The organism is Pseudoalteromonas sp. GB56 (assembly GCF_054923835.1).
The window spans coordinates 2712742-2828084 of record NZ_JBPCHK010000001.1; the positions used below are offsets into that span (position 1 = coordinate 2712742).

The following is a 115343-nucleotide window of genomic DNA, read 5'->3' on the forward strand; positions in this document are numbered from 1 at the left end:
AGCATTTATGGTAAGGCATTGGGAGATAAAGTGTATTCCATTAAGAGCTACTCCGACCAAATCGTTTGCTCAACGGGCACGTGCTATGTGTATGGCATCCACAGCAGTAGATTATGGGGAGAAGACGCCACCTTCACCTATGTGCTGGGCCACTTCGGACTGCAGACTGACACCTATGTCAAACAGGTGAGTTTGATTCAGTAGCTAACAAAAAAAGCGTGCAAATTAAATCCGTTGCACGCTTTTGCTAGCAATGCTTTCCCAGCATCTATTAACACCCTAGATCGTCAAACAACAAATCTAACTTCGTTAATGTATCTTTGTTATTGAACATACCGCTCAGTTAACGACTACCCTTAATTGTATTAATAAAAACACAGTGGTTTATCAGTGAAAAACTGGGTTGTATTGTTAGCCTGTCTATTTTTCAGTGTGTGTAGTCACGCTCAACAAACTATCAAAATCAGTACTTCTGACTGGCCCCCATACATCGACAGAAACCTCGAAAGTAAAGGGTTTGTAAGCCAAATAATTAAAGAGGCATTCGCGCAAGTAGATGTGAAAGTTGAATTTGTATTCTTGCCTTGGGCAAGAGCATATGATGAAACAAAACGTGGAAATTTCGTCGCCACGTCCTATTGGTACAAAGATAAGTCGCACAGCAAACATTTTATTTACAGCGATGCCATCACCCATGAAAAACTTGTGTTTTTTCATTTTAATTCGCTCTTACCCAATACTTGGAATGCACTCGAGGACTTCAATAAGCAAGTTATTGGTTTGACCCGAGGCTACACCTATACCAAATCAATTTGGCAATATGCCCAACGTCATCCAGACAACACTTATGTTGTTGGTTCCGACGAACAAAACTTTCAAATGATGCTATTAGGCAGAGTCGACATAGTGCCTGCACAAGAAATTGTAGGTTGGCAATATGTTCATACATTATTTCCACCACAAGATATAGCGCGAGTCCGAGTGATGTCGCCGGCTATAGACACCCCAACAGGACATCTGCTCTTTCCCAAGGTAAACAAAGATAGCAAAAAGATTCGCTCTCTTTTCAACAAAGGTCTAGCCAAGCTAAAAGAATCGGGGAGACTGGCAGAGTTACAAAGCACAGTACTTCCCTCAGTGAATCAATTTCAACACGACACACACTGATTCGCAGCACCTCAATGCAAGATTGATGACACATGACGTTTGAGACAAGCTCAATCAACGGCCACACTCATTAGTGAGATGCTTCAATTGCTGAAAAATGTAGAGTAGTTAACAGGCCTGCACACTGTTCGATTTGCTTCACACTCATCATTTGTGTCACCTTCTTAGCGCCTTGCTCGATGCTATCAGTTGCTTCTTGATAGACCCTGATACCACTCTCGCTGAGTCTGACTAAACTCATTCGCGCGTCTCTTTGATTGGTGACCTTTTCCACCAACCCTATTTTTTCCATCGGCTTGAGTAATCGGGTTACCCCAGACGCCGTTAAGCCAATGCTGCTTGCGAGTGATGCGCGTTTTAAACTGCGATCTGACGCAACATTCAACTTATGCATAACCAGCCATTCAGAAAAGCTCAAACCATGTAACGAAAGGGCATTTTCAATAGGTTTAAGCACTTGCCCTTGTGTTTTCACAAGCGCCAAAATCAATTGCATCGAATTTGAAAGTTCTGTCACGATAGTAATTCCAATCTATATAATACAACTTGAAATATACTTGATTGCTCAACTATTAATCAAGCTTTTACTTTTGTGAAATACTGATTTATCAAAAGTGATTGGTATGGGGTTTACTAATTTAAGTGCATTAGCGGGTCTGTTCTTGCGCCTTTTGGCAAGGCTTTTAGGGCAGTTATGAAGAGGTTAAAAAGCTCAGATTGGGAGTTTATATCTAGCTTACGGTACATATTCTTGCGATGGTATTTGATGGTCTCGATGGCGTTATCCATCTTTTGGGCAATAAATTTAACTGAGTATCCCTGCAAAGTGAAACGTAGCACAGCACACTCTTTTGGCGTTAAAACAGAGCTACCGAATAAATTTAAGGCTTCATCTAACTGCCAGCCCAGAGGCTCTTTTGTTCTGTCGCTATTGGCCAAATACCAATTATTTATCAATGCGGCTATAACAGGGTAAACACGTTCTAAGTCAGACACTTCTTGCTGTGAAAAGTTATTTTTACCCTCTGAGCGAACAAGTGACAAACTGAAGAACACCCCATCATCCACGCTAACGATGATGCACACTTCATCACGAACGTTTATCAAAGAATAAAACAGCCGATAGTACTCAGATTCATAGAATCCCGCAGGAGCAATATCCTTAAGCGCAAACACTCCAGTCGTTCGAGAATCAATAATGAGCCGATAAAATGGATCCAGTAAATACGCAACATCCGCATAATGGTTGATTTGGAGATGTTTACTTTCAGATGCCAGCAAGCGCTGGTGCGTGATTTCGGGTTTACCACCCACTGCGTATTTCGTTGCTAACCCACTTGTCGCGCCAACCAACTCTTCCAAAGCATATAACAATAGATTAATTGAATCAGCGCGTTCACATTGATTTAGCACCTTGGCTAAGTTTAGGTGCCAAGAAACCCATTTATTTTCTTCCATATGTTGATAATGCCCACCGTCATGTAGAAAAACGATCCCATTTTTAGGGGATCTACAATCCTGTCGCCTGATGAAATACTGCCAAAAGAATTTCTACCTACAGGAAGCGATTATGACCCGCCCAACTGATTTTGCAATTACCCGAGAAAACTTGCTCGGCACCGACATTGAACCTACCTTTGCTGGTGTATTAAGTTTCTTACGCAGGAAGTACAGTAAAGATTTAACGCATGCTGATGTGGCCGTTACCGGCATCCCCTATGACTTAGCCCTGAGTAATCGTGCTGGTGCACGCATGGGGCCACGCTCAATTCGTGCCGCCTCAAGTAACTTGGCTTGGGGTCAGGTCGCACATTGGGGATTTGATCCTTTTGAACAACTAGCAGTAGTGGATTATGGTGACTGTGGTATCGATACCAGCTTACCTGAGCGCGCACCGGAGCATATAGAGCAACATGTGAGTCATATTTTGGCACAAAATTGCGCCAGTCTATGTTTAGGTGGCGACCACTTTATCACTTACCCTATTTTAAAAGCGTACGCTAAGAAATTCGGCACCGCTTTGTCACTCATTCACTTTGATGCACATTACGATACGTGGAATGATTCAACAGGCAAAATTGACCACGGCACCATGTTTTATCACGCCGCCAAAGAAGGCCTCATAGAACCAGCGCGTTCCGTGCAATTAGGCATGCGCACGTCAATTGATGACACCCTTGGCTTTCATGTTTTTGACAACAACTTAATTCATGCCAATCAACCCGATTATATCGCCAAACAAATCAAGCAAATCGTGGGAGACCACCCTTGTTACATAACGTTCGATATTGATTGTTTAGACCCTGCCTATGCCCCTGGTACTGGAACACCTGTTGTGGGCGGACTGAGTACCTACCAAGCACAGCAGATTCTTCGCGCTTTAGAAGGTATCAATGTTGTAGGAATGGACCTTGTTGAAGTATCCCCTGCTTATGATACAGCTGAAATTACATCACTCGCTGCGGCATCACTCGCGTTAGATTTGCTGTGTTTATACGCCAAGGCCAGCCACAGAAATACACAAAATAAATAGCCATACCTAAGAAGCCATAACTAAAATAATAACTAGGAAAATATACGATGCTTCATACAAAAAATTTACCAAACATGTTTGGTTTCAAAGACATGGTTTTCTACTGTGTATCTGCCATTTTATTGGTGGAACAAATAGCCATGTCAGCGTCAGTGGGACCTTATGCCGTATTTTGGTGGCTTGTTACCGTCATCTTTTTTATGTTGCCCAACACAATGGTTACCTCTGAGCTGGGTGCAAGTTACCCTGAACAAGGTGGCATTTATGCATGGGTGAGAGATGCATTTGGCCCTCGCTGGGCGCTAGGATCACATGGTTGTATTGGATTAACATAGCACTGTGGGTTCCCTCTGTGTTCATTATGTTCTCAGGGATGCTATCAGCCATGTTTTTTCCAGACATGAGTTTGTGGAGCCAGATTAGCGTTGCTATATGTTTATGCGTTTTGCTTGCAGCCGTGAACAGCTTGCCGCTTAACTACACAAAATGGGCGCTGTCCATTGCCACACCATTGAAGTTTATTATTGTGTTAGTTATCGGCTTAGCGGGCATTAATTATGGCATGAGCAATGGCTTCGCCAATGATTTGAGTCTCGCAACAGCAACCTCGGATTGGTCTGCAGGGCTGGCTTATATCCCCGTTATTGTGTACGGGTGTTTAGGGCTAGAGTTAATTATGTCGGAGAGTAAGAAAATTATTTCTCCCGATAAAAACATCCCAAAAGCCATGTTTGCCTCGGGTCTGATCACCGCCATTCTATACGTGTTTGGCTCCATCGGAGTGTTAGCGGCAATTCCTGCTGAGGAAGTTGAAATTGTGACTATTTTTGCAGTCACACTGCAAGAGCTATTCGGCGGCACACCGTGGGGAGATACACTGGTTTTAGTGCTGGGTATTGCAACCTTATTTACCTTTTTTGCATCTATGATTGCGTGGACCCTGGGCGGCAATGCGGCGATGGCTGAGGCTGGCCAAGAAGGTGAGATGCCAAGACTATTCGCTATTTTGACCAAGAAGTACGACATGCCGATAGGCTCTGCCGTCATACTTGCCAGCGTATGCATACTCATGTTGATAGTGTATGGCGTCATGGCTAAAAACGCGGAAGAGCTTTACTGGACCTTGTTCTCGTTTGGCGCGATTATTTTCTTAATGCCTTACATCGCGATGCACTGCTCATTCTTAAAGTTGAGAGTCAGAGACCCACTTAAACCTCGCCCATTTAAAGTACCTGGCGGCATCGTATCAGCACGTCTAATCGCAGGGTTGTGCATCAGTATTTTAGTGATGTCGATTACGCTCTTCTTTTGGATTCCTGGAGAACCCTTTGACCTAACTTATGTATTGCAAGTCAGTATTGGTTTGCTGATTACACTCTTTGTCGGCGAAGCGTTAGTTAGACGAAGTGAACACACGCTAAAGCACAGGAAGTTCGCTCCACACGTCTAACAATGTCGTCAGGTGTCATTGATCCTGGTCAGTTCAACTAGGCTCAACACCAAGCTTTGCACCTAAACGACCTCCGCAATCTCATAGCTCAGCATTTTTGTGGGAGTACATCTTGTGTAGGTTAAGGAGCTTATCTTTGAGTCGCTGTGAGTAAGTGACAAAGTTTGTCAGTGCGCCAGCGTCTTTTCTGTTGGTATCAGCCAGTAACATTAACAATTTACGCTGCGCCTGATTAAGGTGAAGTTGTAATGACTTCGCCGCCTTCTCGATTTCATCGTTTTTGGGTTGATCGAGGTGTTCGCTGGTGTGGGTGAACAGGGTGAGCGTATCACTAGAGAGCTCGCGAATAAGGATCAAAATATCACTTTTAAGTTCAATAAATTGGTCATTCATTATACGTTTGCTTTCGAAGAGATCGGTAATTGAATCATGAATTTGGAACAAGTAATCGAAGCGATTAATTTGCAGCATTAATGCTCGAGACTGCTCTTCATCTTTGATTTTACTCACAATCGTAGTGAAGTACGTAATGTATTCCTTTTCTACGAAGCTGGCATATTCCAAACGCTTTTGAGCTGTGTCTTGAATGCCCTTGTAGTTTGTCTCTAAACTGAGCGTGACTTGGTTGTAATTCTCTTTCAAAAAATTGAGCAGCTGTTGATTACCTGACTCTAGCTTGTCCAAAACGTGCTGAAACTCTTCATCTTCTTGGTAGGTTGGTAACTCAAGGCGTTCAAAATCCATTTTTCCCTCACCCAGTAGAAAATCCACAAATCGGGTGAACGGGGTTACAAATATAATGAAGATTAGGCTAGCAACCATGTTAAATATGAAATGAATGTTTGCTAGTGCAATGGCTGGATCCATGGTGACTTCACTGAGTTTATTGCCAAACAGTAAAATGAAGGGCAAAAACATCAGCACCCCACCCACATTAAACAAGAAGTGGCTAAGCGCCGCCTTTTTCGCGGCGATGTCCATACCAAACACCGCTATCATAGCCGTTGCTGTGGTACCAATGTTGGCGCCCATAATGATAGGCACTGCATTCTCCAGCCCCAGAATGCCTTGTTGCGTAAAGACGATTGCCAGCCCAGTGGTTACCGAGCTTGATTGCACCATGGCAGTAAACACACAGCCCACTAAAATAGCGATGAGTGGATTTTGCGGCTGCGTTAAAATCTCGATGAGCGCGGGGTTATTTTGCAATGGCGCAAGCGACGAAGAGATCAGATTAAGGCTGAAAAACACAAAACCAAAATAGAAAATGGCCTTACCAAAAATAGAAAAGCGATTACGTGTCAACGACAGAAAAAAGCCAATAATAATGATCACTGGCGCAAACACAGTGAGTTTAAATGCCACCAGCTGCGCAGTGATGGTGGTACCCACGTTTGAGCCAAAGATAATGCCAACACTGTTTTTGAACGTTAATACACCCGCGTTAACAAGACTGATAGTGATCACTGAGGTGGCCGAGCTTGACTGAATAAAGGCCGTGACCACAGCACCAATCAATACACCCAAAATCGGAATGTTCGTAGCCCGGCTCAAGGATTTACGAAAACGCTCACCAGAAATGCTCTCAATCTCTCGAGAGAAATTCTCTAACCCAAATATAAATAGAATAATGGCAGTCAGCCCTGCCATGGCTATCGTCAGGTTTTCCATTCGCTTATAAGGTACTGATATTATTAATCAACATCGATACAAAAAGCATAGGTTTGCGCGCCCTATAGCGCAATGATCAAGAACAAACTTACAACCATCATTTAACCCAGCATGTACACATATTGGGTAACATCAGTTAATCAACGCTCCAAGGCTGGAAAAACACCGAGAAATTAGGCAAGGTAGACATCTGGTTGTAAACGAAGTGTGAACCGAATGAAGAAGTGCTTTTTTATCTTCGCGTTGTTGTTAGCTGGGTTTTTCTCTAGCTTTGCGTGGTCAGCGAACTCACTGCGATTCGTTGCCGAAGATTTATTCCCTCTGCACTTTGAGAATCATCAACAAGAACCACAAGGCTTTTTAGTAGACGTTGTCAAAGCGGTGTTGGCGCATTGTGGGTGTGAAGGCAGTGTCGAAATAATGCCCCAAGCTCGAGCGTACAAAGAGCTGCAAACCAACCCCAACATTTTGATGATGTCGTTACTGAAAACACCAAGCCGTGACGAACACTTTGCATTTTTAGGCTCGGTGTATAACGCACATGCATACCTGGTAGGTTTAAAAGAAAAACAATTCACGCTTACAAACCTGCAAGGCGCACGAGGGCTGCGTGTAAGCACTGTTCGTGGATACTATAGCCAACAATATTTAGAACGAGCAGGATTCTCATTAGAGCGTGATTTAGTGCTGGCGCCGGAGCCTGCTAGCTTAATGAAGATGCTCTACAAGGGGCGCACCGACTTGGTGCTCACGAACACCCTTTCTTTGGATAAAGAGTTGAAGCAAATAGGCCTCGACCCAAATTTGCTAGAAAAGAAGCTGCGCCTAAACGACTTCCCCAACGAACTGCACATCACGGCCAACAAACAGCTGCCGAAAGAAACTGCCGAAAAAATCACCGCATCCCTAGAAGCAATTAAAGACTCTGGGCACTATCAAGCGCTATTGAATAAATGGCAACTTAAATTAGAAACGGATTAAAGCAAAGCCTCACAGTTAATTAGTCAGACTCAAGGCAATCAAGCTTTGCGCAAAATAGTAAGTGGCAAGAATCGCCGGTTGGCTCCATACATAGTCTTTTACGAAACGACGATAGGCAAGAATAGAGTCTGACACCATAAACAACAGTGCTCCCACAAAGGCATAAAAGCCCAGTTCGTAACCGGATACTTGATAGAAACTATAGCTGGTGAGGACCATTAACGTGAGCGCAGCGGCGTAAGCATAAACAGGGATACGTAACTTACCTAATTGCTTGTTTAATAGTGTTATTAATAACCCAGCATAGGCAATCAACGCCACCAGCAACACAGTACTCAACGCAAAATCCGAGGTGTGAGTAAAAGCGATCACATAAGCTACATGGGCAATAAAGAACGCTATCAGCCCTTGCAGGAAATAGTCTTTTTTCAACATCAAGAAGATGTCGCCAACTAAAGACAGCGCCAAACCCGCAAATACCCAATAATGCAAAGGGGTAAAGGTGCTGGTTTGTGCCCAAGCTAAAACAATGATCAACGCAGTTGTTAGAGGCTTGAAGACATAGCAAAGTGTATCTTTTTTGAGGCTATCAGCAAGGATATGACTTAACGCAGATAACAAAACAAAAGGTAATAAGACATTGAACATAATCAGTATTTTCACAAAATAATTGCGACCAACATACGCAGTATGAGTGCAAAATACAACGGCAAGTGGGTTGCAGTGTGGTTTGTAAGCGAGCAATTATTAGAATGAGTCAGCGCTTATTTATACAACCGGATTCAATACCCTGAAACGGCCTCAGCCTGCATACGCACATCTCACCTACAAAAAAGCCACTTCGTAAGAAGTGGCTTGGGAGGATACAGAAAACCAGAACTATACCTACTTATAGCCCCCGCTTCCCTGTAATTACTTGTGCTTTCAATCGAGCTTGCCCATGGGTGTGTGACCCGCTCTCATGAATTCACAAGTATGGGGGTTAGTGATTATTTAACACCACGACCATCACAATTATTTTCAGTTAGGTAGTCGTATGCTGCTTTCGCCTGAACGAGGCCATAACCGTATTTATAGTCGTAACCTTCATCACCTAGGTCTTTCGCTGAAGCAGCTAGGGCGCTGCGGATCTCATAGTTGTTACACTGTGGGAAGTAGCTCCACACCAACGCAGCTACACCAGCAACATGCGGGCTCGCCATTGAAGTACCACTCATGTAAGCGTACAAGTCCTGTGTATTGCCTGGAATTAGATTTCTTGCAACCGTGGAGACAACATCTACACCGGGTGCAGCCAACTCAACTTGTGAAGTGCGTTGTGAGAAATCTGCATGCTCCATTTGATCATCCACTGCAGCAACTGACACTACACCGTCATAGGAAGCTGGATAGCTATGAGTTGCATTACCATCATTACCTGCGGCGGCTATCAACAACACGCCTTGCTTTTCCAAACGAGAATAGGCGCGCTCTTCTACCTTGGTCGAGAAAGCACCGCCCAGACTCATGTTTACCACCTTTGCGCCAGCATCTGCACAATCATTTACCGCACCCGCTAAGTCAGATGCATAAACAAAATTACCGTTGTCGTTGAACACGCGCGCAATGTGCAGCTCTGGCATACCTGAACCTATCACACCTGTTAAGGTATTTTCGCCAGTACCATCTAAACCTGCAATCGTGCCAGCAACGTGCGTACCATGTCCATGGCCGTCTTGATACCACGGACCTGCTCCCTCGCTGTCACCATCTACCGTTGATGAAGGCAGGTCGCCATGACCTAAGTCATAACCCGTGTCGACGATACACACCTTGATACCGCCCATATACTTTAGCTGGTCTGCCTGAACCATTGGCAAACCGTAAGGTACATAATCTGCAAAGTTTGCTGGCTCAGCGTCAATTTCCATTTGCGGTATTGCAAAACGCTTAGCGTCAAATTCTGCCGATTTGATAGCTTTGCTGTCTTTGATTTGTGCATATACATCTGCATTGATAGTCGCTGCAAATGAGTTATCAATATCTAATTCACGAACGATTGTTCCGCCAGCAGTTTCAATAGCAGAGATTAATTCCGCCTTGTTGCCTTGATGATATTCAAACACTACGCGCACTTCGCGGTCTTGCGTTGCGTCAGGATTATTAACTAATTCAGCATTGGCAGAAAAGGCACTAGCCACTAAAACGGCAATTAAACTTTTGTTTTTCATTTCGTTACTCCTTATTCTGACTCTGTTTCTTTGTTTTTATCCGGGCAACTTTGTGTTTGAATGTTGCCATTCATGGTGCCCGCGTTGAAATACCCAGCATAAGGACCACTTTCCAAACTCATTGCAGTAACAATACCGTGGAAGTTTCCTTTGCCTTCTCCAGTGTCGATGAAACAGGCAAAGCCAGTACCTTCACCTTGCGCCTGAGGATTTTTTGAATCATAGCTAAATTGCGCTTCAAATTGATTTTCGCAATTACAAGGAGTGCCATTTTCAAGATCCTCTATCGCTCCGAGTGTACAAAAGCCAAAATCATCTACTTCTGCGTTGAAACTCACGCCGCCCACCTGTTCAAAGTCAATGGCTGAATGGTCGATGTAATTCACACGACCCGACGCATCTTCCCCACAGCTTTCAACGTTGAATGTAAAGGCTGCATTTTTGTCACCACCCGCTGATGCCATGGTGCCGCCACCTGTCATCTTATGCTCACCGACAAGAGTACAACCCGTTGACAATGTGCCTACTAACAGGGCCATTGTGATTACTTTTAATTTTTTTTGGACCATGAAGTCCCCCTAATTGATTCTTGTTTATTGGTATTTTACGTATGGGTTTATCACGCAAAGTTTTGTGGCTTCGCTGTAGAAAAACCGCATAGGTTTCAGTAAGGGGTCAGCGCATAATCATTGTGGTTGGGAGCCCAACACCTTACTGATGAAGGGACAGTTTATGGGTTTACAAAAAATTAAAATATTGAACATATAACCCAATTTTATGGGTCTTGAGACTTAAGTCATTTGACTCAAAAAAGAGAATTGAGCAGCTTAATCAACTGAAAAACATGAATTATTTGTAAAACAACGATTCTTTACATTGAAATAGGATTTTACGAAGAGCGGCCTGTAACAGGCCGATTGCGATGAGCTTATTGATTCAATAGTTGTTGGTATTTAACTGTGGCTTGTGTGCGATTTTCTACTTCCAGCAGTTTGAATATCGTATAGGCGTGAGAGCGCACCGTTTTTTCAGAGATGTTGAGCTCATTGGCTATCGCTTTATTACTCAAACCTGAGGCTATCAAGGCCATAACTTTTTGCTGTTGCCGAGTAAAAATAGGTAGGCTCGCAGACGCACTAGGCACATCTAATATTTTGCCGATGTCAGCAAGATCATCGTCTAAATACTTGGCGATCAGTTTAACGATGTCAGTATCAATTTCCGTTTTCGATACGAACGCTGAAGCCCCCGCTTTTAGACAGGCATTCATACTTTGAAAGTCATCATGTGCACTAATGATGATAAGCGGCAAGGCTGGGTAGTTTTGGGCAATATGCTGCGCTCCTTCAACGCCTTCGCATCCCGGCATAGATAAATCGACGATGGCCAAATCAAGGTCGTCTTCTTTGTCACCCAACAGGCGAAAAAGTTGCTGATAGCTGTTGGCGCTGTGAATAACAACATCTGGCCATACTGCCTTTATTTTCTGCTCTAGTGCGAAAACAAAAAGCGGGTGATCATCAGCAATCACAACCTGAAAAACACTCATTGCTTTAATCCTCTGATGAGAAATTGCTCTAACTTTTTAAGCTTTATGGGTTTTTTCATAAAGTACGCACCACCCCCTTTCGTTAGACGTATCTTGGCATTTTCATTCCCAGAAACATATACGATCACACCATTGTTTCTCAACTTTTGCCGATAGTCGCCCATATGTTCAATGCCATCTTTCGCTTGCGCCAAGTCCACATCAGAAATAATTGCAGCAAAATCGTTGTCGCTACACGCAATGAGTTCATCTGCATTTGTAAAGCAATGAATCTCATACCCTATCTCGCCAAGTGCGCTTGCCAGCCAATCAAGTTGTTGAGGGTCATCTTCAACAACAGCCAGCTTTGCGTTCACGGGAGATGGCGTTTGCGAGTCATCCTCAGAATGGTTTGCGATGGGCAACACAAGCTCAAAAATAGCACCATGCGGATGCCCATTGCGATAGTTCAAGGTGATATTCAAAAGCTCGGCTATTTTGCTCACCACCGATAAGCCCAAACCACTGCCTGTGTAAGTGTGGGTTCCTCGAGAAAAAGGCGTTATCGTGTCAAGGCTAATTTCATCCGGTAACCCCGGCCCATTGTCTTTCACTGTTAAATGGCATTCATCACCGACGAGCACAGCACTTATGGCTACCTCACCGTTTTCCGGGGTATTTTTAATGGCGTTATCGACTAGGTTATTGACCAAGCGTAAAAGTAAGTGACCGTCTGTGTGAACCCTCTGGTCGGCCGTCGCTGTCAATTTCAATGTCAGGTTTTTGCACTGGCACAGCGGTGAAAATACGTTATCAACAGACTGCAAAATATCGACAATAGCCACATCGCCTTTTGTGGGCTCGATGATCCCAGCATCAAGTTTTGACAGCTGCACAATGTTGTCAGTGAGATGATCCAAACTCTCTACGATGCTGCCGACATGCGCGTCGCTTTGCGCTTTTTGCAAGTCATTCGGTGAGCGCTTAACTACATTGAGCTTTAGCAAACTAACAAGGTTTCTTAAATCATGACTCGCGCCCGTAATGAAACGCGCTTTTTCTTGCTGCTCTTTAATGCGCATTCGCTGCTTGTGCTCTAGCTCTTCAGTAGTTTGCTTGATTTGATGCTGTAACTCACGTGTGTACGCGTCTTGTAAGGATTGTTGCTTCTCTAAATAACTCAGCCTATCGAGTTTGTTGCGCATTATCAGGCTGTAAATCCAAACAATAAACGCGGCGAATAAAAGCGTGTATAAGACAATTGCTGGCAGCTGCAGCCACATTGGCGGCTTAACTTTGAATTGAAATTTAAGGGTATTGCTCAGTGTGCCGTTGTTTAAGCGGGCGCGAACGAAAAGCTGGTATGTGCCGGACGATAAAGAAGGCAGCGTCACCAAGGTTTCCTCTTGCTTTGTCCACTCCCCCTGCTGGGAATTCAGGGCGTATTCGATGAGGGTATCGTCATTGAGAGATGTAAAACTCAGTGCTGTTTTGAATGCCAACATATCCGGCGCGGTAAACACTTGCTCGTCGTCATAAATAGTAAATGACTGACCGTCGACCTTAGAGCTGACCCAATTTAGCTGAGGCCGAGGTTTGCTCGGCACCTTATCATGAAATATCGTCAGCCCATTAATGCCCACATTTATGGTGCTGTTATTTATTTTCGTGCAGCCAAATTGAATGCTTTCACGATGGCTCAGGCCATCATCCATGGTTAAATAGCTTTTTAAAGTCAGCGTGTTATCAAATACAGCCACCCCGTTGTTAGTTGACACTATCCAGTCGTCATCCAAATAAGGCGCCATACACAAAGTGACCTTGTTGATTAATAAGTCATTGTCTTCAATTTCAATTACTTGAAACCCATCTGGCGTGGACGAAACACGAGATAAACCATGCCCTAAAGAGAGCATCACTAACGAGTTGTCACTTTGCTCGACACCCGTTAAATTCTTCTCTTTGGCTGAAATTTGCCAATTTTCGGGGGCCCTCTCACTCTGCCAATCCACTATTAATAACCCGTCTTTGAATGTGGCTATAAAAAGTGTGTTGTCTCGCACGGTGACACCAAAAGCGAGAGCGGTTGGCAATTGCGTACGCCATTGAACAACATATTTGTCAGCGTTTTCGCGCATAAACACCAGCTCATCAAGATACAACAGTAGCAAATCGCCTGATGCGAACTCGTATACATCCGACAATGGCGTTGTCTCTTTTGCCAACTCAGGCATGAGCGCCCCCAGAGGTTGCCACTGGCCATCGGCGTAGAACAAGGCGCCCGAGCGATAGGAGTTTATGTAAACCCGACTGGGCGTTTCAATAAAGTGAACTGGCTCAAAGCCCTCTGGATAGTCTTGCTGTTCAAGTAAAGTAAGCTCGCCGCGTTGTTCTTCAAAATACAGCAACGAATTAGACCCCGCGACCACCAAACGCGGTATCTCATTTACATCAATAGCCGCTGCCGACAACGGCTCTTCGCCAAATAAGGCATCAAAATCTGGGTAGCTTGAAATGGCGGCGTAGCTTGAAGATAACAAATACAGCCCCTCCATCGCGCCAATAAGAATATCGCCGTTCTCGCTAAGCAAAAGGCTTTGGTAATGCAGTCGTTTGTTAAAGATGTTTTTATGGCGCTCAGTGGTCAATAAACGGATATCGCTCAGCGCTGAATCAACAACAAATAAGCCTTCGCTGCTTGTCATAAAGAGTTGACCACCTTCGAACACAACGCGCCCCACTGAGGCAACTTCGCCCCCTTTGTTCACCAAGTTCACAGCTTTACATTGTTGCTCGTCACAGCGATGAACACTCCCACCGAGTGACACAACCCAAAGAAAATTATCACTATCGACTGTGTAGCTAATGACTCTGCGTTCGCTCGGTACGGGATACGCGGGTGTGAGAGCGAAAGTGTGCGGGTCAACCCAGCTAAAGCCATCGGCTTGTTTGATTAACAATCGGCCATTAATGGCCGTTTGGTTATGTACGGCATCGAACGAATCAGGCGCGTATGCAACGCTAAGTTCCGTTGTATCAATCAACACTAATTGGTTATCAGCAAGTACCGCTACGCGGCTGTCATCCCATTGAATTAAGTCGATGAACTCCTGCGCTTCAGGAAGTGTTGGAACGAAGTCAGTCACCTGATAACTCACTGTATCAAGGCGTTCGATACCATGGTTTGATACCACCCAAAGACCATACTGATGATCAATCAGCAGCTCGTAAATATAACTGCCTTTGAGCCCTTGCTCTTCGTGCGAAGGGCCAAATGCAACCACCTGATTACCATCAAGCATGTTTACGCCATCTTGGGTAGCGACCCAAAGCCGCGCAAACTTATCAAATTCGATATCTTGTATGGGGTTGGCTGATAGGCCATCGTCAACATTCAGCGTACTGGCATTCACACTGTATTGTCGCTCAGCCTTGAGAACGAGGTTCGTCTGTGCATGCGTGGCAAACCCAAGTAAGCAACTCAGTACCAACAGCGCCAGCAATGTATGAGGCCTAAATTTCATCATAGAAGTATTTTGAAGGTTAGTAAGTTATCGCTAACCTTAGTATGCACTCAAATCTAAACACCGCGGCAGTATAACGAGAAAAGTGATTCTACATCTAGCAAAGCTGCATAAATACCCACCACCTATAGGAACAGCAAGCTCGGGGCTTTATCACCGAACCATCAGCCTTGCAGGTTAGTATTAAAGGTAGGTACACTGGTATTCAAAACACTGCGGCTACAAAAGCCACTACCTGAGTCACCCGTACCTGATTGCAGATACGAGTCTCGATTCAATAAAAAACATGGACAGGCATAATGACCCCAGAAAAGGAAGCACAATCACTCACCACCGAAGAGCTACTTGCACAACTTCGCGAGTTAGATTTAGAGAGTGATTTATACCTTACCTATTATGATGAACTAAGACGACGAAACGTTATTGAGGAAGGTAGAGGTTTTATCTACTGGTTTTTTGTTTTAACCCCCGCCATACCTATATTTGGGTTGTATTTCGACCTATTCCGTTTTACAGAACAAAGGGTAATACCAAAAGAAGGTGCCACCTTATGGCTGATGTTTATGCTATTAATATGGGGCCTTGGCATCTTTCGGTATACAGTTCAAATAAATCTGTGTGAAAAATACGCAAAAGAAAACAGGTAGTTCCAAAGTAGGCAATTTTATAGGGAGTGTAATAAATGCTTAAAAACGTTATACCTTTAACAAGCTCTAATAACTGGCAATCTGGTTGGATTATGCGTGTTGCCGAGTCGAGTTATGGCAAGCCTTTAAAAGGGCATAAAAGGAATTTACTTTACTCGATATTTTTCGGGGTATTTGGCGGTGCTGCTCTCACGGTATTAGAGTTATGTATTTCGATTTTCTTACTCAATCACCCCTTTAGTAGTGAACTATTATTAGTTCATGGGCTAGCGTTTCTAAAGATGACAGCTTTTCTCTTTTTTATCTCGATGTTATCAACAGAAGCGGATGATATTAAAGATAAAATAAAGGAAAACAAGAAACATGTTTTTGTATTTACAGCATTGATAAATTTAGGTTCGGCCATTATCGTATTTCTTAGTAGCCTTGTGTTTTACTTCTTCATCTACACACCCAGTAAATATTATTCAGAGACTGAATTATACTCTTACGCGAGCCCTAGTGAGCTGTCGACCATACAGCCCAACCTAACTTTATCTAACGTAAGAGAGAGTTCAGAAAAGAACTTGCTCAAGGTTGAAGATGGAAAAGGAAAAAGCGAGCTAGGTGCTGGTATTGATTTTGACACATTATCAATAGACAAATTTGACGAGTTTCTAGTTAACAGTGGTTTTGAAGAATTCAGCATCAAAACTACCGAGGCACAAATGATATCATCATTTGGCGAAATCAGTCTCTTCCCGGATAAGAATGTAGATTGGAAGCAGTTTCTAGCAGAGCTGGATGATGTGGCTCTCAACAGCCCTCGTTATGTAGATTTTAAGATATCTTCGGCAATAGGGAATGAAGTTCCACTTGAGATTTTAAATGATATCTTAAATAGAGGTCACGAACTCAATGGAAATCACATTACAGGTCTAGCTAAATATTTCACCGTTGAAGAGTTCCAGCAATTGGAAAACTATGGCATTGATTTGTCCGCACACGATTCAATTGGTGGTAGCGCGTTAGATAGATCTTTAATGAATAAACAAGGGCCTGAGCTCTTCGAGTACTTATTGACAAAAGACGAGTTGGTAATGGCGGAAGACGTCAATGTCGTAAAGGAAGCATTAATGCTCTCTAGCAAATTCAATCGTTCAATAAAATATACTCAACAGCTAATAAACAGAGGCGCGCCTGTGACCGACGAGACAAAAGAGTGGATTGAAACGGAGTTGCGTAAAGAGAATCTAATCTATTACGCAATTGTAAAATCTCAACTGACCTATTAAAAACAAAATTAGTGATTTATTAAAATCCAATACGACCCATCACGTTTATTGTACTTACTTATTCATACATATGACTTTTGGCGATTTTATATATAAAAAACCACCTGTGTAGCAGGTGGCTTTTGCTTTATTCAACTCCTAATTGCAACCGACGCTCAGCCTCTTCTTTCGACTCCTTACATTGGTGTCGTGCATAGCGCCTTTTTATCTCTTCAATGGCTGGAACTGTGAATCTTTCGCAGCCCTCACTACCGAATAACATGCCAGGTGGTTTGGCGACCCGCTAAGTACCACACTTCTTTGCCATCAAATACCGCACCTTGCTCTAGCTTAATTTGCACCCATTGGTTATCCCACTCGGGCACCTGCGTTTTAATATTTCCTTCAATGGCGTAAGCGGTATTGGCGTACAACGGCCAATCACCTTGCACTGGGGTTGGGCCTTGGTTATCCCACATGCCAATGGTCGGCCCCGATGCGTGACCCACAAAACCTAATGGGTGGGTGTAAGTGCTGCTGAGAATGTTTGCTGCCTTGCTGCCTTTAATGGTGTTAGCCAATATCTCGTTACCCGTTAGCCCTGTTTTGAAATTGCTGGTGAGGATATCTTGCCAACGATTACCCATCGCCAATGCGTTTTTGAGCCCTTGTGGCACATCGGTTTCACCCAGTTTAAGTACATAGCCCATTTCTTGGGTATCAGTGCAAAGGTTCAAGTAACAAATGCCCACATCGGTGTGCAATACATCGCCTGGCAGAATAACGCGGTCGCTCTTGCCCATGTACACATCGTCTTTTTTGGTGTCATCGCCTTGGCGTTGAATATTCACATAAGGCTGGAACCAAGGGCGTAGTTGCAGCTCTTCAAAGCGTTCACGTATGTACCACGCCACATCGTCGGTGGTGGTAGCTCCCGGAGTGATAACTTTATTTGAGAATGCTTCGGCAATTACACGCCGTGCAATCGTCACCGCCTGCGGATACACATTGAGCTCTTTGTCGCTGCGCGTTTCTAACCATCGCACCACCAGATTTTCAGCACTCACCAAGCGCTGTTCATACTTCTTCGGCAGGTACTTAACGAGTTGTTGATGCAAGCCAATACTTAAACCATCTGCCAAAGCCCAATCTTTACTGATATTAATGCCGATACGCTGTGGTTCTCGCTCTGCCACGACCTCTGCTAAGCGTTGCCATTGGTCTTGCAATGTGCCGCCCTCCCACACCGTTGGGTAAAGCTCGCCAATGGGGTAACGACTCACACTAAAGCGCTCAATACTGCCGTCTTCTTGCTTTGCAAATACCAAGATAGTGGTTCGCCTTGCTGCAAAAGTCGGTTGCGGCACCAGTGTATAAAACAAACGGTCTTCCCCGTATTCACGGTTGACCACCAGCCACATATCCAAATCCGCTTCGCGCATGAGCTGTGGCAGTAGGTTATCCAGCCTGTCTGTGACCATGTCATTAATCGGTGCTACGCGCTCTTTAAACGACAATACATTCGGCATCTCGCTAATTTCGCGACCTTGTGAGAATTGCTCAGCAGCAACAGAGGTTGAAAGGCCTAAACAGACCAAAAGTGAACCAAGTAGTGTTTTCATTGTTATCCAAGGCATTAGTTAACTGTCTGTAAGTTAAACAAAACTATAAGAGGTTGTGGGGATAAAACCAAATGAGCTGCGGTGAGGTGGATAAACAGTCCCTGCGCTCTTGACGTAAACAATTACGACAACCCTCTTGAGAGCTTGTTCAACTCAGCGACTCACCATTAAGAAAAGATATAAAAAAGAGAAGAAAAAGACATTACAGATGTTGCCAAAAAGACAACAAGGGAACAAAGTTAACATTCTTACACAAGAAATTAACAATCAGATAAAACCTTGCGTGAGTTTAAATTAAGTCTCAACCAAAAAAGGATGTTCAACATGTTTTCATCTCGATATGTTCTGAAGCCACTGTTACTAAGTACGATGATATCCGCCCCACTCGCTGCTATCGCTCAGCCAGAGATATCTGAGCCACCGCAGTTGTTCACACACCCTACGTTTTCAGTAGTGCCATCGAAGCATGGTTTGTCTGCCGTGCGAGGTAGATTGAACGCACAGGCAGTGGTGAATGGCACTCAGCAGATGCAAATAACTCTGCCAAATGGCAGAACAATTACGCTGCAGCGTCACACTAATCGCGGACAACTCAATAATGCCTCGTGGCATGGACAAGTGATGGGCCGAAAAGACAGTGATGTTAGCTTAACGGTATACAAAGGATTGGTATTTGGGCGGATCGGCTTAGGTCAACAGACCTATGAAGTTCGCAGCAAAGGCGGATACACCGTTGTTGAACTCTTAGACACAGAGTCATTTCCTGAGTGTGATAGCGCCAACCACGACTTTAATACCGCAAACAACTTTGTTGAGCAAAATGAACAAGCCGCCAATGAGGAAAGTGGCACAGTGATTATCGATTTACTTTCTGTTTATACCCAAGATGCTATCGACAGCGCCGGTGGTGTTGCCGAAGTTAATGCGCTCATACAAGCCGCGGTTGATGTTGCCAATACAACCTTTGTAAACAGCCAAGTAAATGCTGAATATCGCTTAGTGCATACTGAGCTCGTAGACTATGACGGCACGCAATCAACTACAGGTGAAGCGCTAAGCTGGGCAAGAAATAGTCCACAAGTGCAAGCTCTACGAGACCAGTACAGTGCCGATATGGTTTCTATTGTGTTAGACACGCCATCAAGCTGTGGCACTGCATACGTGCAACGTTCACCCGGTTTAAGTTTTGCTCCTAGCGCTTATCAAGCGACTGATGTCGATTGTGCGGTTGGGAATATGACATTTAGTCACGAGCATGGCCATAACTTGGGCATGGAACACAATCCTGAAAATTCCAGTGCCACGCCCGATAGCGCCTCTTACGAATACTCCTTTGGCCTATACCATGACGGCGATTACCGCACGACCATGTCTTATTCATCACCTTGCAGCAATGGCTGCAGCCGGGTTCCCTACTTTTCCAACCCAGGTGTGGTATACAACGGCAAACCAACTGGTATTGCGAATCAACGTAATAACGCGCAAACAGCACGCAATACCACACCTATCGTAGAGCAGTTTCGCGCCTCGGTTGCGCCCAATGGCGACCCTAGCGCACAATTTGATACCGATGTGAGTGGCTTAACCGTCAACTTTACTGACTTGTCAGCTGATGCCAATGGCACCATCGAAAGCTGGTTGTGGGACTTTGGCGATGGCGCAACATCAAGCGAACAAAACCCCCAGCACAGCTACCAAGCTAATGGCACTTATTCGGTAAGCTTAACGGTTACGGATAACGACAACGCTACGGATACCAGCACCCAGTCTGTAACCGTGATGGCTCAAGCTCCGGACTCACCGAGCAATTTAGTCGCTAACTACACCTACACTGGCAAAGGAAAAGATAAAACAATCACCGAAGTCGTGTTGGTGTGGAACGACAACTCCGGCAATGAAACCAGTTTTGAACTAGAACGTTGCTTTGAGACAACTTCGGGCAAAGGCAAAAACCAAACCGTCACCTGTGATTACAGCCTATATCAAACACTCGCGGCGGATACACAAAGCACATCGGTGAGTACTGAGTCCGGCTGGCGCTATCGCGTTCGTGCGCTGAACAATAACGGGGCGTCTGATTATTCAAATTCAGTTATCGTGGACTAAAACCAACAAAATACTGAATTTGAGTTAAAGAAAAATGCCGAGCGCTATGCTCGGCTTTTTGTTATCGAGGCAGTGCCTTTGTGTCACCCAAAACAATCCAAATAGCCAACTTTACTATGCGGCGACTTTAGGGGTACACTCATCTAACAGCGTGTAAATACTCAACCCAAGGAAAGGTTATGACTAGATGGACTTTGTCGCTTATAAGCTTACTGTATTCGTTCATGATTAGCGCACAGGAATACCCACACCGCCAGAAGCCAACAGATCCCCCGTTATTTGAAACGCTCGCCAAAATGCAAAAGGAGATACTCACAATTGAGCCAAGAAACGGAGTCATCATAGAATATCAGACCATCGCGACTCGAGAGTCAGGCTTCTTCCTTATAGATATTTGTGAAAATACAGATGCCGAGCACATTGAGTACGGCTGTTCCACATTCTCAACACTGGGTGTGGACAGAGAGTATGGCTTACCTGAATACGGGCAACACACTCTTTACTACAAACCTGACTTCATCATAGATAGCTATAAAGTAGATGAAGCTGTAATTATTGACTCAACACTGCAAGAGCTCGCCTTCACTGACAACTTAACGGGTAGATACTTTCGCATTGGCAGCAATAAAGTACTGCACGACCTTATAAAAATGAAAGTCACTCTCGATGATCTCAACCCCTCTTATAATTACTTGGGCACAGATGAAGTGAATAAAGATGCGTTTAAACAGCGAGAAACACGGCCAGTGCAGAATTAACGTTTTTTGGCCACCTATAGACACACTGAGCGCCTATAAATGCCTTGTCTATCTTGTCTTTTATTTATCAGGGGGCGAGGTTAAAGAAAGTGCAATCTCCAGACCTGTTTCTATGCCCCGTAAAACCCACTGCCCTTATTCAATCAGCGGGGTAATGCTTTGATACTCACAATTCAAGTATTCAATGTGTTCAAGCTCGCTGTTTCTATGAGGGACTAGCTGCATAACCAGCTCTCTTGCGTTCCCGTTTCTTTTATATTCGTTTGAATAGGTAAATTTTTGCCTGTTGGCTTGTTGTGAAATGCTCAACGTATCCCCGTTTCTTGACCACAACATCGGTACCTTATTAACCCTTGCATTGCCGCCTTTTTCAAAGGTGAGTCTGTAGAGCTTGGAACAATTCGTGCTGGTAAATTCGACTTCGGTAATATCAACTGCAAAGTCTGCAACCAACTGCTCCTGAATAGACATCAAGCCGTTGGTCTTTACTAGGTATAAACCAATATTGTGACCGTCCCGGTATTCGTGATTTCTAACCCTGTTTTTGGCAATGAGTCCTGTAGGGTATCCCTTCTCATTGATTATATTTAGGATTTTAACCAAATCGTCATTATCACCATTATCTTGGGGATAAATAATGAAGCTGCCAAATGCCAGTAGCGGTGGCTCGCGTTCGCTTATCGAGATATCAAATCCTGTTGCTTTCAATGCCGTTACTATTTCTTTTGTATTGGCTTCAGGCACGTTATAGCTATGAAGATGAACTGTAGTGGGGGCACACGCTGTTAAAGCGAACATGAGAAAAATAACGTAAATTTTGGCCAATACCTTCGGCATAATAATATCTCTTCCTTAAAAAACGCTTGGACTGTCCGTTTCAAATAAAAACTAAGTATTAGTGGGACACACACTCTAACATTTCACAAAGAAAGACCAACCTCAATAATATTTCAAAGATTATTAGCTAGACACCAATCCTAATATTTTTCACATTCCAAAGCGCTCAGGGCCCAGATATAATGATGCTTTGTTACCCTAACTCCTTATCTCGAACTTCCATGAAAAAGCTCTCCAAAGTCCAGCTTAAACAACAAGCACTTGTGCTCAACGTTGCCGATGCACTCGAACAACAAGCGCGCGCAGAAATACCCGGCATGTTGCAATGCTGGTTTGATGTGGAGTACCACTTATTCCCCGGCTCCCTGCTCCTGTGTTTTCAATTCGAAAATGACCAAGCACTCAAGGCCGCCGAACCTCACCTACTCAAATGGCAAAAACGCCTAAGCGCCGCCATGCTGAAAAAAGGCGTGATCCTAAAAGATATGCGTAAGCACTTAACCTTTACCCTGAAAGGGCCAGAGGATTGAGATAGAAGATAACAGAGACTAGGTGAATTTTAGCGACTGCACAACGCAGGGCCCGGCCCAATTCTTTCCTTTGAGTATGGGTGTGTTATTTATTTTTTGTCACTTTATTCTTAGGCGCTTTATAACAGCGTCTTTGGGGATAGGTGTGATTATAAGGTCTTGTGTGTCATGAGTTATAAATGCAGCTTGATCATCAGTTCTATAAACCAAAAAACCTTTGATGACCGTAGACCCATTTAGGTTAATCTCACTACAGATAGACCATATAGAGTTGTCTTGGAAAAATTTTGTACACCCATCTTTAGATATTTGTGAAATAACCTCTACAGCATGAGCCTTGCCTGCAGTAAATGCAGAAATGGGAAATAGACAAAGAAAGCTGACTAAAAATAGGGCAATAGAGAGAGAATATGACGTTAAAGACAGTTTGTTTAATAATTCCTCAAATCTATCTTCCTGTTTATTCTTATTGCTACTAAGTTTTAGCACAAAGCGTACAGCTAGTATCACAGCGATTGTTATTATAATTGTGGAAGGAATTAATACCCACTTGCTTAGAATCCCACTGAGAATTACAGAAATAACGTCACATAACACCTTAAATGATACAAAAAAACCAACCAACGCAGATTCTTCAATAGTTGGTGTAGCCGTCGTTACACCATAGCCAGCGTCAAGCCCGACACAATAGCTAATTCCAATAATGAAAAAAGCGGTCGACACGATTACTGCAACCTTAGTAATCAGTAAAAATATTGGCTCTATATTCTTGATCTTTGCACTAACTTCCATGTCCTCAATATCCCTCTAAATAGATTTAAGTGTGTGTCCTTGTATTTTTAAGGGAGGTGCCTATGTACTTTATGCTTACTGGCATTACGTCGTTAAACCTATTACTCAAGGCCTTCCCTAACTCTTTGCTCATATCGGTCTTCATCAGTTTCAGGTGCTTCATAAAGCATATGCGAATCTATTTCATATTCATTAATATCCATATAATCATCGTGTTGTTGAGTTGAAGTATGATTCCCTCGAAAGTATCTTGACTCCATCACTTTCCACCAACCCTCTCCCTTACGGTCAGCTTCTTTATCTATCAAAATAATAAAATTTTCTAGTTCTTCGTTAGTAAGAAGCTCTTTGTTGTACACGAATTTTTTATATTCCTTAGCTCCAATATCTCGATTAGAAAAGTAGGACTCAAATTCCGAAAGTATTGACAGTTCGTATTCTGATAATTCTTCGTTATTTTCTATTTTAGTAACAACTACATGTGAAAACTCATACCCTGATATATATCCTCTATCCGTACCGGGTTTCCTTTCTTCCAAACGTTTTATAGCTGCTTCGTAATTATTCTGCTTTGTGGGTTTCTTTGATTCCATACAATTTGGGGCGCAGGCCATACACTCCGAAGCATATAATCCAACCACAAGAGTCACATTCGTCATAGAGCTTGTTATCTACATACGATTTACATTGATGGCAATGATTTACTCTGTGATGCTTCGTTCTTCTATTATGACTATGGTTTCGACTTATGGCACCAACCCTTGAAGCTTCAGAGTCAAGTAATTGGACACGGATCTTTCGTTTGTCAGATCGATTTACAAACCAGATAATCAGACCAATAATGGCGATAATTAAATATTCCATTTCAACTGTTCAAAACTGAGAAAATAAAAAGCAGTTATAAAATGCTTATGAGTAAACAATGACTATTGTCGTACCAAAAAGAAGCTAATAGGGTCAGGTCTTTTTTACTTTTCTGGAAGCAAAAAACAAAACCAGACCCTATAGGTTCCGTTTTCGTTTTAGGGTATCACCCAATACACCCTATCAGAATACGACCTAATTATTTAGTTAGGTGTGGATATGTGTTCTACCTAAAGTCTATCAAAAATAGAACCTTTGCTAGGAGTAAATAACTTCTCATAAAATTTAGTTGCGTAATCGTCTGTCATCCCTGAGACAAAGTCACATATTACCCTTAGCTGGGCACTTTCTTTTTTATCATCAGTGGATTGACGCCCCGCTTGTTCCCATCTTTCTTTCGTCGCTTTAGGCAGGAAACGCTCTGGGTCTGAAGCTAAAGTTTGGAAAAGCTCAATAACTAATTTTTGCCCCTTAAATTCAAGTTGCTGAACATTTTCATCTCTAATTACTTGCTCGCATACAAGGTTAAAAATATGTTCTCTAAGCGTTTCTACGTCTTTAGATAAGTTGACTTGCAATCTCAAAAGTGGACTATCACAGCCTGATTCATTTTCACTTATTTCTGTACTGGTAATCATTAGATGCACTAGATTCCCAATAGCCTCTTTCCTTCTATAACTTTCTTTATCAAACAACGCTGAAGTGATGTTTTCGAAAGACAATTGCTCTCTGTCTAGTTGGTTAGCTAGATCATTGAACAGACTCTCTTTAGTTTTAAAGTGCTCCCGCCAATGCTGTTGATTGATCATGCCCAGTGATAAAGCATCTTCTAAATCATGCAAGCTGTAGGATATGTTGTCAGCTAAGTTCATGATAGTGCAATCTAGTGATTTATACTTAGATTTAGAATGCTTGTCTGCTTTGGTGTCAAATTTAGTAAATTTTTCAATTTCTTCAGGAGGAAACTTTTTAAATATGAAATCAACAATTTCTTTATCGCAATCATGATAACATTTTGGTGGCTTTTGAAATCCAGCTTGAAATAGCCAAAAGGGAGCGTTTACATCACTGTTATCTTTATAGGCATCAGAGTTAACAAGTTTTGAGGTAAGGTAGCGGGTATTTTAAAACTCCCAACAACATTCTTCTAGTTGGGTTTAACCCGTGTTCAAGCGTATACTTATCAAGATGACCTAAGATTCGCAAGGTTTGGCCATTACCCTCAAAACCACCATGTTCTCTCATACAGTAATTAAGCGCAACCTCTCCACCATGTCCGAATGGTGGGTGCCCTATGTCATGAGCTAAGCAGATAGCTGTAATCAAAGACGTATTCGGTAGGTCATTGTGAAATGCTTCAAATTCTGGTGTTTTCGCTAAGTACTGGACGATACCACGGCCAATCTGCGCTACTTCCATTGAATGAGTTAATCTTGTGCGATAGAAGTCACTTTCTCCAAGCCCCAAAACTTGTGTTTTCGATTGTAGTCGCCTAAATGCTGCGGAGTGAATCAGCCTTGCCTCATCTCGATCATACTCATCTCGCACATCTGATGGTCTTGTGTTTTGCTCTAGCCTACGCTCTTTTAAAAAATCCAACTTAATCCCTTATCAATAAATGAAGATTTACTTTGTGAATTCATCAATAAAATCAAATTTTACAACAGGTTAGCTTAACCTATTCTCAAAAACAAAGAAAGCCACCATTTTTTCTGCTTTTTATTAGACTATTCAATACGTGCGGTCATGCAATTAAGTTGGTTATTTCAGGAGGTCGATTTCAATGACTTAGGACGATTTTGTCGTAACTAAGTTGGTTAACTTCCAGAAAAAACGCACTTGCTCACTAAGGCTGCTTGCAATTAAGTTGGTTAACTTAAAAATCCTCGGTCTTTAATCGAATAATTTCTTTCTCAAGCTCTTGCAGTAAAAATTCAACATTTACTTCATGCACATTTTCTTTGACATGTTGTTTAAGTATTGGGTCAGTATCTAAATTAATTCTAACTTTTAAATCCTCACCATTTTTCTCTTTTTCAATACTCTCAATTACAAACCCCTCGAAGTTCCAAGCGTCAAAAACTCTGTCAATACATCTATCTACAACTTCGTCTCTTACTTTTGGCTTAGAAAGGTAATCAACAAGGTTTGAGTGCATTTCACTTTGCTTCCACGCTTCTTTTATTGATTCCCCAATTGTATTTTTAAGAAGCCACAAGCCAGTAGCTGTCAACGCTCCGACAATTAAAATGCTACCTTTTTCAATACGTTCAACATAGTAAGCATCAATGTGGTTTAGCGGCCCTTTTAACCTATCTCTTAAAGATTGTTTTTGAGATGGTGATAAATCGCTGCTGTTAATAAAGTGGAAGACTTCCTGATATTGGATCTCCCTTAAAAGAGACGAAAACTTTTTAAGAATTGAACGTAATGTTCGATCAGATACAATATCTAAATCAGGGTGATAAATTTCGAAAGTAATGTTTTTCATGGTGTTGGGGCTAGAGTTCAGGCATCTATTACTTGGGTTTTCATAGATTTTTTACATAACTGGAACGAGTGTTCATAACTAATGTATTACTAATAGCATTAGTTCGATCTGGTGATCACAGCATACGGCACTGAACCGCAAAGCCATATCCTTTTTATATAATCTAGAGCTGATTGTCAATTTACGAATAAAATATATCAATATCATACCGTTATCAAATGGCACCAAAAAACTCAGGATTACCTCCATGCTTTTAGTATTGTTTTAAATCGTTTTTAACTACCATGAGTTATGGCTATCTATAAGGGCACACTCATGAATACAATAGTGAAAGACTGGCAAATAGTTTCGGTTTTAGACAAAGGTGATCTCGTTGGAGATGTGCTCTGGGGGATATGTGTTGATGACTCGACCTATCGATTCTTTAAAGGAGATTACATCTGTACATCCTCTGACCCGAAATCGGCGGCCCGACAAGAGATTAATTTGAAAATCCTAAGTTTAGATTTATCGAAAATATCAAGCTGTCAGACTTATCGGCAATATGCACCTGCATTGCTCTACTACCGCCAACCATGTCGGCAAAGTCTGACCAACAGGCGGTCATTCGCCGTATAACACCCACAAAAAAAGCGCCCCTTTTCAGGGGCGCTTTCCAAATGTTGTTAATCAGCCCTCGCTCTGCAGCGAGATTAACACCAATTACTCGTCGCGATACGTATCTACCGCTGGACAAGAACAGATCAGGTTACGGTCACCGAACACGTCATCGATACGTGTTACTGTTGGCCAGAACTTGTTCTTGGCTACGCTTTCAACTGGGAATGCAGCATAGAAACGGTCGTATGCGCGGTTCCAGTCGTTGCCTAGTACGTCTGCCTGCGTGTGCGGCGCGTATACTAGCGGGTTGTCTTCAATTGACCACTCGCCAGAGGCAATCTTGTCGATTTCGCTCTTGATTGACACCATCGCTTCGATGAAACGGTCGATCTCTACTTTAGACTCAGATTCAGTTGGCTCAATCATCAATGTGCCCGCTACTGGGAACGACATTGTTGGTGAGTGGAAACCGTAGTCCATTAAGCGCTTCGCTACGTCCATTTCAGATACGCCAGTGGCTTCTTTCAGTGGGCGTAGGTCAACAATACACTCGTGCGCAACGCGGTTGTTACGGCCACGGTATAGAATTGGGTAATGCTCGCTTAGCTTTTCAGCTAGGTAGTTTGCATTCACAATCGCTGTTTCTGTTGCTTCACGTAGGCCTTCGCTACCCATCATGGCAATGTATGCCCATGAAATTGGTAGGATTGCCGCAGAGCCGTAAGGAGCAGCTGACACCGCGCCGTTGTCTACGTTCGTACCCGGTACGTTGATTACGCTGTGGTTAGGCATAAATGGCGCTAGGTGTGATTTAACACCGATTGGGCCAACACCTGGGCCGCCACCACCGTGTGGGATACAGAATGTTTTGTGTAGGTTAAGGTGCGATACGTCTGAACCGATGAAGCCTGGGCTTGTTACACCTACTTGCGCGTTCATGTTCGCGCCGTCCATGTATACTTGGCCGCCGTGCTGGTGCACGATGTCGCAAATTTCACGGATCGTTTCTTCGTATACACCGTGTGTAGACGGGTATGTGATCATGATGCACGATAGGTTCTCTGACACTTCTTCAGCTTTCGCTTTAAGGTCAGCCATATCTACGTTACCTTGCTTGTCGCAATCAACAACCACAATCTTCATGCTGGCCATTTGCGCTGATGCAGGGTTAGTACCGTGTGCAGAGCTTGGGATCAAACATACGTTACGGTGACCTTCGCCACGTGATTCGTGGTATTTACGAATCGCGATAAGACCTGCGTATTCACCCTGTGCACCTGAGTTAGGCTGTAGTGATACTGCATCGTAACCTGTGATGTTTACTAACCAGTCGTGTAGCTCGTTGATCATCACTTGGTAACCTGCCGCTTGATCCAATGGGCAGAATGGGTGCAAGTTTGCAAACTCTGGCCATGTGATTGGGATCATCTCTGCTGTCGCGTTTAGTTTCATCGTACATGAACCTAACGAGATCATTGAGTGGTTAAGCGATAAGTCTTTGTTTTCTAGACGCTTGATATAACGAAGCATCTCAGTTTCGCTGTGGTACGAGTTGAAGTTCGGGTGCGTTAGCACTTCGTCATCACGTACTAGGCTAGCTGGGATAGACGGTGAACCATTGGCGCTGATTTGTGCATCAAGTGCCGCTACGTCTAGACCATGACCTTCACCTAGGATGATGTCGAATAGCTCTAGTACGTCTTCACGAGTTGTGGTCTCAGATACAGAGATTGAGTACTCACCTGCGTGATTCGTCGCGAAGTTAACTTCTGCTGCCAATGCGCGTGCAACGACTTCGTCTTTGTTATCAGCAACAACAGTGATGGTGTCGAACCATGTGTCGTGCTTAAGCGCTACGCCTTTCTCTTTAAGGCCAGCAGCTAGGATGTCAGCAAAACGGTGGATACGCTCAGCGATTGTTTTCAGACCTTGTGGGCCGTGGTAAACCGCGTAGAACGCTGCCATGTTCGCTAGTAACACCTGTGCAGTACAGATGTTTGAGTTCGCTTTTTCACGGCGGATGTGCTGTTCACGTGTTTGCATTGCCATGCGCAATGCGTCGTTACCTAGGCGGTCTTTTGACACACCGATGATACGACCTGGTAGTGAACGCTTGTATGCATCACGCGTGGTGAAGAATGCCGCGTGTGGACCACCGTAGCCCATAGGCACACCAAAACGCTGTGCTGAACCAAGTACTACGTCTGCACCTAGTTTACCTGGTGCTTTAAGTAGCATTAGCGCCATGATGTCTGCAGCAACACACGCAAGTGCTTTTTTGCTTTGTACAGCAGCGATAAGGTCAGTTAAATCAACCACTTCACCACTTGTTGTTGGATACTGGAATAAGGCACCGAAGATCTCATGGTTTGCAGCTTCGCTTGCAGGACCAATGATGATGTCAAAACCAAACTGCTCGGCACGTGTTTTTACTACGTCGATAGTTTGTACGTGAACGTCTTCTGCAATAAAGAATGCATTTGCTTTTTTCGCTTTAGAAACGCGCTTTGCAAGTGCCATTGCTTCAGCAGCAGCAGTTGACTCGTCAAGAAGTGACGCGCTTGCAAGGTCAAGACCGGTTAGGTCCATTGATAGCGTTTGGAAGTTAAGTAGTGATTCCAAACGACCTTGTGCAATCTCTGGCTGGTAAGGCGTGTATGCGGTGTACCAACCTGGGTTTTCTAAAACGTTACGCAGGATCACGTGAGGTACATGTGTCGGGTGGTAACCCTGACCGATGTATGATTTGAATACCTTGTTTTGGCTAGCTACTGATTTTAGGTAGCTCAGGGTTTCAACCTCAGTGCGGCTTTCGCCAATTTGCAGGCCGTTCTCAAGACGAATGCTAGCAGGAACAGTTTGTTCCATAAGCTCTTCAACACTCGATACTCCAAGAGCGCTAAGCATGTCGCTCATTTGCGCCGGGCTCGGGCCAATGTGACGACGAATAAAATCTTGCTTTTGCTCTAACTGTTCAAGAGATTTGGCATTTGACATATGTCCAGATTCCTATGATCCAAGAAATTTAATGCGATTTGGTGGGGGTTTTGCCTACAAACAAGGCGTTACACCAAACCTGTAAAGGTGCCGATATGGCGGCACATAAACTTAAAAAGCCCCGAAACGGGGCTTTTTAGGGCCGCAGCCCAAACGAATATTACTCGTCGTCGATGCTGTTCGTGTAGCCTTCAGCGTCAAGTAAGTTATCAAGCTCAGACTCGTCTGACGCTTTAATACGGAACAACCAGCCGTCACCGTATGGGTCTGAGTTAACTGTCTCAGGCGCGTCTTCTAGTTCTTCGTTGATTGCAACGATTTCACCGCCGATTGGCGCGTAGATGTCTGAAGCCGCTTTTACAGACTCAGCAACTGCACAGTCTTCACCTGCGTCAACTTCGTCACCCACTTCTGGTAATTCTACGAATACCATGTCGCCTAGAAGCTCTTGCGCGTGCTCAGTGATACCTACAGTGTAAGTACCATCGCCTTCAGCGCGTACCCACTCGTGTGAACTAGCGTACTTTAACTCGCTTGGAATGTTGCTCATTGTCTGTTCCTTTGGTGTAAATTTAAATTCTTATACTACGGCTTTACCTTGACGCACAAAGCAAGGCTTAACCACTTTAACATTGACTAATTTTTTACGCATTTCAACTTGCGCTGTGTCGCCGATTTCGCGCGGTACACGTGCAAGTGCAATACTGTGACCTAGTGTAGGTGAGAAAGTACCCGAGGTGATCACCCCTTCGCCTGCATCACACATTACTTTTAGGCCACCGCGTAACACGCCTTTTTCTTCAAGCACAAGACCAACAAGTTTGTCAGTGCTCTTATCAGCGCGTTGTTGTTCTACTACTTCACGGCCGATGAAGTTACGCTCAGCTGGTTCCCAAGCAATGGTCCAAGCCATGTTCGCCGCAAGTGGCGACACGCTTTCGTCCATGTCTTGACCGTATAGGTTCATACCCGCTTCTAGACGTAGTGTGTCACGAGCACCTAGACCTGCTGGCGCTACGCCTGCGTCTAGAAGCTGCTGCCATAGGTCAGCTGCTTGCTCGTTTGGTACTACGATTTCGTACCCATCTTCGCCAGTATAGCCTGTTGTGGCGATAAATAAATCACCCGCTTGCACACCAAAGAATGGCTTCATGTCTGCCACTGCTTCTTGTTGCGCTGCGCTTAATACTGTTGCTGTTTTCGCTTTCGCGTTAGGGCCTTGAACCGCAATCATTGCGAACTCTGGGCGCTCTGTCACAGTCACGCTGAAATCAGCAGACACTACGCTTAGGTGCGCTAAGTCTTTTTCACGTGTTGCTGAGTTAACCACTAGGCGGTACTTAGTGTCGCTGAAGAAATAGATGATCAAATCGTCGATCACACCGCCTTGCTCGTTAAGCATACCTGTGTAAAGTGCTTTACCCGGTACAGTTAACTTAGCAACGTCATTAGCTACAAGCTTCTGTAGGAATGCTTTTGCGTCATCGCCTTGAACGTCAACGATGGTCATGTGTGATACGTCGAACATGCCAGCATCGGTACGCACAGCGTTGTGTTCTTCGATTTGCGAACCGTAGTTGATTGGCATATCCCAGCCGAAGAAATCAACCATTTTGGCACCCGCTTCTAGGTGCTTGGCATGTAGAGGTGTTTTAGAAGACATAATATTCCTTCACTTTTTACTAACCCAGTATGGTGGGCGTGGCCTCATAAATTGAGGGGGAATAACATGGGCCGCGATTATACATAAGTTGTTTGTCGCTCGCACCCAAATTAATAATTACTTTTGTAACATCTGTTAGAAAAAGCGTACATTTCTTCCGGCGGCGTTTAAGCAGCGTGTGCTTGGGGGTTAAAACGCGCGCCAGTCAAACTGTGCGTAAGTGTATTCAATGTTTCTGGTTGTGCAAATACACGATAGTACTGCTCACCATTGTCGGCACTGGCTACCACAAAACAGGTATCACACTGCACGCCATAATGCTGAGTGACTTGGCCAAGCGCCATGCCCATATATAGGCTAAATTGCGTGCTTAAAAACTCATCGGCATCAGGGCCGCTAAAATGCAAACTGGCAAGCTCAGTGCGCGGCATTACATCCACATCAAATTGCTCACTGGCTTCATTAAGCAGCGCCGTCACTTTTTGTGCGTCGGTGGTTACAACACGCAACGCAGTATCGCTTAAGAAAAATACATCGAATGACACGCCCTTATCAGCTAAGTCGTAGCGCACTGCCATACCCGATTTGGTTGCCCAATTTAGGGTGCTGCTTTTTAAGCTTTGTAATAACAACAACACTTCTGAGCCACCTAAGTCGATGATGTGCTCGTGTGCATTTACAAAGGTATTGGTGCTGGCATCAATTGCCCCGTGATGACGGGCAAAAAAGAGTGATTGAATTGCCATAGCTGCCTCAACTGATAATTTTTAACTTGATGGCAGTATAGAGCTGGGCTTTTTCAACAACAAATTGTAATTTTTTATCGATTGATAAATAATGCAAATGTATTTTAAGCAATAAATTTCGATAGCTAATATGAAGAACATCCCAATGGACAGCCTGCGTACTTTGGTCACCGTGGTAGACGTAGGTGGCTTTGCAAAGGCAGGTGAATTACTGGGTTTATCGCAGCCAGCGGTGAGTTTGCAGATTAAACGACTTGAAGACCTACTCGGTCGCAAGCTGTTTAAAAAGCAAGGTCAGCGCCAAGTACTTAATCACCAAGGTGAACAACTACTCCCCTTAGCCAAGCAAATTCTTAAAGAGAATGATGCTATCTTGCAGCTGTTCAGCAATGAAACGGTGACAGGTAAGGTACGTTTGGGGATCCCCAGTGAATTCGCGGCGAGTATTTTGCCCTCGATCATTGGCGATTTTGTGTCGCTGTATCCGGATGTATCGTTGGAAGTGAAATCAGAGCTCAGCAAGCAACTGATGCATGTGAGTAATCGCGATGAGTTTGATTTGGTGCTGACGCTGGTAGAGCAATTAGATAATCCCCACTATCCGAGCTTTTTGCAAGATGATCTAGTGTGGGTAGGTAATACCGCCATTAGCCCGAGCACACCTGTGACTTTGGTGGTGGCGCCACAAGGTTGTATTTATCGCCGTCGTGCGATTGAAGCGCTGGAGCAAGCGGGTATTCCTTGGCGCGTGGTTTACACCAACGCAGACTTAACTGGCTTAACTGCGGCGATTAAAGAGCAGTTGGGGATCACTGTGTTAGCACGTAAAACGGTGCCGGAAGAGTTGCCATTTACAACCAGCACCGATGTACTGCCGGCGCTTGGCCAAGTGGGAATTAGTTTAATCAAACGTGCTCAAGAACCCGCCAATGCCATCGATAAACTGGCCGAGTTTATTACCTTACGCTTGAGCTAGCTTAAAATAGGCTTTGGGCTATTTGCCCAAAGCTTGCTCAGCAAAGAGTTGTTTCAACGGCTTGATGTCGTTTACCGCACTTAAACCTAAACCACGCACCAATTTTTTGATTGGGTTCGCGCCCGCAAACACGCTTTTCAAACCTTGCATGGTGGCGATGTGCTTTTGTGCATCCAGTTTGCGCTCACGTTCATAACTGCGCAGTGCGCGAGGTAAATCTGCATCTGCATTGTTCAGCGGCTCAGCCACTAATCGCGCAAAACGGGCCGCATCTTTCAACCCTAGGTTCATCCCCAAGCCCGCAAGTGGGTGAATGGTATGCGCGGCATCGCCCATGAGCACAATACGATCAAGCACCCATTGACGTGCGTAGCGCATGGTTAATGGGAATACTGGACGCGCCGATTGCACTTCCACTAACCCACATTGGCCATCAAAAGCCGTGAATAAAGCTTTATTAAAGTCTTCATCGCTCATGGCTTGATAAGCTTTCGCTTGCTGCGGTGAGCACGACCACACAATGGAATGCATGTGTTCATCTGGCAACGGTAAAAAGGCCAATGGACCATCGGGTAAGAACACCTGACGCGCGCACTGCTCGTTACTGTGCTGGGTTTTCACGGTCGCAACCAGCGCATGATGATCGTAATCCTTAAAGGTGATCGGCATATTAAAGCGCTGACGCACGCCTGAATTAGCGCCATCCGCTGCAATCAGTAACTCACACATGACCGGTGAGCCGTTATCCAGCGTGATCAGCACATTACTTTCACTTTGGTGAATATCTTTGTAGGCATGATTAAACAGCAAGGTAACATTACTTTGCTGCTCAAGCTCAGTGATCAAGGCGCGATGAATGACGTCATTCTCGATAATATGGCCTAGGTGCGATACGTCGTACTCGGCGCTGCTGAAGTGGATGTGAGCGAAGCTGTCTTTATCGCGTACATCCATTTGCGTGTAGGGGCTTATGCGCTGTGTTTGCATGTGTGGCCATGCACCGAGTTCAGTAAACAAGGCTTCACTGGCGTGGTTAATCGCACTGACGCGCAGGCCGTAGTCATCGCTTAAAGGTGCGCATTTGTCACCAGCATCAATAACGACTACCGAAATGCCTTGTAAACTCAGTGCCAGTGCCGCACTTAAGCCAACACACCCACCACCGATCACGGCTACCTTTGCTTGAAACATGCGTTAATTAAACCCCATTAATTGTTTTGCTAATGGTTGGCGCAGCGAGCTGCATAGCTGCATCGATGCCAAACCGACACTGCGCCCAAGGGCAATACTGCGCGCACTGTTTGAAAATGTACGTACCAACCCATCTGTGAGGGTCATTACGCGGGTAATATCTTGCTCACGTGCTTGTGCGTAAGCAGAAGTAAAGGCATAGGAGCCTAAATCGTCGCTAGCATAAGCGATACGCGCGACCAATTCTTTGATATCACGCAGACCAAGGTTAAAACCTTGCCCTGCAATGGGATGAATAGCGTGAGCAGCATTACCTATCACCACCGCACGGTTACTCACCAACCTATTTATACGCCCCCACACCAGAGGATACACACTGCGCTCCCCTACTTGGGTGAACAAGCCAGCGCGATAGCCGAACTCATCTTGCAATGCCTTTACAAACTCATCACTGCATAGCTGTTGCAGTTCGTTAAGTTTGTCTGCTTCGTCGCACCACACCAGTGAATAGCGTTTACGCGACATCGGCAGCAAGGCCAAAGGCCCATGGTGAGTAAAACGCTCATAGGCATGACCTTGGTGATCAGCCTGCACTTCTACATTGGCAATTAAGGCGTGCTGAGTGTAGTGCTGAGTGTGGAAATCAAGGTGCATTAATGAACGCGTGTGTGACTGCGCGCCATCAGCAATTACCGTGAGCTTAGCCGCGAGTTCGGTGCCATCATCCAGTGTGATGTGATTGTGATCTGCATGCATAGACACGGCTGTGACCTTTGCAGGGCAGAATTGTGTAATTTTTGGGTGTGCGCTCAGGGCGCGATGCAACGCATGCCCCCAAGGACGTACCTCAACCACATAGCCTAACGCATCAAGGGCATAGTCTTGGTGGCTGATTTGGGTTTTACCGAAATGGCCTCTATCGGATACCTGCACATTTTTAATGGCACAGGCATAGTCACTGTGCTCATTAAACAGATTATGGGCGTTGAGGTAATTAACAGAGTCCGCAGCCAAGGCAATTGAGCGGTCGTCAAAGCTTGGGTGTGGCGCGTCATTGCTTGGCTCGAAGGCCTCAATAACGGCAATGCTCAGCGCTGGACATTGCTGCGCCACAACATTCGCCAGTGTACTTCCCGCAAGGCCGCCACCAACTATCACCACATCAACGTGCTGCACTGCTTAGCTCTCCTGCATTAGCGCTTCGATTTCAGCTATTTCTTTTGGTACTGAAGCAGTGAGGTTTTCATGGCCATTTTCAGTAACCAGCACATCGTCTTCAATGCGAATACCAATACCACGGTATTGCTCGGCAACAGGGGCATCTTCGCTGATGTATAAACCCGGTTCGATAGTCAGAACCATACCCGGCTCGAATGGACGGTCTTTTTCGTCTTGCTTATATTCACCCACGTCGTGCACATCCAGACCTAACCAATGTCCTAAACCGTGCATGTAGAACGCGCGATAGGCTTGGCTCTCTAGTAACTCTTCAAGGTTGCCTTCAAGTAGTCCAAGGTCAATAAGCCCTTCTGTCAGAACACGATTTACCACCTGTGCAGCTTGCGCCAGAGTATTACCTGGTTTAACTAAATCAAGCGCCGCATACTGTGCTTTAAGCACCACGTTGTACACCGCTTTCTGCGCATCTGAGAAGGTGCCATTTACAGGGAAAGTACGGGTGATATCAGCCGCATAACCTTCAAGTTCACAGCCTGAGTCTATCAAGACTAAGTCACCGTCTTTAAGCGGCGATTCGTTCTCGGTGTAGTGCAAGATAGTCGCATTATCACCACCGCCAACTATGGTGCCATAGGCTGGGTAACGTGCACCGTTCATAGCGTAGTGATGATGTAACTCGGCTTCGAGTTGATATTCGGTCGCGCCTGGTTTGGCAAAGCGCATCGCACGCTTGTGTGCATCAGCACTGATCTCACCAGCGCGGCGCATGATCGTTTGCTCAGCAGGTGATTTAAACAAACGCATCTCATGCACCAATGTGCGCACATCGCGAATTACTTCTGGCGCACGATACCCTTTTTTAGGGGCGCCGCGTAATGTGTTCAGCAATGTGAAAATTTGCTCATCAATGTCTTTGTACACGCCCTGACCAAAATAAAGCGTGCTCTTTTGATTCACTGCATCAATCAAGCCTTGGTCAAGTTCAGCTAAGGTGTACGCTTCATCAACGGGTAGTTGCGTTACTGCTGCTTCGGCACCCATACGGCGGCCATGCCAAATCTCAGCGGTTTTATCTTTCGCGCGCACATAGATTACGGACTTTTGTTCTTCGCCTTTGATCAGTACCAGCATGGCATCGGGTTCGTTAAACCCTGTCAGGTAGAAAAAGTCGCTGTCTTGGCGAAATGGGAATTCTGTATCGCGGCTACGAGTGATCTCTTTTGCTGCAGGGATCACCGCCACTGAATTGTGTTTCATCTGCGCCAGCAATTGATGCTGGCGAGCAAGGTATTCTTCTTTGGTAATATTCATTAGTGTAGCGTCTTAGAAGTGGTCGCTGTGGAGTCACGTTTGCCTAATTCAGCAAAACAAAGCATGGCCGATACGCGCACGTATTCTAGCACCTCATGCAGTGCTTGCTTGTCTTCTTCGCTTTCATCGAAATGTGTATCCAGGCGACTGATTTCGGTGAAATCTTGAATCACCTCTTTTACATCATCAGAGAGCGTGCCGTAGTCTTGTTGTTTCAAACCAAAGCCAAGGAGAAAGCCGTTAACCCACGCCACCAAGGCATTGGCTTGGTCGATTAAACTCTCTTCTTCATCAGGCAACATCAACTCAAACTGCAGTTGTTCATTTGAGAAACTGTCTACGACTTGGCTGTAGATATCGCTTAGCCATTGCTTGAGTGTTCTTTCGAAGCTGATGCCATCATTGAGCACATCACATAACAGCCCTTGGTATTCATGTTCTTCGATATCTAAGCCACAGGCTAATAAACCTGTGATAATGCCATGCACTTCAGATGGCATGACAAAAATATCGTTACTTTCTAATAATAGTTGGGCTTCTTGATAGCTACGTTGTTCGCTCATGATAGGCTCGCGTATGACGAAATTATTTGGATTACAGTGAGTAATGCTACCACCGCTCGGGGGCTGACTCCACCGTATTGTAGCGATAGCAATATGATAACGATCAAATATCGCCCAGCTTGCTCAATTTGCCTGCATTTAAACACAAATATTGCGATTAAACTGTATCCCTGCGGCACTGTCTTATATAATTAAATTGTTCCCTAGCTTGTTGGCCAGCGAATGATGTCCCTGAGCCGATAAATTTTAAACAGGAATGCATCTTGCGGGCTACTGCGCAAGCTCGGCATGTACCGAGAAGCCTACGGCTTGTAGTTGTCTTCCGCCTTGAACCGTAGGGTTCAAGGGCTGATATTCGTAACCGCAACGCCGGGGAACATCCTTTTCCTTTTACACATCAACAATATCCAACCGATTGTTAACGCTTTCTATATTAGTACAAACGCTAGATGCGCAGAATGATGTAATAAGCATTAAAACTCGACATGATTTGACGGGCTATATCAGCGCAATACGCACCCATATAACCGCGTCGTCAAAGGAATTGATTGGGCTATTCGCTTAGCTGTAAAAAGCCACTACTAATAAATTTATTTGCCAACGCAACACGAACATCATCCCCTATATCGCCGGGGATATCTTTCACCACAAAAGTCGAAGTTTGTTCAATAAAACGAACTGCTTTTTCTACACTGCTGTTAATGAGTATATGCTCGCCAGGCAAGGTGAAATCAACGAAGTCCCTTGTCATCACAATCTCACTCATCGCTAGAGGGTTATGTTTTACCTGAGTTTGCAAACTAACACCGTTTGGGGTGGCTTTGTCTAACTTCGGTAATTCAGCGATCATTCTCGCTTTGCGGCGAGACAAGGCAGCTTTAATAAAGTCATCGGATTGGCATTGAGTGACAAGCTGATCAAGTTCTTGTCGAATCTTATTGGCAACTTGCTTGAATGTTTCATCATCTAATTGCTCATCAACGCGAGGAAATAAACCGCTTCGCAGAGAAAAGCTATGCTCTGAAAGAAAATCTGTCATTGCAATTATACCTTCACGTGCGGTCACTGGCACAAAACCTATAGATAAGTGCAGTGATTCACTGGTTGATTGCACGGTATGAACAGTGCCGCGAGGTAAATAAATCAGATCGCCTGGCGCAACATCTAACGTTTGATAATTGGTTAATGTCGATGCGGGCTCACCCGCATTTTTCCACTTATTGGGCAACGTTGATGGCTCATTTGATATAAACCAACGCTTCGTTCCTTGCAATTGAATAACAAAGACGTCTACTTCATCATAATGCACGGGCGCAGCGGCGCCGGGTGCGCTCCAAAAAACAACCACACCCACTTCATTGTTCACTAGCTTCTCGAGGGAGCGGGTAAATTCAGTAAGATTTGCAAACAGATCAGTAACATCTGGAACTCGAACCGTATACCCAAGTTTATGGTATTCAGATATTAAGTCCAAAAAAGCGGATGCATCATTGACGGGTCTAGCATGTGGAGGAGGTCCACTCGGAGAATGAGCATGGCACGTTAAGGTACTGGCGTATTTATTATAGTCATCCAGAATCTTGCTTCGAGGATCATCACCTGCAATGTTGAATCGACTTCCTTTTCCTTTGACGACTAATGGCTTTTTACCTAAATATTCATCAAAGAACTGCTGCGCTGAACAAGGTGCTAATACCTGTGAAACAACGTCAGTTGCACTGCGTGTCATTTGAAATACTCACTCTACAAACTACCTTAAAACCAAGACTATCGAGTCTAACACTCGCATAAGCCGTAGGCTACCGCTTGAAGATGGTTTAGCTTCACCCAGTTTATAACCTTAAACCCTAAACGCAAAAAACCCAGCAATAAGCTGGGTTCTTCGTATAATTAGGAGCTTGGCGATGTTCTACTTTCACATGGCAAATGCCACACTATCATCGACGCTGTTTCGTTTCACTACTGAGTTCGGCATGGGGTCAGGTGGTTCCAAAACGCTATGGTCGCCAAGCAAAAACTTGTAAATTCTTTTTTTTGCTCTAAAAAGCCCGACTCATTCGAATCGGGCTTTTCTAAAATTAGGAGCCTGGTGATGACCTACTTTCACATGGCAAATGCCACACTATCATCGGCGCAGTTCCGTTTCACTTCTGAGTTCGGCATGGGGTCAGGTGGGTCCAGAACGCTATTATCACCAAGCAAAGTTGGTTACTAATCGCTATTGCAATCAGTATTAATTCGGAAAGCTTTATAAGTAAATGTCTACTTCAGTCTTTAATTTCTAACTTCTAACTTAACAGTCTCACACCATTTTGGCGTTGTATGGTTAAGCCTCACGGGTAATTAGTACAGGTTAGCTTAACGCCTCACAGCGCTTCCACATCCTGCCTATCAACGTTGTAGTCTTCAACGGCCCTTTAGTGGAGTCGAACTCCAAGTGAGAACTCATCTCGAGGCTCGCTTCCCGCTTAGATGCTTTCAGCGGTTATCGATTCCGAACGTAGCTACCGGGCAGTGCCATTGGCATGACAACCCGAACACCAGCGGTTCGTCCACTCCGGTCCTCTCGTACTAGGAGCAGCCCCTCTCAATTCTCAAACGCCCACGGCAGATAGGGACCGAACTGTCTCACGACGTTCTAAACCCAGCTCGCGTACCACTTTAAATGGCGAACAGCCATACCCTTGGGACCGACTTCAGCCCCAGGATGTGATGAGCCGACATCGAGGTGCCAAACACCGCCGTCGATATGAACTCTTGGGCGGTATCAGCCTGTTATCCCCGGAGTACCTTTTATCCGTTGAGCGATGGCCCTTCCATTCAGAACCACCGGATCACTATGACCTACTTTCGTACCTGCTCGACGTGTCTGTCTCGCAGTTAAGCTGGCTTCTACCATTACACTAACCGTACGATGTCCGACCGTACTTAGCCAACCTTCGTGCTCCTCCGTTACTCTTTGGGAGGAGACCGCCCCAGTCAAACTACCCACCAGGCACTGTCCGCAACCCCGATTCAGGGGCCAACGTTAGAACATCAAACATACAAGGGTGGTATTTCAAGGATGGCTCCACGGTAACTGGCGTCACCGCTTCAAAGCCTCCCACCTATCCTACACATGTAGGCTCAATGTTCAGTGCCAAGCTGTAGTAAAGGTTCACGGGGTCTTTCCGTCTAGCCGCGGGTACACAGCATCTTCACTGCGATTTCAATTTCACTGAGTCTCGGGTGGAGACAGCGTGGCCATGGTTACACCATTCGTGCAGGTCGGAACTTACCCGACAAGGAATTTCGCTACCTTAGGACCGTTATAGTTACGGCCGCCGTTTACCGGGGCTTCGATCAAGAGCTTCGTCCGAAGACTAACCCCATCAATTAACCTTCCGGCACCGGGCAGGTGTCACACCGTATACGTCATCTCGCGATTTAGCACAGTGCTGTGTTTTTAATAAACAGTCCCAGCCACCTGGTCACTGCGACTCTCAAGTGCTTACGGAGCAAGTCCTTCACACTCAAGAGCGTACCTTCTCCCGAAGTTACGGTACTATTTTGCCTAGTTCCTTCACCCGAGTTCTCTCAAGCGCCTTAGTATTCTCTACCTGACCACCTGTGTCGGTTTGGGGTACGATTCGATATAAACTGAAGCTTAGAGGCTTTTCCTGGAAGTATGGCACCAACAGCTTCCACTCCGTAGAGTGTCGTCTCGTATCTCAGCCTTAAAGAATCCCGGATTTTCCTAAGATTCAAGCCTACATACTTTCACACGGACAACCAACGCCGTGCCTGCCTAGCCTTCTCCGTCCCCCCATCGCATTTATACCAAGTACGGGAATATTAACCCGTTTCCCATCGACTACGCCTTTCGGCCTCGCCTTAGGGGTCGACTCACCCTACCCTGATTAACATGGGATAGGAACCCTTGGTCTTCCGGCGTGCGGGTTTTTCACCCGCATTGTCGTTACTCATGTCAGCATTCGCACTTGTGATATGTCCAGCATGCCTCCCGGCACACCTTCAGCCACTTACACAACGCTCCCCTACCCCGCGAGCAAAGCTCGCAGCCGCAGCTTCGGTGGTATGTTTAGCCCCGTTACATCTTCCGCGCAGGCCGACTCGACTAGTGAGCTATTACGCTTTCTTTAAAGGGTGGCTGCTTCTAAGCCAACCTCCTAGCTGTTTTAGCCTTCCCACATCGTTTCCCACTTAACATACACTTTGGGACCTTAGCTGGCGGTCTGGGTTGTTTCCCTCTCCACGACGGACGTTAGCACCCGCCGTGTGTCTCCCGGATAGTACTCATTGGTATTCGGAGTTTGCATGGGGTTGGTAAGTCGGGATGACCCCCTAGCCCAAACAGTGCTCTACCCCCAATGGTATTCGTCCGAGGCTCTACCTAAATAGATTTCGGGGAGAACCAGCTATCTCCCGGTTTGATTAGCCTTTCACTCCTAGCCACAGGTCATCCCCTAACTTTTCAACGTTAGTGGGTTCGGTCCTCCAGTTGATGTTACTCAACCTTCAACCTGCCCATGGCTAGATCACCGGGTTTCGGGTCTATACCTTGCAACTCAACGCGCAGTTAACGCTCGCTTTCACTACGGCTACCCTAATCGGTTAACCTCGCTACAAAATATAAGTCGCTGACCCATTATACAAAAGGTACGCAGTCACCCTCGAAGGGCTCCTACTGCTTGTACGTACACGGTTTCAGGTTCTATTTCACTCCCCTCACAGGGGTTCTTTTCGCCTTTCCCTCACGGTACTGGTTCACTATCGGTCAGTTGGGAGTATTTAGCCTTGGAGGATGGTCCCCCCATATTCAGTCAAAGTTTCACGTGCTCCGACCTACTCGATTTCACTTATAAGACATTGTCGTGTACGGGACTATCACCCTGTATCGTGCCACTTTCCAGAGGCTTCCACTAACACCAAATAAGCTTAAGGGCTGGTCCGATTTCGCTCGCCGCTACTTTCGGAATCTCGGTTGATTTCTTTTCCTACGGGTACTTAGATGTTTCAGTTCTCCGCGTTCGCCTCTTACACCTATGTATTCAGTGCAAGATACCTGTAAACAGGTGGGTTTCCCCATTCGGAAATCCTGGCCTCAAGCGCTTTTTACTAGCTTGACCAGGCTTATCGCAAGTTAATACGTCCTTCATCGCCTCCAACTGCCAAGGCATCCACCGTGTACGCTTAGTCACTTAACCATACAACCCAAAAGGGTGTGTATTTCAAGGACTGTTTAACTTCGCCAGAAGTTAGAATACTAAAGTAGACGCACAATCAACTTTCGTTGACTGGCATATTTCTTTACTTATTGAGAACTCTAAATCATTCAAATTGAACAATTCAAAGTTTTTATCAGCTTTCCAAATTTTTAAAGAGCAAAATATTACCTACCGGCCTAGCCAGTAAGTAACAATCATCTGTGTGGACACTGCGAACAAATTAGTTCTAAATCGTATAAGGAGGTGATCCAGCCCCAGGTTCCCCTAGGGCTACCTTGTTACGACTTCACCCCAGTCATGAATCACTCCGTGGTGAACGTCCTCCCGAAGGTTAGACTATCCACTTCTGGAGCAACCCACTCCCATGGTGTGACGGGCGGTGTGTACAAGGCCCGGGAACGTATTCACCGCGACATTCTGATTCGCGATTACTAGCGATTCCGACTTCATGGAGTCGAGTTGCAGACTCCAATCCGGACTACGACGCACTTTAAGTGATTCGCTTACCCTCGCAGGTTCGCAGCACTCTGTATGCGCCATTGTAGCACGTGTGTAGCCCTACACGTAAGGGCCATGATGACTTGACGTCGTCCCCACCTTCCTCCGGTTTATCACCGGCAGTCTCCTTAGAGTTCCCGACCGAATCGCTGGCAACTAAGGATAGGGGTTGCGCTCGTTGCGGGACTTAACCCAACATCTCACAACACGAGCTGACGACAGCCATGCAGCACCTGTATCAGAGTTCCCGAAGGCACCAAACCATCTCTGGTAAGTTCTCTGTATGTCAAGTGTAGGTAAGGTTCTTCGCGTTGCATCGAATTAAACCACATGCTCCACCGCTTGTGCGGGCCCCCGTCAATTCATTTGAGTTTTAACCTTGCGGCCGTACTCCCCAGGCGGTCTACTTAATGCGTTAGCTTTGAAAAACAACTCCGAAAAGTCGAGCTTCTAGTAGACATCGTTTACGGCGTGGACTACCAGGGTATCTAATCCTGTTTGCTCCCCACGCTTTCGTACATGAGCGTCAGTGTTGACCCAGGTGGCTGCCTTCGCCATCGGTATTCCTTCAGATCTCTACGCATTTCACCGCTACACCTGAAATTCTACCACCCTCTATCACACTCTAGTTTGCCAGTTCGAAATGCAGTTCCCAGGTTAAGCCCGGGGCTTTCACATCTCGCTTAACAAACCGCCTGCGTACGCTTTACGCCCAGTAATTCCGATTAACGCTCGCACCCTCCGTATTACCGCGGCTGCTGGCACGGAGTTAGCCGGTGCTTCTTCTGTAAGTAACGTCACAGCTAGCAGGTATTAACTACTAACCTTTCCTCCTTACTGAAAGTGCTTTACAACCCGAAGGCCTTCTTCACACACGCGGCATGGCTGCATCAGGCTTGCGCCCATTGTGCAATATTCCCCACTGCTGCCTCCCGTAGGAGTCTGGACCGTGTCTCAGTTCCAGTGTGGCTGATCATCCTCTCAAACCAGCTAGGGATCGTCGCCTTGGTGAGCCATTACCTCACCAACTAGCTAATCCCACTTGGGCCAATCTAAAGGCGAGAGCCGAAGCCCCCTTTGGTCCGTAGACATTATGCGGTATTAGCCGTCGTTTCCAACGGTTGTCCCCCACCTCAAGGCATGTTCCCAAGCATTACTCACCCGTCCGCCGCTCGTCATCTTCTAGCAAGCTAGAAATGTTACCGCTCGACTTGCATGTGTTAGGCCTGCCGCCAGCGTTCAATCTGAGCCATGATCAAACTCTTCAATTAAAAGTTTTTTGAATCCGAAGATTCGGCGCTCATTGAATTCTGATTTTGATTCTTTCGAATCGAATTGACTGTGCTGAAACAAGTAAACTTGTTTCCGTTGGTCACTCAGTTCAATTGAGACTCTAAATTTGTTTGCGTCATCTAGCGAACTAGAATCTGCTGTTAGAACTCAACCTGTACGAGTGCCCACACAGATGATTGCTTCATATTTTTAAAGAACGTTTCGAGACTCTTTCGCGTCTCGAGGGCTGTGCATTCTACTCAACCCTGATTTGTTGTCAACACTTAATTTTGAGAATCTTTAAAGTTTTTCAAAACCCAGTTTTACTTGACTCAACCTTCACTTCGTATCGCTTGTTTGTAAGCAGTCCGCCGTGTCGGTGGATGCGCATTATAGGGAGAAACGATTTCGACGCAACCCCTTTTTTAAAGAAAATTGCTAAAAAATGCGTTTTAAGTATCAAATGATTAAAAAGCACTCAAAAGTGAGTGTTATGTAGCCAAAAAGCAGGCTTTATTATGATTATTCCGTGATAGGACTACTAAGTATCGAACAACTCTGGGAAAGATCAAGGTAAGTAATCAAAAATAATAACGGCGAACCTGAGTCCGCCGTAACCTTATATAAATACCTTTACTACCTTCATTACTATTAGTAGAGAATGCTATACAGCTTGCGTCGGTATGTCGCTGCCAGCGCATCCCCTTCATGAAGGGTAGCAATAATGTCTAGATAGAATTTCTTCGCGTCACCAAAGTTGAGATTCTTTAGATAACACAGTGAATAATGTTGCGAGCGCTTCTTCTTTTCTACCCGCTTCATTTAGAGCTACCGATAATTTAACTTTGTTTTCAAGGTTTGTTGGGTCTTGTTCAACGGCTTGTTGCAAAGATTGTATCTCAGGTGAGTCTTGCGCTTGTTCTGCTAATTCTAATTTTGCCTTGATGTTATTAAAGTAAGCATCTTGCTCAGCCAGAGCAATTGTTTCAATTAAGGCTTTAGCATCTTCTAGACGATGAATTTGGATACAGATATCCGCCAACACAAGTTTAATGCGTGAGTTAGTTGCATCAATTTCATAAGCTTGCTTTGCATATTTGAATGCGTCGTTGAGGTTCTGGGCTGCCAACGCCTCTTTTGCTTGTTGAAGTAATGCATCTTGTGGCTGAGGGAGGTGCTTATGAAGCGCTTCTTTGATTTGCTGTTCACTTTGTGGCCCAGGAAGCATATCTACTGGCGCTCCCCCTTTAAGTAGCACAAGTGTAGGGAGTGCTTGCAAACCAATTTGCTGTGCCAGTTGAGCAGCAAGTGCTTGTTGCTGATCACAATCAAGCGTCGCTACCACAAGATTTTGTGGATACTGCTGTGCTAGACCATCAAGAATATGTGCTTGGTCTAGACATTCAGGGCTTTGTGCAGAGAAAAAGCTCAGGGCAACGATATTATCTTCTGATGTTTGTCCTAATACCTGCTGGATGTTTTCAGCGGTTACTTGAATTTTGTTCGTCATGGTTAAGTTGCCATCTATTTAGAATTACGCTTTGATATGGTGGCAAAGCTAATTATTACAAGTAAGGATCATTATGGGGTTTCTAAATAAAATGACAATGGTCAGTACCGCGCTTGTGCTCGCTACATCTGTCCCTGTTCATGCAAATATCGAAGTAAAAGAGCGTCTACCTGAACTTGAGAAAATCTACCTCGACTTACATCAATCTCCAGAGCTTTCTTTCTCTGAGAAAGAAACAGGCAAGAAAATAGCCAAACAGCTTAAAAAACTCGGTTTTACAGTCACTGACGAAGTTGGCGGATACGGTGTCGTTGGCATATTGAAAAACGGTGATGGCCCAACGGTGATGATTCGAACCGATACCGATGGCTTACCTATTATCGAAGAAACCGGCGTGCCTTATGCGTCAAAGGTTACGGTAGTAAATAAAGAAGGCGCACAAGTCGGTGTGATGCACGGTTGTGGTCACGATATTCACATGACCAGCTTTATCGGCACGGCTCAGCACTTGGTTGCCCACAAAGAACAATGGCAAGGCACATTGATGATGGTCGCTCAACCCGCCGAAGAAGTCGGTGCCGGTGCAAAGGCAATGTTGAACGAAGGACTGTTCGACAAATTCGCTAAGCCAGATCACATCATCGGCCTGCACGTGAGCGCCAGTGTTCCTGCAGGTAAAGTGGCACTAAAACCTGAATACACCATGGCGAGTGTCGACTCCGTGGACATCCATGTAAAAGGTAAAGGCGGCCATGGCGCGTATCCACACACCACAATTGATCCTGTGGTTATCGCCTCACGCATCGTGCTTGCGCTGCAAACTATCACTAGCCGAGAACTCTCGCCACTAGAGCCTTCTGTTGTCACCGTAGGTTCTATTCACGGCGGCTCTAAGCACAATGTGATTTCAAATGAAGTGAAGTTGCAACTAACATTGCGCAGCTACAACCCTGCGGTACGTGAACAACAAATCGCGGCTATTAAGCGTATTACCGCAGGTATCGCTGCAAGTGCGGGTTTGGACGAGTCACTCTACCCTAAAGTGGTGGTTCATGAAGGCGAGTCAATCCCATCTACCTATAATAACCCTGCACAAACCGCACGCGTAACGTCTGCAATTAAAGCCGCCATTGGTGAAAGTAACGTTGAATTGACTGAGCCGGTAATGGCTGGCGAAGATTTTGGTTTGTATGGCCGTACAGAAGACAACCTACCCATCACGCTATTTTGGCTAGGTGGCGTTAACCCTGATACATACAGCGACGCAATGAAGAACAACACCCAGTTGCCTTCGTTGCATTCAAGTAAGTTTGCACCGGATTACCAAAAGGCCATCCCTACGGGTGTTAAAGCAATGAGTAACGCCGCACTCGCTTTGTTCAACGACTAAGCAGAGGCTTTATTACTTTTCGGGCGCGGGCTTTTTCTTCTCGCGCCTTTAAACTTTCTCTTCACCTGACCTTTAATGTGCGCAAACTGAGCACTGTCACAACTTTTTGCTTCTTCGATTAGCGATCCCAACTGCCCGACTAGAGGCTGCATAAAGTCATCATATTTCAGCTGCTTTTCGGCTATTTGTGCCAACGCCATTTCCCAATGCGCGGTCATATCAGGGGTCGATAGCGTCTCTGGTAATGCATTGATCAACGCCACGCCTGCGTCAGTAGCAATGATTGATTTTCCACTTCGTGCCAAAAAGCCACGCTTAAACAACAGCTCAATAATACTGGCACGCGTTGCTTCGGTGCCAAGACCGTCTGTTTCGCGCAATACTTTGCGTATGTCTTTATCTTTCACATAACGGCTGATCGCGGTCATTGCAGCCAAAATAGTGGCATCGGTAAAATGTGCCGGAGGGGTGGTGTTTTTATCAAGCCGGCGTGCATCCTCACACAACACCTGCTCACCCACACTCAAAGGTGGCAGTATTTGTACTTCTTTGTCTTCCTTTTTAGGGAGCAACACTTTGTAACCAAGTTCAATCTCTTCTTTCGCTTTGGTGGTGAATCTGCCGCCGGCGATATCCACTTCTACATCGGTCTGGTTGTAGCGATAAGCTGGCATGAACTGCATCACGTATTGGCGACAAATAAGTTCATATATCTGGCGCTCAGTGTTAGTGAGTTGCGCAGACGTTTTTTTGTTGGTCGGTACAATCGCGTGGTGTGCAGCCACTTTAGCGTCATTAAAACAGCGTACTTTCTTCGTTGTGTTAACCGTGTTGAGCTGCTCCTGAGAAAAAACTCCATTGGCGACAACACTATTGATGATATCTTGTGCCTGTGAAAAATGGTCGTTCGGCAGGTAACGATTATCAGAGCGCGGGTAGGTAATTAAGGTATGTTTCTCATACAAACTTTGGCACGTATCAAGCACCACTTTTGCAGCCAGACCGAATCGCTTTGCTGCGTCAATTTGCAGCGCAGACAGGTTATAAGGAAGTGCCACCAACTCTTTTTCTCGGCCCGTTTCACGTCTGTAACGATTCCCTGTTGGCCAGTAATACGAGAAATAACGTTATCAGCAAGCGCTTTAACAAGCACGCGACCTTGCTCATCTTGATAAGGCTGACACGCCTCACTGGGTTGCCACTTAAGCGTAAAGCCTTGTTGGTTTTGGCTGCGCATCAGCGCTTCGACTTCATAAAAAGGTTTGCTCACAAACTCATTTATTTCCTTGTCACGCGCAACAACTAATCCCAATACCGGAGTTTGCACTCGCCCTACCGACAACACACCTTGATACCCTCCTTTTTGCCCCGCCAGTGTGTAAGCTCGCGTGAGATTCATACCGAAGAGCCAATCCGCTCGCGAACGTGCCAACGCCGATACACTCAATGGAATAAATTCAGCATTAGAGCGTAGCTGCGCCAACGCTTTTTTCACCGCAGGTAAGTTCAAATCACTGATCAATAATCTTTGGATGCTTTGCTTTTTAGCCGCGCTTATATTGGCTTGAGAAATGACTTCATCAACAAGTAACTGCCCTTCTCTATCTGGGTCACCAGCATGGACAAGTTGCGAAGCTTGCTTGATCAACTTTTTGACTAAGGTGAATTGTTTGCGAGTTTTGCTTTTTGCTTTTAGTTGCCACTGCGTGGGAACAATTGGCAAATGCTGTAGCTGCCACTTTTTATAAGCTGCATCATAATCATCAGGTTCGGCTTGTTCGAGTAAATGGCCGATGCACCAAGTCACGCAATCGCCATTACCAAGTTCAATGTAACCCTCTTTTTTATTGTGGGGTTTTGGCAGGGCTGCGGCAATGGCACGCCCTAAAGAAGGTTTTTCCGCAATATATAGCTTCATAGCAAAACAACTGTTCATCCATACAGTAACAACAGTGTAGTGTAATTTACGCTGTGATGAAAGGAGATTAAAGCTGATGTGCGCTAATGCGCGCACATCGAATTGAGCGAGGGAATTACTGCACTACTTCAATCGGGTCAGACTCTTTGGCTTTACCTTGCATGATAGAGATCTCTACACGGCGATTGCGCTTACGGTCTTCATCGGTTTCATTGGGCACAAGCGGTCGTGTATCAGCATGACCGACCACGACCATACGCGTTTTATCAAAGCCATCAACTTTTTGCATCTCACTGGCCACTGCCACTGCTCGTTTAGCGCTCAGATCCCAGTTGTTGGTGTAGAGTTCATTGGACACTTGGAAATCATCTGTATGTCCAGACACCGTGATTTCACCAGGTACATCTTTAAGCAGTGTCGCAATATCTTGCACAATAGGTTTGAACTTTGGCTGTAAGAACGCGCTGCCTGAAGGGAAAGAGCCATTCTCACGAATACGGATAATGATCTGTTGACCTAATGATTCCAGCTCAATGGCACCATCAATAATTTGCTGCTCAAGCTGTTGCGCAATTTTCTTAACGAGTTCGTTTACACGCTCTTGGTCTGCCGCGGCTATTGCTTGTTGTTGGGATTGTTCATCAGCGGTACTAGCAGATTCACCGCCACGTTGTTCACCGCGTTGCTCTTGGCGACCACCTGCGGAGTCTTCTTCCCCTGCTTGAAACTCGAGCATTTGCTGAGTCATTTCTACCGTCTGTTGCTGGATTGTTTCAATCGGCGTCGGATCTGGACGACCTGGTTTGAATTCCATCGCAATAACGCTGGTACCTTTTGGAATGTCTTTAACTTCGAGTTTGTTTTGTACACCAAATGCGAACTTCATTGAGCCCGCTATCTGCTTAAATTTAAGCACATCCATTTCTGAGAAAGCGAGCAGCAGTACGAAGAAACACATCAAGAGCGACATTAAGTCGGCAAACGTTCCCATCCAAGCTGGTAGCCCGGGGGAGGACATTTACACTTTTCCTCATCCGACATACCTACTCCTCGGTATCTACCTGACGTTTAGACTCAGCCAGATAATTTTTCAGGATACCTTCAATTACTTTTGGGTTTTGACCGTCTTGAATACCTAGAATCGCGTCGAGGATCAGGCGCTGATTCAATTCTTCTTCGCCTTTACGCAGCTCGAGTTTTGATTGAATTGGAATAGCAATTACGTTCGCCAAGAACGCACCATATAATGTAGTCAGTAGTGCAACAGCCATTGCAGGACCAATCGCTTTGGGGTCATCCATGTTAGAAAGCATGGCTACCAGACCGATTAGCGTACCTATCATCCCCATCGCCGGAGCAACATCACCCAGGGCTTTAAATAAGCCTGCGCCTTGCTCATGGCGGGTGGTTGTGAGGGATATGTCTTTTTGCAACGTCGCGCGCACCACGTCTGCATCGTGGCCATCAACCAACATGTCGATGCCTTTACGCATGAATTTGTTTGAGATTTCAGCTTCTTCCAATGCAAGGAAGCCACCTTTACGCGCTGAGTCAGCCAGTTCGACTGCTTTTTCAATTAGCTCATCAGGTGTTTCAATCTTGAACATGAAGGCTTTAACAGCAATTTTACCTATGGCAAAGAATTGACCCATAGTAAAGTTGGCCAACACAACAAACAGTGAACCGGCGAAAACGATAAGAATGGACTGCGTATCATAGAAGATACTTATGTCTCCACCGAGTACCATAGCCATCACAACGAAGCCAATTGCTCCGAGAATACCTATTATGGTTGCTAAATCCACACGTCCTCCACCCACTGTCACTACTTTAGTGCACCTAAAGACAAGCGTACGCTTTGGTGCCTAAAGTTCTGTCGTTATTATAAATACTCTTAAGCTATCGGCAACTTGCTGAATTACTTGAATCATTTTTTAAAGCTTAATCTAATATTAATAAAATTAGCAGCCTTCAGTTACTTTGTTACGAAATTATCTCGTGCTCTTTGACCAAAATGCACAATACCCCTAAAATTGGCGCTCTTATAAATCAGTAACGAGCGTAAAGGCAATGGCCCAAAAAAAACCAGAAAACCTCAGTTTTGAGGACGCAATCAACGAACTGAGCCAAATCGTCACCGAAATGGAACAAGGTGATATGCCTTTAGAGCATTCATTGAAGCAGTTTGAGCGCGGTATTAGTTTAGCCAATGTCTCTGCGCAGAAACTTGATTCTGCACAACAAAAAGTCAGCATGCTAATGAGTAATGATCTCAATGCTGAGCTAACGCCAATGGATGACCAAGAGTAGTTCTGCCAGTGGAATTAAAAGACGCATTAGTACAAGCACAAGAAGATGTTGTAACGACGCTAGAAGATTACTTTGCAACTCAAAGCGCGGCGCAGTCGCGTATTCTCGCCGCAACCCAATACAGTGTACAAAACGGTGGCAAAAGGCTGCGTCCACTGCTCGTCTATTGTGTTGGCAACATGTTGGGCGCCAATAAAACGGATCTCGATAAAGCCGCCGCCGCAATTGAATGTATTCACAGCTATTCACTGGTACATGATGATTTACCAGCTATGGATGATGACGAACTTCGCCGTGGTCGCCCCACTTGTCATATCGCCTATGATGAAGCCCATGCAATACTCGCTGGCGACACACTGCAAACGATCGCGTTTGAGCTGCTCAGCAGTGCTGAATTTACGATTGATGCACGTGCGCAGCTAGATTTGGTCAATGCATTGAGTAAGGCGTCTGGTTTACTCGGCATGGTGGGTGGCCAAGCGCTCGATATCGAGGCAACAGACAAAACTATTTCACTTGCTGAACTCGAACAAATTCATAAGGCGAAAACGGGGGCGCTGCTAAGCTGCGCAATTGAACTGGGCTATTTGTGTGCGCAAAACGTAGAACAATCGACGAAACAAGCGCTCGATAGCTATGGCCGAGCGATTGGCTTAGCCTTTCAAGTGAAAGACGATATTTTGGATATTGAAGGCGACACGCAGACGCTAGGCAAGCCTCAAGGTTCTGATTTGGCAGCGAATAAAGCGACCTACCCAGCTCTGTTGGGGTTAGATGGTGCGAAACAAAAGCTACAACAACTGTATGATGATGCCATCAGTGCACTCGATGTGCTGCCGTACGATAGCGCTATTTTGCAACAACTTGCACAGTACGTTATCGCCCGCGATCACTAGTACAGAATTGATGACTACTCACTGCGCAAACATTAAGGCTAATGCAGCAGTGGGTAGCCTAGCCTCTCATAGCGACACAAATCGCACATGAGTGCACCCTAAGTTCTAAAAATTACTACAGATGGCCGTGCCCGATTTGTTATACTCGTGCCATCGCAGTGAAGGATAAGTAAACGCATGAATTTGGATAGTAGCAAGTATCCCCTATTAACTCAGGTCGATGAACCTGCACAACTACGCGACCTTGAGCAACAAAAGCTCGGCGCGTTCAGCTATGAATTGCGGGATTACCTACTCAACTCCGTATCACAAAGCAGTGGCCATTTTGCTTCAGGTCTGGGTACTGTGGAACTGACTGTTGCGTTGCACTATGTATATAACACACCATTTGACCGAGTCGTCTGGGATGTGGGCCATCAGGCGTATCCGCATAAATTGATCACCGGTCGCCGTGACAAAATGCACACAATTCGTCAAAAGGACGGATTACACCCTTTCCCCTATCGGGGTGAAAGTGAATACGACACGTTCAGTGTTGGTCACTCTAGTACATCCATTTCCGCTGCATTGGGTATGGCTATTGCTGCTGAAAAAGAAGGTAAAGGACGTAAAACGGTTGCCGTTATTGGCGATGGTGCCATTACTGCGGGTATGGCATTTGAAGCAATGAACCACGCTGGTGATGTGAAATCAGACATGCTGGTTATTCTGAACGACAATGAAATGTCGATTTCTGAAAACGTGGGTGCATTGAACAATCATTTTGCACGTATTCTTTCAGGTAGCTTCTACACCAACATTCGCGAAGGCTCTAAAAAACTACTGTCTGGCTTGCCGCCAGTGAAAGAACTCGCCAGCCGCATGGAAGAGCACCTCAAAGGTATGGTGATCCCAGGCACCTTCTTTGAAGAACTTGGTTTCAATTACATCGGCCCAATCGATGGCCACGATGTCAACATGTTGGTCGACACATTACGAAATATGCGTAATTTGAAAGGCCCACAACTGTTACATATTAAAACGCAAAAGGGTAAAGGCTATAAGCCAGCAGAAGCAGACCCTATTGGCTATCATGCGGTGCCTAAGTTCGACCCAACAGAAAGTAAACTGCCGAAGTCTAAACCTGGCGCCCCGACTTTTTCTAAAGTATTCGGTGATTGGCTCTGTGACATGGCCTTACAAGACGCTGATTTAATGGCGATTACCCCAGCAATGCGTGAAGGCTCAGGCATGGTACGCTTTTCAAAAGAATACCCAAACCAGTATTTCGATGTGGCAATTGCCGAGCAACATGCGGTCACACTCGCAGCTGGATTTGCCTGTGAAGGACTTAACCCAGTTGTAGCGATTTATTCATCCTTCTTACAACGCGCGTACGATCAACTTATTCACGATGTGGCCTTGCAAGAATTGCCAGTTCTGTTCGCCATTGACCGTGCAGGTGTGGTGGGTGCCGATGGTGAAACACACCAAGGCACGTATGATCTAAGCTTCTTACGCTGCATTCCAAATATGGTAATTATGGCGCCAGCCAATGCCAATGAATGTCGTAATATGCTCTACACTGGTCACAATCTGGATAAACCTGCGGCAGTAAGATACCCACGAGGTAGTGCGGGTGAAGGCGAGTTAGATGAGCAAATGCAGATGCTAGAAATTGGTAAAGGCCGAGTGCTACGCCAAGGTAAAGGCACCGCCATTTTGTCATTCGGCACTTTACTTGAGTACGCAGAACCTGCAGCTGAAGCCTTAGACGCGACCTTAGTAGACATGCGTTTTGTGAAACCCATTGATACTGCCTTGATTGACGAGCTCGTGGCTTCGCACGACAACCTGGTCACCTTGGAAGATAATGTCATCGCAGGTGGCGCAGGGTCAGCAGTCACTGAATACTTAAGTCAACAAAAGCACACGACACCGATGTTGCATTTAGGTTTGCCGGATGTATTTATCAAACACGGTACGCAGCAAGAAATGCATGCTGAACTTGGTTTAGACAGCGCCGGTATCGAGCGCCAAGTAAAAGAATGGCTCGCTAAGTAAGCTGTTGTCATTTTCATGAAAAAGGAGCCTATGGCTCCTTTTTTCTTTCATAGATTAAAGCGATTAACTTCACTGGTGAGCTTCGCTGCGATGCCGTTAAGCTCATCAGAAGAGCGCGCCACTTGGGTATTAAGTTCACTGGACTCCTGCGCGTCTTGACGAATACTCTCTACCCGTTGCGCAATATCCTGAGACACCTGCTCTTGCTCTTCTGCAGCCGTTGCAATGGACTGATTCATTTCGTTAATGTTGGTCACTAGCGACTCAATTTCATGCAAGGATTCACTGACTTGAGCCGAACGTTCGACAGCCATGTTGGTATCATCGCTACTTGAGTTGATGTCATCGGAAACTTGTGTGGTAAAACGTTGTAGTACGCTGAGTTTTTGTTGGATTTCTTCGGTGGCTTGTTGCGAGCGTTTCGCCAGATTACGCACCTCGTCAGCCACCACAGCGAAACCGCGCCCTTGCTCACCGGCTCTGGCCGCTTCAATCGCTGCATTGAGGGCCAACAAGTTAGTTTGCTCTGCGATACCATCAATCACAGAAAGTATATCCGTCACATCTTTTACTGAATCATGCAGTTGAGTCAGGCTTTGCGTGGCCGTATTGAGTGTACTGGCAACGTTTTGCACAGACTGTACACTGGTGGAGACAATACTTTGTGCCGATGCGGTATTTTCATGTGCTCCCTGTGCAGCTTGGGCTGCATTGGTGCAGTTTTTCGCCACTTCTTGCACCGCAAACAAGTTCTCATGCACTGATGTCGCAATAACATCTATCGCTTCATTTTGTTTGTGGCTCAACGACGAACTTTGTTGCGAAATACCATTTAGCTGAGTCGATGCGTTCGCCGCTGCACGAGACTGCGCTTGGATATTGCGTAGCAAGCTCGCCAGTTTCTCGACCATTTCGTCAAACGCATTGCCCAACTGCGCCAGTTCATCCTGGCTTTGGGTATTGATCCTCTGCGTTAAATCACCAGCGGCAATACGTTGCGCTTTAGAAACGAGCTCTATGGTCACATTAATCACCCGCTTTTCAAGCCAGAAATAACACAGCACCAACAGCGCAACAATAATGAACACCGCTGCAATACTGAGCACACTTTGGCGCGCAACACTTGATTGCACGTCAAGCAACTGTTGTGCAGAGACTTCATCCAAGCGCTCAATAAAGGTGTTCACGGGCGCCATAATTTTCGCAACTTCACGCTCATACGCGTCATTGTGCAGCATGTGGATAGCCCTCATCCAATCTAGCTGTTCTTGCTGGTTTAAGTCTTCGATTTCCTTCCCGGCAAAGGGTTTAATTAACGCAAATGCTGCTTCTTCTGTGTCTATTAAAGCGATGGAATAATCATTGGATTGCTCTAGATAGCGCAGTAAATCCGTAGGCACATTGATTTCTTTCAGACGGTCAATATAAGCAAGCGAACGACCATCTACAGCAGGTGCTTTTCCCGTGATTTGGTCAACTATATAGTTATACTTATCAAGATATTGGCTATCTAATGTCGCCACGTATTGCCGCGCGTTGACCGTCAAGTTAGTGGAGTTGCTTGCCGACAATTTTGCTAAATGACTTGATTGGTAACGAAAAGAGGAAGAATCAAAACTGTGGTCCAAACTCGTTCGTAAGTTTAATACCACCAACAACAATATAACCGCTATTAGCGTAATGATCGCAAACGCTGTTCTTAGTAGCGCTTTTATAGTCATGGCACCCTCTTTATTCTCTTTTTAACTGATTTATGAGTCGCTTAGTAAAACGACATAAAATTCAGTGTAGTTCAATTTACGTACTACAAATAAAGAGGTTTAATTTTGGGTACTCGAGTGCGCGTCACTCACAACAAGGAATTTAGCGCATCCAGATTTTGATGTCGGCAAGACCGTTGCTTTGTAACGTTGCGATTTGCTCGTCGAGATTTTCACTTTGCTCAAACTCAAAGGCATCAAGTTGGTCGTCGAAGTTGATGTGTGCACAGCCATCACCGCCGCGCTTTTTGACCTGATGCAATGCAATATCGGCAAGGTTAACGGACGTTTCCCAGCCTATCACTTGCCCACCAAGTAAAGGCATGGGATAGCAAGACCAACCAATGGACGCACTGAGGTTCATCGACTTACCATTCGGTAGCTGGAACGCTCTTTGAGCAATAGACTTACACAAATTACGTGCAAATTGGTTCACTTGTTCAAGTTCGAAATCGCGCAACAAGAGCAAGAACTCATCACCACTCCAACGAGCCACGTAATCCGATCCTTGCGTGCAGGAGTTCAGGAGTGTCGCCAGTTGCTGCAAACAGCTATCACCGCTGAGCGGGCCATAGGCGTCGTTAATACGTGAGAAGTTGTCGATATTCACTATCACTAATACCAAGGCGCGACCTTGTTTTTGCAATGACTCAGCATTGCGTTGGTAATGTTCGATATCTTTTGGCAGCTGATCAAAAAGGAAGCGTCGGCTGCGTAGTCCGGTGAGTTCATCGGAGTGGCTCACCAACTTCAACTGCGAGTTTACTTGATTGAGCTTGTCGTTAGCGTCACGCAGTTCAATGGTGCGCTCTTCTACTAGACTCTCCAGTGCCGCTTGTTTACGGCGTTCTTGAGCTCTAAACACCCACAACAAGAGGTAGAAAGCCAAAAAGATACAGGACACGATCAGCAGGCGGAAATACACGGTTTCGTCGAATCGTTTTGGTACAGTGAAAGCATATTGTGTACTGCTAGCTTCTTCCCAGTTACCACTGGTGCGCTTGGCTTCAAGCTTAAAGGTGAACGGCCCAGGGGGTAAGTTTGTATAAATGGCTTCGCGACGATTATTGGCATAACGCCAATCGCTGTCTAACCCTGCCAATTGGTAGCGGAATTCAACTTCAGCAGGCGCGTAGAAATCTATCGCCGTGTAATTGATGGTGACATCACGCTCATCCGTGTCCAGATTAGGGTTGATACCCAAACCACCTGTGAACAAGGTGCGTCTTGGTGTAGTAATACTTTCCACTTGTGGCGATAACGCATCTTGACCAAATAGTTCTACGCTCTTAGGTATTTCGACCACACCTTGTAAACTTGGATACCAGATAGACGTGCCGTTATCAGCCACCGCATCATGACCTAAACCCGCACAACATTGGCTGGCTTTACCATCGAGTTGGCGATCATAAGATGAAATAACCTGTTCAACCTGTAAGTTACCAATTTGGTCAGAGAACTGTTCCACAGGCATGCGATACACGCCTTTCATGGTACTGACCCAAATGCGTTTCAAATCATCGTCATAATGCAAGCTGAAGATAGAGCCATATGGCAGACCATTCGATACATCTAATTGGTGCCAACGGCCATTCACACTTCGGTAAAACAAGCCATCGTTCAAAGAGCCCACTAAGGTCCCTACTCCATCCACTTCTAAAATGCTGGTCACATACGCACTTTGCAATGTGGTGTTATCACCGATTCGTTCAATACCTTTATCAGAGAAGATATAGCCACCTTGGCTGGTACCAATCAGGCCATAATTGCCTTTGTCCAATACGAAGGTAATGAACTTTGAGTCCATCACTGCATTGTAGTTAAACGGCGTAAGGCCGTTATAACCCATGCGATACATACCCCGACCCGTACCGAACCACAGCCCACCCGACTTTGCTTCACTGATCGCAAATACCGGATTCAGACGTAACTCTCGGGCGTCGATATTAAAGAGTTCTTCATTTTCAAAATACAGCACCCCACGGTCGGTAGCGATGTAGAGGCGATCGCCCACAAAGTGCAAATCATGTACTGCACTGCGGCGTAATTTGGCGCGTGGAATACGGTTGATGAAACTATTGTCTTGGTCGAAATAGCCGATCCCCGAGCGATTTGCCACCCACAGCTGACCTTTAGGGGACAACGTAATCGCCATAACCGCTTCGGTCATACTCGATAACGCGTTGTGGCGCTCGACTCGCCCAGCGTGGGCAAGCCACAAGCCTTCACTGAAACTTGCCAGCCAGATGTTGTTTTGATCATCGCGATAAATATCTGAAAACCAGATACTTTGGTCCAGCGCTGAAGGCTCAACCCACTGCCATTCTTGGGAGTTATCGCGATACAAAAGGCGACCATAGGTTGAAATCCACAAGGCGCCATCCGAGTCGCTCATGAACTTGTACACTGCGGCATTACTCGCATTAGGAAGCGCAAATGGACGCAACTCATCATCTATATCGAGGAAATAAGCACCCAGTTCAGAGGCTAAATAGAGCGTGCCTTCGAGCCATGCTAAGTCATGAATAATGGTTTGCGCTAAGCGCTCTGGAAGTGTGACACGCGCAGTAATTTTGAGTCGTAACCGCGATGATGACGAAGACATGTTAGACAAGCGCAGCAAGTAGTTCTCACTGACCAACCACACCCCTTGTGGCGACAAGGCCATTTTGCTCACTGAAATCTGGTTGATAGCCGTTAATCGGCTTTGAATACGGCCACTACGACGACGTTGGTCCTCATCAAGGTGAAATGCGATTTGATTACGCTCAATGTAGAAAAGCTCATTGGCCGCAACCCAAATATTACCTTTATCGTCTTGGAGAATATCGCGTACGGGATCGCTAATACCGAACTGGAAGTAGTTCATGGAATCAGGGTCAAGGACAGAAACCCCTTTTTTGGTGCCTATCCACAGCAAACCTTCTTTATCAATCAGGAGTTTATTGATGGCATTACTGCTAAGAAAGTTGCTATTTTGTTCGTTGAAATTAGTGAAATGTTCGCCGTCAAACCTGCTCAGACCAAACTGGGTACCCACCCAGATATAGCCCTTGTTGTCTTGCGTGACACTCTTGAGAGACTGTGACGGCAAGCCATTACGGGTGTTCCATTGTTTAACAACATAGTCAGTAATTGATGCAGACGCACCAAAGGTTACCAAGGTTGCACACATCAGTAAGAGTGACTGAATAAACCGCTGCAATGTCACACCCATGTTCAAATCTTATATTCCAGGCAAATAACCTACTTTAATTAACGCTTGTAGGCAAATAAGAGAACACACACCCGCTAAAATATCATCCGCCATAATACCCAAACCACCATGCAGACGCTTATCCAGCATGCGAATTGGTCCTGGTTTGGCAATATCGAAGAAACGGAACAAGATAAATCCTACCACAAGTGTTTGCCAGCTGATCGCTGCGCCAATCATAGTGATATAAAAACCTGCCACTTCATCCCAGACGATTGCTGGGTGGTCGTGCACACCTAAATCTTCGGCGGTTTTGCCGCATGCCCACACACCCACAATACACAGGAGCAATGCGAATACTAATTGCATCCAAAGCGGTGCGCCCATGCTCATAAAAATAAATGGCAATGCCGCAAAGGTGCCCACCGTTCCCGGAGCTTTTGGGCTTAAGCCTAAACCAAAACCAAGACCGATGAACTGATGAGGACGACGTAAGTTAAATGTTTCAGCCATTGCTAGCACGTTTCATCCCCAACAAAATGTTCGAAGCCTAGACCGGGTGCATCCAGTTTTTTATCTCCCTCGAACAGCTCAATTTTGCCATCACCGCCACGGATTTGGCCAATGCACACAGCATCGATACCGTATTGATTTAGCTTGTTATCCAACATCGCCTTGTGGTTTTCAGGCACCGTATACAGCAATTCATAATCATCGCCATACGCGAGTACATACGGCCACTTCGCTTCACCTTCAATACTTTGGCGAAATGCTTCTGTGGTAGGAATTTTATCTGCATACACTGTGGCACTGACTTGTGACATTTCCAAGATATGCTTCAAATCAGCCAGTAAGCCGTCGGAAATATCGATTGCAGAGCTGGCATAACCACGCAACACTTGACCTGCAGCAACTCGCGGCGTCGGATATTCAAGTTTATGCGTCAGCTTTTTTAACCACTCAGGTGCAATATCTAGCCCTTGCTTACGCGCTTCCACAGCCAGACCCGCATCGCCTAATGGACCAGTCACGTAAATCCAATCACCTGGTTTTGCACCACCTCGAGTGATCGCTTTGCCTTGTGGCACTGTACCCTTGGCACACACGGTTACGGTAAGTGGACCTTGCGTGGTGTCGCCACCAATAATTTGTACATTGAAGTACTCTGCGATTTCATGCATTCCCGCAGTAAATTCTTCCAACCACTGCATGTCGGCATGAGGCAAAGTTAACGCCACTGACACCCATGCAGGCTCAGCGCCCATCGCCGCCAAGTCACTGAGATTTACTGCAATCGCGCGATGCCCTAAAGCTCGCGGAGAAATATCTTCAAAGAAGTGAACACCACAGACCATAGTGTCTGTTGTCACTGCCAATTGGCTATTCTCTGGAATAGTCACGAGCGCACAGTCATCACCAATGCCGAGATTCACATCACGACGCGTGATGCCACGGCCTTTGAAATATCTGTTAATCAATTCAAATTCTTGCATACACAAAAAAGCCGGCCTTAGCCGGCTCTCCTTGTTTTAGAGCTTAGCTTCGTAGTTCCTTTACGGCCTTATCAAGTACGCCATTTACGAACTTGTGGCTGTCGTCAGCACCGAATGTTTTTGCTAATTCGATACCTTCATTGATGGCTACCTTGTAAGGTACATCTTCGCGGAACTTAAGCTCATACGCGCTCAGACGCAAAATTGCCTTCTCAACCATATCGATGTCTTCGTATGGGCGAGTAAGGTGCGGAGCGAGCACTGTGTCTAACTGTTTAAAGTTAACGGCAACGCCTCGAGCCAGATCTTTGAAGTATTCAACGTCTACTTTAGATACGTCGTTTTCGATCAACATGTTTTGCTCGATATCGGCAATTGGATTACCGCTCATTTGCCATGAGTAAACGGCTTGTAATGCCAATACGCGTGCTTTGCGTCTTGCTGCTGGTTTCACTGTGAACCCTTAAATTTTGTCTAAAACATTAACCATTTCTAGGGCACTTAGTGCAGCTTCGCCACCTTTGTTACCCATTTTTGTACCTGCTCGCTCAATCGCTTGCTCAATGCTTTCAGTGGTAAGAACACCAAATGCAACGGGTACATCATATTCTAGCGATACTTGTGCAAGGCCTTTATTTGATTCGCCTGCAACAAGGTCAAAGTGTGGTGTACCACCACGGATGATCACGCCTAGTGCGATAATCGCATCAAACTCGCCTTTCGCTGCAATGCGCTTAGCGACAAGTGGTAACTCAACTGCGCCAGGAACGTAAACAACGGTGATGTCATCATCATTTACATTACCAGTACGCTTTAGTTCATCCACCGCACCATCAAGTAAGCTGCTGCCAATGAAGTCATTAAAACGCGAAATCACGATGGCAAATTTTTTGCCCGGTGCAAACTTGTTACCTTCAATAATTTTCATCTATAAACCTTAATTGATATTGCCAACGCGTGATGCGGGGCGAAATACGAATATCGCAAAATTGCCGCGCATCTTAGCATAACTTTAAAAAAATAGCTGTATCACAATTGCATTTACCTACTGCAATTGCATTTACTCAGGCTGTACGTAATCAACCACTTCTAGGTGGAAGCCCGACAACGCGTGATACTTCTTAGGCATGCTCATTAAGCGCATCTTTGTGATGCCTAAATCGGCCAAAATTTGCGAGCCAATACCCACTGTACGCGAAGTGCCTTGAATCTTTCTGTGGTTCGCTGTTTTGCCTTCGTCTTCCAACGCAAATGCTTGTACCATTGCTTCGATGTCTTCGGCGCATTCTTGTTTACCAAGAATAACCAACACGCCGTCGTTTTTCGCAATGTAAGCCATTGCATTTGACAGCGTCCAACTGCGGTCAGCACCGCGGTCTGATAATAAAATATCGTTAAAAGTACTTTGCAGATGCACGCGCACCAAAGTTGGATCAGTAATGTCACCTTTCACAAGGGCGTAATGTAGTTGGCCATCAATGGTGTCTTTGTAAGTGACTAAGTCAAACTCACCATGCTCAGTAGGTAACTTGCATTGCGCTACTTTTTCAATGGTGGTTTCGTTAAGGTTGCGGTACTCAATTAAGTCCGCAATGGTGCCCATTTTCAGACCATGCTCTTTGGCGAACACTTCTAATTCAGGACGACGTGCCATGGTGCCATCTGGGTTCAAGATCTCGACAATCACAGATGAAGGCTCAAGCCCTGCTAAACGCGCTAAATCACAGCCCGCTTCAGTGTGCCCTGCACGGGTCAGAATGCCACCTGGCTGCGCCATAATTGGGAAGATATGGCCCGGTTGCACGATGTCTTCAGGTACCGCACCTTTTGCTACAGCAGCTTGCACTGTACGCGCGCGGTCGGCTGCTGAGATACCCGTGGTCACGCCCTTCGCAGCTTCAATCGACATAGTGAAGTTGGTAGAGAACTGCGCACCGTTATTTTTAACCATCAGTGGCAATGCTAACTGTTCACAACGCTCCTGAGTTAGGGTTAAACAAATGAGGCCGCGGCCATAGGTAGCCATAAAGTTAATCGCATCAGCACTGATGTGCTCGGCAGCAATAATTAAATCACCTTCGTTTTCACGATCTTCATCGTCCATCAAGATGACCATTTTGCCATTTTTAATGTCTTCGATGATCTCAGCTGCAGTATTCAAACTCATATCTTGCCCATTATGTGTTATTTGATAAATCCGGCTTGCATTAGCAAACTCTCGGATACAGATGATTCTTGCTTAGGAGCCTGTGCTCCTTGAATAAGGCGTTCTAAATAACGCGCTATTTGGTCAACTTCTAAATTAACCTTAGTGCCAACTTGGAATTCGGCAATAGTCGTTTGCGCCAAGGTATGCGGCACAATCGTCAATTTAAACTGGTTCGCGTTGATTTCATTCACAGTCAGGCTCGCACCATCAATGCACACCGAGCCCTTGTACGGAATGTATTTCATCAGCGCTTCTGGCGCTTCAAGCCAATATTCAATCGCGCGCGCACTCGGGGTCACTTTTACCACTTCGGCAATTCCATCAACATGACCGGAAACAAGGTGACCACCCAAACGTGAAATAGGTTGCAATGCTTTTTCTAAGTTCACACGTTGGCCACGTTGATACTGGGCGAAGCGTGTTAAGGACAAGGTCTCTTTTGACACGTCGGCACTGTATCCATCACTGAACTTTTCAGTCACGGTTAAACACACACCATTGGTTGCAATGCTATCGCCGAGCGCCACATCACTCATGTCTAAGTTATCGCTGTGGACGCGTACTTTTAAATCGCCATCAACTAAGGTCAAGGAACCCAAGGTTCCCGTTGCTTCAATAATACCTGTGAACATGGCTACTCTACTCTTTGTTGCTCTAGGGTAAGGCGAATATCATCACCAATTTGGGTGATATCGCTAAATTGCATGGTGGGCACCTCTGTCATTGCACTAAACGGCCCAATATTTATTAGCCCTTTGGCTGCACTGCCCATTAACTTCGGCGCAAGATACACAACATAACGGTCAATTAAGTTCTGCTGCGCCATGGCACCAACCAAGGTTGCGCCCGCTTCTAACCACACAGAATTAATTTCCTGCTCGGCCAGTAATGTTAAAAGTGCCGCTAAGTTAACGTGGCCACCCTCTGCGCCATCACAGCTTAATTCGGTTACATTGTTGGGCCACTGTGGCTGTTTATCAAGCTCTTTAGTGCAAACATCCGCTGTGCGTGAACGCACGATAATAATATCACCTGGCTCTTGGAATAATGCCAGCTCTGGAGTGAGCCGATATTGGCTATCGATTATCACCCGGATAGGTTGGCGTATCTCTGGGAGCAGGTACTGCGCACGCGTAGTTTCATCTAAACGCACATTCAATTTGGCGTTATCAACTATTACGGTATCTGCACCACTTAATATGGCGCAGTGCTGCGCACGCCACTGCTGCACATCAGCGCGGGCAATAGGACCTGTGATCCACTTGCTTTCGCCATTGGCTAATGCGGTTTTACCATCAACACTGGCAGCTAATTTAGCGGTTACATACGGCATATTACTGCGCATACGTTTTAAGAAGCCACGATTTAGGTTTTCTGCTTCTTTGCTTAATAAACCTGAAGCCACTTCAATGCCAGCATCAGCCAGCATTTTCATCCCTCTGCCACTGACTTGTGGGTTAGGGTCTTGCATGGCGCAAATAACTTTGGCGACGTTAGCCTTAATAAGCGCGCCTGCGCACGGGCCTGTGCGACCTGTATGGCTGCACGGTTCTAAGGTTACGTAGGCTGTTGCACCTTCGGTGTTATCACCGGCGGCGGCTAACGCATGGACTTCGGCATGCGGTGTTCCTGCTTGCTGATGAAAACCTTCACCGATAATTTGCCCATTTTTAACCAGCACACAGCCCACATTTGGATTTGGGGTTGTGGTAAAACGGCCTTGATATGCCAGCTCAATGGCGCGTTGCATATAGCGCGTATCGTCTGCGCTGAAGGTCATATTAGTCTCCAAGGCGGGCGATTTCTTCACCGAACTCACGAATATCTTCGAACGAACGGTACACCGACGCAAAACGCACATAAGCCACTTTGTCTAAACCTTTGAGGGCTTCCATGATGCACTCGCCGATGAGTTGCGAGCTAACTTCTCGCTCGCCGGTTGCACGAATTTGTGATTTGATTTGATGCACGACTTCATCGATTTGTTCTGTTTTTACTGGTCGACGTTCTAACGCGCGGTGCAGGCCATTTTGTAATTTGTCTTCATTGAACGGTTCACGAGAGCCATCACGCTTGATCACCCGTGGCATTACCAATTCTGCACCTTCAAAGGTGGTAAAACGTTCATGGCAGTCAATGCATTCGCGACGACGGCGAACTTGGTGCCCACCACCAACTAAACGTGAGTCGATAACCTTGGTATCTTTAGCGCTGCAAAAAGGACAATGCATAGTGAACGGGTTTCCTGTAGATAACAAAAAGGCCGCAAAAATTGCGGCCTTTATAATACACAAATGTTTGTGTAATAGCTATTTTGTGCCCTTATGCGTAAACAGGGAACTTAGCACAAATTGCTTTTACTTTTTCTTTCACTTGCGCTTGAACGTCAGCGCTTTCGATGTTGTCTAGCACGTCACAGATCCAGCCAGCTAGCTCTTTTGCTTCAGCTTCTTTGAAACCACGGCGAGTGATAGCTGGAGAACCAATACGTAGACCTGAGGTTACAAACGGTGAACGTGGGTCGTTTGGTACTGAGTTCTTGTTCACTGTGATGTTTGCATTACCGAGTGCAGCATCCGCATCTTTACCTGTGATGTCTTTGTCGATTAGGTCAAGAAGGAATAAGTGGTTGTCAGTTTTACCTGAAACTACTTTGTAGCCACGCTCTTGAAGTACCGCTACCATCGCTTGTGCGTTAGCAACTACTTGCTGTTGGTATGCTTTGAATTCTGGTTGAAGTGCTTCTTTGAAAGCAACCGCTTTAGCAGCAATTACATGACATAGAGGACCACCTTGACCACCAGGGAATACAGCGCTGTTTAGCTTTTTGTAGATCTCTTCGTCGCCACAGTTAGACACGATTAGACCACCACGAGGACCCGCAAGTGTTTTGTGTGTCGTTGTTGTGATTACGTGTGCATAAGGAACCGGGCTTGGGTATACGCCAGCAGCGATAAGACCAGCAACGTGTGCCATATCAACGAATAGGTATGCGCCTACTTTGTCTGCGATTTCACGGAAACGTGCCCAATCTACGATACCTGAGTACGCAGAGAAACCACCGATGATCATTTTTGGCTTATGCTCAAGCGCTAGCGCTTCAACTTGATCGTAATCGATTTCGCCAGTTGCTTCGTTTAGGCCGTACTGAATAGCATTGTACGTTTTACCAGAGAAGTTTACGTGTGCACCGTGAGTAAGGTGGCCACCGTGCGCAAGGCTCATACCTAGAACTGTGTCGTGTGGCTGAAGTAGTGCTTGGAAAACAGCTGCGTTCGCTTGTGAACCCGCGTGCGGTTGTACGTTTGCGTATTCAGTGCCGAATAGCTCGTTTGCACGGTCAATTGCAAGTTGCTCAACTACGTCAACATGCTCACAACCACCGTAGTAACGCTTACCTGGGTAGCCTTCTGCATATTTGTTGGTTAGCTGTGAACCCTGCGCTTCTAGTACGCGTGGGCTACAGTAGTTTTCAGATGCGATAAGTTCAATGTGCTCTTCTTGACGAGCCACTTCTGCGTTCATCGCATTCGCTAATTCTGGGTCAAAATCTGCAATGTTCATGTTACGTTCTAACATGCTGTCTCCTAGGTGCAACGTAATTGTCGGATATGAAAGGCCGCTATTGTACGCGTAAACGGCGCGTTTGCCTATTGGCTATACATGAGCTTATTTAAACAGGGATTGAATTTTTTTCACACCCTTAAAAGAATGATATTTTTTAATCGAATACATTTATTATCCAAATAAATATTAACTTTAATATTTTTATATTTAATGAAAGAAGCGACTTTTTAAAATTAAGGCGGGTAACTTATCGCTGTGGTCAATGAGTCGTCCAGCAATCACATGCACCACCCCTTTGTGATGTTCAACCACGCCTTTTACTTCCAATAAACGCGCGGTCAAAAAGGCTTTTTGCTGTGCCTTAGCTGTTGCCAGCCACACCACCACATTGATGTTGCCTGTTTCGTCTTCGAGGGTTAAAAACGTTATCCCCGCAGCACTGCCCGGTGATTGCCGCCCCGTGACCAAACCAGCAATGGTGACACTGGCACCATTGCGACATGAGATAAGCTCATTGGCTTTCTTAGCGTGATTGAATAATCCGTGTTGGCGCAAATGCACTAACGGGTGCGCGCCCATATTCACGCCCATACTGGCGTAATCTTCGAGCGTATCTTGAATTTCATTAGGAGCCACCAGCGCCAGCTCTGCATCATCGTCATCCTCGGCAAATAAAGGTAAACGCTGCTGTTTATCCATAATTTGCCAGCGACTGTTAAAACGATCCTTCGCAATAGCCGCTAACGCATTGCTACTGGCGAGGGTTTCAAGTTCAGCCTCACTTAAACCACGATGATAAAGCTCAGTGATACTGCGATAACCTTGTTCAGGGCGATGAGTAATGAGCTTTTGTGCACTGTGGCTGCTTAAGCCTTTGACACAACAAAACCCTAAGCGCACGGCAAAATACTCGCCTTGGCGTATCACTTGGTGTTCCCATGCGGAGTGATTCACATCCACAGGCAGTATGTTTACTCCGTGACGACGGGCATCTTGCACCAATTGGTCAAGAGAATAAAAACCCATAGGTAAGCTGTTGGCTAAAGCACACAGAAACACCTCTGGGTAATAGTACTTTAAATAGGCTGAAACATACGCCAACACCGCAAAGCTGGCGGAGTGCGACTCGGGAAAACCATACTCGCCAAAGCCACAAATTTGTTGATAAATACGCTCGGCAAATTGATACTCGTAACCGCGTTTAAGCATGCCATCAATGAGCTTTTGCTTGAATTGCGTAAGCTCGCCATCACGCTTCCATTTTGCCATCGCGCGGCGCAGCTGATCCGCTTCACCGCCACTAAAACCCGCTGCCACCATGGCGACCTTAATGACTTGCTCTTGGAAAATAGGCACCCCAAGTGTGCGCTTTAACACTTGTTCTACTTGCTTTGATGGGTATTCCACCGCTTCTTCGCCATCACGACGGCGTAAATAAGGATGTACCATGTCTCCTTGAATTGGCCCTGGGCGAACAATGGCTATTTGAATGACTAAATCGTAATAACAACGTGGTTTAAGGCGCGGTAACATGCTCATTTGTGCCCGCGACTCGATTTGGAAAACCCCTACAGTGTCTGCCCGTTGCAGCATTGAATATACCTGCGGATCATCACCCAAGCGGGTGATATCAGCAATGCTAATATGATGCTGATAATGCTGCTCCAGCAATTTAAAACTACGTTGAATGGCACTAAGCATCCCCAATGCCAGTACATCTACCTTTAACAGCTTTAAGCTTTCCAAATCATCCTTATCCCATTGGATCACCGTACGCTCTGCCATGGCTGCATTTTCTACTGGCACCAGCTCATGCAAAGGGCCTTGGGAGATAACAAAGCCCCCCACATGCTGAGATAAGTGCCTTGGAAAGCCTTTGATTTCATCCACCAAATGAAAGAAGTGCTGATTAATCGTGGCGTCTGGATCGAGCCCCAACTGCACCAACTGCGCTTGCCACTGCCCACCACCGTGGCGGCGATTGAGTTGCTTAATGTAGTAATCCAGTTGAGTTTCAGTGAAGCCCAGTGCTTTGCCCACATCACGTATGGCGCTTTTCAAACGATAGGTGATCACTGTCGCCGCCAAGGCGGCACGTTGACGACCGTATTTTTGATAAATGTACTGGAACACTTCCTCGCGACGTTGATGCTCAAAATCAACGTCGATATCAGGAGGCTCATTGCGTTCTTTGGAAATAAAACGCTCAAACAATACATCGATTTGCCGCGGGTCGACCGCCGTAATTTCGAGACAATAACAAACCACGGAATTAGCCGCTGATCCCCGCCCTTGATAAAGAATATTGCGCTCCTTGGCGAACTGCACAATATCCGCAATAGTCAGAAAAAAAGGCTCATAGCCTTGCTCGGCTATCAGGGTTAATTCTTTGTCTATGGTCGCTTGGACATGCGCAGGCGTGTTGCCGTTAAAACGCTTTTGCGCCCCTTGCTCCACTAGATTTTTTAAATGCTCACTGGCACTAAGCCCTTTGGGTACTAATTCGTGTGGATACTGATAACTGAGCTCGTCAAGGTTAAACGTACAACGCGCAGCGATGCTTTGTGTTTGTGCTAAGTGCGCCGCATCAAACAGCTTTGCAAGTTTGGCAGGCTCACGCAATGAGCGCTCCGCATTGGCTAATAAATTCTGTCCCAGTGAGGCCACCGTTTGCCCTTGCTTAATAGCACTAAGCACATGTTGCAAAGGTAAGCGCTCAGGGCTGTGCATTAACACTGCGCCAATGGCCACTTGCGGTATATGCCATTGCTCGCTCAGGTTACGAACATAGGCTAGCTGCTCGGGTTCAAAACTACTTAATTCACGGCGCACACCCATGTAAAGTTGCTCGCCATAATGGCGTTGAAGCCAAGGGCCCCAATGTTTGTCTGCCGTTTTAGCTGCATCGTTTTGCCCGTGTACCAACCAAATCAAAATACACCCTTTGAGTGTTTTCAAATCCCATTCACTCAATTGGTATTGACCTTTTTCACAGCGTCTGCGCGCATTGGTGATCACCCGGCATAACTGGCTGTACGCTGATTTTGTTGGGCACAACACCACCAGCTCCAGTTGCTCATAACACAGGTAACTGCCAACAATCAGCTTGATAGGGAGTTGCTGTTCCTTGATATAACTGTGCGCCCTCACCACCCCTGCAACGGAGCATTCATCACAAATAGCCAATGCGCCATACCCCAGCTCAGCAGCTTTGGCCACTAACTCTTCTGGGCGTGAAGCCCCCGTTAAAAAGCTAAAGTTACTTTGGCTAAACAGTTCACTGTAAGCAGAGGCACCCATTACGCAAAGTACCCTTGCACGAACCACTGCTGTTGTTTGTCTTTAAATACCCAGCACAACTGCCCTTGGTTGTTTTCCCCCACATAGTAATCGCGCTCAACTTGCGCTTGCTGCCACCAATGGCTTTGAATACGCTCAGGGCCCCGTAAAATACACAAAGGCTCAGTCAATGGCGTGGGGGTAATTAGAAAATTAGGCCGCAAGTACGCAGTTGTATTTTGCTCTTTGGGCACACTCAGCGCGTGCAAAGTGCCCTCTTGCACTTGAGCATATTCAGGCACATGCGCACGTCCTTGTAACAATCGATAACAACGCTCATCTCCTAGGCGTGTATGTAATACACTCAGTAATTGTTGCCTTGCCAAACCTTGTTGGCGCTTTTCAAACAGATTATGGCTACTGCCATCCACGGTTATAAAGTCTTCGCATTGCAAGCGAATCGCTATCACAGGCGCATCTAGAGCCAACGCGTCAAGCTTAATAGTGAGTAGGCGTAACCAAGCCGATAGCTGAGCTTGTGGTTCAACACTTTGCAAAATAAGACTCTGCTGCGGCTGCTCCCGAAACAGTAAAATGAAAGTCAGTTGCTGGGTATGGAGCTGATGCTGGCGTAAGTAATGGCACATTCGCTCACACAACTGAGTCAGCGGGCTCAGTAAACGCGCACTGTCTTCGATTTCAAAATTAAGCTCGTGGGTTTCACAAAAGCGTTGTGCCGGTTGATAAAAACGATAATAACGCGATTTCTTGGGTAAACAGGTGCGCTGCAATTGGCCTCGTAAGCGCGTGAGGTAATCCACCAGCTCGTAGTGAAAACGCTGGCGTAATTGCGCTATGGGCAGCGCTAATAATTGCTGTGTTGTGTGTATTCCTAAGCGTGCAAGTTGTTGTTTGTGTTCTGCACTTAACAACAATCCTTGCACGGGGACGTGAGCGAGCCGCTCTGTACACGCTTGCTCATCATCACTAATAAAGTGACTTTTATTACGAGCCAAGACTTCTGCGGCTTCAATACTACCTGCACAGGCATAGTAAAACTGCGGCACAAAGGCACGAATAGTCGGCGCTAGTGCATGGAAAAGCGCGTCATTACTTGGGTAAAGTGCGCGCATACTCGCAGCCGCAAAAATAAGGCAATCACTGGCGCATAAGATAATGTCGCCGGTAAGTTGGTAGCACTGTGCCGCCAACTCTTGCAATAACTGCTGCTCTACTTCTTGCTCGTAAGGATACACATGTAGCGCACCACATAAAGCGGCGGCACTGGCCAAGCCCATGCCCAGTTTTACACCTTGCTCTTGTGCTGCTTCATTCACCTGAACAATGCGCTCTTTTGTCACGAGCACAGCGGGCTCAGTTAATTGCCTGCGCTGCAGTTGTAAATGTTCACAGTAAACAGCCAAGAACATTAACCCACCTCATAATGCGTAGGCTCAGCTATGGCGTTGAGAGTGTGTAAAGCGCCCTGTTGCATACGCTGTGAGTACAAAAGAAATGGCCACAACTGGGTTTTATCAAGAGTGATTTCCCCTCGCGCAAAGCGCCCTTGTTGGCGCAACAAGGTGACTTTTAACTGCGTCGCGTGTTGGCGTAACTGCATACTCATGTGTACTGGCAAGGCTGATGCTTGGCTTTGGTAGTTCACTAACACTAATAACGCGGCTGATTGCTGACAAGCCAAATTGAAACGTCGCGCTTGTGCGAAGGATAAGCCTTGATGCCACAACCAAACCAAAGCACAACTGCTGCTACGGGCACATTGCTCGGCAGCCCATAATGCATGGGCGTCATTTTCAGGGCGTACGATCACCACTCGTTCTAAACTCACATGTTGGGCCAAAAGCCAATGAATACAAGGCTCAGCTGGTGGATTTATCAACACCACCATGCCCTCTTTTTGCGCTTTGGCAAACATACCTTGTAACAACGTAAGTTCACCAATAGCCGGCGCTGATTGTAAGTTAATCACGCCACTTGTGGGCCAGCCGCCACCAAGCAGTTGGTCTAGTTGTGCAAACCCTGTACTCAATAAGGCGTGTTGCTCATGGCTAGCTTGTTGCTGAGATGCGTGATTGGCACTAAAGATCAGTCCTTGATGGTGCATCGCTGCTAAAGTTGTGTTCATCCACACCACCTGTTAAAAATACTGTATATAAACACAGTATATATTATTTTTAGCGATGCACAAACGTCCAAATACTTCTCTGAATGAACAGCTACTCTGCCAGCCTAGCGCGTTATCAAGGAACCATAATGGAAACAAATATTGATATTTATCATCTACCTACGCGATTTTTAATTATTCATCTATAGTCTGATTAGTTATGCCGATTCAATCACCTAGGAAAATCTATGAGTCTGAGTGCCCACGATAAGCAATTGATTCAAAGTAGTTTCGCGAAAGTGCTGCCCATTGCTGATAAAGCAGCAGAAATCTTTTATAAAACGCTGTTCAGTTATGACCCTAGTTTGAAGCACCTTTTTAAAGGCGATATGAAAAAGCAAGGGCAAATGCTGATGTCGACACTCAAAGTGGCTGTTGATGGATTAGATGATCTCGAAGCGGTCGCAGGGGTATTGCAAAAGCTCGCCATTCGTCATGTCGATTATGGTGTGAAAATGGAAGATTACACGCCCGTTGGTAATGCCTTGTTGTTCACTTTAAAACAAGGACTTGGCAAAGACTTCACCCCGCAAACACGACAAGCGTGGAAAAATGTGTATCAGCTCATTGCTGATGTGATGCGCTCATCTGCGTATCCGAACTTTGATAAAGCCACTTTTAAAAACTACAAAGTGTATTATCGCTGAGCCAATCATAATGATTGCTATACGCAAAAAAGGAGATGCCAATCATCTCCTTTTTTGTGTCTGCTAATACGGTGTTAGTCTTTATCTTTGTCTTTTTCAGCTTTTTTGCCGAGAATTTCCACTTCTGCTTTTTCCGTTACACCAGCAACGCGCGTCGCGGTCGAACCAACAGATTCATATTTGAGCTTAATTTTATCCAGCTTTGCACCGTCTTTATTAGGCAGATTCAAACTGCGCGAAGACATACCTTTGTTGAGTATGCCTAGGTTGTCAAATTCTCTCTCCTCGCCATTAGACATATACACTGTGATTTTTTTGAGATTTACAGTGCCATTGGTGCATTTAATCTTTATGTGGCTAAAGTGACTATCAGCAAAAGGAGACATAGGATTAACCGTGTCAGTTTCTGATTTAAAACTCACCTTTTTATCCGCTATTTTTTCCCACTCACCATCACCTGCGTACGCAGTAAAACCAGAAAAAGTGAGTAACGTACTCAACAACATAGTGCTTATCAATTTCATACGAGCGTTTCCCTTTTCGTTACGAATTTAGACCACTAAGGTATAGCACAGGAGTACAACAAACTGTAGCAAGCCAAGTAATTAGAATTAAGAGATACAAATACGACCTTTAAGGTATAACTGCCCATAGCCAGACACTAAAACCCGCTCACCTTCGAGTTGGCAATACAGCTCGCCACCACGCGCCGACAATTGCTGTGCGCGCAAATTCACTTGCCCCAACGCATTAGCCCAATAAGGCGTTAAACCCGAATGAATTGAACCAGTAACTGGGTCTTCATCGCCACCATTAGCAGGCCAAAAGTAGCGCGATACAAAATCAGCGGTCTCCCCCTTGGCGGTAACTACCACGTCAAAAGGAGCCAGTTGTTTGAGTAACTCACTGTTGTAGCGCACCTTCTTTACTTCTTCTTCGTTAGCGAGCACTGCGAAATAAGCTTGGCGGTTACGTAGTACTTCAGTGGGTGCGATAGACAATCCTTCAAGCAGCGCATTAGGCACCTGCGTAATCATTTCAGGGCACTGATTTGGGAAGCTCATTTCAATACGACCATCATCGAGGCGGTCAACAAATAAGGTGCCTACTTCCTGAGTGATAAACTCAATACAGCCTTGGAAACCTAATTCATTAAAAATGACATAGGCAGACGCTAACGTTGCATGACCACAAAAGTCGATTTCAGTCAGAGGTGAAAACCAACGAATTTCATACTGGCCATGTTGACCTTGTTTAATAAATGCCGTTTCTGATAGGTTATTTTGTGCCGCAATTTTCTGCATGACGCTAGGTTCAAGCCAGTGAGTGAGTGGCACCACCGCCGCTGAATTACCGCCAAATTGCTGTTGTGTGAAGGCATCAACAACGTAGATATCAAGTTCCATGTTATTCATGATTGTGAGTTCCTTGTAATTCATATCACCGCATTAACAGCGACTTATTCCACTTTAGGTAGCTCTACATTACTCACTTCTGTGTACGGTGATAATTGAATTAATTTTGAGTAGGCTTTACCGTCATGCTGATAAATCACCATCATGCGATTATCACTAACTAAATCGCGGGAAATAATACGATCATATGCGCTGAGCACACGCTGATAGTTTTTACCATTGGGCTCACTGATATACAGTGATGCCGCGTCTTCTTTGCTCAATTTGTTGTCACTATTGGTGTCTTTGGCAATCACTTTATAGAAAATCGCCTTGGTGGGGCCTTCATAGTCATAGCCTCCGGGGAATAAAGTAATATCCAAAATAAGACGGTCAACTCCTTTAAACAGCCAAAACGCACTGTTATCTTGGGTGTTTAAAAACAACACATTTTTTGAGGGGTCGCCATAGTAGCCACCCTCAAACATGTTATAAGACTTGGATGCAAAAACCTCGACACCGACATTTTCCACCTCTTTGTTTTCAGACACCAAAGGCAATAGGATAAAGTCGCCTTGATTCACGGGTAATGGTCGGCCAATCACCCACTTCTCTTTACCCTGAGGATCGTCAGCGAGGTTTTCAACCGTGGGCGCGGCCTGTGTGTGATTAAAACGCAGCATTTGCGAGATAGCTTGATAACCAACAGCGAGCAAAATCAATAATGCGGTACCAAGGATTAACACCCCATTGATTCGCCACACCAGTTTAAAAAATTTATTATTTTCCATAACGCCTTTTCCTTTTTGTGTCTTGCGTTGCAATAACCGTCGCTTACTTAATGCGGGTTGATGGCCTCACATAAACTTTCAACGCCATCGAGTATGCGTGTGCTGTAACGATGCAACAAGTTGGCATCAATAGCGCGAATAGCGTTATTTTTCACCGCGGGAATGCTCTGCCACTGCTGCCAATCCACTGTTTTTTCCTGCGCGGCTTGTTCTGATGTCACCACAATCACATCCGGTTTAGCAAGCACCACGTGCTCTAGACTAATTTGTGGGTAGTCAGTGATGTTATCTGCAAAGGTGTTCTCGCCGCCACATAACTCAATTGCTTTGCCAATCAAGGTGTTGTCGTTCACCGTCATCATTGGCGTAGGCCACAACTGATAAAATACCTGCGGGCGCGACGATGAAGTATTGGCATACTGTTTTTGCAACGCGCCTAAGCGTGCTTCATAGGCGGATGCCAGTTGCTGTGCTTGTTGTTGACGTTGCACCAACTCACCGAGTTTGCGAATTTCCACAGCGATATCGGCGAGGCTTTTAATTTCACTCACATACAAAGGCACACCTAATCGTTGCAGCGCTTCGATATCGGCGGCTTTGTTGCCTCCTTGCCACACCACAACCAAAGTTGGCTGTAATGCAAGCACCTTTTCCAGCTGAATACCTTGGTGACCACCAATGCGCATGATGTTATTGGCGGCCTCGGGATAATCTGCATAGTCCACTGTAGCCACCACATCATCACCGGCACCAATGGCATACAGATTTTCCACGATGTGTGGTGCCAAGGCGATGATGCGCTGCGCTTTTTCCTGCGCGTCAGCAGTCGCTACAAATAGGGTAAAAACAATTAGCAATACAGGGAAATATCCACGCATCAGTAGTCAAACCCCGCGCGGGCTTTCACGCCGCTGTCAAACGCATGCTTAACGTTGCGCACTTCACTGACGGTATCCGCCAATTCAGTCAAGCGACGATGCGCGCCACGGCCAGTAATAATCACCGATTGCATCGTGGGGCGATTCGCAAGGGCTTCAAGCACTTCATCCAAGTCGATATAGTCGTAGCTAACCATGTAAGTCAGCTCGTCGAGCAACACCAGATCGATGTTGTCATCGGCAAGAAATTGCTTCGCCTGTTGCCATGTTTGCTGTGCGGCGTGGGTGTCGGCTTCACGGTTTTGCGTTTCCCACGTGAAACCCGTTTCCATCACTGCAAACGGCACACCGACTTGCTCTAGCAAGTTGCGCTCACCACATTCCCACAGCCCCTTAATAAACTGCACCACTGCCGCTTTTTGTCCATGACCGACACAACGTGCAACCGTACCAAAACCCGACGTGGATTTACCCTTGCCGTTACCGGTAATGACTTGCAGCACGCCTTTTTCGATTTGCGCCTGCTCGATGCGCTGATCCACCTGCTCTTTTACTTTTTGTTGGCGTTTTTTATGCTGTTCGTTCTTATCCGTCATGCTACGACTCCATGATCGCTAAAATTTTATTAATATCTAGATGTTGCTCACACACATCTGCTAAACGTGCAAGCTGTTGCTCGCGCTGAACATTCAAATCAAAACCTTGCCAGGTACGTGAATTATCAAGCCAAGATAGTACCCAATCACACCCTTGGGGGCTATCAAATAAGCCATGCACATAGGTGCCGGCAATGAGGTTATCCGCCGAGATAAAGCCATCGTGCCAATGACTTTCACCATCAGTTAGCTGAAATAAAGGCGCATCGAAAGCAGTGCCTGCACTGCGACCACAATGAATTTCATAACCACTGAATTGTGCTTCTGCACTGGCAACCGTCACTTGACGAGTGACTTTATCACTGTGTAACGTCGTCACAAATTCAGCCATGCCAAGGCCCGCCACTGCCCCCATAGATGACTCAACGAGCTCAGGGTCATCGATGCGTTGCCCTAACATTTGCATACCACCACAAATACCCAGTACTTTGCCACCGTATCTGAGATGGCGTGCAATATCGTCATGCCAGCGTTGCTGGCGTAAAAACGTTATGTCGAACAACACGTTTTTACTGCCTGGGATGATGACTAAATCACAGGGTGGAATACGCTGCCCCATGCGCACATACTGCACGTTGCACTGCGGGTGGTGACGCAAAGCATCAAAGTCAGTGTGATTACTAGTGTGAGGGAGTAATAAAATGCTGATATTCGCAGCGGCCTCATCATGACTGTTGTGCTCATCGATAGCATCTTCGGCATCGAGCGCTAAATCATGAATGTAGGGCAATACGCCCAATACCGGCTTTTGCGTGTATTCTTCGAGCCAGTCTAAACCACTTTTCAACAATCCCAAATCACCACGAAAGCCATTGATAATAAAACCTTTAATTCGATTTTGTTCAGACTCACTTAACAATTCCAAGGTGCCAACAAGATGTGCAAATACGCCACCTTTATCGATATTGGCCACCAGCACAACAGGGCAATCGACTTGCTCAGCAAAGCCCATATTGGCCACATCACCCTCGCGCAGATTGATCTCCGCAGGACTGCCTGCACCTTCAACTAACACACAGTCAAATTGCTGCACTAAACGAGTGTGGGATGCCAACACCGCCTGCATTGCCACTTTCTTGTAGTCTTGATATTGCGCTGCTTCCATATTGCTAATTGGGCGACCATGTAAAATCACTTGCGCGCCGGTGTCAGAATTGGGTTTGAGCAAAATGGGATTGAAGTCCACCTGCGGCGGTACTTTTGCAGCATACGCTTGCAGCGCTTGGGCACGACCGATCTCTTCACCTTGGGCTGTAACGGCACTGTTAAGCGCCATGTTTTGCGGCTTAAAGGGCGCCACTCGTTTGCCACGATTCACCAATACGCGGCAAAGCCCTGCTACCACAGTGCTTTTACCTGCATCAGATGCAGTTCCTTGAATCATCAATGTATTAATAACTAAGCCCTTTTTGTTAGGAGAAATATTTCATGTGATTACAGATCGTGGTAATCCCGCTGCGCGAGTATAGGCTATTGACAGGGCAAAAAAACTGGAATCCCCATGCAGGCTTTAAATAACCAAGCAGCACAGCGCCATGCCATCAAGGAAGAACAATTCGCAGGTTCTGTTGCTGGAATCTTTGCGCAGCAGCGTAGCTTACTAAAACAACAACTCGCAGTTACACAAGACAAAGCTTCCTTACGAGGCGATGAGTTAAGTGCTTTATGCTCAGACATTACAGCAAACATTTTAGCCTCGTCGCCGGAGGATGCGCCACATATCGAGCCAAAACTACTGCAATTGTTTATGGCTTTCAAGAACGTATATGACGGTGCGAATATCTCAAAAGCCGAACGGACACAACAATTTATCAGCAAGCACGGGCTAGTCATGTCGCCCGACTATTGTATTCACACCATTAAAGACACACGTCGCGTGAGCGGCTTCATTCGCGCCATTGATAAAGCACTTTCAACGCTTTTAAGTTGTGGCCAAGACAAAGTATTTATTGCCTACCCCGCATGCGGACCGTTTGCTCCATTACTACTGCCACTGTTGAGTTACTACCACCAACAAGGCATTACCGGTAAGCAACTCCAAGTGACCTTTATTGATTTGCAACCAGGAGCTATCAAATCCCTGCATAAACTCATCAGTGAGATGCAGCTACAACAATTTGTACAGCAAATGTATTGCGGTGATGCCTGTGACTACAGTGCTCCTATGCTCTTCGACATGGTTATTTGCGAGGCTATGCAGCATGGTTTTAGTCGTGAAGGGCACCTCGCAATCGCCCAACATTTTGCCAATCAGTTGAGTATGACGGGTTATTTTATTCCGCAACAAATAGATGTGCACGCGACCCTCACCGTGGCGCAACGGGAATACATAGAACAATGGCAACGCGAAGGACTTGATGATTTCGCTATCGAGCAAAAACGCTCGCAATGTGCGGCTGTGCGCACAGAATTAGGTATCGTTATGTCGCTTACAGCAAATAGCTTAACGCACATTGATAGCAAACAAATCGCGCAGCAGTCTTTGGTCACCGCTGGCAAGCTGAAAGTCCCAGAACTACCTGATCAACCGCAAAAGCAAATTCTGTGCTTATACACCCATATCACGTTGTTCGCGAATGAGAAGCTGAACATGTATGACTCTGGAATCACTCACCCACTTCCTGATCTCAGCGTCTGTATCAATTTTATCCCAAAGGACTCAAAGCCAGATGACACACTGGCTCGCTCTGGCGACACTCTGAGCTTCTATTACAGTATGAGTGGCTTGCCCGGGTTTATTGTCACGAAGAGCTTCTCTCATGAATAACCAACCAAGCGTTGTCGTCTATGCAAGCAGCCTTTTTGCTTGGCCATGCATTCAAGCTTTACACGAAGCGGGATACTTAGTGGGAGTGATCACCCCGGACCCACAGCAGCAAACAGGGCATCAAGCGCCTTTATTATTGCTACTGCATACACTCAAAATGCATCAAGTGCCCTTTGAGACGGTATGCAAGGACAACCTTACGTTGATCCCAAGCCACCTCACTCACTTTGATGCAGACATCGCTTTGTGTATGACGTTCAGCCACCTATTGCCCAAAGAAGTGTTACAACACTATCCTCTGGGAATTTATAACTGCCACGCCTCATCACTACCCGCCTACATTGGTCGAGACCCCATTTATTGGCAACTGAGAAATCAAGAAACGCACAGCGCCTTAACCTGGCATGCCATGAGCGAATACTTTGACCAAGGTGCGATTGTCAGCCAACTCGACTTGATCATCAACAGCGAAGACACCTATGCAAGTCTCACTCAGCGCTTTGCCTATTTGGCCCTAGAAAGCCTTATGCCTCTGCTCGATAAAGTCAGCAAACACCCAATTACCAACGCGCGTGCGCACCGTGAAATTCACCCTCTTGAGGCGCCCTTATTAGTCGTTCCTATCGATTTCAACGCCTTAGATGGATATGAAATCGATGCGTTAACGCGCGCAAGTAATGGCCACTTCGGGCGCGTGATGCTCGAAATAAAAGGACTTAATGTCGAGCTTATCCAAGCCACAGTAGTTGATTACCCCAGTTATGGTACACCTGCGGGCACAGTCGTGATGGTGTCACAAACCCAAGGGTTAGTCGTCAATACCAAACAAGGATGTGTTCGTCTGGATATCTTAGCCTGTGAGCTAGGTGTACTCAGCGGCGATCGACTCGCCCAGTTAATAAACTTAGATGCGGGCGAGCAATTATTGCGCTCGACCCACTACTCTTTGCAACACGCTTGAGGAGTACATGATGGAACCCTTTATTGCGCAAATACAGTCATTTGGGTTCAACTTTGCCCCTCGGGGCTGGAGTGAATGCAATGGTTCGCTGCTAGCGATTAGCTCGAACCCTGCTCTGTTTTCGTTGCTAGGAACGACATACGGCGGAGATGGCCGCACGACTTTTGCTGTGCCAGACTTACGTGGTCGCAATATGATGGGGCAAGGGCATGGACCAGCCTTAACTCCAAGGAAGATGGGCGAAAAGTTCGGCAGCGAAATGCACCAACTGAGCCAAAGTGAGCTACCAAGCCACACTGACATAGCAGAGCTAAGCGGTGTAACGGGTGTATTAAGTGTTGCTGCAAACGATACAGTGGCTGAGCACTTTGCCAGTGATGCAATAATGGCAACTCGCCAATCCAGCAAAAAGTTCTCGCCTATTTCCACTGTCCTTCATTGTGACGATGGACAAGCCCAAGATACGCTCACATCACGTGCAAATAATGACATAACAAACATTGAAGAGGGAGCCCCCTTCAATATCGTGCAGCCTTGCCAAGTGATTAATTATTCAATTGCTTTATTGGGTGTTTTTCCAACGAGAAACTAGAATTCATTAACAAACTTTTAACTGTTGTTGTGAGAAGCAGTACAAAAACAACGCAGCCGCATGGTGGGAAACTATGGCGCACTATCATTTTATATCTGGACTCCCTCGCTCAGGCTCAACATTACTGGCTGGCTTACTAAGACAAAATCCCCTTTTTCATGCTGCGATGAGTAGTCCAGTTGCGCCGTTAATTTCAGGTTGTTTAGAACAAATTGGCGCGGGCTCTGAGTTTGCCCCCTTCTTCGATGAAGCTAAACGCAAAGATTTATGCCAGAGCATTGTTAGCAGTTATTACAAAGATCAAAGCGATAAAGAAGTGATCTTCGATACCAATAGGGTGTGGACCGCACGTATGCATCAACTGGTGGAATTATTTGATGATTTCAAAATCATTTGTTGTGTCCGTAATCCAGCATGGGTGATGGACAGCTTTGAATGCATTTACCGTAAAAATCCGTTTGATTACAGCCGTATGTATTCACCTTCAAGTCGCCAAACCGTGTATACACGATGCGAGTCGATGGCCCATCATCAAGGCGTATTTGGCAGTGCATGGACTGCATTAAAAGAGGCGTACTATGGCGAATATTCTGAGCGTTTATTGCTGCTCGATTATGATTTGCTCACACAACATCCCGAGCAATCAATCCAGTTAGTGTATCAATTTTTAGGCCTACCCAACTTCAATCACAATTTTAACCATGTGGAATACCAAGAAGGTGAGTTTGATAGCAATATCGGTGTGAAAGGCCTGCATACAGTCAAAAAAGAAGTGAAATTTAGCCCTCGGCGAAGCATTTTACCGCCTGAGCTTTTTAGCAAATACAGTGAAATGGCATTTTGGCAAGACACCGCAGGCACTAACGCCAGTTTAGTGTGTGCCAAGCAAAGCCAAGGAGGTGAGCATGGTTCCCTTTAGATTAAATAAGTCCGCAGCACTTTTAATGCCGCTGAGCCTCGGCGCATTGCCTGCTCTCGCCAGCGGTTATGCCGGATATCTTCGGACCCAACCTACGCGACAATCCTCCACTTCAATTCACTCGCACGGCAAAGTGCCTCCTTCTCCAAGCCTCGTTGCTAAACAAAACGATGCGACAACAATAGTGACCATTGAGAAGGGTCAAAGCCACCGCCTTAATGAAGCGCTGTCATTGAAAAATAAACTCACGCTGATCCGAGGCACAGCTGCGGTTGAAGTCATGATCATTGATGCTTCACTCGAAGATAAGTCATTGTTTTACAAAGCTCTGAAACCCGGCATCGATGTCATTGAAATAGATGACTCGCAACCCATATTTTCGCAGCTTAATGACAAACTAACGCATTACTCGCAAATCGAAGCAATTCATTGGGTAAGTCACGGACAACAAGGTCAGCTGCACATTGGGCAGCAACACATAGACACCAATCAGCTGGAAAATTACCTCAACGATCTCAAGTTCCTAGGCGAAAAGTTAACTGCGAATGCGGATATTCAATTTTATAACTGTAACCTTGGCCAAGGTGAGCAAGGTGAAAAGTTCGTAGAATTGATTGCCGCCGCCACGGGCGCTGATGTGGCCGCATCAAATGACTTCACAGGAAATGCGAATCAAGGCGCTGACTGGGAGTTGGAAGTCGTAAGAGGGGATATCAACACAGACCGCCCCTTTAGTATTTCGGCGCTGAAAGATTTCTCATCCGTGTTAGGCATTCCTGGCACTATTCAGTTCACGGTTGCTGGTGATGTGGGAACATCGGGTGGCGCTGCCAGTTACAATGCAAGCTACACCAACAACGGCTTCACTATTATTGGTAACGGCACGGACATAGGTACTTATATCGGTGCAAACTATGATCAAATGGAAGCCGGTGCCGCGCCAAGTCAAAACTATGAGTCACAGCTCACACTGTATTTCAGCGCAGGTGAAAGCTTTGACGCAACCTCAATTTATTTGTACAACATCACCGCTGCGGGGGCGCGAACATTTACTATTACCTCTGATGTAGGGGGCGATCTCGCGACTTCACCTTCAATAAACTCATTTAGTGGCCAAGCTGTAACTTTAACTGGGTTCGAAGGCATCACAAAACTTTACATCACGCCAAACAGCCCTGCGCAATGGGGTGTTGACAACCTTGTGATGTCATTTAGTAACACCGACCCCGTCATTAGCATTGATAACACGGTGCTCGGTTTTACCGAAGGTACTGGCGTCACCCAAATTGATAGCGCCGCAACACTCAGCGACAGTGATGGCGATGCCGATTGGAACGGCGGCACGCTGGTGGCGCAAATTACTGCCAATAACGAAGCCGCGGATCAACTCTCCATTCCAGATAATGTCGTAGGCACCATCAACACCTCCGGCACCAGTTTACTTAATGGCGGCACGACCATAGGAACCTTAAGCGCCAGTGAGGGTACTGTTACAAATGGCACGTCATTAACGATTACCTTTAACGCCAATGCGACCAATGCCTTGGTACAACAAACGCTCAGAGCAATTCACTACAACAATACCTCAAACACACCAGGCACAAGTAATCGCACAGTAACCGTTACAGCCACAGACAAAAATGCGGCCAGTGCCATCGATACCCGCACGATTTCTGTTACGGATACCCCTGACAGCGATGGTGACGTGATTGCTGGCTCAACGGTTATTGAGCCTATTGGTCTCGACACCACAGCCGATACTGTTGGGGAAGCGGTTGATCTATTTGATTTTACTATCGTTGATGGTGGCACAAGTGATGGCCTGCCAATGACCGTATCAGACATAATCGTGCGGGTAGCCGGCACAACTACGGACACCGACAGGAGCAATATAACATGGCGCCTTAATGGCAGCGATGTGACGAATGTCACCGGTACCTACGATACAGCACTAGATCGTATCACTTTCAGCGGTTTAAGTATTTCCATTGCTGATGGCACCAGTGAAACCTACACGGTCAACGGTTACTACAACGACAACACCAATGTAACCGAGGACAGTAGCTTTATTCTCATTGTTGAGGGAGACGTCAATCTAACGATTGGCGCGAGTGGCACGCAAATGGGGAGTACACCTGCAATTACCAACAGCACGGGTGGCACGCTAGACGTTACCGCCACGTCACTCGTTTTCTCAACACAACCTTCGGGTTCCATATCTGGTAGTGCCCTCTCCACACAACCCGTTATTACAGCGCAAGACGCCTTTGGCAATACTGATGTAGACTTCTCTGAAACGGTGACGCTCACCGAAGCCTCAGCAGGTGTATTGACGAACAACACAACTGTTGCCAGTAACGGCATTGCCACGTTTAGCTCACTAACCTATACCGCCACGGCGGATCAACAGAGTTTCGTTCTAACCGCGAACGACCAAGATGGCGTTGGCTCCAACATTCCAAGCACAGACGCTAACAGTGTTACCTCAGATGTGGTGGCCACCAAATTGATCTATGCAGTGGAACCTGCACCAACAACAATTGCTTCGGGCCAACTCACTAGTTTCACAACCGTGCCCGTAGTGCATGCCGTTGATGCTGTCGATGTAATCGATAGCGGATATGCAACTGATATCACAATCAGTGAAGTCAATGGCCCCGCGACAGCAAATCTCAGTGGCACAGGAGACAAGGATGCGAATGCCAGTAGTGTCACAATCACGCCAAGTGCTGGTATTGCCACCTTTACTGGTTTAGACATTGAATACTCGTTAACGGGCGCACTTGATGAAAACTTCAATCTCAGAGCAATATCTGGAGGGTTAAGCAATGCTGACAGTGTACAAATCACCGCGACTGACACTGCCCCCCCCAGCGTGACGAGTATTAGCCTAGTTGGCACCCCCGTAGCAAATGCCAGTTCTATCACTTATACAGTGAACTTCTCCAAATCAGCATTGAACATTTCTAGCGATGACTTCACGCTAACCACTGTTTCCGGCACGGCAACTGGGGCAGTCGCTTCTGTGTCGGCAAGCTCGGGCAGCAGTGTCAATGTGGTTGTTAATACGCTCTCTGGTGATGGGGATGTGCGACTCGATCTTAATGCCAATACCAATATTACCGATAGTTCCGGCAATGGTAATGGCAACAATGGCTATACACCTGCCTATACCTCTGGCGATACACATACAGCCGATTTAATTGGGCCTACTATCACCAGTGTGAGCATACCTGATAGCGCTCACAAAGTCGGTGATGTAGTGACGGTATCCATTAGTGCGGACGAAGCTGGTGCGACATTAAACGGCGGCACGCTCAATGGCTATACGTTAACTAACTTCAGCGACTTAACCGGTGGTAGCTATTCAGCGCAATTCACGGTTGCTGACGGAGGAACTGATGTCGATGCTGCGAGTGATGTTGCAGTGAACATCACCCTCGAAGATGCTTTATCGAACCAAAGCAATTACACAACCGCGATAAGCCAAAGCAGCGATGCAATTTATGCCAATTTACCCAGTGTTACCTTAACGGTGGATAGCAACACGGTGGCTGAAAATGGGGGATCTGTGCAACTGAGCGCGAATCTCAACTCAAGCCTCAACAACGAATGGCCTGAAACCGTCACTGTCGGGCTTAGTTACTCTGGCACAGCAACCATCACCACTGATTACTCAACTCAGGCCAGCATCGATATTACTGCTAATTCATCGACTCAAGCGATAACAGTCACTTCAATTGCTGATGATCTCTACGATGCACTGAGCAATGAAACCATTATTGTCGACATTGATACTGTCAGCGTTGGGACAGAACAAGGAACACAGCAGCAAACTATCACGATTACTGATGAGCAATCAGCGCCAAGTGTCTTACTTTCGAGCGCGGCGGCAAGTATTAATGAAAATGGCGGCAGCACTTCGCTCACGGCAACTATTTCGAATAAAACATTTGAGAGCGTAATCGTATCACTTGGGCTCAGCGGCACAGCTACAAGTGGTACCGACTATAGCGCTCCAAGCGCAAGTATTACCATCCCTGCGGGTAGCATCAGTGCCAACGCGGCTCAAGGCATAACAGCCATTGATGACAGTATTGAAGATGTAAATGAACAAGTCATCGTGGATATCAGTGCAGTCAGTGGGGGTGGCGCGTCAGAGTCAGGTGTGCAGCAAGTTACTGTTGTGATAAATGACGATGACGACACCACGGCTCCGGCAATAAGTAGCGTACAAGTGCCAGTAGCTGGCACGTACACCGGCACTCAAGTAATGACCTTTACAATCAACACCGATGAAGTGGTCAGTGTTACAGGCTCTCCAAGCTTGAACATCGAGATTGCCGGTCAAACTAAACAAGCGCTGTTCAGTGGTGGCAATAATACTCAAGCGTTGCAATTTAGCTACACAGTAGAAAATGACCTTGAGGATGACGCCATCAGTGTGTTGGCGCTTGCCTTAAATGGTGGTTCTATCTCAGACGCCAGTAATAACGACTTAAATCTCGCCCTTAATAACGTGGGCTCACTGGCCGGAATTGTCGTCGATTCATTGGCCCCCAGTGTTATCAACGTCACATCAACAACAGCGGACGGCAGCTATACTGTCGGAGAAAACATTAATATCACTGTGACATTCAGCGAAGCAGTTAATATCCTTGGCGGCTCGCCGGAGATCACCTTAGAGACAGGAGCAACCGACAGAGCAGCCAGCTACACCTCAGGCTCTGCTAGCACGGCGCTTAGCTTTATTTATCAAGTACAAACTGGTGATGTCAGCTCAGATCTAGCCTACATCGGCACCACTGCATTAGCCAGCAATGGCGCAACGATAAGAGATACTGCAGGCAATGATGCGTCGCTCACTTTACCTGCTATCGGCAGTGGCTCTAGCCTTAGTGGCAGTAAAGACATCATCATTGACACGCAAGCACCGACTGCGCCAATTGTAACGTCACCTTCAAGTGTGCAAACAGTCACCACTTCAACAATCAATATTGCGGGCACACATGCCGAGAATAATGTCAGCGTTTCGTTGTATCTAGATGCCAATAATGACGGTGTAGCTGATAGTCCAACAGCATTAGATACGATAGTCGTCAGTGCTGGTCTATGGTCGTTCAGCACCAATTTACAGCTTGGCGCAAATGACTTCGTGGTCGCTGCTAGTGATATTGCGAGCAATCGCTCTTCAGATGTATCGGTACCGACGATAACCAGAGAAGAACCCAACCAAGCACCTGTTATTTCCGGCACGCCAGCCTCTGATGTGGTGGCTGGTCAAGCTTACAGCTTTGTGCCAACGGCCTCAGACCCTGAAGACGATACTCTGACATTCAGTATCGTGAATATGCCTTCATGGGCGAACTTTAACACCAGCACGGGTGCACTCACGGGTACCCCTGCAGATGCGGATGTCGGCAGCTTTGCCAATATTCAAATCAGTGTCAGTGATGGCGATTTAAGCGCGCAGTTACCTGCCTTCTCCATCACCGTCAATGCTGCAAATCAAGCGCCTGTCATTTCCGGCACGCCTGCCTCTGATGTGGTGGCTGGTCAAGCTTACAGCTTTGTGCCAACGGCCTCAGACCCTGAAGACGATGCTCTGACATACAGTATCGTGAATATGCCATCATGGGCGAGCTTTAACACCAGCACAGGTGCACTCACGGGTACCCCTGCAGATGCGGATGTCGGCAGCTTTGCCAATATTCAAATCAGTGTCAGTGATGGCGATTTAAGCGCGCAGTTACCTGCCTTCTCCATCACCGTCACTGCTGCGAATCAAGCGCCTGTCATTTCCGGCACGCCAGCTTCTGATGTGGTGGCCGGTCAAGCTTACAGCTTTGTGCCAGCGGCCTCAGACCCTGAAGACGATGCTCTGACATTCAGTATCGTGAATATGCCATCATGGGCGAGCTTTAACACCAGTACAGGTGCACTCATGGGTACCCCAGCAGATGCGGATGTCGGCAGCTTTGCCAATATTCAAATCAGTGTCAGTGATGGCGATTTAAGCGCGCAATTGCCAGCCTTTAGCATCACCGTCACGGCTGCGAATCAAGCGCCTGTCATTTCCGGCACGCCAGCCTCTGATGTGGTGGCCGGTCAAGCTTACAGCTTTGTGCCAACGGCCTCAGACCCTGAAGACGATGCTCTGACATTCAGTATCGTGAATATGCCGTCATGGGCGAGCTTTAACACCAGCACAGGTGCACTCACGGGTACCCCTGCAGATGCGGATGTCGGCAGCTTTGCCAATATCCAAATCAGTGTCAGTGATGGCGATTTAAGCGCGCAATTGCCAGCCTTTAGCATCACCGTCACGGCTGCGAATCAAGCGCCTGTCATTTCCGGCACGCCAGCCTCTGATGTGGTGGCCGGTCAAGCTTACAGCTTTGTGCCAACGGCCTCAGACCCTGAAGACGATGCTCTGACATTCAGTATCGTGAATATGCCATCATGGGCGAGCTTTAACACCAACACAGGCGCACTCACTGGCTCACCGGCAGATGCGGATGTCGGCAGCTTTGCCAATATTCAAATCAGTGTCAGTGATGGCGATTTAAGTGCGCAGTTACCTGCATTCTCCATCACCGTCACGGCTGCGAATCAAGCACCTGTCATTTCCGGCACGCCTGCTTCCGATGTGGTGGCCGGTCAAGAGTACAGCTTTGTGCCGACGGCCTCAGACCCTGAAGACGATACCCTGACATTCAGTATCGTGAATATGCCATCATGGGCGAGCTTTAACACCAGCAACGGTGCACTCACAGGTACCCCTGCAGATGCGGATGTCGGCAGCTTTGCCAATATTCAAATCAGTGTCAGTGATGGCGATTTAAGCGCGCAGTTAGCTGCCTTTAGCATCACCGTCACTGCTGCGAATCAGGCACCTGTGATAAACAGTCATTCGTTAACAGGCGAAGAAGACACCACTGCCACCTTGCTTCTAGATATAACTGATGAAACGCCAGACTCCATCACTGTGAGTGTGCAGACGCCGCCGATACATGGCAACGCAGAAATCATCGGTTTGCAGCTCAATTACACCCCTGATGAAAACTTCCAAGGGGAAGACTCATTGGTGTTAGTGGCCTCGGATGGCGAGTTACAAAGTGAGCCCACCACAATACTAATCACCATCAACGCACAAAATGACGACCCTGTTGCCGTGGATGATGCCTTTACGCCTGCTATGGCGGCGGATCACCGTTATGAACTGGATGTGCTTGCCAATGACTATGATGTTGACCAAGACGATGAGTTAACGCTGACATCCGCAAGCGCCGACATAGGTGACGTCAGTATTGTCGACAACATACTGGTGTACATTGCGCCTGCCGGGCTAACGGAGGCAATTACCTTGCGCTATCGCATCGCTGATAAAGCGGGTGCAGATGCTTATGCGAATGTGCGTTTTGCCGCCAGTGGTGATTTACCTGAAGGTTCACCTGTAATTACGGTGCCAGCGGATGTCAACGCCAACGCTACAGGGCTCTATACTAAAGTAGACTTCGGTACTGCTACTGCGGTTGATGCCCAAGGCAATGCGATTGCGGTGCGCTTGCTCGACAACCCCGTGTATTTCACTTCGGGTCTGCATACCGTGTACTGGCAAGCGACCGACAGTGAAAATCGCAGTGCCCTAGTGTCTCAACGTATCACCGTAAATCCGCTCATTAGCTTTGCAGCCGACTCGCTGGCCACTGAAGGCGGCGAGCATCGCATTAACGCCTACCTCAGTGGTGATGCCCCTGTGTATCCATTAGTTGTGCCATACACCGTTGCGGGCACCAGTGACAATGCTGACCATGCTCTCATGGCTGGTGAATTGGTGTTTAACGCCAAACAAACAGCATTGGTGTTCGATGTGTATGCTGATGGTCAAGATGAAGACGATGAAAGCATTATTGTCTCGCTATCAGAGGACGTGAACCGAGCGCCTAAATGGCAGCACACGGCGACTATTACTGAGCGTAATCTTGCACCACGTGTACACATCAGCGCGATGCAAAACGCGCAACCTCTGACGCTGTTCGCACTCGGTAGCGACATCGAATTGCACGCGTCGGTAACCGATCCAAACCACACAGATACTCACTCCTATGAGTGGCGCATTGAACCGACGGCGCCATTAACAGCCGTCCAAAGTGCCACAACGACATTGGATACCACAGCACTGGCCGTTGGTGTGTACGAAGTCAAAGTCACCGTCACTGATGATAACCCAACGCCGCTGAGCACGACAGTGACTGCACAATTGGATATTCGAGAGCAACTGCCTGAGCTGGGATCCGGCGACAGTGATGGCGACTTGATCCCTGATGACGAAGAAGGCTTCACCGACAGTGACGGCGATGGTGTACCCGATTACCTCGATGCCACGGGTGTATGCAGTGTACTGGCAGCCTCGCCAACACTGGATGAAGGTTTCTTAGTGGAAAGTGAGTTTGGTACATGTGCGCATGCCAGCAGCTTTGCCGATGGTGCCTTTGGCGGTGCACAGCTGCTACCGAGTGCCGTAGATAGCGATGAACAAACGCGCCATGTAGGCACACTGTATGCGTTAATCATCACAGATATGTCTATTCCGGGTGATAACGTCAGCTTTGTACTCCCACAGCGTCAACCCATTCCGGCAAATGCTATGTACCGTAAGTTCATTGATGGCACTTGGCGTGACCTAGTGATTGATGAAAATAATGTTATCGCCTCTGCACTCGGCAGCCGAGGGTTCTGCCCAGCTCCACAGAGTGAGGTATGGCAGCCAGGACTTACCCAAGGTCACTGGTGTGTGCAACTGACCTTGCAAGAAGGGGGGGCCAACGACGCAGATGCAACCATTAACGGTAACCTCATTGACCCAGGTGTTATTGCCGTTGCGCTGGATGCCAACCATATTCCTGTGGCGCAAGATGACAGCTATGAAGTGGTGCAAAACAGCACGGCCACATTTGACGCACTCAGCAATGACAGCGACGAAGACGGTGATCTCCTCACCATCGACAGCGTGGAAAGTGAATTTGGTGTCGCCACCGTCGTTGATAATCAAATCCATTATGAGGCGCCGATGATGTACCTCGGCGATGACGTGCTGCTGTACACCATTGCCGACAGCCATGGCAATACACACAGCGCCTTTGTACACGTAAGTGTGGTTGCAAACCAGGCACCTATTGCCAACGATGACGTGAGTGAAACTTGGTATCGCACCCGCGTATTTATTGACGTGCTTGCCAACGACACCGATCCAGAAGGGCAACAATTAACTCTGGTCTCTGCCGAAACTGACTTTGGTGAAGTCACCATCAATGACGACGGTACACTCACCTTTATCCCCATGGATGAATTCAGTGGTGACGCATTAGTGACTTACACGATTGCGGATGAACTCGGCGCCACTGACAGTGCTCAGATAGTCATCACGGTGGCACCGAAACAACCGCCAGTAGAGCCACCAAAGAACAAACTCAGCAGTGGTGCACTTATGCATCTACTGTGGTTGTTGGCACTTGTGTCGTTGTTCAGACTAAGAGTGTTTAAGCGTTAAAACTCATAGGTGCCTCTAACATGAGAGGCACCTTGTTAGAACGCTAAATAGATGCATGACATTGATTGCAAACACAGCAGAAACGAGAAAAAGCGCTCGTGGGTTTCTTGATAAAGGGGACGTAGCAAACTAACTTTACTTAAGTTAATTAAATGTTTCAATTTGTTAAATTTAAGATTTAAAACCTTTGTTGATTAGCTACATCACACACGTGGAAACGTGTTAAGGATATTCAGTGACAGACAATTACAACTTCAACAATCTCAGCAATATGCTCGGTGAAAAAGTGTTGGTCGAAGACCAGGCAGGAAACCAAGTCAACCTTGTGGTCTCAGAGGTGCTCAAAGGGCCTATCGACGGTGAAGAATGGGAAGCCTTTTCGGTTATTTATAAAGGCACACAGGACTTTTCGGTACCCCAAGGAGTCTACAAGATTAGTCACGATACTTTTGGCGAGAAAGAGCTATTCGTGTCGCCAAACTCACTAACCGAATACGAAACTGTGGTCGCAAGAAAACGTGACGCAGTGTCAAACAAGGCCACATTGTAGAGAGACAACTTAATATGTCAGGGACGCCACTGCATCAACAGATAAATATCATTTGTCTGCGTTTTAAGAACGAAGCCAAGACGCTCATAGAGCTTTCTCGCAGGATTGGTGTGCTCTACATGAATCGTGATCGGCTGATTAAGTTCGCGCGCCTGGTCAAACAGCATTTCAAAGTAATAAGTTCCGATCCCCGAATTACGGTATTGCGGCATCAATGCAATATCCACAATACGGATCTCATTGTCCCAATAATCAACAAAAAGACGGCCTACGGGCTGGTTATTAAGCTCAATAATATCAAACGAATCAGTGCAGTAGTATTGGGTGTAATGCGCCAATTGCGCGGTAAATTGCTGCGAAATGAAACGCTCTTTTTCTTCAGCACTGAAGTTGGTCATCGCCAACTCGCTTTCACGTGTTGAAGCATACAGCTGCTGCATAAAAGGTATGTCGCTGTTTGAGTATTTGCGTAACGAAATCTCATTTTTCCAGTTATTAGTAGTCATGTATGCAAGTAGTTATTTTTCAATAATTTAATAGTGAGTCTACTCACTTAATTTGTAAAGAGGAAACTAATATGGCAGAACCTTTTATAAGCGAAATCCGTATGTGGGGGTTCAGTTGGCCTCCAAGAGGGTGGCAGCAATGTGATGGGCAGCTCATGCCTATTAGTCAAAATCAAGCATTGTTTTCATTAATAGGCACAATCTATGGCGGTGATGGCAGAAGCACATTTGCTCTGCCCGATTTAAGGGGTCGTGCGCCCATGCATGCTGAGGGGGGGATACTCGCTTGGGTCAGCAAGTGGGGCTTGAGCAAGTCACTCTATCTGAAGCACAAATGCCTGCGCATAGCCATGCATTAAGAGGAACAGCAGCGAATGCCAACGTGAATGACTTTTCTTCTCGGGTTCTTGCTTCTGGATATCAATTCTCGGGGCGACAGCCCCAACATGCGCCGAGAAATATGTACGCTCCGCCACAAAATTTAACGTCACTCAATACCCAAAGCATTTCAGTTATGGGCGCAAGTCAGCCACACAACAACGTACAACCGACACTCGTGGTTAATTTTTGTATTGCAATGACGGGTATTTTTCCATCGAGAAATTAACCAGGGAGATTGACTTATGAGTGATCCATATATTGGCGAAATACGCATGTTCGCCGGAAATTTTGCTCCACGTAATTGGAGCAATTGTAGCGGGCAGATACTTTCAATCGCCCAAAATAATGCACTGTTTGCACTGTTGGGAACAACCTATGGCGGTGACGGCGTATCAACTTTTGCCCTACCTGATTTACGAGGGCGCATACCCGTGCACCAAGGAGCTGGACCAGGGCTAACGCCGCGTAAGATTGGCTCTAAATTCGGTTCTGAGCGAGAGACATTAAACATCAACGAACTGCCCGACCACAATCACGCTCTCATGGCTAGCTTGAATGATGCTGATTCAAGCAACCCAGCCAATGATGTATTGGCGTCACAATCTGACGGTGATCAGCCCTATGCCGGAGCACCATCAGACCCCTCTAACTTCCAACAACTCAATAGTCAGAGCATTGGGATCAGTGGGGGTGGTCAAGCACATAACAACCTCATGCCCTCACTGTGTGTGAATTTTATCATCTGCATGTTTGGGAATTTCCCTTCTCGCAACTAAGGAGTAAAACAATGTCTGAACCATTTATTGCAGAAATTCGGATGTTTGCGTGTAACTTCGCGCCACGTTCTTGGGCATTTTGCAGTGGCCAACTGCTCCCAATTTCGTCGAACACCGCCTTATTTTCTTTGATTGGTACAACGTATGGTGGTGATGGGCGTACAACCATGGCGCTACCAAATCTGGTTGATCGTGTGCCAATGAATTATGGTCGAGGGCCGGGTTTAACCCCCAGGAGTCTGGGTGATAGAATTGGCTCAGAGTCGGTCACTCTCACTGCCGCCGAGCTACCTCCTCATGACCATATTTTGAGCGGTGTAGCAGAAAGTGGCAACTCAGCCCAACCGAGCGAAGCACATTTTATGGGGCAAGATGCGACTTCTACTGCTGAAGTCATCGCCTTTACCTCTTCCGAAATATCGACAAACGCACAACTGTCAGACCAAGCCGTTGCTAACTCTGGAGCAAATCAAGCTCATGAGAACCGACAACCTTCATTGGGTGTCAACTTCTGTATTGCACTGCAAGGTGTGTACCCGTCTCGAAGTTAAAACGGGCAGCACACCAAAACGCAAACACAGGTTCCTTCAAAGAACCTGTGTTTGCATCAACCTTGTTGATTTCGTTGGCGTAGATACAACAAAGAAAAGAAAAACACACTGCCGATAGATGCGGTGATCACGCCAATTGGCAGCTCTTGATTAGGCAATGCAATACGCGCCACAACATCTACCCACATCATAAATAAGCCACCGAGGATGAAGCTAACTGGATAGAGCTGTGTCGAATTAAAATAACCACTTAAGCGAACCAAATGCGGGATCATCAAACCAACAAAGCCAATGCCACCACAAATACTCACCAGTACTGCCGTAATTAACGCGCTTAAGACCAACACAACTAAGCGCAACACTTTTACGTTCACACCCAGCGTGTGTGCGCTTTCATCTCCCAATAGTAATGCACTGAGATGTTTACGTAGCAAGAACACCACTCCTAGCGATGCCATCATCAACACAGCTAATGGCAGCAGCATATTTAACTGCGCTCTAGCAAAACTGCCCATAGACCAAAACACCACAGCACTGATCGCTTGCGGATCGCTAAAATACAACAACAAACTCGTTATGGCGCTAAAACCAAAAGATAACGCCACACCGCACAGCACCATGATAGCGCTTTGCATGTAGCGCAAACTCAAGGTCACACCAAGTAGCAAGGTGGTAGCCAACATTGCGCCTGCAAAGGCACTACCACTGAGTGCGAGTCCCGAAGTTACGCCCAATAATGTGATTGCGGTAACCACACCCAACGCAGCGCCGGAAGAAATGCCAAACAGGTATGGGTCGGCCAAGGGATTACGCGTCACGGTTTGTAGCATCGCCCCCGATAACGCCAGTCCAGCACCCGCCATAAACGCCACAGCAACACGCGGTAAACGTAACTCCCAAATGATCTGTTGCCACAACGCGTCAACATCTGTATCAGTGAATGCCGAGAATAGCTGTGACCATGAAATCGTCACCGCCCCCACTTTGAGCGCACATAATGCGCTCAAGGCCGTCGCCAGTACCAGTGCAATAATAATTGCGAGTTTTTGCACTAGTGCGCCTCCCCTGCTTTATAGCCATAGAAATAATGCACCAATGGCCACTTCTGTGGGTTTTGCGGGTGTGGCACAACATCCGCACACACTCCGAATACATCACTCAGCAGTGCTTGGGTAACCACTTCTTTTGGCTCGCCAAATGCTGCACATTGCCCCTTGTTGAGCACAATGAGGCGATCGCATTGCGTGGATGCCAAATTAATATCGTGAAATGATGCCAACACACTGAGTTTTAGAGACCGTACTAATTCCATGATTTCAATCTGGTATTTGATATCGAGATGACTGGTCGGTTCGTCCATGACTAAAAGCTTTGGCTGTTGCAAAAGTGCTCGGGCGATGTGCACGCGCTGTTGCTCACCACCTGATAAATGCGCCAAGGGTTTGTGCGCATGTGCAGCTAAACCCACTTGCTCAAGCGCATGGTGAATTTGCTCCTGTTGCTCAGCAGTAATGCTGTGCCACATACTTGAGCCCGGCAATAGCCCCAGTGCGACCACTTCTTTGGCGCTCAAGGACATATCATTGGCGGGTTGTTGTAACACCACAGCCACGTCCTTCGCGAGCTGATGTTGTGGCATGCTTTGAATACAAGACCCAGCAAATCGAATCGCTTGCTCACGAGCGCGGTAATAGCGGTAAATGCAACGCAATAAGGTTGATTTCCCCGCACCATTTGGGCCCAGTAAACCAATGAATTCGCCACTGCTTAAATCGAAGCTGACGTCGCTTAGAATGACCTGCTCTTTGATGGCATAGGACAAGCTTTCAACGGATAAAAGAACGGGGTTTTGAGACACAGCACTCGCTATCATTTACTGGCAAAGGGCTATTATGAGTCCTCTGCCAATTAAAGTAAATTTTGTCTATCCAGACGTCTGTTTAACCAAAGCTCAACACACCCTGGATGTTGTTTCTGTAACCACTTAAATAACGCTCCTAATGCCACTAGCGCAAGACCTAAGCCTATGAAGGATAACGCTCTTAACAAGCCAGTTAGATTAGCCATATCCACCAAGAATACTTTGGCGATGACCAAAGCCAGCAAGGCAATACCAACGCGTTGTATAATAAGTTTCGCTTTAGTTAACCCCAGAGACACCAAGGCTGCACCAATCAGTAACCACACCACGGAGTAGCTATACAATTCAGCGTCCTCAACACCTTGTGCAAGGACAATGTATTGCCCCTGCCAATATTGACGTAACAACGCATTGATAAATATAAATGCGTAGGCGCCAGCAATGGCAAAAAGCACCCGACTTAAGTCAGCCTTATTCGGACGCAGTTGATATGCAAGCCAAGATAGCACTGCAACAGGTGCGCAATAATAAAGCCAAGCATAACTGGTGATGAGTGAATCTCCGATAGCAATACGATTGAGCCAAGGGTTGTACTCGGTTAATAGCTCCACTTGGAAGATAGCCGCAACTGCCAGCAAAATACATCCAGCAACTGTATAGAACTTTTCCATACTCTGCGCTGCTTTGGCGCGATACAAATACACACACCCCAGCAATCCCCAATTCAAACTCAAGACGAGTTTTTCAAGCAATGATAAATCGTGCAGTTCAATAGAGTGACCGACTATCAAATAACTTGTCAGCACACTGACCCACAGGGCTAGAACATGCAACACGGCTCCTAATAACCAAGGCTTGAGCGATGCATTAGCAAAAAGGCGATAAGCAGCCACAAACAAGCCAGCCACCAAAGGATATAACCAGAGTTGCGGTTCACTTACCTCAGACAGATCCACACCTTTGAATGGCGGTTCAATCCATAATAAAGTGAGTCGCGTAACCACGAGTGTCACCAGTACTTTGAGTAACCATGATGGAATTGCCTGCGCCAAGCGACTTGATAAGTAACACATCAATACGACTTGGATGGCGAGGGCTAAAGTCAATGCGTGTGTACCTAGCAGCAAGGTTGCTGCAAATGACAAATGCGCATTTATGGCGCACCAATAAATCGTTTGCTGCAGATTGTTGCGTGTTCGGTTCGCAAGAAAAACGAAAAAGGCCGCCCCCAATAACAGTTCAAGTACCCAGAACCATTTCACATCGCCAAGCCATGCATCAGGGAGCACCAAATAACACAGTACCAACGGCGCCAACACCGCAAATCCCGATATTAAGCTAAAGCCAATGTGTCGAGGTGAGCGCAGTGCCAATACAGTGCCAAATACCAGAAATGCGACTATTGCAATTTGTGCTTGCCCCAATGCCCCATAAAACATCAGTAAACCATCGTGATTCAAATCCGCATGGACAGGGTAAGGCTGGTCCAATAATAAACCTAACAGTACCACGCTGAGTACAGGCCACAGCTGCCAACGACTGTTAAGTAGTGTCGCCACCGCAAATAAAGCGCTGAGCAACCAAAATTGGATGCCTAAGATATCGGCATCTTGTTGGCTGGAAAACAACAAGGTGGCAATGAAAATAACACCCAGCAATATGTGATCGGGCTTTTGCAACACTAAGTCTTTGAACGACCAAACACGGTGCTCTACCTGTGAAAATGAAAAGCCTAAGCGCGGGATCATAATCAATATAACCAATGAGACAGATACAAACAGAATCATCGCCATGGCTTGTGATGCAGGGATGTTTACGGCGATTAATAACAGCCAACATAGGTGTAATGCCCAAATGCTGTACCACAGCCACATCCGCCTTACTTTACGTACAACATAGGTGAGATTCAGCGTTAACACGCTTAAATAGGTGACCAGTGCCAAGTAATTTGACGACCCCGTCGACACCCACATCGGCACACTGTAGGCTCCAAGCATACCTATCACAGCCAGCAAAGGACCATATCGCAGCGCATTCCAGCTGGCGGCCACAGAGACTATGGTCAGCATTACAAATGCCGTCATCGGCGAGATAAGTTGATAACTAACAAAGGCCAGCGCAGTAAGTGCAAACAAACTAATGTATCCGCCAGCTGCGAGCGCCGCAGGGACATAGGCAATCATGGCGTGTTGCTGGTCGCTACTTTGATAATACTTTCTATGCGTGTATTCAGCCGCCACCAGCAAGCCGACACCAAAAGCGCCGCCTAGCGCTAAGCGCGCGGTCACTGATAGCAACCCAGCTTCAAGTGAATAAGACACAAAGAAGATGCCCCCGAAGGCCAGCGCAAGTGCGCCGATCCACACCATCCAGTGTTCCTTAAATTGCGCGCTTATTCGTGACCATGCACTGTGAGGTTCTTGTTGCTCTTGGGGATTCGGTGTTGTGATTTGCGCGCCAGTGCGCGCTTTACTCATCGCAGCCATTGGTGCTACTGGCGTACTGGCTGACGTATTCGATATCGGTAAAGGATTCGCTGGGTACGAGGTTTGAGAGATAGCCTCGTCACTCGGTGGCGAGGTCGTGGTGCTCACCGGAGGTTTTGGCTTTGTTAAATCGTTGGATTGTTGTTGATTGCCTGTGGCTGTATCAAGTTCATCGATTCGAGGGGGTGGCATCTCTATACCAGTCTCGAGCGCCTTTTTAAATGCGTCTTGTAATCCCTTAAGTTGAGCTTGTAACTTACTCACTTGGTCATTGAGCTTGCTAATTTGCATCATCGCCACAATGCCACAAATGCCGCCGATAGCCACTACTAGCAGCAGCAACATCAGCAAAACAAAAAGTGCTTCCATAACCATCCCTTACGTTCTAGGCCTTTTCTACTATAACCCCAAAAAAGGAAAAAGTAAGCCCGAGAGCAAGGAGGTTAACTAGCATTGAAACTACATTTTACTCTTGACCTTATTGGTCGCCTGAGCCGTAGCGGGATCGTCGGGCCAAAAGTGTTTCGGGTAACGCCCCTTCATCTCTTTTTGTACTTCTCGATAACTGCCTCGCCAAAACTGAGCCAGATCTTGTGTTAATTGCAGAGGTCGATGCGCTGGTGACAGCAACTCCATCAACAAAGGTAATTTACCATGCGCTAACTGCGGGCTTTGCATCAAGCCGTATACTTCTTGCATACGCACACTTAATTTTGCTGGTCCGTCTAACTGATAAACAAGCTTGTGAGTAGAACCAGAGGGCACTGTTAATTTACTTGGCAGTAGCTGCTCGAGCTGCTGTTGAGCGTTGTAATCGATAAGTGATAATAACGCGGGACGGTAATCGAGATTCTCAAGTTCATTGAGTGACGTGACATCACGCAAGTAGGGCGCCAGCCAAGTGTGTGCATCCCCGAGCAAGGCCTGGTCGCAATTTACAGAAAACACCCCACCCACCAATTGACCTGCGAGCACTAAGCGAATGCGCAACTGCTCTGATTGAGTGTGTTTGAACAACCCCCAACCTCTTTTTACTAGCACACCTAACCACGCCTGACACCTCATATCAGCATCAATCGGGGCAGAAGAAGGGTGTGTAGATAATGTGATTGCGCCTAACTTTTGCCTGACTTCATTGATAAACTTGCCCGACTTATCGTTGAATTCACAGACTAAATGCTCGCTAAATAAGTGCGGTAAATACCCCTTAAGTTGCTCACTGTCACAAGCTGTCGCACTAAATATACGCTGACCTTTATGCCCACCCACCTCTGCGATACAAAGCAACGCCTCATCAAGCCAATATTCTTCGCTCGCGAGCACCCCCGCACCATTGCTCATCAACATACCCGTCCCCCGGCGTTTAGCAATGCGATCGGGAAAAGCTAAGGCGACCGCAATGGCAAGCATCGCCATCGGCAATTCATTGGTCACAGCTAAAGACAAACGTTTTCGCCAATAGCTTAGCTGTTGTTTAAACGCAGGATGCGGACGCTGCAATTGTATATTCAGCGCAGTGCTTAATTCGGGTGTAACAGAGATGCGTGCTTCCATCAAAGCGACAAATGATGCAGCCAAATACAAAAAGCCAGGGTGGCTACTATCTATTTCTTTGGCTTTGTACAGCAGATGCGCAAAACGCAGATCCGTCCCCATAGCATGAATGATATTGGCTTGTGGCGTCAATTTGCCGGACCCATCGACTACTTCAAGCATCTCTAACAAGGTCAACGCCTGATGCTGTTGGGCATTAGAAGGCATGTCCATAAGCTGCAATTCATCAAGCTGAGCGCCCCACATTTTAGCCTCCAACACCAAGGAGCTAATGTCGCTAGTGAGAATCTCAGGTGCATCGTGTGAGGCACGACGCTCGAGTTGCTCTTTGCTGCCAAGTCGATATACAACCCCGGCTTCCAATCGCCCTGCTCGCCCAGCTCTCTGCGTTGCCGATGAGCGGGAAATATTCACCGTTTTGAGCTCTGTCACGCCAGTATTCAGATTGAATTGTGCAGCGCGACGCTTCCCACTGTCGACAACGACGCGAATGCCTTCAATAGTTAAACTCGTCTCTGCCACATTGGTAGTGAGCACAACTTTGCGTTTACCTTGAGGCGGTGGAGCAATCGCTTGTTGCTGAGCGCTTTTGTCGAGTTCACCGTAGAGCATGTGCACTTCTATTTGGTGATTATCGAGATGGAGATTTTGCGCAACATAATTGATTTCGCGCTGGCCCGGTAAAAAGACCAGTACAGAACCACTTTGTTCATTTACGGCACGCTCGACCAGAGCGGGTATGGCATCCAGCCACTTATCGTGAGCAACCAGTGGCTGGTATATTTCTTCAATGGGGTAACTACGCCCTTCGCTTTGCACAATGGGGCAATTGAAAAATGACTGATATCGCTGCGCGTCTAACGTGGCTGACATAATCAAGATGTGCAAGTCTTCACGCAGTAACTGGCTTTCTAATGCGAAAGCCATCGCGGTGTCAGCCGCCATAGAACGTTCATGAAATTCATCAAAAATGACCAAATCGACACCCGACAATTCAGGGTCATTTTGCAACATACGGGTGAGCACCCCTTCTGTCACAATTTCTAAGCGAGTTTGGGCGCTGACTTTTGTTTCTTGGCGAAGCCGTAAGCCGACACTTTGGCCGACTTCTTCATTTTGTTGTGCTGCAAGGTAGTTAGCAATATTGCGCGCGGCTAAACGACGAGGCTCCAGCATAACAATACGCTTAAAATGACCTTCCCGTAATAGTTGCAAAGGCAACCACGTAGATTTACCTGCACCGGGCGGGGCTTGTAGTAAACAAAGAGGGTTATTTTTTAGTTGTGTTAATAGCTCACAATAGCTTTGTTCTATGGGCAGCACGACAATTCATTTTAGCTATGACTGGCCACTATTGTATGTGATAGCACAGGCTAAACCAATGGCTATCAGGCAGCACACATATTATGAAAGGATTTAATTTTGAAGTATCGAGCGTACTCTATGCGAGCGCGTCCTCATCATCAAAAACAGTGCGGTTTTTACCGCTGGTCTTCGCTTTATATAAGCGTTTATCGGCGATGTTTAAGCAGTGATCAATACTCTCGCCCTCTTCACGCTGATGCACACCAATACTCAACGTAACGTTGAATTTATGAATATCACGTTTGAATGGTGAGACTCGCAATGATTCATGGATGTGCTGTGAAATAGCCTGGGCTTTGTGTGCGTATTGGCTTTGCACCACAATCAGAAATTCTTCCCCCCCCCAACGCGACACGACCCCTGCGCCTGCACATGCTTTCCTCAAGGTGTCGGCGATGTAAACCAATACAGCATCCCCAATAGTGTGACCATAGTTGTCATTAATTTGTTTAAAATTATCGACATCCATCAATATAAATACAGAACCATTACCATAGAGTCGACCTTCGATACACTCTAATGTGTAGCGACGATTATATAGTTCGGTCATGGAGTCAGTGCTGGCCATTTTCTGGTTCAGCTCTAGTTGGTGCACCAGCTCTAAGCTGTATTTATTTCGATAATATTCATAGAAACCGCCCAGCACACATAAAATAGAGAAACACAGCATCACCCTCGATGGAAAATAAAATGAAGGATACTCATACAGGCCAAATTTGGGGGTATAAATAAACAACACTGAGATTATGCCAGCGAGCAACACAAGGTCAAAAGCGCCACGCTTCAATCCACGAATAAAAAATGTAACAGGAGAAACAATAAAGAGCCACAAAGGGCCAGTACCATGGCTGCCGCCTGAGATGACGAGATAACACATTAAAAAATATAGGGTATAGAGCATTAAGACTGAGATGGCGGCGTCTTTCCCCTTTACAATAAAGGGTGATACAAAAACGAATACCGCGGCACCGAGCAAAATACTCAATAATACGTAGCCATCGTTGTAACTGCTGATGGACATTAGAAACGAGGTAACAGCACCAATCGATGAGAATACTCTTAAAAAGCGAGCCTTATCTTTATTGCTGGCGTTGATAGTATCCTTCAAAACTCAATCCCGCTTATCATTATTGTCCCCCAATAACTGTACCACAAATTTATAAATTCAACGTAGGCAATGAGTTAAATTTTAAACAATGTCATAAAACAAGAAATACTCTGCCTTTAATCATACGTAGACAATGCTGTTTCGAGCATTCAATTGGCAAATTAAAAAAGGCGACCTTAGGTCGCCTTTTTACTCACACTATACATACGCGCCAAAACATTAGTTCTCATAACCAAGATTTGGGCCAAGCCAGCGCTCTGCTTCATCTATAGTCATACCTTGACGCTGGGCATAATCTTCCACCTGATCACGTTGAATACCCGCAACAGCAAAGTACTTTGAATCGGGGTGAGAGAAATACCAGCCCGACACCGCCGCACCCGGCCACATAGCATACGAACTGGTTAGCTTCATACCTATACGATTTTCCACATCCAGCAGCTGCCAAATTTTACGTTTTTCAGTGTGCTCAGGGCATGCTGGGTAACCCGGAGCTGGGCGTATACCTTGATAATTTTCACGAATAAGCTCATCGTTATTCAAGTTTTCATCTGCCGCGAATCCCCAGTGCACTTTACGCACTTGCTCGTGAAGATATTCAGCAAATGCTTCAGCTAATCTATCCGCCACAGCCTTAACCATAATTTTATTATAATCATCACCTTGGGCATCAAATGCATCCGCTAACGTGTCTTCTTCTAGGCCACCGGTTACCGCAAATGCACCGAAGTAATCAGGTGTGCCTTTAGGTGCGATGTAGTCGGCTAAACAGTAATTTGCAAAGCCCTTTTTCTCTGTTTGCTGGCGCAATTGAGAAGAACGAACCAACACCTCTGTGCGACTTTCATCTGTGTAGATTTCGATATCATCACCAACGCGGTTTGCAGGGAATAAGCCAATCACTCCTTTGGGTTGTAAGCTTCCTGATTGCTCGAGCTCATCCAACATGGCATTGGCATCTGCAAATAACGACTGAGCTTGTTCACCAACAATCTCATCGTTGAGAATACGAGGATATTTGCCCGCCAACGACCAAGTCATGAAAAACGGTGTCCAATCGATGTAGTTTCGCAATGTGTTCACTGGCACATCATGAAACTCTTGCACCCCCAACGTCACAGGCACTGGCGGTACATAGTTTTGCCAATCGAGCGTGGCATGATTGGCACGTGCTTGCTGCAAACCGATTGGCTTGGAGCGTGGCTTTTTGCGAGCCTGCTGCTCACGCACTTTTTCATACTCACTGGCAGTTTTTGCGAGGAATTCAGCCTTGGCTGTTTTACTCAACAAACTTGATGCCACTCCCACCGCTCGACTGGCGTTGTTCACGTAGACTACGCCCTTGTCATACTGCGGTTCAATTTTCACCGCGGTATGCGCTTTAGAAGTCGTCGCACCACCAATCAGCAACGGAATATCAAAACCGCGACGAGTCATTTCTTTGGCTACGTGCACCATTTCATCCAATGATGGCGTGATAAGACCCGACAAGCCGATAATGTCGGCTTTTTCATCAATTGCGGTTTGCAGAATTTTCTCAGCTGGCACCATCACACCAAGATCAATCACCTCGTAGTTGTTGCATTGCAGCACAACGCCAACAATGTTTTTACCAATGTCGTGTACGTCCCCTTTTACCGTGGCCATCACGATTTTACCATTGGTCTGCCCTTCTTCTTTTTCAGCCTCGATGTAAGGGTCAAGATAGGCAACCGCACGCTTCATTACCCGCGCCGATTTCACCACCTGTGGTAAGAACATCTTGCCCGCGCCAAATAAGTCACCGACCACGTTCATGCCGTCCATCAACGGGCCTTCAATCACTTCAATAGGCTTGGCAAATTGTTGGCGGCAGCTTTCAGTGTCTTCTTCAATGAAATCAGTAATGCCTTTGACCAACGCATGCTCTAGGCGCTTTTCAACCGGCCATGAACGCCACTCTAAGTCTTCGACTTTCTCCGCTTGTGCCATACCTGAATATTTAGGCGCCAACTCAACCAGTCGCTCGCCTGCACCTGAGTCTTTGTTGAGGATCACGTCCTCAACGGCATCGCGCAACTCTTTTGGGATGTCGTCATAAACAGCCAGCTGACCGGCATTAACAATCCCCATGTCCATGCCCGCTTGGATTGCGTGGTATAAAAACACGGAATGAATCGCTTCACGAACAGGGTTGTTACCACGAAACGAGAAAGACACATTCGAGACACCACCTGACACCTTACAATGCGGCAAGTTCTCTTTGATACGGCGGGTGCCTTCGATAAACTCGACGGCATAATTGTCGTGTTCTTCAATGCCCGTCGCCACCGCAAAAATATTCGGGTCGAAAATAATGTCTTCTGGCGGAAATCCCAACTCGTCGACAAGGATGCGATACGAGCGCTCACAAATAGCAAACTTACGATCTGCGGTTTCGGCTTGTCCAGTTTCGTCAAATGCCATGACTACAACCGCGGCACCAAATCGCTTCAAAATCTTCGCTTGATGACGAAATGGTTCTTCCCCTTCTTTCAGGGAAATAGAGTTCACAATGGCCTTACCTTGAATGCACTTTAGGCCTGCTTCAATGACTTCCCATTTCGATGAGTCAACCATGATAGGCACGCGGGAAATATCGGGCTCAGAGGCAATCAGGTTTAAGAACTTCACCATCGCCGCTTTGGAATCCAACATGGCTTCATCCATGTTGATATCAATTACTTGCGCGCCGCTTTCAACCTGTTCACGGGCCACATCTAACGCCGTTTCATAGTCTTCTTCCATGATCAAACGTTTAAATCGTGCCGAACCAGTGACATTCGTGCGCTCACCCACATTGGTGAAGATTGCTGTGTTGGTCATCAATCTGGCCTCTTAATTCAGGTTACAGGCTTCAAGGCCACTTAAACGCATACGCACTGGCAATTGGGGCAACGCTCGAGGAGTCACGTTTTTCAACCCATCAGCGAACGCTTTAATGTGCTCAGGCGTGGTGCCACAACAACCACCGACGATATTGATAAAGCCCTCTTTACCCCAATCAATGATTTCCTGCGCCATTTCTTCCGCTTCTAAATCGTACTCACCAAATTCATTGGGCAAGCCCGCATTAGGGTGCACCGAGGTAAATGTTTCGCACACGTTCGAAAGCTCATCCACATATTGACGTAAAAGATCGGGACCCAAAGCACAGTTCAAACCAATAGACAGAGGTTTGATGTGACGAATTGAGTTGTAAAACGCTTCGGTTGTTTGTCCTGAGAGCGTACGCCCTGACGCGTCCGTGATAGTGCCTGAAATCATCACAGGCAAGCTTGTGCCTGCTTGCTCGAACGCTTCTTCCACCGCAAAAGACGCAGCTTTGGCATTCAAAGTATCGAAAATAGTTTCAATTAAAATAATGTCTGCACCCCCTTCCATCAATGCCAGCGTTGATTCCACATAGGCTTCAACCAATTGATCAAAGGTAATGTTGCGATAACCTGGGTCGTTCACATCCGGTGAAATAGAGCAGGTTTTTGACGTTGGCCCGAGTACCCCTGCTACATAGCGTGGCTTGCTCGGGTCTTTAGCTGTGAATTCGTCCGCCACCTTGCGAGCCAAACGCGCCGACTCAAGGTTTATTTCGCGGCTCAGGCTCGCCATCTCGTAATCTTCCATCGAAATGGTGGTCGAGTTAAAGGTATTTGTCTCAATGATATCCGCACCTGCTTCGAGGTACTCGCGGTGAATTTGCGCGATAACTTCAGGTTGCGTCAAGCTTAATAAGTCATTGTTACCTTTGACTAACACATGCCAATCAGCGAAGCGCTCTCCGCGGTAATCGTTTTCTTCAAATTTGTGCTTTTGGATCATGGTGCCCATAGCGCCATCCAAAATTAAAATGCGCTGTTTGAGTGCCGCACTCAGTGCTTGATGTTTATTCGGCATAGTTGTTAGTCCTTACATCTTGGCTAACCAAGTTAATATCATACGGAGTGGTCTGGTAAACATAGTAGTTAAGCCAGTTGGAGAATAACAAAAAGGCATGGCTCTGCCACGTTTTTGATGGCTTGAGTTCAGGGTTATTCTCTGGGAAATAATTCTTGGGTTTGGGTGCTTCTGGGCCTTTTTGTATATCACGCTGATACTCTTTTAATAAGGTGTCAGCGTCATATTCAGGATGACCTGTGATATAGACCTGAGAACCGCTTTGGTTCTTAAGTAAGTAGGCACCTACTTCATCAGAGCCCGCTAACGTCATAAGCTGCTCATGTTCAGCAACACGCGCTAATTCGATGTGACCATAGCGCGAATGCGGCACCAAAAAGCGGTCGTCAAAACCACGCGTTAGTGCTGCATGATCAAAATAGCATTGATGTTCAAACACCCCGCAAAGCTTATCCGCTCGCAATTCACGTTTTAAACCATAATGATGGAACAAACCCGCATGCGCCGCCCAGCAACTAAATAAAGTGGAGGTCGCATGGTGTTCGGCCCAATCAAAAAACTCTTTTAGCTCCTGCCAGTAGCCAACTTCATCATATTCAAGGTGAGCCAACGGCGCCCCAGTGATAATGAGCGCGTCGTAATTAGTGTCTTTTACATCGGAGAAATAACGATAGAACATATCGAGATGCTGTTCTGAATTTTCACTTGAGCGATGAGTATCAAGACGCAGCAAGTCAACATTCACCTGCAAAGGCGTGTTAGCCAATAGGCGGATGAATTGTACTTCCGTTTCTACCTTATTCGGCATGAGGTTCAATATACCCAAGCGCATCGGACGTATTTCTTGGGTACTGGCGCGACTTTTAGGAATAACAAACACATTTTCTTGGCGTAAATGCGAAATCGCCGGTAACTCATCTTGAACCGTAATAGGCATAGTAGGCTCCATTTAAAGCTAGAACAGCTATTATGACTAGACTGATGGAAATTTCAACCTCTAGATGTTTAGACGTCCATTTAAAATTTACAGTTTCCATTTGCCTTGTCATAATTCACGCGCAAAAGTTAACGCGTGAGGTGAAGTGTGGGTATCGGTGAATTAGCAGCCATAAGCGCTGCCGTGGTGTGGGCGTTTTCAACCTTGCTGTACAAAACGTTCAGTCATCACTTGTCACCCATGCAGCTCAATGTAAGTAAAGGCTTACTTGCAATTTCAATGATGGTTTTGGTGATTGTACTCACGGGCGACATAGCTATTCCCCAACACACTCATACATGGTTATGGCTCATCGCCAGTGGTGTGATTGGTATCGCCATTGGTGACAGTGCGTATTTCGGTGCGCTGCGCAATATTGGTCCGGCGCGCACCTTAGTGATTGAGTCGCTCGCCCCTGCCCTCGCTGGCATACTCAATATTATATTGCTGGGTCACTTTCTCTCGATGCTTGCTTGGCTTGGGATCATCGTCACTAGCGTGGGTGTGATCATTGCCATTTCACCTCAACAGAATTTACAACCGGTTGATAAACGTCACTACTTCATCGGTGTCTCATTAGCACTACTGGCTGCACTGTGCCAAGCCACCGGCATGGTGATGTCCAAAGGCGCCATGAATACCGAGTCCATGAGCAGTCTTTGGGCGGCTCTGATTCGCCTCGTATCGGGAACGCTGAGCGTGGCTTTGGTGGTGGCTATCATCAAACACAGTGATTTGTATCAGGCTTTTCGCCTCAAAGGCATCGATAATAAACATTGGCTGCTTGTGGCGGTATTCTTTGGCACCTTTATTGGCCTTTGGCTGCAACTCGCCTCGGTGAAATACACCGACCCCGCCATCGCCCAAACCATCTTCGCCACCGCCCCACTGATTGTGATGACTATTGGTTTTGTAAAACGCGAACCTGTGAGCGCAAAGATGATCCATGGTGGCCTGTTAGCATTGACGGGTGTGGGGATTTTACTGGCAAATTAACGAGGTAAAAACACGCCCTTGCGTTGACGCTTTTACCCCTGAGACTCTACAATAACGGCTGTTAAATTATAGTCACACTACAAAGGCTTCTTTCATGGTTTTACCTGATAAGTTTATTTTCTCGATGAGTCGAGTGTCTAAGGTTGTGCCACCAAAGCGCACTATCTTAAAAGACATTTCATTACACTTCTTCCCTGGCGCTAAGATTGGTGTACTCGGTCTAAATGGTGCGGGTAAATCTACCCTTTTACGCATCATGGCGGGCGTTGATAAAGATTTTGAAGGTGAAGCTCACCCTCAACCAGGCGTAAAGATTGGCTACCTTCCTCAGGAACCTGTACTTGATGAAAGCAAAACAGTTCGTGAAGTGGTTGAAGAAGCAGTAAGTGAAGTAACCAACGCACTAAGCCGCTTGGATGAAGTATACGCTGAGTATGCGATGGAAGATGCTGACTTTGATGCACTGGCAAAAGAGCAAGGTGAACTTGAAGCGATTATCCAAGCGCATGACGGTCATAACCTCAACAATGCGCTAGAGCGCGCAGCTGATGCACTTCGTCTTCCAGCTTGGGATGCGAAGATTGAGCACCTTTCAGGTGGTGAACGTCGCCGTGTTGCAATCTGTCGTCTATTGCTCGAAAAACCAGATATGCTGATTCTCGACGAACCAACTAACCACTTAGACGCAGAGTCTGTTGCTTGGTTAGAGCGTTTCCTACACGACTACGAAGGCACTGTGGTTGCCGTAACGCACGACCGTTACTTCCTAGATAACGTTGCTGGTTGGATTCTAGAGCTTGACCGTGGTGAAGGTATTCCATGGGAAGGCAACTACTCTTCTTGGCTTGAACAAAAAGATGCACGTTTGCAGCAAGAGCAGAAAGCTGAAAAAGCGCGTCAAAAATCGATTGCACAAGAGCTTGAATGGGTACGTTCAAACCCGAAAGGCCGTCAGGCTAAATCGAAAGCACGTATGGCACAATTTGCTGAACTACAGCAAAGCGATTACCAAAAACGTAACGAAACCAATGAACTATTCATTCCACCAGGTCCACGCCTAGGTGACCAAGTTATCGACGTTAAAGGTCTTACAAAGAGCTTCGGCGACCGTATGCTTATCGACAACTTAGATTTCAGCGTACCTAAAGGCGCCATCGTGGGTATCATTGGTGCTAACGGTGCAGGTAAATCAACACTGTTTAAAATGCTCAGCGGTGAAGAGCAGCCAGATGGCGGTGAAATCACGATTGGTGAAACGGTTGAGTTAGCAACGGTTGATCAGTTCCGTGGTCACATGGATGACAGTAAAACGGTATTTGAAGAAATCGCTGATGGCCAAGACGTGTTAAAAGTCGGCAACTTCGAATTCCCAAGCCGCGCATACGTAGGTCGCTTTAACTTCAAAGGTAACGACCAGCAGAAGTTTGTCAAAGACCTATCAGGTGGTGAGCGTAACCGTTTGCACCTTGCTAAGCTGCTTAAAGCGGGCGGTAACGTTTTACTTCTGGATGAGCCGACCAACGACTTGGACGTAGAAACCTTACGTGCACTTGAGAATGCGATTCTAGAGTTCCCTGGCTGTGTAATGGTTATTTCGCACGACCGTTGGTTCCTTGACCGCATCGCGACGCACATTCTTGATTACCGCGACGAAGGTCAAATCAATTTCTTCGACGGCAACTACACCGAATACGAAGGTTGGTTGAAGAAAACATATGGTGCAGATGCCGCACAACCTAAGCGTATCAAATACAAAAAGATTGGCTAAATAGTCCAATAAAGAAAGAGCCTCACGTTTGTGGGGCTTTTTTTTGCCAAGTGGACGAAAAATAGGAAAAAATTCGTGCCCACAACTACACTGTTAGAGTAAACGGTTAGTATGGAAAGAAAATGGAAAATCGTCGTCACTTTACTCGCATCATTTTTCAACGCCCTGCACTGGTAATGTTTAATGCTGATCACTACGGATGTCACCTACTAGACCTGTCTTTAAATGGCGCCCTCGTTAGCCTCCCAGCGGGGTTGAATCCAGTCATCGGCCAAAATGTAGAACTCATTTTTAACCTTGCAGGCAGTGACATTGACATAAAAATGCAAACCCAAGTCGCGCACGTCGACAAAGAAAGTCTTGGACTTCACTGCACTGAATTAGACTTGGACAGCGCCACTCACTTAAAACGCCTTATTGAACTAAATGTTGGGGATGATAAGCTATTACACAGAGAGCTAGCGCAATTAGCCTCTTTGGAATAACAACAACTCGACTCAGTGAGAGCAATCAAACATGTTCATGGAATCAATACAGGGGTTCATACCCTTTATTTCTTATTTTGGCCTTGGTTATGTATTAGTTTTGGCCTTTCTATTCTTATACACATTAGTAACACCGCACTGTGAGTGGACACTAATGAAAGAAAACAACGCTGCCGCTGCAACGGCATTTAGCGGCGCATTCATTGGCTTCACACTCCCTGTTGCCAGCGCGGCAATTAATTCAGTATCACTGATTGATTTCGCCATTTGGGGTGTTATTGCGGGTGTAATGCAACTTGTGACTTTCTTCCTCGTACGCTTATACATGCCGAAGTTGTCTGAAAAAATCGCTGACGGCCACATGAGTGCAGGTGCTTTCCTTGGTGTAGCATCACTTGCTACTGGGATTTTAAACGCTGCTTGTATCACCTACTAAGGAGCGCCACACATGAAAAGAACGAGTAAACTAAAACTCACACTCATGTTGGGTGCAACGGCTGGTTTGACCGGTTGTGGCGATCCTGATGAATCGGCATTGCTATTCGAGGATGTTGATGATTGCACAAGCTTCGGTGTTGAGACCGAGGTTTGCCAAGCACAATACCAAGACGCGCTAGCTAACCACGCACTCGAAGCACCAAAATATGTAAACGAAAACCTCTGCGAAACGGACTTCGGTTTTGACCGCTGTGAGCAAGAGGGCAGTATTTGGCGCCCGATTATGGCTGGCTTTATGATTGCGATGGTTGCCGAGGCAGTGGATGAAGGCCTTGACTTAATGAAAAAGAAAAAGCGTAAAAAATACGCTTATTTAGGTGGAAACTACTACTCAGGCTCTAAACCTTTGTACCGTTCTCGCGACGACTTTTTCAGCTTCCGCAACGCCAATAACGACTATATAGGTGCGTACAACAACCGCGGTACCACCATGGTGAAGAAATCGAAAATTCGCTACGCAAGCAAGCCAACAACGGTAACGAAATCACGTGGCGGCTTTGGTCGCCGTGCAGCGTCCCGCAGCAGTTTTGGTGGTTAAGTGTTTCGTCAACCTATTACTGAGCGGTCAGATCTGGCCGCTCAGGCCGAATATTTCGGTTTCGAATTTTGCCGCATCGATGGTGAGAAGTACTGGGATGAAAGTGCCTATTACCAGTTTACCCTCGCACAAATAGAAAACGATTTAGAAGACCCAACTAACGAGCTTGAACAGATGTGTTTAGAGCTTGTTGGCAAAGTCGTCAAAGACGAATACTGGTTAGAAAAATTCGCTATTCCACAAGCTTATTGGGACTTCATTGCCACTAGCTGGCGAAACAAAGAACCAAGCTTATATGGACGAATGGACTTTAGCTATCACGGCCAAGGGCCAGCAAAACTCCTCGAATACAATGCCGATACGCCAACGTCTATTTATGAGGCAGGCTTTTTTCAATGGCTGTGGCTGGAACAGCAGGTAGACCGAGGCAAACTTCCCCGTCAAAGTGACCAATTCAATAGTATTCAAGAAGCCCTGATTGGCCGCTTCAATTACTTTAGTAGTCACAGCGCCCTGCACTTCGCTCACAGCCGAGATTCCGTTGAAGATAAAGGCACTGTCGCTTACCTTCAAGATTGTGCCTACCAAGCTGGCATGCCAACTGTAAGAATGGCCATAGAAGACATCGGTGTAGACAGCAAGGGGCAACTCACTGACTTGGAAGAACAACCCATTACTCAACTATTTAAACTCTACCCATGGGAAGAGCTGTTTTTAGATGATTTTGGGCCGCAACTACTGAGCACAGATACCCTATTTGTTGAGCCTCCGTGGAAGTCCGTTCTCTCAAACAAGGCTATCTTGCCGCTGTTATGGCAGATGTTTCCCAACCACCCCAATCTGTTACCTGCCTATTTTGCCGATGAAGAAGGGGAAGGTCTTGAACAAGGTTATGTCAGCAAGCCACTCTTTAGCCGAGAAGGTGAAAACATTACCTGGGTACACCCAAGCAAAGGACGCGTCCACGAAAGTGGCAGTTACGGTGATGAAGGCTTTATTACTCAAGCGTTAGCGCCATTACCTGTGTTTGCAGGTAATCACACCTTAATCGGTTCTTGGGTGGTCGGCCACAAAAGTTGTGGCTTAACCATTCGCGAGGATAATGGGCCAATTACTAAAGATACGTCTCGTTTTGTGCCGCACATAATTCTGGGTTAATCCTTCAAGGTGGCTAATTGCCACCTTGGTGCGCATCGAAAAAACGTAAAAAGTCACCAATTTTTAGTGATTTAGAGAACAACCAGCCTTGAGCAAACTTAAATCCAGAATTAAGTAACACATCCGCTTGTTGCTGGGTTTCTACCCCTTCAGCAATATAGATATGACTGGAATCATAACCACAGTTTATAAGATGTTTTTCTTGCGCTGAGCCTGTCCAAGTATCCGTTAAAATGAGATCGGTTACCGATTTGTCGATTTTAATGTAATCAACGTTCAAACGCGCTAAGGCAATCATATTTGCTTCTTCGAGCTGCATATCATCTAACGCCATTTTCGCACCTGAAATATTCTCGGCAATCGTCTGTACCCCCATTCTGTCGGGGATCCCTCGTTCTGATAACTCAAATATTACTTTATGGGCATGCTCACCCAGTGAGGATTTCTTTAATGTATAAAATACGCCACCTCGCCCCCAAAGTTCTGGCGGAATGTTGATACCAATATGAACATTGTCATTCGAGGCGACCCAATCCCCCAACTCTTCTGCGACCTTATCGATAACCCAATAAGTCATCATCCCAGCTAAAACGGTACCTTCGATGTTAGGAATAAAGTCCAGTGGTGGTACAACTTGCCCGTTTCTATTCCAGCGGATCAGCGCTTCAGCACCAACACATACATTATCCTCAAGTCTTATTGTTGGCAGATATTCAATAAAGAATTCATTATTGCTAAGCGCTTGTTCGATATCTGAATTACGTATCACACGACTCTCCTGTACCACTTTCTATAAAGATAGCCGTGATAGCAGCTTAAGCAAACATGATTGTTGAGTTAAATAAACGAAAATCTGATGGTATTCTTTGAAAAAACTTATCGGGTTATGTACAAACAAAAATGCCGCATATAACTGCGGCATCTTCATACATCGTTGGAGGGTAAGAACTTATAGGATTTGGTTCTCTTTCCATGCTTGCTCTTTCGCCATACGCTTTTTGCGTTTGTCACATGGGTCGTCACAGTCACATGCTTTATCAATACCGACTGATCCTAAGCCGCCGCAGCTGCTGGCCATTGATTTACGCTGAACAATCACGCCCACTGCCATCGCAGCAATGATGATTAAAAGCAGACCAAAAGTAAGAAGAAATAGCTGCATTGTCTGTGCCCCTTAAAAATGACAATATTTGGCTGAGTTAGCCACGGGCGCTATTATACGCCCGCTTGCATCTGACTACAAATATGGTGCAAACGCTGGACTTGAATAGGTTTTTAAGCCATCTGCAGTTTTGCTAATTAAGTACACAGGAAGGTTATTCGCCTCAGCATACGCCTTTGCACGCTCTGTGCCCATTACCGTTAGCGCAGTTGCAAGGCCATCTGCTGTCATCGCACTGGGGTGCAATACGGTGACTGAAACAAGATCATGCTTGATTGGCATACCCGTTTGTGGGTCGATTAGGTGTGTATAAGTCTCGCCATCCATTTCATAGAAAATGCGGTAATCGCCTGACGTTGCTATCCCCATTGAGCCGGGCTCCAACTTGCGATGAATGCGGCGTTCACCCATCGGCGCATCGGGTTGCTCGATAGCAATCACCCACGCTTTATCATTCGGCTTATGACCTGCTATACGCATTTCTCCACCAATTTCCACCATGTAATTAGCAACTCCTTGTTGTTCAAGCAGCTCAGCGACTTTATCTATACCAAAGCCTTTGGCAGTCGCAGAAAAGCTCAATTCAAGCCCATCAACAGACTTAGACAAG

General features: G+C 46.3%; 90 protein-coding genes, 4 rRNA genes, 1 other RNA gene and 3 pseudogenes (2 of these 98 only partly in view). 34 read left to right on the top strand and 64 right to left on the bottom strand.

Going from position 1 to position 115343, the window contains the following annotated elements; all coding sequences use genetic code 11:
• Positions 1 to 204, top strand: the final stretch of a protein-coding gene (locus tag ACH19P_RS12655; RefSeq protein ID WP_462158885.1) for an alpha/beta fold hydrolase. 486 nt of this gene lie to the left of the window's left edge; the window shows 204 of its 690 coding nt (coding positions 487-690); its start codon lies off the left edge, out of view; it ends in the stop codon at positions 202 to 204.
• Positions 205 to 390: 186 nt separating this feature from the next.
• Positions 391 to 1167: a substrate-binding periplasmic protein gene (locus tag ACH19P_RS12660; protein WP_462158886.1), complete on the top strand. Its 777-nt coding sequence runs from the start codon at positions 391 to 393 to the stop codon at positions 1165 to 1167.
• A gap of 70 nt (positions 1168 to 1237) precedes the next feature.
• Here ACH19P_RS12660 and ACH19P_RS12665 read toward each other — a convergent pair whose 3' ends face one another.
• Together ACH19P_RS12665 and ACH19P_RS12670 are read right to left on the bottom strand one after the other, a co-directional pair.
• The gene (locus ACH19P_RS12665; RefSeq protein WP_462158888.1) at positions 1238 to 1684 is read right to left on the bottom strand and encodes a MarR family winged helix-turn-helix transcriptional regulator; all 447 of its coding nucleotides are present in this window, start codon (positions 1682 to 1684) and stop codon (positions 1238 to 1240) included.
• Positions 1685 to 1800: 116 nt separating this feature from the next.
• The gene (locus ACH19P_RS12670; protein ID WP_462158889.1) at positions 1801 to 2625 is read right to left on the bottom strand and encodes a LuxR C-terminal-related transcriptional regulator; all 825 of its coding nucleotides are present in this window, start codon (positions 2623 to 2625) and stop codon (positions 1801 to 1803) included.
• Positions 2626 to 2737: 112 nt separating this feature from the next.
• Here ACH19P_RS12670 and speB point away from each other — a divergent pair, with 112 nt between their 5' ends.
• From speB to ACH19P_RS12685, 3 genes are read left to right on the top strand one after another with little or no spacing between them, the layout of a single operon-like run.
• A complete protein-coding gene (gene speB / locus ACH19P_RS12675; protein ID WP_462158891.1) occupies positions 2738 to 3700 on the top strand; it encodes an agmatinase in 963 nt (320 codons plus the stop codon).
• Between the two features lie 47 nt (positions 3701 to 3747).
• Positions 3748 to 4035 carry an amino acid permease gene (locus ACH19P_RS12680; protein ID WP_462158892.1) on the top strand — a complete coding sequence of 96 codons (288 nt, stop codon included), beginning with the start codon at positions 3748 to 3750 and terminating at the stop codon, positions 4033 to 4035.
• Complete coding sequence (locus tag ACH19P_RS12685; protein WP_462158893.1) at positions 4017 to 5150, top strand: APC family permease; 1134 nt, start codon at positions 4017 to 4019, stop codon at positions 5148 to 5150. Before ACH19P_RS12680 ends, ACH19P_RS12685 begins: the two co-directional genes overlap by 19 nt.
• An 81-nt stretch (positions 5151 to 5231) precedes the next feature.
• Here ACH19P_RS12685 and ACH19P_RS12690 read toward each other — a convergent pair whose 3' ends face one another.
• Entirely contained in the window at positions 5232 to 6821 is a 1590-nt protein-coding gene (locus tag ACH19P_RS12690) for a Na/Pi cotransporter family protein (RefSeq protein ID WP_462158894.1), read from the bottom strand.
• A gap of 216 nt (positions 6822 to 7037) precedes the next feature.
• Here ACH19P_RS12690 and ACH19P_RS12695 point away from each other — a divergent pair, with 216 nt between their 5' ends.
• Positions 7038 to 7802 (top strand): substrate-binding periplasmic protein, encoded by a 765-nt coding sequence (locus tag ACH19P_RS12695; protein WP_462158895.1) that lies wholly within the window; start codon positions 7038 to 7040, stop codon positions 7800 to 7802.
• Between the two features lie 15 nt (positions 7803 to 7817).
• Here the strand turns inward: ACH19P_RS12695 and ACH19P_RS12700 are convergent, their stop codons facing one another.
• The 5 genes from ACH19P_RS12700 to ACH19P_RS12720 form a co-directional block, all read right to left on the bottom strand.
• On the bottom strand, positions 7818 to 8465 hold the full coding sequence (locus tag ACH19P_RS12700) for a lysoplasmalogenase (protein ID WP_462158896.1): 648 nt from the start codon (positions 8463 to 8465) through the stop codon (positions 7818 to 7820).
• Between the two features lie 326 nt (positions 8466 to 8791).
• Entirely contained in the window at positions 8792 to 10012 is a 1221-nt protein-coding gene (locus tag ACH19P_RS12705; RefSeq protein WP_462158897.1) for a S8 family peptidase, read from the bottom strand.
• 11 nt (positions 10013 to 10023) lie between these two features.
• Positions 10024 to 10581: a hypothetical protein gene (locus ACH19P_RS12710; RefSeq protein ID WP_462158898.1), complete on the bottom strand. Its 558-nt coding sequence runs from the start codon at positions 10579 to 10581 to the stop codon at positions 10024 to 10026.
• A gap of 359 nt (positions 10582 to 10940) precedes the next feature.
• Entirely contained in the window at positions 10941 to 11561 is a 621-nt protein-coding gene (locus ACH19P_RS12715; protein WP_462158899.1) for a response regulator transcription factor, read from the bottom strand.
• A complete protein-coding gene (locus tag ACH19P_RS12720; RefSeq protein WP_462158900.1) occupies positions 11558 to 15067 on the bottom strand; it encodes an ATP-binding protein in 3510 nt (1169 codons plus the stop codon). The genes ACH19P_RS12715 and ACH19P_RS12720 overlap by 4 nt, the downstream gene beginning before the upstream one ends.
• Positions 15068 to 15363: 296 nt before the next feature.
• Between ACH19P_RS12720 and ACH19P_RS12725 the strand changes: the two genes are divergently transcribed.
• Positions 15364 to 15711, top strand: a complete 348-nt coding sequence (locus ACH19P_RS12725) for a hypothetical protein (RefSeq protein ID WP_462158901.1) — start codon at positions 15364 to 15366, stop codon at positions 15709 to 15711.
• A gap of 35 nt (positions 15712 to 15746) precedes the next feature.
• Positions 15747 to 16985: a hypothetical protein gene (locus ACH19P_RS12730; RefSeq protein ID WP_462158903.1), complete on the top strand. Its 1239-nt coding sequence runs from the start codon at positions 15747 to 15749 to the stop codon at positions 16983 to 16985.
• A 248-nt stretch (positions 16986 to 17233) separates the two neighbouring features.
• On the opposite strand, the gene ACH19P_RS12735 is transcribed toward ACH19P_RS12730, so the two are convergent.
• Positions 17234 to 18586, bottom strand: a complete 1353-nt coding sequence (locus tag ACH19P_RS12735; protein WP_462158904.1) for a M24 family metallopeptidase — start codon at positions 18584 to 18586, stop codon at positions 17234 to 17236.
• A 324-nt stretch (positions 18587 to 18910) separates the two neighbouring features.
• On the opposite strand from ACH19P_RS12735, the gene ACH19P_RS12740 reads away from it, so the two are divergent.
• Positions 18911 to 20692 carry a PKD domain-containing protein gene (locus ACH19P_RS12740; protein ID WP_462158905.1) on the top strand — a complete coding sequence of 594 codons (1782 nt, stop codon included), beginning with the start codon at positions 18911 to 18913 and terminating at the stop codon, positions 20690 to 20692.
• 179 nt (positions 20693 to 20871) lie between these two features.
• Entirely contained in the window at positions 20872 to 21450 is a 579-nt protein-coding gene (locus tag ACH19P_RS12745) for a hypothetical protein (RefSeq protein WP_462158907.1), read from the top strand.
• A gap of 135 nt (positions 21451 to 21585) precedes the next feature.
• On the opposite strand, the gene ACH19P_RS12750 is transcribed toward ACH19P_RS12745, so the two are convergent.
• Positions 21586 to 22287, bottom strand: coding sequence for a hypothetical protein (locus ACH19P_RS12750; RefSeq protein WP_462158908.1), 702 nt, complete (start codon positions 22285 to 22287; stop codon positions 21586 to 21588).
• Between the two features lie 221 nt (positions 22288 to 22508).
• On the opposite strand from ACH19P_RS12750, the gene ACH19P_RS12755 reads away from it, so the two are divergent.
• Positions 22509 to 22817, top strand: a complete 309-nt coding sequence (locus ACH19P_RS12755) for a hypothetical protein (protein ID WP_347392670.1) — start codon at positions 22509 to 22511, stop codon at positions 22815 to 22817.
• 99 nt (positions 22818 to 22916) lie between these two features.
• Here the strand turns inward: ACH19P_RS12755 and ACH19P_RS12760 are convergent, their stop codons facing one another.
• The 9 genes from ACH19P_RS12760 to ACH19P_RS12800 form a co-directional block, all read right to left on the bottom strand.
• A complete protein-coding gene (locus ACH19P_RS12760) occupies positions 22917 to 23609 on the bottom strand; it encodes a hypothetical protein (RefSeq protein WP_462158910.1) in 693 nt (230 codons plus the stop codon).
• Between the two features lie 101 nt (positions 23610 to 23710).
• Positions 23711 to 24268 carry a hypothetical protein gene (locus tag ACH19P_RS12765; RefSeq protein ID WP_462158911.1) on the bottom strand — a complete coding sequence of 186 codons (558 nt, stop codon included), beginning with the start codon at positions 24266 to 24268 and terminating at the stop codon, positions 23711 to 23713.
• Positions 24269 to 24703: 435 nt separating this feature from the next.
• Positions 24704 to 25345 carry a hypothetical protein gene (locus ACH19P_RS12770; protein ID WP_462158914.1) on the bottom strand — a complete coding sequence of 214 codons (642 nt, stop codon included), beginning with the start codon at positions 25343 to 25345 and terminating at the stop codon, positions 24704 to 24706.
• Positions 25346 to 25565: 220 nt separating this feature from the next.
• The gene (dgt, locus tag ACH19P_RS12775; protein WP_462158915.1) at positions 25566 to 26072 is read right to left on the bottom strand and encodes a dGTP triphosphohydrolase; all 507 of its coding nucleotides are present in this window, start codon (positions 26070 to 26072) and stop codon (positions 25566 to 25568) included.
• Positions 26073 to 26349: 277 nt separating this feature from the next.
• Positions 26350 to 26964 carry a hypothetical protein gene (locus tag ACH19P_RS12780; RefSeq protein ID WP_462158917.1) on the bottom strand — a complete coding sequence of 205 codons (615 nt, stop codon included), beginning with the start codon at positions 26962 to 26964 and terminating at the stop codon, positions 26350 to 26352.
• A gap of 702 nt (positions 26965 to 27666) precedes the next feature.
• Positions 27667 to 30561 carry an aminomethyl-transferring glycine dehydrogenase gene (gcvP, locus tag ACH19P_RS12785; protein ID WP_462158919.1) on the bottom strand — a complete coding sequence of 965 codons (2895 nt, stop codon included), beginning with the start codon at positions 30559 to 30561 and terminating at the stop codon, positions 27667 to 27669.
• Positions 30562 to 30721: 160 nt separating this feature from the next.
• The gene (gcvH, locus tag ACH19P_RS12790) at positions 30722 to 31111 is read right to left on the bottom strand and encodes a glycine cleavage system protein GcvH (protein ID WP_347388844.1); all 390 of its coding nucleotides are present in this window, start codon (positions 31109 to 31111) and stop codon (positions 30722 to 30724) included.
• A 30-nt stretch (positions 31112 to 31141) separates the two neighbouring features.
• Positions 31142 to 32224 carry a glycine cleavage system aminomethyltransferase GcvT gene (gene gcvT, locus ACH19P_RS12795; protein ID WP_462158920.1) on the bottom strand — a complete coding sequence of 361 codons (1083 nt, stop codon included), beginning with the start codon at positions 32222 to 32224 and terminating at the stop codon, positions 31142 to 31144.
• Between the two features lie 167 nt (positions 32225 to 32391).
• Complete coding sequence (locus tag ACH19P_RS12800) at positions 32392 to 32970, bottom strand: hypothetical protein (RefSeq protein WP_462158921.1); 579 nt, start codon at positions 32968 to 32970, stop codon at positions 32392 to 32394.
• A 130-nt stretch (positions 32971 to 33100) separates the two neighbouring features.
• Between ACH19P_RS12800 and ACH19P_RS12805 the strand changes: the two genes are divergently transcribed.
• Complete coding sequence (locus tag ACH19P_RS12805; RefSeq protein WP_347388841.1) at positions 33101 to 33946, top strand: LysR substrate-binding domain-containing protein; 846 nt, start codon at positions 33101 to 33103, stop codon at positions 33944 to 33946.
• Between the two features lie 18 nt (positions 33947 to 33964).
• On the opposite strand, the gene ACH19P_RS12810 is transcribed toward ACH19P_RS12805, so the two are convergent.
• Genes ACH19P_RS12810 through ACH19P_RS12825 form a run of 4 tightly spaced genes read right to left on the bottom strand, consistent with a single transcriptional unit; the run spans position 33965 to position 38190 of the window.
• Positions 33965 to 35137, bottom strand: coding sequence for an FAD-dependent oxidoreductase (locus ACH19P_RS12810; RefSeq protein ID WP_462158923.1), 1173 nt, complete (start codon positions 35135 to 35137; stop codon positions 33965 to 33967).
• A gap of 3 nt (positions 35138 to 35140) precedes the next feature.
• Complete coding sequence (gene ubiH, locus ACH19P_RS12815; protein ID WP_462158924.1) at positions 35141 to 36313, bottom strand: 2-octaprenyl-6-methoxyphenyl hydroxylase; 1173 nt, start codon at positions 36311 to 36313, stop codon at positions 35141 to 35143.
• A 3-nt stretch (positions 36314 to 36316) separates the two neighbouring features.
• Positions 36317 to 37627, bottom strand: a complete 1311-nt coding sequence (gene pepP / locus ACH19P_RS12820; RefSeq protein WP_462158926.1) for a Xaa-Pro aminopeptidase — start codon at positions 37625 to 37627, stop codon at positions 36317 to 36319.
• Positions 37627 to 38190 (bottom strand): UPF0149 family protein, encoded by a 564-nt coding sequence (locus ACH19P_RS12825; protein ID WP_462158927.1) that lies wholly within the window; start codon positions 38188 to 38190, stop codon positions 37627 to 37629. The genes pepP and ACH19P_RS12825 overlap by 1 nt, the downstream gene beginning before the upstream one ends.
• A gap of 197 nt (positions 38191 to 38387) precedes the next feature.
• Between ACH19P_RS12825 and ssrS the strand changes: the two genes are divergently transcribed.
• A non-coding RNA gene (gene ssrS, locus ACH19P_RS12830) (6S RNA) lies at positions 38388 to 38570 on the top strand.
• 173 nt (positions 38571 to 38743) lie between these two features.
• Here ssrS and ACH19P_RS12835 read toward each other — a convergent pair.
• The 6 genes and pseudogenes from ACH19P_RS12835 to ACH19P_RS12860 all read right to left on the bottom strand — a co-directional run bounded on the left by ACH19P_RS12835 (position 38744) and on the right by ACH19P_RS12860 (position 46698).
• Entirely contained in the window at positions 38744 to 39919 is a 1176-nt protein-coding gene (locus ACH19P_RS12835) for a JmjC domain-containing protein (protein ID WP_462158929.1), read from the bottom strand.
• 167 nt (positions 39920 to 40086) lie between these two features.
• Positions 40087 to 40201, bottom strand: a 5S ribosomal RNA gene (rrf, locus tag ACH19P_RS12840).
• A 73-nt stretch (positions 40202 to 40274) separates the two neighbouring features.
• Positions 40275 to 40389: ribosomal RNA gene (rrf, locus tag ACH19P_RS12845) — 5S ribosomal RNA — on the bottom strand.
• A 123-nt stretch (positions 40390 to 40512) separates the two neighbouring features.
• Positions 40513 to 43397, bottom strand: a 23S ribosomal RNA gene (locus ACH19P_RS12850).
• 257 nt (positions 43398 to 43654) lie between these two features.
• Positions 43655 to 45187, bottom strand: a 16S ribosomal RNA gene (locus ACH19P_RS12855).
• The 16S, 23S and 5S rRNA genes sit together here, the layout of an rRNA operon.
• A 652-nt stretch (positions 45188 to 45839) precedes the next feature.
• Positions 45840 to 46698 (bottom strand): annotated as a pseudogene (locus tag ACH19P_RS12860) (tetratricopeptide repeat protein).
• 91 nt (positions 46699 to 46789) lie between these two features.
• Here ACH19P_RS12860 and ACH19P_RS12865 point away from each other — a divergent pair.
• Entirely contained in the window at positions 46790 to 48088 is a 1299-nt protein-coding gene (locus tag ACH19P_RS12865) for a M20 metallopeptidase family protein (protein ID WP_462159353.1), read from the top strand.
• On the opposite strand, the pseudogene ACH19P_RS12870 reads toward ACH19P_RS12865, so the two are convergent.
• The 3 genes and pseudogenes from ACH19P_RS12870 to pomA form a co-directional block, all read right to left on the bottom strand.
• Positions 48085 to 50006: pseudogene (locus ACH19P_RS12870) on the bottom strand (DNA topoisomerase III). The gene ACH19P_RS12865 and the pseudogene ACH19P_RS12870 overlap by 4 nt on opposite strands.
• Before the next feature lie 115 nt (positions 50007 to 50121).
• Positions 50122 to 51047, bottom strand: a pseudogene (locus ACH19P_RS12875) (flagellar motor protein MotB).
• Between the two features lie 2 nt (positions 51048 to 51049).
• Positions 51050 to 51811: a flagellar motor protein PomA gene (gene pomA, locus ACH19P_RS12880; protein WP_462158930.1), complete on the bottom strand. Its 762-nt coding sequence runs from the start codon at positions 51809 to 51811 to the stop codon at positions 51050 to 51052.
• Positions 51812 to 52076: 265 nt separating this feature from the next.
• Here pomA and ACH19P_RS12885 point away from each other — a divergent pair, with 265 nt between their 5' ends.
• The 3 genes from ACH19P_RS12885 (at position 52077) to dxs (ending at position 55255) form a co-directional block, all read left to right on the top strand.
• Complete coding sequence (locus ACH19P_RS12885; protein ID WP_347390689.1) at positions 52077 to 52316, top strand: exodeoxyribonuclease VII small subunit; 240 nt, start codon at positions 52077 to 52079, stop codon at positions 52314 to 52316.
• 8 nt (positions 52317 to 52324) lie between these two features.
• Positions 52325 to 53212, top strand: coding sequence for a (2E,6E)-farnesyl diphosphate synthase (ispA, locus tag ACH19P_RS12890; RefSeq protein WP_462158931.1), 888 nt, complete (start codon positions 52325 to 52327; stop codon positions 53210 to 53212).
• A 177-nt stretch (positions 53213 to 53389) separates the two neighbouring features.
• The gene (gene dxs / locus ACH19P_RS12895; RefSeq protein ID WP_462158932.1) at positions 53390 to 55255 is read left to right on the top strand and encodes a 1-deoxy-D-xylulose-5-phosphate synthase; all 1866 of its coding nucleotides are present in this window, start codon (positions 53390 to 53392) and stop codon (positions 55253 to 55255) included.
• 47 nt (positions 55256 to 55302) lie between these two features.
• On the opposite strand, the gene ACH19P_RS12900 is transcribed toward dxs, so the two are convergent.
• From ACH19P_RS12900 to imuA, 14 genes are all read right to left on the bottom strand, one after another.
• Positions 55303 to 56976 (bottom strand): methyl-accepting chemotaxis protein, encoded by a 1674-nt coding sequence (locus ACH19P_RS12900; protein ID WP_462158933.1) that lies wholly within the window; start codon positions 56974 to 56976, stop codon positions 55303 to 55305.
• A gap of 142 nt (positions 56977 to 57118) precedes the next feature.
• Positions 57119 to 60232 (bottom strand): ligand-binding sensor domain-containing diguanylate cyclase, encoded by a 3114-nt coding sequence (locus ACH19P_RS12905; RefSeq protein ID WP_462158934.1) that lies wholly within the window; start codon positions 60230 to 60232, stop codon positions 57119 to 57121.
• A 9-nt stretch (positions 60233 to 60241) separates the two neighbouring features.
• The gene (locus ACH19P_RS12910) at positions 60242 to 60724 is read right to left on the bottom strand and encodes a phosphatidylglycerophosphatase A family protein (protein ID WP_462158935.1); all 483 of its coding nucleotides are present in this window, start codon (positions 60722 to 60724) and stop codon (positions 60242 to 60244) included.
• A gap of 2 nt (positions 60725 to 60726) precedes the next feature.
• A complete protein-coding gene (gene thiL / locus ACH19P_RS12915; protein WP_462158936.1) occupies positions 60727 to 61704 on the bottom strand; it encodes a thiamine-phosphate kinase in 978 nt (325 codons plus the stop codon).
• Between the two features lie 43 nt (positions 61705 to 61747).
• Positions 61748 to 62158, bottom strand: a complete 411-nt coding sequence (gene nusB / locus ACH19P_RS12920; protein ID WP_347390683.1) for a transcription antitermination factor NusB — start codon at positions 62156 to 62158, stop codon at positions 61748 to 61750.
• 9 nt (positions 62159 to 62167) lie between these two features.
• On the bottom strand, positions 62168 to 62632 hold the full coding sequence (ribH, locus tag ACH19P_RS12925) for a 6,7-dimethyl-8-ribityllumazine synthase (protein ID WP_347390682.1): 465 nt from the start codon (positions 62630 to 62632) through the stop codon (positions 62168 to 62170).
• A 132-nt stretch (positions 62633 to 62764) separates the two neighbouring features.
• A complete protein-coding gene (gene ribBA, locus ACH19P_RS12930; protein ID WP_462158937.1) occupies positions 62765 to 63871 on the bottom strand; it encodes a bifunctional 3,4-dihydroxy-2-butanone-4-phosphate synthase/GTP cyclohydrolase II in 1107 nt (368 codons plus the stop codon).
• 17 nt (positions 63872 to 63888) lie between these two features.
• Positions 63889 to 64545: a riboflavin synthase gene (locus ACH19P_RS12935; RefSeq protein ID WP_462158938.1), complete on the bottom strand. Its 657-nt coding sequence runs from the start codon at positions 64543 to 64545 to the stop codon at positions 63889 to 63891.
• A 2-nt stretch (positions 64546 to 64547) separates the two neighbouring features.
• Positions 64548 to 65693, bottom strand: coding sequence for a bifunctional diaminohydroxyphosphoribosylaminopyrimidine deaminase/5-amino-6-(5-phosphoribosylamino)uracil reductase RibD (ribD, locus tag ACH19P_RS12940; RefSeq protein WP_462158939.1), 1146 nt, complete (start codon positions 65691 to 65693; stop codon positions 64548 to 64550).
• Position 65694: 1 nt separating this feature from the next.
• A complete protein-coding gene (gene nrdR, locus ACH19P_RS12945; protein WP_462158940.1) occupies positions 65695 to 66144 on the bottom strand; it encodes a transcriptional regulator NrdR in 450 nt (149 codons plus the stop codon).
• Between the two features lie 91 nt (positions 66145 to 66235).
• Positions 66236 to 67492, bottom strand: coding sequence for a serine hydroxymethyltransferase (gene glyA, locus ACH19P_RS12950; RefSeq protein WP_462158942.1), 1257 nt, complete (start codon positions 67490 to 67492; stop codon positions 66236 to 66238).
• A 195-nt stretch (positions 67493 to 67687) separates the two neighbouring features.
• Positions 67688 to 70780 (bottom strand): error-prone DNA polymerase, encoded by a 3093-nt coding sequence (locus tag ACH19P_RS12955; protein WP_462158943.1) that lies wholly within the window; start codon positions 70778 to 70780, stop codon positions 67688 to 67690.
• A complete protein-coding gene (locus tag ACH19P_RS12960; protein WP_462158945.1) occupies positions 70780 to 72189 on the bottom strand; it encodes a Y-family DNA polymerase in 1410 nt (469 codons plus the stop codon). The genes ACH19P_RS12955 and ACH19P_RS12960 overlap by 1 nt, the downstream gene beginning before the upstream one ends.
• Entirely contained in the window at positions 72189 to 72905 is a 717-nt protein-coding gene (gene imuA, locus ACH19P_RS12965; protein WP_462158946.1) for a translesion DNA synthesis-associated protein ImuA, read from the bottom strand. The genes ACH19P_RS12960 and imuA overlap by 1 nt, the downstream gene beginning before the upstream one ends.
• A gap of 227 nt (positions 72906 to 73132) precedes the next feature.
• On the opposite strand from imuA, the gene ACH19P_RS12970 reads away from it, so the two are divergent.
• On the top strand, positions 73133 to 73591 hold the full coding sequence (locus ACH19P_RS12970) for a globin family protein (RefSeq protein ID WP_462158947.1): 459 nt from the start codon (positions 73133 to 73135) through the stop codon (positions 73589 to 73591).
• A 74-nt stretch (positions 73592 to 73665) separates the two neighbouring features.
• On the opposite strand, the gene ACH19P_RS12975 is transcribed toward ACH19P_RS12970, so the two are convergent.
• The 6 genes from ACH19P_RS12975 to ACH19P_RS13000 all read right to left on the bottom strand — a co-directional run bounded on the left by ACH19P_RS12975 (position 73666) and on the right by ACH19P_RS13000 (position 78706).
• The gene (locus ACH19P_RS12975; RefSeq protein ID WP_462158948.1) at positions 73666 to 74115 is read right to left on the bottom strand and encodes a hypothetical protein; all 450 of its coding nucleotides are present in this window, start codon (positions 74113 to 74115) and stop codon (positions 73666 to 73668) included.
• 87 nt (positions 74116 to 74202) lie between these two features.
• Entirely contained in the window at positions 74203 to 74997 is a 795-nt protein-coding gene (locus tag ACH19P_RS12980; protein ID WP_462159354.1) for a PhzF family phenazine biosynthesis protein, read from the bottom strand.
• Positions 74998 to 75050: 53 nt separating this feature from the next.
• Positions 75051 to 75776, bottom strand: a complete 726-nt coding sequence (locus tag ACH19P_RS12985) for a hypothetical protein (RefSeq protein ID WP_462158949.1) — start codon at positions 75774 to 75776, stop codon at positions 75051 to 75053.
• 47 nt (positions 75777 to 75823) lie between these two features.
• Positions 75824 to 76654, bottom strand: a complete 831-nt coding sequence (locus tag ACH19P_RS12990) for a cobalamin-binding protein (protein ID WP_462158951.1) — start codon at positions 76652 to 76654, stop codon at positions 75824 to 75826.
• The gene (gene cobO / locus ACH19P_RS12995; protein ID WP_462158952.1) at positions 76654 to 77250 is read right to left on the bottom strand and encodes a cob(I)yrinic acid a,c-diamide adenosyltransferase; all 597 of its coding nucleotides are present in this window, start codon (positions 77248 to 77250) and stop codon (positions 76654 to 76656) included. Before cobO ends, ACH19P_RS12990 begins: the two co-directional genes overlap by 1 nt.
• 1 nt (position 77251) lies before the next feature.
• Complete coding sequence (locus ACH19P_RS13000; protein ID WP_462159355.1) at positions 77252 to 78706, bottom strand: cobyric acid synthase; 1455 nt, start codon at positions 78704 to 78706, stop codon at positions 77252 to 77254.
• A gap of 105 nt (positions 78707 to 78811) precedes the next feature.
• On the opposite strand from ACH19P_RS13000, the gene ACH19P_RS13005 reads away from it, so the two are divergent.
• The 6 genes from ACH19P_RS13005 to ACH19P_RS13030 all read left to right on the top strand — a co-directional run bounded on the left by ACH19P_RS13005 (position 78812) and on the right by ACH19P_RS13030 (position 92652).
• Entirely contained in the window at positions 78812 to 80077 is a 1266-nt protein-coding gene (locus tag ACH19P_RS13005; protein WP_462158954.1) for an SAM-dependent methyltransferase, read from the top strand.
• Positions 80070 to 81038 carry a methionyl-tRNA formyltransferase gene (locus tag ACH19P_RS13010; protein WP_462158956.1) on the top strand — a complete coding sequence of 323 codons (969 nt, stop codon included), beginning with the start codon at positions 80070 to 80072 and terminating at the stop codon, positions 81036 to 81038. Before ACH19P_RS13005 ends, ACH19P_RS13010 begins: the two co-directional genes overlap by 8 nt.
• A 7-nt stretch (positions 81039 to 81045) precedes the next feature.
• Entirely contained in the window at positions 81046 to 81630 is a 585-nt protein-coding gene (locus ACH19P_RS13015) for a phage tail protein (protein ID WP_462158957.1), read from the top strand.
• A gap of 73 nt (positions 81631 to 81703) precedes the next feature.
• On the top strand, positions 81704 to 82549 hold the full coding sequence (locus tag ACH19P_RS13020; RefSeq protein WP_462158958.1) for a sulfotransferase: 846 nt from the start codon (positions 81704 to 81706) through the stop codon (positions 82547 to 82549).
• Positions 82536 to 92102, top strand: coding sequence for an Ig-like domain-containing protein (locus ACH19P_RS13025; protein WP_462158959.1), 9567 nt, complete (start codon positions 82536 to 82538; stop codon positions 92100 to 92102). The genes ACH19P_RS13020 and ACH19P_RS13025 overlap by 14 nt, the downstream gene beginning before the upstream one ends.
• Positions 92103 to 92337: 235 nt before the next feature.
• Positions 92338 to 92652: a DUF6916 family protein gene (locus ACH19P_RS13030; RefSeq protein WP_462158960.1), complete on the top strand. Its 315-nt coding sequence runs from the start codon at positions 92338 to 92340 to the stop codon at positions 92650 to 92652.
• 17 nt (positions 92653 to 92669) lie between these two features.
• Here ACH19P_RS13030 and ACH19P_RS13035 read toward each other — a convergent pair whose 3' ends face one another.
• On the bottom strand, positions 92670 to 93158 hold the full coding sequence (locus ACH19P_RS13035) for a GNAT family N-acetyltransferase (RefSeq protein ID WP_462158961.1): 489 nt from the start codon (positions 93156 to 93158) through the stop codon (positions 92670 to 92672).
• A 101-nt stretch (positions 93159 to 93259) separates the two neighbouring features.
• On the opposite strand from ACH19P_RS13035, the gene ACH19P_RS13040 reads away from it, so the two are divergent.
• Genes ACH19P_RS13040 through ACH19P_RS13055 form a run of 4 tightly spaced genes read left to right on the top strand, consistent with a single transcriptional unit; the run spans position 93260 to position 94866 of the window.
• A complete protein-coding gene (locus ACH19P_RS13040) occupies positions 93260 to 93517 on the top strand; it encodes a phage tail protein (protein ID WP_462159356.1) in 258 nt (85 codons plus the stop codon).
• A complete protein-coding gene (locus tag ACH19P_RS13045) occupies positions 93445 to 93765 on the top strand; it encodes a phage tail protein (protein ID WP_462158962.1) in 321 nt (106 codons plus the stop codon). The genes ACH19P_RS13040 and ACH19P_RS13045 overlap by 73 nt, the downstream gene beginning before the upstream one ends.
• A 16-nt stretch (positions 93766 to 93781) precedes the next feature.
• Entirely contained in the window at positions 93782 to 94315 is a 534-nt protein-coding gene (locus ACH19P_RS13050; RefSeq protein WP_462158963.1) for a phage tail protein, read from the top strand.
• Between the two features lie 11 nt (positions 94316 to 94326).
• Positions 94327 to 94866, top strand: coding sequence for a phage tail protein (locus ACH19P_RS13055; RefSeq protein WP_462158964.1), 540 nt, complete (start codon positions 94327 to 94329; stop codon positions 94864 to 94866).
• A gap of 56 nt (positions 94867 to 94922) precedes the next feature.
• Here the strand turns inward: ACH19P_RS13055 and ACH19P_RS13060 are convergent, their stop codons facing one another.
• The 8 genes from ACH19P_RS13060 to ACH19P_RS13095 form a co-directional block, all read right to left on the bottom strand.
• Positions 94923 to 95918: a FecCD family ABC transporter permease gene (locus tag ACH19P_RS13060; RefSeq protein ID WP_462158966.1), complete on the bottom strand. Its 996-nt coding sequence runs from the start codon at positions 95916 to 95918 to the stop codon at positions 94923 to 94925.
• Positions 95918 to 96724, bottom strand: a complete 807-nt coding sequence (locus ACH19P_RS13065; RefSeq protein ID WP_462158968.1) for an ABC transporter ATP-binding protein — start codon at positions 96722 to 96724, stop codon at positions 95918 to 95920. Before ACH19P_RS13065 ends, ACH19P_RS13060 begins: the two co-directional genes overlap by 1 nt.
• A gap of 50 nt (positions 96725 to 96774) precedes the next feature.
• Positions 96775 to 99582 (bottom strand): DUF2339 domain-containing protein, encoded by a 2808-nt coding sequence (locus tag ACH19P_RS13070; protein ID WP_462158969.1) that lies wholly within the window; start codon positions 99580 to 99582, stop codon positions 96775 to 96777.
• A 90-nt stretch (positions 99583 to 99672) separates the two neighbouring features.
• The gene (gene hrpB / locus ACH19P_RS13075; RefSeq protein WP_462158970.1) at positions 99673 to 102090 is read right to left on the bottom strand and encodes an ATP-dependent helicase HrpB; all 2418 of its coding nucleotides are present in this window, start codon (positions 102088 to 102090) and stop codon (positions 99673 to 99675) included.
• A 118-nt stretch (positions 102091 to 102208) separates the two neighbouring features.
• On the bottom strand, positions 102209 to 103240 hold the full coding sequence (locus tag ACH19P_RS13080) for a GGDEF domain-containing protein (protein ID WP_462158971.1): 1032 nt from the start codon (positions 103238 to 103240) through the stop codon (positions 102209 to 102211).
• 219 nt (positions 103241 to 103459) lie between these two features.
• Positions 103460 to 106084: a methionine synthase gene (metH, locus tag ACH19P_RS13085; protein WP_462158972.1), complete on the bottom strand. Its 2625-nt coding sequence runs from the start codon at positions 106082 to 106084 to the stop codon at positions 103460 to 103462.
• A gap of 12 nt (positions 106085 to 106096) precedes the next feature.
• Positions 106097 to 107152, bottom strand: coding sequence for a homocysteine S-methyltransferase family protein (locus ACH19P_RS13090; RefSeq protein WP_462158974.1), 1056 nt, complete (start codon positions 107150 to 107152; stop codon positions 106097 to 106099).
• On the bottom strand, positions 107142 to 108089 hold the full coding sequence (locus ACH19P_RS13095; RefSeq protein ID WP_462158975.1) for a homoserine O-succinyltransferase: 948 nt from the start codon (positions 108087 to 108089) through the stop codon (positions 107142 to 107144). The genes ACH19P_RS13090 and ACH19P_RS13095 overlap by 11 nt, the downstream gene beginning before the upstream one ends.
• A gap of 147 nt (positions 108090 to 108236) precedes the next feature.
• Here ACH19P_RS13095 and ACH19P_RS13100 point away from each other — a divergent pair, with 147 nt between their 5' ends.
• The 6 genes from ACH19P_RS13100 to ACH19P_RS13125 all read left to right on the top strand — a co-directional run bounded on the left by ACH19P_RS13100 (position 108237) and on the right by ACH19P_RS13125 (position 113571).
• A complete protein-coding gene (locus ACH19P_RS13100; RefSeq protein WP_462158976.1) occupies positions 108237 to 109124 on the top strand; it encodes a DMT family transporter in 888 nt (295 codons plus the stop codon).
• Between the two features lie 94 nt (positions 109125 to 109218).
• Positions 109219 to 110892, top strand: a complete 1674-nt coding sequence (gene ettA, locus ACH19P_RS13105; RefSeq protein ID WP_462158978.1) for an energy-dependent translational throttle protein EttA — start codon at positions 109219 to 109221, stop codon at positions 110890 to 110892.
• Between the two features lie 122 nt (positions 110893 to 111014).
• Positions 111015 to 111377: a PilZ domain-containing protein gene (locus tag ACH19P_RS13110; RefSeq protein ID WP_462158980.1), complete on the top strand. Its 363-nt coding sequence runs from the start codon at positions 111015 to 111017 to the stop codon at positions 111375 to 111377.
• 37 nt (positions 111378 to 111414) lie between these two features.
• The gene (locus ACH19P_RS13115; RefSeq protein WP_462158981.1) at positions 111415 to 111813 is read left to right on the top strand and encodes a DUF350 domain-containing protein; all 399 of its coding nucleotides are present in this window, start codon (positions 111415 to 111417) and stop codon (positions 111811 to 111813) included.
• A gap of 12 nt (positions 111814 to 111825) precedes the next feature.
• Positions 111826 to 112413, top strand: a complete 588-nt coding sequence (locus tag ACH19P_RS13120) for a DUF1190 domain-containing protein (RefSeq protein ID WP_462158982.1) — start codon at positions 111826 to 111828, stop codon at positions 112411 to 112413.
• Positions 112414 to 113571 (top strand): glutathionylspermidine synthase family protein, encoded by a 1158-nt coding sequence (locus ACH19P_RS13125; protein ID WP_462158985.1) that lies wholly within the window; start codon positions 112414 to 112416, stop codon positions 113569 to 113571.
• 13 nt (positions 113572 to 113584) lie between these two features.
• On the opposite strand, the gene ACH19P_RS13130 is transcribed toward ACH19P_RS13125, so the two are convergent.
• The 3 genes from ACH19P_RS13130 to ACH19P_RS13140 all read right to left on the bottom strand — a co-directional run.
• Entirely contained in the window at positions 113585 to 114340 is a 756-nt protein-coding gene (locus ACH19P_RS13130) for an EAL domain-containing protein (RefSeq protein ID WP_462158986.1), read from the bottom strand.
• 180 nt (positions 114341 to 114520) lie between these two features.
• Positions 114521 to 114733 (bottom strand): (Na+)-NQR maturation NqrM, encoded by a 213-nt coding sequence (gene nqrM, locus ACH19P_RS13135; protein WP_105188151.1) that lies wholly within the window; start codon positions 114731 to 114733, stop codon positions 114521 to 114523.
• Between the two features lie 75 nt (positions 114734 to 114808).
• Positions 114809 to 115343: the 3' portion of an FAD:protein FMN transferase gene (locus tag ACH19P_RS13140; RefSeq protein WP_462159357.1), read on the bottom strand. It continues 449 nt past the right edge of the window; 535 of the gene's 984 nt are visible here — the last part of the coding sequence; its start codon lies beyond the right edge, outside the window — the gene reads right to left on this strand; it ends in the stop codon at positions 114809 to 114811.

Coding starts and splice junctions, on each gene's coding strand:
- ACH19P_RS12885 (WP_347390689.1), top strand. CDS start 52,077: ATGGCCCAAAAAAAACCAGAAAACCTCAGTTTTGAGGACGCAATCAAC.
- ACH19P_RS12765 (WP_462158911.1), bottom strand. CDS start 24,268: ATGACGAATGTGACTCTTGTGGTTGGATTATATGCTTCGGAGTGTATG.
- speB (WP_462158891.1), top strand. CDS start 2,738: ATGACCCGCCCAACTGATTTTGCAATTACCCGAGAAAACTTGCTCGGC.
- ACH19P_RS13020 (WP_462158958.1), top strand. CDS start 81,704: ATGGCGCACTATCATTTTATATCTGGACTCCCTCGCTCAGGCTCAACA.
- ACH19P_RS12760 (WP_462158910.1), bottom strand. CDS start 23,609: ATGGAAGTTAGTGCAAAGATCAAGAATATAGAGCCAATATTTTTACTG.
- nrdR (WP_462158940.1), bottom strand. CDS start 66,144: ATGCATTGTCCTTTTTGCAGCGCTAAAGATACCAAGGTTATCGACTCA.
- ACH19P_RS12755 (WP_347392670.1), top strand. CDS start 22,509: ATGAAAAAGCTCTCCAAAGTCCAGCTTAAACAACAAGCACTTGTGCTC.
- ACH19P_RS12975 (WP_462158948.1), bottom strand. CDS start 74,115: ATGAAATTGATAAGCACTATGTTGTTGAGTACGTTACTCACTTTTTCT.
- ACH19P_RS13005 (WP_462158954.1), top strand. CDS start 78,812: ATGCAGGCTTTAAATAACCAAGCAGCACAGCGCCATGCCATCAAGGAA.
- ACH19P_RS13110 (WP_462158980.1), top strand. CDS start 111,015: ATGGAAAATCGTCGTCACTTTACTCGCATCATTTTTCAACGCCCTGCA.
- gcvP (WP_462158919.1), bottom strand. CDS start 30,561: ATGTCAAATGCCAAATCTCTTGAACAGTTAGAGCAAAAGCAAGATTTT.
- ACH19P_RS12780 (WP_462158917.1), bottom strand. CDS start 26,964: ATGAAAAACATTACTTTCGAAATTTATCACCCTGATTTAGATATTGTA.
- ACH19P_RS12735 (WP_462158904.1), bottom strand. CDS start 18,586: ATGAAAACACTACTTGGTTCACTTTTGGTCTGTTTAGGCCTTTCAACC.
- ACH19P_RS13120 (WP_462158982.1), top strand. CDS start 111,826: ATGAAAAGAACGAGTAAACTAAAACTCACACTCATGTTGGGTGCAACG.
- ribH (WP_347390682.1), bottom strand. CDS start 62,632: ATGAAAATTATTGAAGGTAACAAGTTTGCACCGGGCAAAAAATTTGCC.
- ACH19P_RS13010 (WP_462158956.1), top strand. CDS start 80,070: ATGAATAACCAACCAAGCGTTGTCGTCTATGCAAGCAGCCTTTTTGCT.
- ACH19P_RS12810 (WP_462158923.1), bottom strand. CDS start 35,137: ATGTTTCAAGCAAAGGTAGCCGTGATCGGTGGTGGGTGTGTTGGCTTA.
- ACH19P_RS13115 (WP_462158981.1), top strand. CDS start 111,415: ATGGAATCAATACAGGGGTTCATACCCTTTATTTCTTATTTTGGCCTT.
- ACH19P_RS12990 (WP_462158951.1), bottom strand. CDS start 76,654: ATGCGTGGATATTTCCCTGTATTGCTAATTGTTTTTACCCTATTTGTA.
- ACH19P_RS13050 (WP_462158963.1), top strand. CDS start 93,782: ATGAGTGATCCATATATTGGCGAAATACGCATGTTCGCCGGAAATTTT.
- ACH19P_RS13070 (WP_462158969.1), bottom strand. CDS start 99,582: ATGGAAGCACTTTTTGTTTTGCTGATGTTGCTGCTGCTAGTAGTGGCT.
- ACH19P_RS13090 (WP_462158974.1), bottom strand. CDS start 107,152: ATGCCGAATAAACATCAAGCACTGAGTGCGGCACTCAAACAGCGCATT.
- ACH19P_RS12825 (WP_462158927.1), bottom strand. CDS start 38,190: ATGAGCGAACAACGTAGCTATCAAGAAGCCCAACTATTATTAGAAAGT.
- ACH19P_RS12865 (WP_462159353.1), top strand. CDS start 46,790: ATGACAATGGTCAGTACCGCGCTTGTGCTCGCTACATCTGTCCCTGTT.
- ACH19P_RS12705 (WP_462158897.1), bottom strand. CDS start 10,012: ATGAAAAACAAAAGTTTAATTGCCGTTTTAGTGGCTAGTGCCTTTTCT.
- pepP (WP_462158926.1), bottom strand. CDS start 37,627: ATGAATATTACCAAAGAAGAATACCTTGCTCGCCAGCATCAATTGCTG.
- thiL (WP_462158936.1), bottom strand. CDS start 61,704: ATGCAAGAATTTGAATTGATTAACAGATATTTCAAAGGCCGTGGCATC.
- ACH19P_RS12670 (WP_462158889.1), bottom strand. CDS start 2,625: ATGGAAGAAAATAAATGGGTTTCTTGGCACCTAAACTTAGCCAAGGTG.
- ribD (WP_462158939.1), bottom strand. CDS start 65,693: ATGACCTTCAGCGCAGACGATACGCGCTATATGCAACGCGCCATTGAG.
- ACH19P_RS12740 (WP_462158905.1), top strand. CDS start 18,911: ATGTTTTCATCTCGATATGTTCTGAAGCCACTGTTACTAAGTACGATG.
- imuA (WP_462158946.1), bottom strand. CDS start 72,905: ATGAACACAACTTTAGCAGCGATGCACCATCAAGGACTGATCTTTAGT.
- ACH19P_RS13095 (WP_462158975.1), bottom strand. CDS start 108,089: ATGCCTATTACGGTTCAAGATGAGTTACCGGCGATTTCGCATTTACGC.
- ACH19P_RS13040 (WP_462159356.1), top strand. CDS start 93,260: ATGTGGGGGTTCAGTTGGCCTCCAAGAGGGTGGCAGCAATGTGATGGG.
- ACH19P_RS12720 (WP_462158900.1), bottom strand. CDS start 15,067: ATGATGAAATTTAGGCCTCATACATTGCTGGCGCTGTTGGTACTGAGT.
- ACH19P_RS12910 (WP_462158935.1), bottom strand. CDS start 60,724: ATGGCTGAAACATTTAACTTACGTCGTCCTCATCAGTTCATCGGTCTT.
- cobO (WP_462158952.1), bottom strand. CDS start 77,250: ATGACGGATAAGAACGAACAGCATAAAAAACGCCAACAAAAAGTAAAA.
- ACH19P_RS13055 (WP_462158964.1), top strand. CDS start 94,327: ATGTCTGAACCATTTATTGCAGAAATTCGGATGTTTGCGTGTAACTTC.
- ACH19P_RS12710 (WP_462158898.1), bottom strand. CDS start 10,581: ATGGTCCAAAAAAAATTAAAAGTAATCACAATGGCCCTGTTAGTAGGC.
- nqrM (WP_105188151.1), bottom strand. CDS start 114,733: ATGCAGCTATTTCTTCTTACTTTTGGTCTGCTTTTAATCATCATTGCT.
- ACH19P_RS12770 (WP_462158914.1), bottom strand. CDS start 25,345: ATGAACTTAGCTGACAACATATCCTACAGCTTGCATGATTTAGAAGAT.
- glyA (WP_462158942.1), bottom strand. CDS start 67,492: ATGTTAGAACGTAACATGAACATTGCAGATTTTGACCCAGAATTAGCG.
- metH (WP_462158972.1), bottom strand. CDS start 106,084: ATGACCAACACAGCAATCTTCACCAATGTGGGTGAGCGCACGAATGTC.
- ACH19P_RS12730 (WP_462158903.1), top strand. CDS start 15,747: ATGCTTAAAAACGTTATACCTTTAACAAGCTCTAATAACTGGCAATCT.
- ACH19P_RS12960 (WP_462158945.1), bottom strand. CDS start 72,189: ATGTTCTTGGCTGTTTACTGTGAACATTTACAACTGCAGCGCAGGCAA.
- ACH19P_RS12905 (WP_462158934.1), bottom strand. CDS start 60,232: ATGGGTGTGACATTGCAGCGGTTTATTCAGTCACTCTTACTGATGTGT.
- ACH19P_RS13015 (WP_462158957.1), top strand. CDS start 81,046: ATGATGGAACCCTTTATTGCGCAAATACAGTCATTTGGGTTCAACTTT.
- ACH19P_RS12695 (WP_462158895.1), top strand. CDS start 7,038: ATGAAGAAGTGCTTTTTTATCTTCGCGTTGTTGTTAGCTGGGTTTTTC.
- ACH19P_RS12750 (WP_462158908.1), bottom strand. CDS start 22,287: ATGCCGAAGGTATTGGCCAAAATTTACGTTATTTTTCTCATGTTCGCT.
- ribBA (WP_462158937.1), bottom strand. CDS start 63,871: ATGAGTTTGAATACTGCAGCTGAGATCATCGAAGACATTAAAAATGGC.
- ACH19P_RS12745 (WP_462158907.1), top strand. CDS start 20,872: ATGACTAGATGGACTTTGTCGCTTATAAGCTTACTGTATTCGTTCATG.
- ettA (WP_462158978.1), top strand. CDS start 109,219: ATGGTTTTACCTGATAAGTTTATTTTCTCGATGAGTCGAGTGTCTAAG.
- ACH19P_RS12690 (WP_462158894.1), bottom strand. CDS start 6,821: ATGGAAAACCTGACGATAGCCATGGCAGGGCTGACTGCCATTATTCTA.
- dxs (WP_462158932.1), top strand. CDS start 53,390: ATGAATTTGGATAGTAGCAAGTATCCCCTATTAACTCAGGTCGATGAA.
- ACH19P_RS12680 (WP_462158892.1), top strand. CDS start 3,748: ATGCTTCATACAAAAAATTTACCAAACATGTTTGGTTTCAAAGACATG.
- ACH19P_RS12900 (WP_462158933.1), bottom strand. CDS start 56,976: ATGACTATAAAAGCGCTACTAAGAACAGCGTTTGCGATCATTACGCTA.
- gcvH (WP_347388844.1), bottom strand. CDS start 31,111: ATGAGCAACATTCCAAGCGAGTTAAAGTACGCTAGTTCACACGAGTGG.
- ACH19P_RS13035 (WP_462158961.1), bottom strand. CDS start 93,158: ATGACTACTAATAACTGGAAAAATGAGATTTCGTTACGCAAATACTCA.
- gcvT (WP_462158920.1), bottom strand. CDS start 32,224: ATGTCTTCTAAAACACCTCTACATGCCAAGCACCTAGAAGCGGGTGCC.
- ACH19P_RS12725 (WP_462158901.1), top strand. CDS start 15,364: ATGACCCCAGAAAAGGAAGCACAATCACTCACCACCGAAGAGCTACTT.
- ACH19P_RS12800 (WP_462158921.1), bottom strand. CDS start 32,970: ATGGCAATTCAATCACTCTTTTTTGCCCGTCATCACGGGGCAATTGAT.
- ACH19P_RS12980 (WP_462159354.1), bottom strand. CDS start 74,997: ATGGAACTTGATATCTACGTTGTTGATGCCTTCACACAACAGCAATTT.
- ACH19P_RS12805 (WP_347388841.1), top strand. CDS start 33,101: ATGAAGAACATCCCAATGGACAGCCTGCGTACTTTGGTCACCGTGGTA.
- ACH19P_RS13025 (WP_462158959.1), top strand. CDS start 82,536: ATGGTTCCCTTTAGATTAAATAAGTCCGCAGCACTTTTAATGCCGCTG.
- ACH19P_RS12835 (WP_462158929.1), bottom strand. CDS start 39,919: ATGACACGCAGTGCAACTGACGTTGTTTCACAGGTATTAGCACCTTGT.
- ACH19P_RS12935 (WP_462158938.1), bottom strand. CDS start 64,545: ATGTTCACAGGTATTATTGAAGCAACGGGAACCTTGGGTTCCTTGACC.
- ACH19P_RS12985 (WP_462158949.1), bottom strand. CDS start 75,776: ATGGAAAATAATAAATTTTTTAAACTGGTGTGGCGAATCAATGGGGTG.
- ACH19P_RS12715 (WP_462158899.1), bottom strand. CDS start 11,561: ATGAGTGTTTTTCAGGTTGTGATTGCTGATGATCACCCGCTTTTTGTT.
- ACH19P_RS12955 (WP_462158943.1), bottom strand. CDS start 70,780: ATGGGTGCCTCTGCTTACAGTGAACTGTTTAGCCAAAGTAACTTTAGC.
- ACH19P_RS12970 (WP_462158947.1), top strand. CDS start 73,133: ATGAGTCTGAGTGCCCACGATAAGCAATTGATTCAAAGTAGTTTCGCG.